At 53.5% G+C, this 115,343-nt stretch carries 115 protein-coding genes (2 of these 115 running past the window's edge); 113 read left to right on the top strand and 2 right to left on the bottom strand.

Going from position 1 to position 115,343, the window contains the following annotated elements; translation table 11 throughout:
* The 112 genes from fabG to hfq all read left to right on the top strand — a co-directional run.
* Positions 1–224, top strand: partial view of a 3-oxoacyl-[acyl-carrier-protein] reductase gene (fabG, locus tag QWT68_RS07225; RefSeq protein ID WP_290150327.1) — the final stretch only. 523 nt of this gene lie to the left of the window's left edge; 224 of the gene's 747 nt are visible here — the last part of the coding sequence; its start codon lies beyond the left edge, outside the window; the stop codon is at positions 222–224.
* Positions 225–510: 286 nt separating this feature from the next.
* Positions 511–747, top strand: a complete 237-nt coding sequence (locus QWT68_RS07220; protein ID WP_040286890.1) for an acyl carrier protein — start codon at positions 511–513, stop codon at positions 745–747.
* 125 nt (positions 748–872) lie between these two features.
* Positions 873–1,640: a ribonuclease III gene (gene rnc, locus QWT68_RS07215; protein ID WP_040286889.1), complete on the top strand. Its 768-nt coding sequence runs from the start codon at positions 873–875 to the stop codon at positions 1,638–1,640.
* A 2-nt stretch (positions 1,641–1,642) separates the two neighbouring features.
* Positions 1,643–5,206: a chromosome segregation protein SMC gene (gene smc, locus QWT68_RS07210; RefSeq protein WP_290150326.1), complete on the top strand. Its 3,564-nt coding sequence runs from the start codon at positions 1,643–1,645 to the stop codon at positions 5,204–5,206.
* Positions 5,207–5,229: 23 nt separating this feature from the next.
* Entirely contained in the window at positions 5,230–6,249 is a 1,020-nt protein-coding gene (gene ftsY / locus QWT68_RS07205; RefSeq protein ID WP_290150324.1) for a signal recognition particle-docking protein FtsY, read from the top strand.
* 61 nt (positions 6,250–6,310) lie between these two features.
* Entirely contained in the window at positions 6,311–6,643 is a 333-nt protein-coding gene (locus QWT68_RS07200; RefSeq protein WP_040286886.1) for a putative DNA-binding protein, read from the top strand.
* Between the two features lie 13 nt (positions 6,644–6,656).
* Positions 6,657–8,012, top strand: a complete 1,356-nt coding sequence (ffh, locus tag QWT68_RS07195) for a signal recognition particle protein (RefSeq protein WP_040286885.1) — start codon at positions 6,657–6,659, stop codon at positions 8,010–8,012.
* Positions 8,013–8,113: 101 nt separating this feature from the next.
* Positions 8,114–8,386 (top strand): 30S ribosomal protein S16, encoded by a 273-nt coding sequence (gene rpsP / locus QWT68_RS07190; RefSeq protein ID WP_040286884.1) that lies wholly within the window; start codon positions 8,114–8,116, stop codon positions 8,384–8,386.
* Between the two features lie 15 nt (positions 8,387–8,401).
* A complete protein-coding gene (locus QWT68_RS07185; protein WP_290150321.1) occupies positions 8,402–8,635 on the top strand; it encodes a KH domain-containing protein in 234 nt (77 codons plus the stop codon).
* Positions 8,636–8,713: 78 nt separating this feature from the next.
* Positions 8,714–9,229: a ribosome maturation factor RimM gene (gene rimM / locus QWT68_RS07180; RefSeq protein ID WP_290150320.1), complete on the top strand. Its 516-nt coding sequence runs from the start codon at positions 8,714–8,716 to the stop codon at positions 9,227–9,229.
* Complete coding sequence (gene trmD, locus QWT68_RS07175) at positions 9,229–9,963, top strand: tRNA (guanosine(37)-N1)-methyltransferase TrmD (RefSeq protein WP_040287283.1); 735 nt, start codon at positions 9,229–9,231, stop codon at positions 9,961–9,963. Before rimM ends, trmD begins: the two co-directional genes overlap by 1 nt.
* A gap of 124 nt (positions 9,964–10,087) precedes the next feature.
* Positions 10,088–10,432, top strand: coding sequence for a 50S ribosomal protein L19 (rplS, locus tag QWT68_RS07170; protein WP_040286881.1), 345 nt, complete (start codon positions 10,088–10,090; stop codon positions 10,430–10,432).
* Between the two features lie 100 nt (positions 10,433–10,532).
* Positions 10,533–11,090: a signal peptidase I gene (gene lepB, locus QWT68_RS07165; RefSeq protein ID WP_040286880.1), complete on the top strand. Its 558-nt coding sequence runs from the start codon at positions 10,533–10,535 to the stop codon at positions 11,088–11,090.
* An 18-nt stretch (positions 11,091–11,108) separates the two neighbouring features.
* Positions 11,109–11,963 carry a ribosome biogenesis GTPase YlqF gene (gene ylqF / locus QWT68_RS07160; RefSeq protein WP_290150319.1) on the top strand — a complete coding sequence of 285 codons (855 nt, stop codon included), beginning with the start codon at positions 11,109–11,111 and terminating at the stop codon, positions 11,961–11,963.
* A gap of 112 nt (positions 11,964–12,075) precedes the next feature.
* Positions 12,076–12,855 (top strand): ribonuclease HII, encoded by a 780-nt coding sequence (gene rnhB / locus QWT68_RS07155; RefSeq protein ID WP_040286878.1) that lies wholly within the window; start codon positions 12,076–12,078, stop codon positions 12,853–12,855.
* Positions 12,855–14,885 carry a hypothetical protein gene (locus QWT68_RS07150; protein ID WP_290150318.1) on the top strand — a complete coding sequence of 677 codons (2,031 nt, stop codon included), beginning with the start codon at positions 12,855–12,857 and terminating at the stop codon, positions 14,883–14,885. Before rnhB ends, QWT68_RS07150 begins: the two co-directional genes overlap by 1 nt.
* Positions 14,882–15,163 (top strand): EscU/YscU/HrcU family type III secretion system export apparatus switch protein, encoded by a 282-nt coding sequence (locus QWT68_RS07145; protein ID WP_040286876.1) that lies wholly within the window; start codon positions 14,882–14,884, stop codon positions 15,161–15,163. The genes QWT68_RS07150 and QWT68_RS07145 overlap by 4 nt, the downstream gene beginning before the upstream one ends.
* 127 nt (positions 15,164–15,290) lie before the next feature.
* Complete coding sequence (sucC, locus tag QWT68_RS07140) at positions 15,291–16,451, top strand: ADP-forming succinate--CoA ligase subunit beta (RefSeq protein ID WP_040286875.1); 1,161 nt, start codon at positions 15,291–15,293, stop codon at positions 16,449–16,451.
* A gap of 18 nt (positions 16,452–16,469) precedes the next feature.
* The gene (gene sucD / locus QWT68_RS07135; RefSeq protein WP_040286874.1) at positions 16,470–17,372 is read left to right on the top strand and encodes a succinate--CoA ligase subunit alpha; all 903 of its coding nucleotides are present in this window, start codon (positions 16,470–16,472) and stop codon (positions 17,370–17,372) included.
* Positions 17,373–17,440: 68 nt separating this feature from the next.
* A complete protein-coding gene (gene dprA / locus QWT68_RS07130; protein ID WP_040286873.1) occupies positions 17,441–18,292 on the top strand; it encodes a DNA-processing protein DprA in 852 nt (283 codons plus the stop codon).
* A 119-nt stretch (positions 18,293–18,411) separates the two neighbouring features.
* Positions 18,412–20,490 carry a type I DNA topoisomerase gene (gene topA, locus QWT68_RS07125; RefSeq protein ID WP_290150317.1) on the top strand — a complete coding sequence of 693 codons (2,079 nt, stop codon included), beginning with the start codon at positions 18,412–18,414 and terminating at the stop codon, positions 20,488–20,490.
* A gap of 24 nt (positions 20,491–20,514) precedes the next feature.
* Positions 20,515–21,831 (top strand): FADH(2)-oxidizing methylenetetrahydrofolate--tRNA-(uracil(54)-C(5))-methyltransferase TrmFO, encoded by a 1,317-nt coding sequence (trmFO, locus tag QWT68_RS07120; RefSeq protein WP_040286871.1) that lies wholly within the window; start codon positions 20,515–20,517, stop codon positions 21,829–21,831.
* A 312-nt stretch (positions 21,832–22,143) separates the two neighbouring features.
* Positions 22,144–23,043, top strand: a complete 900-nt coding sequence (gene xerC, locus QWT68_RS07115; RefSeq protein ID WP_290150316.1) for a tyrosine recombinase XerC — start codon at positions 22,144–22,146, stop codon at positions 23,041–23,043.
* Positions 23,044–23,054: 11 nt separating this feature from the next.
* Entirely contained in the window at positions 23,055–23,600 is a 546-nt protein-coding gene (gene hslV / locus QWT68_RS07110) for an ATP-dependent protease subunit HslV (protein WP_040286870.1), read from the top strand.
* Positions 23,597–24,994 carry an ATP-dependent protease ATPase subunit HslU gene (gene hslU / locus QWT68_RS07105; protein WP_290150315.1) on the top strand — a complete coding sequence of 466 codons (1,398 nt, stop codon included), beginning with the start codon at positions 23,597–23,599 and terminating at the stop codon, positions 24,992–24,994. Before hslV ends, hslU begins: the two co-directional genes overlap by 4 nt.
* An 80-nt stretch (positions 24,995–25,074) precedes the next feature.
* Positions 25,075–25,851, top strand: a complete 777-nt coding sequence (gene codY, locus QWT68_RS07100) for a GTP-sensing pleiotropic transcriptional regulator CodY (RefSeq protein ID WP_040286868.1) — start codon at positions 25,075–25,077, stop codon at positions 25,849–25,851.
* A gap of 338 nt (positions 25,852–26,189) precedes the next feature.
* On the top strand, positions 26,190–26,582 hold the full coding sequence (flgB, locus tag QWT68_RS07095; RefSeq protein WP_290150314.1) for a flagellar basal body rod protein FlgB: 393 nt from the start codon (positions 26,190–26,192) through the stop codon (positions 26,580–26,582).
* A gap of 2 nt (positions 26,583–26,584) precedes the next feature.
* Positions 26,585–27,046 carry a flagellar basal body rod protein FlgC gene (flgC, locus tag QWT68_RS07090; protein ID WP_290150313.1) on the top strand — a complete coding sequence of 154 codons (462 nt, stop codon included), beginning with the start codon at positions 26,585–26,587 and terminating at the stop codon, positions 27,044–27,046.
* A 24-nt stretch (positions 27,047–27,070) separates the two neighbouring features.
* Positions 27,071–27,373 carry a flagellar hook-basal body complex protein FliE gene (fliE, locus tag QWT68_RS07085; protein ID WP_431312216.1) on the top strand — a complete coding sequence of 101 codons (303 nt, stop codon included), beginning with the start codon at positions 27,071–27,073 and terminating at the stop codon, positions 27,371–27,373.
* Positions 27,374–27,435: 62 nt separating this feature from the next.
* On the top strand, positions 27,436–29,034 hold the full coding sequence (fliF, locus tag QWT68_RS07080; protein WP_290150312.1) for a flagellar basal-body MS-ring/collar protein FliF: 1,599 nt from the start codon (positions 27,436–27,438) through the stop codon (positions 29,032–29,034).
* 13 nt (positions 29,035–29,047) lie between these two features.
* Entirely contained in the window at positions 29,048–30,061 is a 1,014-nt protein-coding gene (fliG, locus tag QWT68_RS07075) for a flagellar motor switch protein FliG (protein ID WP_040286863.1), read from the top strand.
* Positions 30,054–30,830, top strand: a complete 777-nt coding sequence (fliH, locus tag QWT68_RS07070) for a flagellar assembly protein FliH (RefSeq protein ID WP_290150311.1) — start codon at positions 30,054–30,056, stop codon at positions 30,828–30,830. Before fliG ends, fliH begins: the two co-directional genes overlap by 8 nt.
* Positions 30,831–30,832: 2 nt before the next feature.
* On the top strand, positions 30,833–32,164 hold the full coding sequence (gene fliI, locus QWT68_RS07065; protein ID WP_290150310.1) for a flagellar protein export ATPase FliI: 1,332 nt from the start codon (positions 30,833–30,835) through the stop codon (positions 32,162–32,164).
* A complete protein-coding gene (gene fliJ, locus QWT68_RS07060) occupies positions 32,161–32,613 on the top strand; it encodes a flagellar export protein FliJ (protein WP_040286861.1) in 453 nt (150 codons plus the stop codon). The genes fliI and fliJ overlap by 4 nt, the downstream gene beginning before the upstream one ends.
* Before the next feature lie 4 nt (positions 32,614–32,617).
* A complete protein-coding gene (locus QWT68_RS07055; protein ID WP_290150309.1) occupies positions 32,618–33,223 on the top strand; it encodes a MotE family protein in 606 nt (201 codons plus the stop codon).
* A gap of 45 nt (positions 33,224–33,268) precedes the next feature.
* Complete coding sequence (locus QWT68_RS07050; RefSeq protein WP_290150308.1) at positions 33,269–34,645, top strand: flagellar hook-length control protein FliK; 1,377 nt, start codon at positions 33,269–33,271, stop codon at positions 34,643–34,645.
* Between the two features lie 4 nt (positions 34,646–34,649).
* Positions 34,650–35,297, top strand: a complete 648-nt coding sequence (gene flgD, locus QWT68_RS07045; RefSeq protein ID WP_290150307.1) for a flagellar hook assembly protein FlgD — start codon at positions 34,650–34,652, stop codon at positions 35,295–35,297.
* A 21-nt stretch (positions 35,298–35,318) separates the two neighbouring features.
* A complete protein-coding gene (locus QWT68_RS07040; protein WP_290150305.1) occupies positions 35,319–35,693 on the top strand; it encodes a TIGR02530 family flagellar biosynthesis protein in 375 nt (124 codons plus the stop codon).
* Between the two features lie 97 nt (positions 35,694–35,790).
* Positions 35,791–36,699 carry a flagellar basal body rod protein FlgG gene (gene flgG / locus QWT68_RS07035; RefSeq protein ID WP_290150303.1) on the top strand — a complete coding sequence of 303 codons (909 nt, stop codon included), beginning with the start codon at positions 35,791–35,793 and terminating at the stop codon, positions 36,697–36,699.
* A gap of 127 nt (positions 36,700–36,826) precedes the next feature.
* Complete coding sequence (locus QWT68_RS07030; RefSeq protein WP_040286857.1) at positions 36,827–37,048, top strand: flagellar FlbD family protein; 222 nt, start codon at positions 36,827–36,829, stop codon at positions 37,046–37,048.
* Positions 37,038–37,466 carry a flagellar basal body-associated protein FliL gene (fliL, locus tag QWT68_RS07025; protein ID WP_040286856.1) on the top strand — a complete coding sequence of 143 codons (429 nt, stop codon included), beginning with the start codon at positions 37,038–37,040 and terminating at the stop codon, positions 37,464–37,466. Before QWT68_RS07030 ends, fliL begins: the two co-directional genes overlap by 11 nt.
* A 34-nt stretch (positions 37,467–37,500) precedes the next feature.
* Positions 37,501–38,502 carry a flagellar motor switch protein FliM gene (gene fliM / locus QWT68_RS07020; protein WP_290150302.1) on the top strand — a complete coding sequence of 334 codons (1,002 nt, stop codon included), beginning with the start codon at positions 37,501–37,503 and terminating at the stop codon, positions 38,500–38,502.
* Positions 38,495–39,718, top strand: a complete 1,224-nt coding sequence (gene fliY, locus QWT68_RS07015) for a flagellar motor switch phosphatase FliY (protein ID WP_290150461.1) — start codon at positions 38,495–38,497, stop codon at positions 39,716–39,718. Before fliM ends, fliY begins: the two co-directional genes overlap by 8 nt.
* An 18-nt stretch (positions 39,719–39,736) precedes the next feature.
* Complete coding sequence (locus tag QWT68_RS07010; protein ID WP_040286854.1) at positions 39,737–40,099, top strand: response regulator; 363 nt, start codon at positions 39,737–39,739, stop codon at positions 40,097–40,099.
* Positions 40,080–40,793, top strand: a complete 714-nt coding sequence (locus tag QWT68_RS07005) for a flagellar biosynthetic protein FliO (RefSeq protein ID WP_290150301.1) — start codon at positions 40,080–40,082, stop codon at positions 40,791–40,793. Before QWT68_RS07010 ends, QWT68_RS07005 begins: the two co-directional genes overlap by 20 nt.
* Positions 40,786–41,451 (top strand): flagellar type III secretion system pore protein FliP, encoded by a 666-nt coding sequence (fliP, locus tag QWT68_RS07000; protein WP_040286853.1) that lies wholly within the window; start codon positions 40,786–40,788, stop codon positions 41,449–41,451. The genes QWT68_RS07005 and fliP overlap by 8 nt, the downstream gene beginning before the upstream one ends.
* A 23-nt stretch (positions 41,452–41,474) precedes the next feature.
* On the top strand, positions 41,475–41,732 hold the full coding sequence (fliQ, locus tag QWT68_RS06995; RefSeq protein ID WP_431312219.1) for a flagellar biosynthesis protein FliQ: 258 nt from the start codon (positions 41,475–41,477) through the stop codon (positions 41,730–41,732).
* A 5-nt stretch (positions 41,733–41,737) separates the two neighbouring features.
* Positions 41,738–42,511 carry a flagellar biosynthetic protein FliR gene (gene fliR / locus QWT68_RS06990; protein WP_290150297.1) on the top strand — a complete coding sequence of 258 codons (774 nt, stop codon included), beginning with the start codon at positions 41,738–41,740 and terminating at the stop codon, positions 42,509–42,511.
* A gap of 4 nt (positions 42,512–42,515) precedes the next feature.
* Positions 42,516–43,595: a flagellar biosynthesis protein FlhB gene (gene flhB, locus QWT68_RS06985; protein WP_290150296.1), complete on the top strand. Its 1,080-nt coding sequence runs from the start codon at positions 42,516–42,518 to the stop codon at positions 43,593–43,595.
* Positions 43,596–43,620: 25 nt separating this feature from the next.
* Positions 43,621–45,654, top strand: a complete 2,034-nt coding sequence (gene flhA, locus QWT68_RS06980; RefSeq protein ID WP_040286849.1) for a flagellar biosynthesis protein FlhA — start codon at positions 43,621–43,623, stop codon at positions 45,652–45,654.
* Positions 45,651–46,772 (top strand): flagellar biosynthesis GTPase FlhF, encoded by a 1,122-nt coding sequence (gene flhF, locus QWT68_RS06975; protein ID WP_290150294.1) that lies wholly within the window; start codon positions 45,651–45,653, stop codon positions 46,770–46,772. Before flhA ends, flhF begins: the two co-directional genes overlap by 4 nt.
* On the top strand, positions 46,765–47,631 hold the full coding sequence (locus QWT68_RS06970; protein WP_040286847.1) for a MinD/ParA family protein: 867 nt from the start codon (positions 46,765–46,767) through the stop codon (positions 47,629–47,631). Before flhF ends, QWT68_RS06970 begins: the two co-directional genes overlap by 8 nt.
* Positions 47,632–47,633: 2 nt before the next feature.
* Positions 47,634–48,752 carry a protein-glutamate methylesterase/protein-glutamine glutaminase gene (locus tag QWT68_RS06965; RefSeq protein ID WP_040287276.1) on the top strand — a complete coding sequence of 373 codons (1,119 nt, stop codon included), beginning with the start codon at positions 47,634–47,636 and terminating at the stop codon, positions 48,750–48,752.
* A 12-nt stretch (positions 48,753–48,764) separates the two neighbouring features.
* The gene (locus QWT68_RS06960) at positions 48,765–50,816 is read left to right on the top strand and encodes a chemotaxis protein CheA (RefSeq protein WP_040286846.1); all 2,052 of its coding nucleotides are present in this window, start codon (positions 48,765–48,767) and stop codon (positions 50,814–50,816) included.
* Between the two features lie 17 nt (positions 50,817–50,833).
* Positions 50,834–51,307, top strand: a complete 474-nt coding sequence (locus QWT68_RS06955) for a chemotaxis protein CheW (RefSeq protein WP_290150291.1) — start codon at positions 50,834–50,836, stop codon at positions 51,305–51,307.
* Positions 51,297–51,929: a chemotaxis protein CheC gene (locus tag QWT68_RS06950; protein WP_040286844.1), complete on the top strand. Its 633-nt coding sequence runs from the start codon at positions 51,297–51,299 to the stop codon at positions 51,927–51,929. The genes QWT68_RS06955 and QWT68_RS06950 overlap by 11 nt, the downstream gene beginning before the upstream one ends.
* A 1-nt stretch (position 51,930) precedes the next feature.
* Positions 51,931–52,425, top strand: a complete 495-nt coding sequence (locus tag QWT68_RS06945) for a chemotaxis protein CheD (protein WP_040286843.1) — start codon at positions 51,931–51,933, stop codon at positions 52,423–52,425.
* Positions 52,426–52,574: 149 nt separating this feature from the next.
* Positions 52,575–53,354, top strand: a complete 780-nt coding sequence (locus QWT68_RS06940; protein ID WP_040286842.1) for a FliA/WhiG family RNA polymerase sigma factor — start codon at positions 52,575–52,577, stop codon at positions 53,352–53,354.
* A complete protein-coding gene (locus QWT68_RS06935) occupies positions 53,351–53,656 on the top strand; it encodes a hypothetical protein (protein WP_040286841.1) in 306 nt (101 codons plus the stop codon). The genes QWT68_RS06940 and QWT68_RS06935 overlap by 4 nt, the downstream gene beginning before the upstream one ends.
* 4 nt (positions 53,657–53,660) lie before the next feature.
* Positions 53,661–54,194 (top strand): hypothetical protein, encoded by a 534-nt coding sequence (locus tag QWT68_RS06930; protein ID WP_040286840.1) that lies wholly within the window; start codon positions 53,661–53,663, stop codon positions 54,192–54,194.
* A gap of 142 nt (positions 54,195–54,336) precedes the next feature.
* Positions 54,337–55,071 carry a 30S ribosomal protein S2 gene (gene rpsB, locus QWT68_RS06925; RefSeq protein WP_040286839.1) on the top strand — a complete coding sequence of 245 codons (735 nt, stop codon included), beginning with the start codon at positions 54,337–54,339 and terminating at the stop codon, positions 55,069–55,071.
* 93 nt (positions 55,072–55,164) lie between these two features.
* On the top strand, positions 55,165–56,052 hold the full coding sequence (gene tsf, locus QWT68_RS06920) for a translation elongation factor Ts (protein WP_040286838.1): 888 nt from the start codon (positions 55,165–55,167) through the stop codon (positions 56,050–56,052).
* An 82-nt stretch (positions 56,053–56,134) separates the two neighbouring features.
* Positions 56,135–56,857: a UMP kinase gene (pyrH, locus tag QWT68_RS06915; RefSeq protein ID WP_040286837.1), complete on the top strand. Its 723-nt coding sequence runs from the start codon at positions 56,135–56,137 to the stop codon at positions 56,855–56,857.
* Between the two features lie 2 nt (positions 56,858–56,859).
* On the top strand, positions 56,860–57,417 hold the full coding sequence (gene frr / locus QWT68_RS06910) for a ribosome recycling factor (RefSeq protein WP_040286836.1): 558 nt from the start codon (positions 56,860–56,862) through the stop codon (positions 57,415–57,417).
* Positions 57,418–57,544: 127 nt separating this feature from the next.
* On the top strand, positions 57,545–58,339 hold the full coding sequence (uppS, locus tag QWT68_RS06905) for an undecaprenyl pyrophosphate synthase (RefSeq protein WP_040286835.1): 795 nt from the start codon (positions 57,545–57,547) through the stop codon (positions 58,337–58,339).
* Positions 58,336–59,130, top strand: a complete 795-nt coding sequence (locus QWT68_RS06900) for a phosphatidate cytidylyltransferase (protein WP_040286834.1) — start codon at positions 58,336–58,338, stop codon at positions 59,128–59,130. Before uppS ends, QWT68_RS06900 begins: the two co-directional genes overlap by 4 nt.
* Positions 59,131–59,150: 20 nt before the next feature.
* Positions 59,151–60,299 carry a 1-deoxy-D-xylulose-5-phosphate reductoisomerase gene (locus QWT68_RS06895; RefSeq protein ID WP_040286833.1) on the top strand — a complete coding sequence of 383 codons (1,149 nt, stop codon included), beginning with the start codon at positions 59,151–59,153 and terminating at the stop codon, positions 60,297–60,299.
* A 45-nt stretch (positions 60,300–60,344) separates the two neighbouring features.
* Positions 60,345–61,604, top strand: coding sequence for an RIP metalloprotease RseP (rseP, locus tag QWT68_RS06890; protein WP_290150287.1), 1,260 nt, complete (start codon positions 60,345–60,347; stop codon positions 61,602–61,604).
* Between the two features lie 42 nt (positions 61,605–61,646).
* Positions 61,647–63,248: a proline--tRNA ligase gene (locus QWT68_RS06885; RefSeq protein WP_290150285.1), complete on the top strand. Its 1,602-nt coding sequence runs from the start codon at positions 61,647–61,649 to the stop codon at positions 63,246–63,248.
* A 58-nt stretch (positions 63,249–63,306) separates the two neighbouring features.
* Positions 63,307–67,617, top strand: coding sequence for a PolC-type DNA polymerase III (locus QWT68_RS06880; RefSeq protein ID WP_290150284.1), 4,311 nt, complete (start codon positions 63,307–63,309; stop codon positions 67,615–67,617).
* A gap of 206 nt (positions 67,618–67,823) precedes the next feature.
* Positions 67,824–68,300 (top strand): ribosome maturation factor RimP, encoded by a 477-nt coding sequence (gene rimP / locus QWT68_RS06875; protein ID WP_040286829.1) that lies wholly within the window; start codon positions 67,824–67,826, stop codon positions 68,298–68,300.
* Positions 68,301–68,324: 24 nt separating this feature from the next.
* The gene (gene nusA / locus QWT68_RS06870; RefSeq protein WP_040286828.1) at positions 68,325–69,521 is read left to right on the top strand and encodes a transcription termination factor NusA; all 1,197 of its coding nucleotides are present in this window, start codon (positions 68,325–68,327) and stop codon (positions 69,519–69,521) included.
* 23 nt (positions 69,522–69,544) lie between these two features.
* Positions 69,545–69,826 (top strand): RNase P modulator RnpM, encoded by a 282-nt coding sequence (rnpM, locus tag QWT68_RS06865; RefSeq protein WP_040286827.1) that lies wholly within the window; start codon positions 69,545–69,547, stop codon positions 69,824–69,826.
* Positions 69,823–70,137, top strand: coding sequence for a YlxQ family RNA-binding protein (locus QWT68_RS06860; protein WP_290150282.1), 315 nt, complete (start codon positions 69,823–69,825; stop codon positions 70,135–70,137). Before rnpM ends, QWT68_RS06860 begins: the two co-directional genes overlap by 4 nt.
* Before the next feature lie 13 nt (positions 70,138–70,150).
* On the top strand, positions 70,151–72,688 hold the full coding sequence (infB, locus tag QWT68_RS06855; RefSeq protein ID WP_290150280.1) for a translation initiation factor IF-2: 2,538 nt from the start codon (positions 70,151–70,153) through the stop codon (positions 72,686–72,688).
* A complete protein-coding gene (locus QWT68_RS06850; protein WP_040286825.1) occupies positions 72,685–72,966 on the top strand; it encodes a DUF503 domain-containing protein in 282 nt (93 codons plus the stop codon). Before infB ends, QWT68_RS06850 begins: the two co-directional genes overlap by 4 nt.
* 19 nt (positions 72,967–72,985) lie before the next feature.
* Positions 72,986–73,339 (top strand): 30S ribosome-binding factor RbfA, encoded by a 354-nt coding sequence (rbfA, locus tag QWT68_RS06845; protein ID WP_040286824.1) that lies wholly within the window; start codon positions 72,986–72,988, stop codon positions 73,337–73,339.
* Between the two features lie 90 nt (positions 73,340–73,429).
* Positions 73,430–74,377: a tRNA pseudouridine(55) synthase TruB gene (truB, locus tag QWT68_RS06840; protein ID WP_290150279.1), complete on the top strand. Its 948-nt coding sequence runs from the start codon at positions 73,430–73,432 to the stop codon at positions 74,375–74,377.
* Positions 74,358–75,305 (top strand): bifunctional riboflavin kinase/FAD synthetase, encoded by a 948-nt coding sequence (locus tag QWT68_RS06835; protein WP_290150278.1) that lies wholly within the window; start codon positions 74,358–74,360, stop codon positions 75,303–75,305. Before truB ends, QWT68_RS06835 begins: the two co-directional genes overlap by 20 nt.
* A 130-nt stretch (positions 75,306–75,435) precedes the next feature.
* Entirely contained in the window at positions 75,436–75,705 is a 270-nt protein-coding gene (gene rpsO, locus QWT68_RS06830; protein ID WP_040286821.1) for a 30S ribosomal protein S15, read from the top strand.
* A gap of 185 nt (positions 75,706–75,890) precedes the next feature.
* Positions 75,891–78,008 (top strand): polyribonucleotide nucleotidyltransferase, encoded by a 2,118-nt coding sequence (gene pnp / locus QWT68_RS06825; RefSeq protein WP_290150276.1) that lies wholly within the window; start codon positions 75,891–75,893, stop codon positions 78,006–78,008.
* A 77-nt stretch (positions 78,009–78,085) separates the two neighbouring features.
* Positions 78,086–79,315 carry a M16 family metallopeptidase gene (locus tag QWT68_RS06820; RefSeq protein ID WP_290150274.1) on the top strand — a complete coding sequence of 410 codons (1,230 nt, stop codon included), beginning with the start codon at positions 78,086–78,088 and terminating at the stop codon, positions 79,313–79,315.
* Between the two features lie 68 nt (positions 79,316–79,383).
* Entirely contained in the window at positions 79,384–79,656 is a 273-nt protein-coding gene (locus QWT68_RS06815) for a YlmC/YmxH family sporulation protein (protein WP_040286818.1), read from the top strand.
* Positions 79,649–80,428: an NAD(P)-dependent oxidoreductase gene (locus QWT68_RS06810; protein WP_040286817.1), complete on the top strand. Its 780-nt coding sequence runs from the start codon at positions 79,649–79,651 to the stop codon at positions 80,426–80,428. Before QWT68_RS06815 ends, QWT68_RS06810 begins: the two co-directional genes overlap by 8 nt.
* Positions 80,429–80,432: 4 nt before the next feature.
* Positions 80,433–81,026: a dipicolinate synthase subunit B gene (locus tag QWT68_RS06805; RefSeq protein WP_040286816.1), complete on the top strand. Its 594-nt coding sequence runs from the start codon at positions 80,433–80,435 to the stop codon at positions 81,024–81,026.
* Between the two features lie 92 nt (positions 81,027–81,118).
* Complete coding sequence (locus tag QWT68_RS06800) at positions 81,119–82,171, top strand: aspartate-semialdehyde dehydrogenase (RefSeq protein ID WP_290150272.1); 1,053 nt, start codon at positions 81,119–81,121, stop codon at positions 82,169–82,171.
* A gap of 13 nt (positions 82,172–82,184) precedes the next feature.
* Positions 82,185–83,075, top strand: coding sequence for a 4-hydroxy-tetrahydrodipicolinate synthase (gene dapA, locus QWT68_RS06795; protein ID WP_290150271.1), 891 nt, complete (start codon positions 82,185–82,187; stop codon positions 83,073–83,075).
* A gap of 105 nt (positions 83,076–83,180) precedes the next feature.
* Entirely contained in the window at positions 83,181–84,848 is a 1,668-nt protein-coding gene (locus tag QWT68_RS06790; protein WP_290150270.1) for a ribonuclease J, read from the top strand.
* 70 nt (positions 84,849–84,918) lie between these two features.
* Positions 84,919–87,303 (top strand): DNA translocase FtsK, encoded by a 2,385-nt coding sequence (locus tag QWT68_RS06785; protein ID WP_040286812.1) that lies wholly within the window; start codon positions 84,919–84,921, stop codon positions 87,301–87,303.
* A gap of 159 nt (positions 87,304–87,462) precedes the next feature.
* Positions 87,463–88,188 carry a GntR family transcriptional regulator gene (locus QWT68_RS06780; protein ID WP_040286811.1) on the top strand — a complete coding sequence of 242 codons (726 nt, stop codon included), beginning with the start codon at positions 87,463–87,465 and terminating at the stop codon, positions 88,186–88,188.
* Between the two features lie 52 nt (positions 88,189–88,240).
* On the top strand, positions 88,241–89,314 hold the full coding sequence (locus QWT68_RS06775) for a BMP family lipoprotein (RefSeq protein ID WP_040286810.1): 1,074 nt from the start codon (positions 88,241–88,243) through the stop codon (positions 89,312–89,314).
* 174 nt (positions 89,315–89,488) lie between these two features.
* Positions 89,489–91,057, top strand: a complete 1,569-nt coding sequence (locus QWT68_RS06770) for an ABC transporter ATP-binding protein (RefSeq protein WP_040286809.1) — start codon at positions 89,489–89,491, stop codon at positions 91,055–91,057.
* On the top strand, positions 91,050–92,096 hold the full coding sequence (locus QWT68_RS06765; protein ID WP_290150269.1) for an ABC transporter permease: 1,047 nt from the start codon (positions 91,050–91,052) through the stop codon (positions 92,094–92,096). Before QWT68_RS06770 ends, QWT68_RS06765 begins: the two co-directional genes overlap by 8 nt.
* Position 92,097: 1 nt before the next feature.
* Positions 92,098–93,060: an ABC transporter permease gene (locus QWT68_RS06760; protein WP_040286807.1), complete on the top strand. Its 963-nt coding sequence runs from the start codon at positions 92,098–92,100 to the stop codon at positions 93,058–93,060.
* 177 nt (positions 93,061–93,237) lie between these two features.
* Complete coding sequence (yfmF, locus tag QWT68_RS06755) at positions 93,238–94,524, top strand: EF-P 5-aminopentanol modification-associated protein YfmF (RefSeq protein ID WP_290150268.1); 1,287 nt, start codon at positions 93,238–93,240, stop codon at positions 94,522–94,524.
* Entirely contained in the window at positions 94,517–95,818 is a 1,302-nt protein-coding gene (gene yfmH, locus QWT68_RS06750) for an EF-P 5-aminopentanol modification-associated protein YfmH (protein ID WP_040286805.1), read from the top strand. Before yfmF ends, yfmH begins: the two co-directional genes overlap by 8 nt.
* A complete protein-coding gene (ymfI, locus tag QWT68_RS06745; protein WP_040286804.1) occupies positions 95,815–96,546 on the top strand; it encodes an elongation factor P 5-aminopentanone reductase in 732 nt (243 codons plus the stop codon). Before yfmH ends, ymfI begins: the two co-directional genes overlap by 4 nt.
* Before the next feature lie 138 nt (positions 96,547–96,684).
* On the top strand, positions 96,685–97,482 hold the full coding sequence (locus QWT68_RS06740; protein WP_040286803.1) for a YmfK family protein: 798 nt from the start codon (positions 96,685–96,687) through the stop codon (positions 97,480–97,482).
* A gap of 17 nt (positions 97,483–97,499) precedes the next feature.
* Positions 97,500–98,432: a helix-turn-helix domain-containing protein gene (locus QWT68_RS06735; protein WP_290150266.1), complete on the top strand. Its 933-nt coding sequence runs from the start codon at positions 97,500–97,502 to the stop codon at positions 98,430–98,432.
* A 92-nt stretch (positions 98,433–98,524) separates the two neighbouring features.
* Positions 98,525–99,103 carry a CDP-diacylglycerol--glycerol-3-phosphate 3-phosphatidyltransferase gene (gene pgsA, locus QWT68_RS06730; RefSeq protein WP_040286801.1) on the top strand — a complete coding sequence of 193 codons (579 nt, stop codon included), beginning with the start codon at positions 98,525–98,527 and terminating at the stop codon, positions 99,101–99,103.
* A 15-nt stretch (positions 99,104–99,118) separates the two neighbouring features.
* Positions 99,119–100,357, top strand: a complete 1,239-nt coding sequence (locus QWT68_RS06725; protein WP_290150265.1) for a competence/damage-inducible protein A — start codon at positions 99,119–99,121, stop codon at positions 100,355–100,357.
* Between the two features lie 177 nt (positions 100,358–100,534).
* Entirely contained in the window at positions 100,535–101,596 is a 1,062-nt protein-coding gene (gene recA / locus QWT68_RS06720) for a recombinase RecA (RefSeq protein WP_040286799.1), read from the top strand.
* Positions 101,597–101,820: 224 nt separating this feature from the next.
* The gene (rny, locus tag QWT68_RS06715) at positions 101,821–103,377 is read left to right on the top strand and encodes a ribonuclease Y (protein ID WP_040286798.1); all 1,557 of its coding nucleotides are present in this window, start codon (positions 101,821–101,823) and stop codon (positions 103,375–103,377) included.
* 56 nt (positions 103,378–103,433) lie between these two features.
* Complete coding sequence (locus tag QWT68_RS06710) at positions 103,434–104,231, top strand: TIGR00282 family metallophosphoesterase (protein WP_290150264.1); 798 nt, start codon at positions 103,434–103,436, stop codon at positions 104,229–104,231.
* An 89-nt stretch (positions 104,232–104,320) separates the two neighbouring features.
* On the top strand, positions 104,321–104,599 hold the full coding sequence (locus QWT68_RS06705; protein ID WP_040286796.1) for a stage V sporulation protein S: 279 nt from the start codon (positions 104,321–104,323) through the stop codon (positions 104,597–104,599).
* A 194-nt stretch (positions 104,600–104,793) separates the two neighbouring features.
* Positions 104,794–105,228, top strand: coding sequence for a YlbF/YmcA family competence regulator (locus QWT68_RS06700; RefSeq protein ID WP_040286795.1), 435 nt, complete (start codon positions 104,794–104,796; stop codon positions 105,226–105,228).
* A 96-nt stretch (positions 105,229–105,324) separates the two neighbouring features.
* Complete coding sequence (gene cotE, locus QWT68_RS06695) at positions 105,325–105,870, top strand: outer spore coat protein CotE (RefSeq protein WP_052461840.1); 546 nt, start codon at positions 105,325–105,327, stop codon at positions 105,868–105,870.
* Between the two features lie 117 nt (positions 105,871–105,987).
* Entirely contained in the window at positions 105,988–108,549 is a 2,562-nt protein-coding gene (mutS, locus tag QWT68_RS06690) for a DNA mismatch repair protein MutS (RefSeq protein WP_040286794.1), read from the top strand.
* A gap of 16 nt (positions 108,550–108,565) precedes the next feature.
* Complete coding sequence (mutL, locus tag QWT68_RS06685) at positions 108,566–110,437, top strand: DNA mismatch repair endonuclease MutL (protein WP_040286793.1); 1,872 nt, start codon at positions 108,566–108,568, stop codon at positions 110,435–110,437.
* An 18-nt stretch (positions 110,438–110,455) separates the two neighbouring features.
* Positions 110,456–111,361, top strand: coding sequence for an alpha/beta fold hydrolase (locus tag QWT68_RS06680; protein ID WP_290150263.1), 906 nt, complete (start codon positions 110,456–110,458; stop codon positions 111,359–111,361).
* Positions 111,358–112,332, top strand: coding sequence for a tRNA (adenosine(37)-N6)-dimethylallyltransferase MiaA (gene miaA / locus QWT68_RS06675; protein WP_290150262.1), 975 nt, complete (start codon positions 111,358–111,360; stop codon positions 112,330–112,332). Before QWT68_RS06680 ends, miaA begins: the two co-directional genes overlap by 4 nt.
* A gap of 27 nt (positions 112,333–112,359) precedes the next feature.
* Positions 112,360–112,569: an RNA chaperone Hfq gene (gene hfq / locus QWT68_RS06670; protein ID WP_040287271.1), complete on the top strand. Its 210-nt coding sequence runs from the start codon at positions 112,360–112,362 to the stop codon at positions 112,567–112,569.
* A gap of 24 nt (positions 112,570–112,593) precedes the next feature.
* On the opposite strand, the gene QWT68_RS06665 is transcribed toward hfq, so the two are convergent.
* The gene (locus QWT68_RS06665) at positions 112,594–113,199 is read right to left on the bottom strand and encodes a trimeric intracellular cation channel family protein (protein WP_290150261.1); all 606 of its coding nucleotides are present in this window, start codon (positions 113,197–113,199) and stop codon (positions 112,594–112,596) included.
* Positions 113,200–113,318: 119 nt separating this feature from the next.
* On the opposite strand from QWT68_RS06665, the gene QWT68_RS06660 reads away from it, so the two are divergent.
* Positions 113,319–114,581, top strand: coding sequence for a methionine gamma-lyase family protein (locus tag QWT68_RS06660; RefSeq protein ID WP_290150260.1), 1,263 nt, complete (start codon positions 113,319–113,321; stop codon positions 114,579–114,581).
* Positions 114,582–115,101: 520 nt separating this feature from the next.
* On the opposite strand, the gene lexA is transcribed toward QWT68_RS06660, so the two are convergent.
* Positions 115,102–115,343: the 3' end of a transcriptional repressor LexA gene (gene lexA / locus QWT68_RS06655; protein WP_040286790.1), read on the bottom strand. The gene runs 379 nt beyond the window's last position; only the last 242 of its 621 coding nucleotides appear in the window; its start codon lies off the right edge, out of view — the gene reads right to left on this strand; the stop codon is at positions 115,102–115,104.

The raw sequence follows: 115,343 nt of genomic DNA, 5'->3' as shown, positions 1-115,343 counted from the left end.
CGGCCCGCGGGATCACCGTGAACGCCGTTGCACCTGGATTCATCACAACCGACATGACGGATGCACTCGGTGACGATGTCAAAGACGGGCTGCTCGGCAGCATTCCGCTCGGCAGTCTCGGCAAGCCGGAGGATGTGGCGAGAGCCGCCGCCTTCCTGCTGTCCGATGATGCGTCCTATATTACTGGTCAGGTATTGAATGTGGATGGCGGCATGGTGATGTAAGCTGTCCCTGCGCTTTTTGATCACGCCAGCTCCGGCGGGCAGGGCTCGGGGTCGCTTCGGTGCTGAACACAAGGCAGAGAGCGTCTTGTGGTTCAGCCCCTCCAGCGCCTGTCGACCTAGGCGCCCGCCTGCGCTTTATGTGTAATCCAGCTCCGGCGGGCAGAGGCTCGGGGTCGCTTCGGAATTGAAAACAGGACAATAAGCGTCCTGTTCTTCAATTCCTCCAGCGCCTGTCGCCTCTACCAGCCCGCCTGCGCTTTATAGCCTTGAAAGGAGGTGAGTTATATTGTCTACAGTATTGGATCGCGTGACGAAGGTTGTTGTTGACCGTTTGGGGGTTGACGAGAGCGAAGTGAAACCTGAAGCTTCTTTCCGTGATGATCTCGGCGCTGACTCTTTGGATGTTGTTGAGCTCGTAATGGAATTGGAAGATGAATTCGACATGGAAATTTCCGATGATGACGCTGAGAAAATCGGCACAGTCGGAGATGCTGTCTCTTATATCGAAGAAAAAACTAAATGATCGCAGCATAGAGACTCTTTCGTCCTTTCCCCGGAAAGTGCGGAGGCGTCTCTTTTCCATTTTGCACTGCGCGTTGCGACAAGGTAGAATAGAGAGGTATGTGCAAAGAAAGGCAGGTTGACTGAATGACGACTAATAAGAAACCGACAGGCAAGACATCGAAGGCTGTTCTTCCGGGTTCCGTGCGCAGGAAATTCGATGAGCTGCAGGAACGGCTGGACATCCGATTCACGAATGTGTCCCTGCTGTATAATGCGTTCACTCACTCTTCATATGTGAATGAGCACCGCAGCAAACGTTTTACCGATAACGAGCGGCTCGAATTCCTGGGGGATGCCGTACTGGAGCTTGCCGTGTCGCAGTATCTGTATGCGACCGAACCTGGAAAAAGTGAAGGGGAGCTGACCAAACTGCGTGCCGCCATCGTCTGCGAACCTTCGCTCGTCACGTTCAGTACCGAACTGAACTTCGGCGACTATATCCTCCTCGGCAAAGGCGAGGAACTGACCGGCGGACGGACCCGGCCTGCGCTTCTTGCCGATGTGTTCGAAGCATTCGTCGGTGCGCTCTACCTGGATCAGGGGTTCGATGTAGCTACTGACTTCCTCGAAGGGATCGTGTTCCCGAAGATAGGGCTTGGAGCTTTTTCGCATGTGATGGATTACAAAAGCCGGCTGCAGGAAATCGTCCAGCAGACCAATCATGGGCAGCTGCATTACCGGATTGTGGAAGAATCAGGTCCTGCACATGCGAAAAAGTTTCTAACGTATGTGGAGCTCGGTGACACGAAGCTCGGTGAGGGTATCGGCCGTTCCAAGAAAGAAGCAGAACAGGAAGCAGCGCGCCAGGCAATCCAGCAGCTATTGGAAGAGCATACAAAAGAGGAGAGCTGAACGTGTTTTTAAAACGACTGGAAATCATCGGATTCAAATCCTTTGCCGATAAAGTATCCATCGATTTTGTTCCGGGCGTCACGGCTGTCGTAGGCCCGAACGGCAGCGGGAAGAGCAATGTCATCGATGCGATCCGGTGGGTGCTCGGTGAGCAATCCGCGAAATCACTGCGCGGTGCCAAGATGCAGGACGTCATTTTTGCAGGCAGTGACTCCCGAAAAGCGCTGAATTTTGCGGAAGTGACCTTGATCCTGGACAACTCGACAGGCCTGTTTCCGCTCGACTATACGGAAATCAGCGTCAGCCGGCGTGTGTTCCGTTCCGGGGAGAGCTCCTTCCAGCTGAACGGACAAGTGTGCCGCCTGAAGGACATCAATGACGTCTTCGTGGACTCCGGATTAGGCAAAGAAGCGTTCTCCATCATCTCCCAGGGGCGGGTCGATGAAATCCTCAACAGCCGTCCCGAAGACAGGCGGAGTATCTTCGACGAAGCGGCAGGTGTCCTGAAATACCGCATGCGCAAGAAAAAAGCGGAATTCAAGCTGATTGAAACGGACGACAATCTCGACCGCATCCTTGATATCCTCAAAGAACTCGATGACCGGATGGAGCCGCTTGCCGAGAATGCGCGCGCGGCTGAACGCCATCGGACGCTGGCTTCCGATTTGCGGGAGGCGGATGTCCGGCTGATGAATGCGGAAGCCCATGCACTCCGAACCGAACTGCAGGAGAACCGTTCGGCATCGGATGAAAAGAGGGGAATCCGTACTCGCCTTGAAAAGACAGTCTCAGCCGTGGAACAGGAGACTGCAGACGCAAAAGCCATGCTGGCTGCCCTCGACACAGCTGTCGGCGCCCTGCAGGAACAGCTTGTCACGGCGAGCGCCGAAGCCGAGAAATGGGAAGGGCGGCGGCTGCTGTCGATCGAGAAACAGCGGAATGCAAAAGAACGCTCGGTGCGTCTTGCGGAAGAACTCAAGACTGTCCGCCGGTCCTTGGAACAGCTGGAAGCAAGAAAATCGGAGCTGCTCCATGAAACCGAAACGACGAACGGGCAGCTGTCGGAAAAAACCGAAGAGATGGCGTCCATATCCAAGAAATTGAAGCGGTCCCTTGCAGAAACGGAGCAGGAAATTGAAAACCTGAAATCCTCCTATATCGAAGTGCTGAACAAAGAAGCGACCGTGCGCAACGAACTGAAACATATCGAGGAGCGGCTGGCAGGCGAACAGCATTCCTCCGAAAAATCGGACGAACAGACGCTTGAGCTTCGCACCAGAATCACAGATCTGCAGAAGCGGAAAGAAGAACAGTCGGAAACACTCCGGCGGATGAGGGATGAATCGAAGAAAGTCACTGCCCAATCTGAAGAAGCCAGACAGAACCTGAAGCAGAGCGAGCAGCGACTCGCAGAAACGCAGAAACTCCAGCAGCAGGCTGTGAATAAGCGGTACGAACTGCAGGGGCGGCTGCGTGCGCTGAAAAGCATGGAAGCCGATTTTTCAGGCTTCTATTCCGGTGTCAAGGAAGTGCTGCTTGCGAAACAGTCGGACACACTCCAGGGCATCGAGGGGGCGGTCGCAGAACTCATCAACGTCGACAGGAAACATCTGAAGGCAGTGGAGACGGCACTCGGCGGCGCCATGCAGCATATCATCGCAACTGCTGAACCGGCTGCGCGGACAGCGATCCAGTACCTGAAGAAGAAGAACTCCGGGCGGGCGACATTCCTGCCGCTCGATGTCATGAAGGCAAGGTATGTCCCAAATGATGTACTTGCGAAGGTCAGACACCATGGGAGCTTCATCGGCACAGCCGAACAGCTTACCGGCGCCGATCCGAAATACAAGAACGTGATCGCGAACCTGCTCGGTGCGACAATCGTGGCGGATACATTGACCGGCGCTTCCGAAATCGCCAAGCTCGCCGGCTACCGGTACCGGATCGTCACGCTGGACGGCGATGTCGTCAATGCCGGCGGTTCCCTGACTGGCGGCGGCTCGAAAGGCCAGTCGACCGTATTCTCCCGGAAGGCGGAATTGGAAACCCTGACCGGACAGCTCGCAAAGCTGAACGAATCCGTGGAAGCGGCTGAACAGAAGGCGAGAGACATCAAATTCGCCACTGCCGGCAGTCTGCAGACAGTGACTGCCGCCGACCGCAGGCTCGCGGAGCTGAAATCGGCTGCAGAAGAAATCGATGCTGCGCTCCGTGAAACCTCATATGAGCTGCGTACGGCCGAAGCCCAGTACCAGATGTTCGAACGGGACCGCGCAGGTGCGAAGGACACAGCGAGCACACTGCTCACAAAACGGTCGGATCTCGAACGTCAGCAGCAGCTCCTGAAACGCGAGCAGCAGGAGATCCAGAGAGCTGTCGCATCCCTTGAGCGTCTGGCGGCTGACCGCCGTACGGAAGAACAGGTCCTGCGAGAACGGTACAGTGAACTCCGTGAACAGACGGCGGTACTGCGTGAGCAGGCGGCCCACAAGGCCGCGCTTGCAGAAGACGCCGGCCGCGAACTTGAGGCGTCGGAAACCAGGCTTCGCCGTCTTGAAGAGGAGAACCGTTTCCTGTCCGGCCAAGAGCAGGGCGAAATGCTGTCGCCTGAAGAAATCGAACGAAAAATCACCGAAACGGCAGCTGCTGTCGAATCATTGAAATCGGATCTTCTGGCCAAAAAGGAAGAACGCGACCGGATCAGCGGGGAAGTCGGGGAGAGAGAACTGCTCCTGAAGAAGGAAGCGGACCGGCTGGCACAGCTGGCTGCGGAGCTGAACCGGCTTCACGTGCAATATTCCAGAAGCGAAGTGAAACTGGAATCCCTTGGCGGCCGGCTGCTGGAAGAGTACGGGCTGTATCCGGACTTCGAGGTGCTGGAAGGTTTCGACGAAACGGAAACCCGCAGGCGTGTCGAACGGCTGAAACAGGAGATCGCTTCCCTCGGGCCGGTCAACCCGGGGGCTGTGGAAGAATACAGGGAAGTGCTGGAGCGGCACACGTTCTTGACCGAACAGCGCAATGATCTGCTCGAGGCGAAGACGACGCTGGAAGAGGCGATGTCGGAGATGGATACGGAGATGAAGACCCGCTTCACCTCGACATTCAATGCCGTCCAGCAGCGTTTCCGGACAGTCTTCAAGGAAATGTTCGGCGGCGGGGAAGCCGACCTTGTGCTGACGGATCCCGGCAATATGCTCGAAACGGGCATCGATATCATTGCACGCCCTCCGGGGAAGAAGCGCCAGAACCTCAGCCTTCTGTCCGGCGGCGAGCGGGCGCTGACCGCGATCACGTTATTGTTTGCAATCATCGAAGTCCGCCCGGTGCCGTTCTGTATATTGGATGAAGTTGAAGCCGCACTGGATGAAGCGAATGTCATCCGGTACAGCCGGTACTTGAAGAAGTTTTCAGAGGACACGCAGTTCATCGTCATCACCCACCGGAAGGGAACGATGGAAGGGGCGGATGTCCTGTACGGCATCACCATGCAGGAATCCGGCGTATCCAGGCTGCTGTCAGTCAAAATGTCTGACGTGCCGGAAGCTGCCCTGCAGACAACCTAACAGGGGAAAGGAATGTAGGCATTATGTCATTCTTCAAGAAAATGAAAGAAAAAATAACAGGCACGAACGAAGCCGTCACCGGAAAGTTCAAGGACGGCCTGAGCAAGACGCGGGACTCATTCACATCCAAAGTGAATGACCTCGTAGCCCGTTTCAGGGAAGTGGACGAGGAATTCTTCGAAGAACTGGAGGAAGTGCTTCTGCAGGCGGATGTCGGCTTCGAGACGGTCATGGAACTGATCGATCAGCTGAAAATGGAAGTCAAGCGCAAGAACATCAAAGACACAGCCGGCATCCAGACAGTCATCTCGGAGAAACTTGTCGATATTTACAATGCACAGGGTGAAGACAGCAATGCACTCAACATACAGGAAGACGGAATCACCGTCATCCTCATGGTCGGCGTCAACGGAGTCGGCAAGACGACGACGATTGGGAAGCTGGCATCCCGCCTGCAGGCGGAAGGCAAAACGGTCATGCTTGCAGCCGGGGATACATTCCGGGCAGGGGCGATCGATCAGCTCGTCGTCTGGGGCGAGCGGGCAGGTGTCGAAGTCATCCGCCAGTCAGAAGGATCCGATCCGGCCGCCGTCATGTACGATGCCGTGAACGCGGCGAAGAAACGCGGTGTCGATGTCCTGATCTGCGATACAGCGGGCCGGCTGCAGAACAAAGTGAACCTGATGAACGAATTGCAGAAAGTCCACCGTGTCATCGGCAGGGAGATCGAGGGGGCCCCCCATGAAGTCCTGCTGGCACTTGACGCGACAACCGGACAGAATGCACTTATCCAGGCGGAAACCTTCAAGGAAGCGACCGATGTCACAGGTATCGTGCTGACCAAGTTGGATGGCACGGCAAAAGGCGGAATCGTCCTTGCGATCCGCAGCAAGCTGAACATCCCTGTGAAATTCGTCGGTCTCGGCGAAGGCATCGATGATCTGCAGCCGTTCGAGCCGGAAAAGTATGTATACGGCCTGTTCGCGGACGGTCTGGAACTGGAAGCCGAAGAGGAATCTGCTGAAGAAAGTGGAGACAAGTAAATCCCCTTGACAGCGATTCCGGCAGCGGCTACTATTAAGGGAGATATGAGGAGGAGTTCCGATGCTTGAGAAAACGACCCGCGTCAATTTCCTCTTTGATTTCTATCAATCGCTGTTGACGGACAAACAGCGCATTTACATGGAATTGTATTATCTCGACGACCTGTCCCTCGGTGAGATTGCCGAAGAGTACAATGTGTCGAGACAGGCGGTCTACGATAATGTGCGCAGGACGGAAGCGATGCTGGAAGACTACGAAGCCAAACTCATGCTGTTCGGCAAGTACCAGCAGAGGGCGTTGATGATCGAACAGCTTGAACAGCATCTCGCCGCAAACCGGTCAATGACTGAGGAAGCGGCCGGCCTGCTGCGGCAAATAAAAGAGCACGACTAGGGAGGTTCTGTGCATGGCTTTTGAGGGATTGGCGGAGCGCCTGCAAGGGACGCTTCAGAAAATTACAGGCAAGGGCAAGATCAGTGAAGCCGACGTCAAGGAAATGATGCGCGAAGTCAGGCTTGCACTGATCGAGGCGGACGTCAACTTGAAAGTCGTCAAGGAGTTCGTCAAGACGGTAAGCGAGCGATCTGTCGGACAGGACGTCATGAAGAGCCTGACACCGGGACAGCAGGTCGTGAAGATCGTCAAAGACGAATTGACGAACTTGATGGGCGAAGAGCAGTCCGGCATCCAGTTCGCACGCAAAGCGCCGACGGTCATCATGATGGTCGGCCTGCAGGGGGCCGGGAAAACGACAACTTCCGGAAAGCTTGCCAACTCGCTGCGGAAACGCAACAACAAGAAACCGCTGCTCGTCGCGGCGGACGTCTACCGTCCGGCAGCCGTCCAGCAGCTGCAGACGATCGGGAAACAGCTCACCATTCCGGTCTTCTCTCTCGGAACGGACGTGTCACCTGTCGAAATCGTCCGGCAGGCGCTTGCAAAGGCGGATGAAGACCATAATGACGTAGTCATCATCGATACGGCGGGACGTCTCCATATCGACGAAGCGCTCATGCAGGAACTGAAAGATATCCGCGAGCTCGCTTCACCGGATGAAACGTTCCTCGTCGTCGATGCCATGACAGGTCAGGATGCCGTCAATGTCGCGAAGAACTTTGATGATACGATCGGCATCACAGGCGTCGCGCTCACCAAACTGGACGGTGATACACGCGGCGGGGCGGCATTGTCCATCCGTTCCGTCACCCAAAAACCGATCAAGTACGTCGGTATGGGTGAGAAGATGGACGCGCTCGAACCATTCCATCCCGAGCGCATGGCATCACGGATCCTCGGCATGGGCGATGTCATGTCGCTCATCGAGAAAGCACAGGAAAACGTCGATGAGGAAAAGGCGCGGGATCTCGAACAGAAACTGCGCACACAGACCTTCACCCTCGATGATTTCCTGGACCAGCTCCAGCAGGTGAAGAAGATGGGGCCGCTCGATGAGATCCTCAAGATGATGCCGGGCTTCAACAAAATAAAAGGGCTCGAGAACGCTCAGGTGGATGAAAGCCAGATGGGGAAAGTCGAAGCGGTCATCTATTCGATGACGACCCAGGAGCGTGCCACGCCTGAAATGATCAATGCGAGCCGCAAGAAACGGATCGCAAAAGGGTCAGGCACGTCGATCCAGGAAGTGAACCGACTGCTGAAGCAATTCGAGGAAATGAAGAAGATGGTGAAGCAGATGACCGGGGCGCAGATGAAGAACAAAAAGAAGATGAAATTCCCCGGCATGGACGCATTTTTCAAATAAACCGGCGCAAATGACAGGTGTTAAGAAAAAACACTTTACAAACACCAAGAAGGTTGATAATATACTATCTTGTGTGAAACTATTCGGAGGTGCAACAAATTATGTCAGTTAAAATTCGTCTAAAACGTATGGGTGCAAAGAAATCACCTTTCTATCGTATCGTAGTTGCCGATTCACGTTCACCGCGTGACGGCCGTCAAATCGAAACAGTCGGAACTTACAACCCGCTCACGAAGCCGGCTGAAGTGAAGATCGACGAAGAAAAAGTACTGCAGTGGATGCAGAACGGCGCAAAGCCGTCCGATACAGTCCGCAACTTGCTTTCTGAGCAGGGCATCATGGAGAAATTCCATAACGCGAAACTCGGTAAGTAATCAGGAGGTGTGCTCATGGAGCAGCTGATCCAGACAATCGTGAAACCGCTGGTCGATCATCCTGAATCGGTGCAGATCGAAAAGGATGAGCAGGACACCCGGATTGCCTACAAACTTTCCGTCCACCCGGAAGACATGGGGAAGATCATAGGAAAGCAGGGCCGTGTCGCAGGCGCGATACGGACAATTGTGACATCAGCTGCAGGCAGCCACCGCGGTAAACGGGTCTATATCGATATCGTTGACTAACACTGTACAAGGGAGGAGCCTCGGTTCCTCCCTTTTTCATACGGCAGAATCACTACGGACAGAAGGAAGGGTCGGCCTATGCAATGGTTTAACGTTGGAGAACTTGTCAATACACACGGCGTCCAGGGGGAAGTGCGGGTCTTGTCACGCACCGACTTTCCCGAGGAACGCTTTGCAGTCGGCAGCGAACTGGCGCTCTTCATGCCGAACGAAACAAAACCTGTTCACCTGAAGATCGCAAGTTCGCGCCGCCACAAAAATTTCTACCTGCTCACGTTCGAAGGCCATTACAACTTGAGCCATGTAGAGAAGTATAAAACCGGTATGCTGAAAATCTCCGAGAAGCAGCTCGGCGAGTTGGAAGACAACGAGTTCTACTATCATGAAATCATAGGCTGCAAGGTCGTCTCCCTGGAAGGGGAGACAATCGGCACAGTCACGGAAATCCTGGAAACGGGTGCGAACGATGTCTGGACAGTGACACCCGAAACAGGCAAACCGCATTACATCCCGTACATCGAAGACATCGTCAAGGAGATCGACGTACCGAACAAGACAATCACGATCGATGTCATGGAAGGTCTCCTGTCATGATGAACGTCCAGGTCCTGTCGCTGTTCCCCGAGATGTTTACCGGGGTGTTCAATTCCTCGATACTGAAAAAAGCCCAGGAAAACGGAGCGGTGCAGCTCGGCGTGACGGATTTCCGGGAGTACTCGGAGAACAAGCATAAGAAGGTCGATGACTATCCATATGGTGGCGGTGCCGGGATGGTGCTGAAACCGGAACCGCTGTTCAATGCGGTGAAAGCGGTGACGAACGGATCTGAAAAGCCGCCGCGGGTCATCCTCATGTGTCCGCAGGGGGAGCGGTTCAGCCAGGCGAAGGCGGAAGAACTTGCAGAAGAAGAGCAGCTCGTATTCATCTGCGGTCATTATGAAGGGTATGATGAACGGATTCGCGAGCATCTTGTGACGGACGAGCTCTCCATCGGCGACTTCGTCCTGACAGGCGGCGAGCTGGCGGCGATGACGATGATCGACAGTATCGTCCGCCTGCTGCCGGGGGTCCTCGGCAACAACGTCTCCTCCGTGGAGGATTCCTTTTCGACGGGACTGCTGGAGCATCCGCAGTATACACGTCCGGCAGATTATGAAGGTCTCCCGGTTCCGGATGTCCTGCTGTCCGGCAACCACGCCGAGATTGACAAATGGCGGATGGAACAATCGCTGAAGAGGACATTCGAGCGGCGGCCGGATCTGCTGGAGACCTATCCGCTGACGCCGGAGCAGCAGAAGATCCTCAGCCGTCTGAAATCCCAGCAGTAACGGTTGCGCAACCGTGGCAGCTGTGCTAACATGATATACGTGCTTCTATGTGAGCACATACTTAACTGATGTTCCGCTGCGGCCAAGCTGGCTGCAAGAGCCTCTAAGGATAGGAGAGAGAATCATGCAACAACTTATTGCAGATATCACGAAAGACCAGCTGAAAAGCGACCTGCCGGCATTCCGTCCGGGAGACACAGTACGTTTGCACGTGAAAATCGTGGAAGGTACACGTGAGCGGATCCAGCTGTTTGAAGGTGTCGTCATCAAGCGCCGCGGAAGCGGAATCAGTGAAACGTTCACAGTCCGTAAAATTTCCAACGGTGTCGGCGTTGAGCGTACATTCCCTGTACACACACCGAAAATCGCAAAACTAGAAGTGACACGCCGCGGTAAAGTACGCCGTGCGAAGCTGTACTACCTTCGCAACCTGCGCGGAAAAGCTGCACGTATCAAAGAACTTCGATAAGCATAAAAAGAAGGAGACCGCTCAGGCGGCCTCCTTTCTTTTTGCCTCAAACCCGGCTGTACTGTTACAATTGGAACAATAGACTGCAGGAGGCGTGGGCATGACTGGGGAGAAACAGAAAAGCGAAACATTTGAATGGATGAAAGCACTTCTGATCGCTTTCGGCATTGCGGCGGTCATCCGGCTGTTCTTGTTCACGCCGATTGTCGTAGACGGCGTCTCCATGATGCCGACACTTAAAGATGGCGACAAGATGATCGTCAACAAGATCAGCTATACGGTCGGAAAGCCTGACCATTTCGATATCGTGGTTTTCCATGCACCCGAACAGAAAGATTACATCAAACGGGTCATCGGCTTACCGGGCGATGAAATCGAGTATGTGGACGATGTTCTCTACATAAACGGAGAAGCCCAAAAGGAACCATATTTGGATACGTACAAAGAGGATCTGGCGGGCGGGACACTGACGGAGGACTTTACGCTGGAAGAGAAGATCCACCGGCAGACAGTGCCTGAAGGGCATGTATTCGTCATGGGGGACAACCGGCGGATGAGCAATGATTCCCGGCATATCGGTGCCATCAGCATCGATCAGATTATAGGCACGACAAAATTCGTTTTCTGGCCGATGAAAGATATCGGACCGGTGGAGTGAAAAGGACGGGATTGGCACATGGCAATACAATGGTTCCCCGGACACATGGCGAAAGCCAGGCGGGAAGTTACCGAGCAGCTGAAATTGGTCGATATCGTGTTCGAACTCGTGGACGCACGGCTTCCGCTGTCATCACGGAATCCGATGATCGACGAAGTCATTCATCAGAAACCGAGATTGCTGATCCTCAATAAGATGGATCTGGCGGATGAACAGGAGACGGCAAGGTGGATCCGCCATTTCGCGGAGCAGGATATCCAGGCGATCGCCATCAATTCGTTTGAAGGCAAGGGCCTGCAGACTGTGACGAAAGCGGCAAAGGACGTCCTCGCTCCGAAGATTGAACGGATGAAGAAACGGGGCATCCGGCCTGGAGCCATCCGTGCGATGATTGTCGGCATCCCGAATGTCGGAAAGTCGACGCTCATCAACCGGCTTGCCAAGAAAAATATCGCCAAGACAGGGAATAAGCCGGGCGTCACGAAAGCCCAGCAGTGGATCAAATACGGAAAAGAGCTGGAGCTCCTCGATACCCCGGGGATCCTCTGGCCGAAGTTCGAAGACCCGGAGACTGGCCTGAAGCTGGCATTGACAGGCGCCATTAAAGATACAATCGTCAATATGGAAGACTTGGCAGTATACGGACTCCGTTTCCTGGCAGACCGCTATCCCGACAGGCTGGAAGAGCGGTATGGGTTCACTACCGCTGAAGAAGACACCCGAGAGCTGTTCGACGCAGTCGGGGCACGCAGGAAAGCCTATACGACAGGCGGGGAAATCGACTATGACAAAGTCGCCGAACTGATCGTCCAGGATGTCAGGAGCGGAAATTTCGGACGACTGACGTTCGACTGGACAACTGAACAGGTGTAACAGCGGCTGAAGCCGGCTCTGACAGCCGGCTTCAGCTTTTTCATATCGAAATCGAAGGATTCCGGCCGATATAAGAAACAAACCATTTCACGTGAAAACAGAGGGTGAGCGAGTGAAGACGATACAGACGATCAAAGAGGAACTGAAAGCGGCATCTGGACCGGCCGACTGGATAACGGAACTGGAGCACGATCAGCGGGCAGGTGTCCAGCAGGCACTGAAAACCTGGCGCAGGTCATATGAAAAGCGCCGTGTCCTGGAGGAGAACCACCGCAGCAAGCAAGAGTTCGATCTGTCGTTCGCACCGTTTCCGGAGGCGCTCGGTGCCGGGACCGACGAAGCGGGCAGGGGCCCGCTTGCCGGGCCTGTGGTCACGGCGGCTGTCATTCTTCCTCAGGAAGCTGATGGACTGATCGGTCTTGACGATTCGAAGAAGATTACCCGGAAACAGCGGGAACATCTCGCTGAAGAGATCAGGCAGACAGCTGTCGCCTGGTCGGTCCATATCCAGTCCGCTGAGCGGATCGATGAAGTGAATATCTACGCCGCGACCCGGGAATCAATGGAACAGTCGATCCAATCCCTTGCTGTAAGACCGGATTATGTGATGGCGGATGCGATGACACTGTCAGCGGACTGCCCGTCCGCCTCCATCATAAAAGGGGATGCACAGAGCCTGGCGATCGCTGCAGCCTCGATACTGGCAAAGACGGAGAGGGACAGGCTGATGGACGAGTTGCACAAAGAGTATCCAATGTATGGGTTCGGAAAACATGCAGGGTACGGAACGCCTGAACATCTGGAGGCCCTCCGGCTGCACGGTCCGTGTCCGTATCACCGAAGGACATTCGAACCGGTCAAATCGATGATTGCCGGAAAGGGGACAGACTGATGAATTATCCATCGATCGGCCAGAATATGCCGCCCAATGCATTGGGTGCAGTGCAGTCCGGCACACAGCTCAAGATGCGCGAAGGGCAAGTATTCCACGGCAAGATCCAGCAGCTGTTTCCCGGCGAAATGGCGGAAGTCCAGATCGGGAGCCAGAAGATGCATGCCAAGCTGGAAGTGCCATTGAAAGCGGGAGACAGCTACTATTTCCAAGTGAAGGCGACCGAGCCAGAACTGCAGCTGAAGATCATCTCGGGACCGCATGGGCAGAAAGAGCCGCAGAGTGCCAAAATCGACAGCCTGCTGGAGACCATGCAGCTGCCGAAGACGCCGCAGATGCGCCAGCTTGCGGAATCATTCATCCAACAGCAGCTCCCTATGACGAAAGAGGCCCTTCTTGCAGGAGAAGCCCTGTTGAAACAGACATCCCCTGCGCAGATGCAGGCAGCCGTCCAGTCGATCGGAAAACTGACGGCCCTGAAACTGCCGGTCACTCCCCAGCTGTTCCAGGCAATGATGGGGGTCGAGACGAAAGAAGGTCTGCATTCTGTCCTCGGCGGCCTGCAGACGGCTCTGGAGGCGGATCCGGCCATCCCGGCGGACGGTAAACAGGAGATCCGGCAGCTTCTCCAGCAGCTGAAGCTGCCGCTGCTGGAAACGAACGGCGCAAGACTGTTTGCATTGACGATCAGGACTGCACTCGACTCGTCCGCGCAGGCAGGCGACCGGTTCCAGGCAGTACAGCTGCTGAAAACGTCAGGAGTGCTGCCGGCGGGTACATCCCTTGCAAATCTTCCTGAAGTTTTGGCGAAGCTGGTTACGCAGGGTTCCGTCGGAGAGTCTGCCGTGAAGCCGGGACAGCAATTCTCCGCGCAAACGGCCCGGAATGCGCCACAGGCAATGCCTGGGTCTGCTGCAGACGTGCAGGCGCCGGCCGCGAAAAGTGACAGCCGGCAGGTCCTTGCCTTGCTGCAGCAGGCGGATGGAGCAGCGAAACTGCCGCAAGCGACCGCGGCCCGGCTGGCCCGTATGCTGGAGCAGTCGGATTTGCCTCCTGCTGTCAAGACGCAGGCTGCCGGCATACTGGCAACCAGTATGCAGACGGACGAGCCGGCAGCGTCCGTTCTGACCAAATTGAGCAGGCTTTTCTTCACGGAATCCACTGACCGTATGCTGCTGCCAGGCTTGCGTCAGACGGAGACGGCGCCTGGCGGGGTGCAGGCGCCATTTCAGGCACCTGATGAGCCGCAGCCCGCTTCTTCGGTACCGACACTCATCCGGGCCGCAGTGGATGCTGCAGGAGGCAGCGGCAGGCTCGCGCAGCTGGTTCTCCAGGCGCAGCAGTCCGACTCACCGGCCATCCAGACATTAGCCGCAGCAGCGGAAGGACGGACGGCAGAGGAACTGACAGGGCACGCAGTGAAGCAGGCGATCCAAACCGTGCTCACGAAACTGGGTGTGAACTACGAGGCCGGACTGGCCACGAAGGAGCCGGATATCCAGCAGATACAGGATTCACTCAAACCCCATTTGGTCGCCCTCCTGCAGAACAGTTCGGCAGGTCCCGCACTGCGTGAAGCGGCAGAGGCTGCCGTCTCCCGCCTGAACGGCCCGCCGCTCCAGTCGGTCGATACAGGGGCCCAGCAGCAGATCATCATGCAGCTGCCACTGACGCTGCAGGGCAGCAGGATCGACGCCACACTCGAGTGGAACGGCCGTCTGAAAGACGATGGAAAAATCGACCCCGATCATGCGCGCGTGCTGTTCTACCTGGATCTTGAGGCACTGAAGAAAACGGTCGTCGATATGCAGGTGCAGAATAAGGTCATCACCCTGACCATCTTCAATGGAGATCCCCGTCTTCAGTCAACCGGGCAGGTCCTGCAGGGGAAATTGGAGGAAGGGCTTGAAGAAGGCGGCTACAAACTGTCTGCGGTCCGCTTCAAACCATTCAGGGAGGAAGACGCCGGGCAGAAAAAACTACATCCATCATCCGGCAGGAACCTGAAAGGAGTGGACTTCCGCATATGAGTGAGAAACCGTATAAACGCCGCGAAGCAGTGGCGCTGTCCTACGTGCCCGAGCAGAACGATGCCCCGAAAGTGACGGCCAAGGGGAAGGGGCAGATCGCCGATAATATCCTCCAGAAGGCGAAGGAGCACGGTGTGCCGATACAGGAAGACCCGTCCCTGGTCGAGCTCCTCGGACAGCTGGATGTGAATGAGACAATTCCTGAACAGCTGTATCAGGCAGTATCCGAAGTGCTCGCCTACGTTTATCGTCTGGATCGGTCGCAGAGCGGAAAGTAAGCGTCGGTTCCTGTCGTAGTACAGAAATTTCGCTAGAGACGAGTACAAATATGGACATAGTATGACAAGTTTACTACAATAGAGTACGCAGTAAAGTACAGCTATCAGTTTGATTGGAGGATATAAGATGAATATCCATGAATATCAAGGGAAGCAGCTCCTCCGTGACTACGGAGTCGCAGCTTCAAAAGGAATTGCAGCGTTCTCCCCGGAAGAGGCAGTAAACGCAGCAAAGGAACTGGGCACTGACGTATTCGTCGTGAAAGCGCAGATCCACGCAGGCGGCCGCGGCAAGGCAGGCGGCGTCAAGATCGCCAAGACTCTTGACGAAGTGCGCGCATATGCGAAAGAACTTCTCGGCAAGACACTGGTGACACACCAGACCGGCCCTGAAGGAAAAGAAGTCAAGCGTCTGCTGATCGAAGAAGGCGCAGACATCCAGAAAGAATATTACATCAGCCTCGTCGTGGACCGTGCGACGGACCGCGTAACGCTGATGGGATCCGAAGAAGGCGGAATGGATATCGAGGAAGTGGCGGAAGCGACTCCTGAAAAGATTTTCCGTGAAGTGATCGATCCGGTTGTCGGCCTGACCGGCTTCCAGGCACGCCGCATGGCTTTCAACATGAACATCCCGACGCACCTTGTGAACAAAGCTGCGAAATTCATGACAGGTCTGTACCAAGTGTTCGTGGAAAAAGATGCATCCATCGTGGAGATCAACCCGCTTGTCGTCACTGGAGACGATAAAGTGCTTGCACTGGACGCGAAGTTCAACTTCGACGACAATGCATTGTTCCGCCACAAGGACATCGTGGAACTTCGCGACTTCGAAGAAGAAGACGCTAAAGAGATCGAAGCATCGAAGTACGACCTCAGCTACATTTCGCTCGACGGAAATATCGGCTGCATGGTCAACGGTGCGGGACTTGCCATGGCTACAATGGATACGATCAACTACTACGGCGGGTCACCCGCGAACTTCCTGGACGTTGGGGGCGGCGCGACTGCTGAAAAAGTCACTGAAGCGTTCAAGATCATCCTTTCCGACGAGCATGTCAAAGGGATCTTCGTCAACATCTTCGGCGGCATCATGAAGTGTGACGTCATCGCGGAAGGTGTCATCACGGCAGCGAAGGAAGTCGGCCTGGAAGTGCCGCTCGTTGTCCGTCTTGAAGGTACCAACGTCGACAGAGGGAAAGCTCTGCTGAACGAGTCCGGACTCAATATTATCGCTGCCGGCTCGATGGCGGACGGCGCACAAAAGATTGTTGAAATCGTAGGCTAAGAAAGGCAGGGACAAACGATGAGTATTTATATCGACAAGAATACAAAAGTGGTCGTGCAGGGTATCACCGGCGGGACTGCGAAATTCCATACCCAGCAAATGCTTGAATACGGCACGAAAATCGTCGCAGGTGTCACACCAGGAAAAGGCGGCACGGAAGTGGACGGCGTTCCTGTATTCAATACGATGGAAGACGCTGTCAAGGAAACAGGCGCCAACGTATCTGTCATCTATGTGCCGGCTCCGTTCGCAGCGGATGCGATCATGGAAGCTGTGGATGCAGAACTGGACATGGCCATCTGCATCACGGAACACATCCCGGTCCTTGACATGGTGAAAGTCGTCCGTTATATGGAAGGCAAGAAAACACGCCTGGTCGGTCCTAACTGCCCGGGTGTCATCACACCGGAAGAGTGCAAGATCGGCATCATGCCGGGCTACATCCATACAAAAGGTCATGTCGGCGTCATTTCACGCTCCGGCACACTGACGTATGAGGCGGTCCACCAGCTTTCCGAAGCAGGCATCGGCCAGACGACCGCTGTCGGTATCGGCGGAGACCCGGTCAACGGCACGAACTTCATCGACGTCCTGAAAGAATTCAACGAAGATGAAGACACATACGCAGTCGTCATGATCGGTGAGATCGGCGGTACGGCAGAGGAAGAAGCAGCCGAGTGGATCAAAGCCAACATGAAGAAACCTGTCGTCGGGTTCATCGGCGGACAGACAGCACCTCCAGGAAAGCGTATGGGCCACGCAGGCGCCATCATTTCCGGCGGTAAGGGTACTGCTGATGAAAAGATCAAAGCGCTCAACAGCGCAGGCGTGGAAGTCGCAGAGACGCCTTCCGTCATCGGTGAAACACTGATCAAAGTCATCAAGGAAAAAGGTCTGTACGAGAAGTGCAAGACCCACTGATCATAGAAGAGAGCAGCGTATCGCCAAGATGCGCTGCCTTTTTCTATAATTGAAAAAGGAGGAACAGCATGAATCTGTCCGAACAGGAAATCGACCTGCTGAAACTGCATTACGCCTGGCCGGCTCCGTATCCGAAACTTCATCGGTATTTGAGTTATCAGACAGGTGACGAAAACTTTACACATTCATCATTGAAACAGCCCGCGGACCTCATTGAGAAACTGACCGGACTTTCCAGGCTCCCCCTCTTGGAACTGCTTCTGCAAAAAGGAATCTTCCCCATTCCCTATACTCATCCTGACTATCCTCCACAACTGAAGCAACTGATCGACCCGCCTGCCGTTCTCTATACAAAAGGCAACCGGAAGTTATTGAAAAAAGAAAATCTCACCGCCATCATCGGCGCCCGGCAAGCAACTTCCTATTCCGTGAAAGCAATGGAACAGATCGTCCCGCCGCTTGTCGCAAACGGCTTTGTCATCGTTTCCGGACTCGCAAAAGGCGCGGACACATTCGCCCATGAAGCGGCCATCCGGTATGGCGGCGAGACGATCGCCGTCCTTGGAAACGGGTTCTTTCATTTATACCCGAAAGAGAACCGGCAGCTTGCCGAGCAGATTGCAGCCCATCATCTTCTGATCACGGAATATCCGCCCTATCATAAGCCGGCTAAATGGACCTTCCCGATGCGCAACCGGATCATCAGCGGATTGTCGAGATCGCTCATCATCACGGAAGCGGCCGAGAAGAGCGGCACGATGAGCACGATCGAGCATGCACTTGAACATGGCAAGGAAGTCTTCGCGGTCCCCGGCCCGATCGATTCGCCGCTTTCACTCGGCCCGAACAGGCTGCTGAACGAAGGCGCGACCGGAATCTGGAACGGTTTTCAGCTCATTGCGACGGTTGTCGAATCGTGACGGAAAAAAACCATTTCACTGAAACAGTTGCTTTTCCAGAAAAACTGTTATACATTTTGCAACAGATATTCTTTTGGATGAATAAATACAAAGAACCTCTGTAAGGGGGACGAAACATAATGGCGGATTACTTGGTAATAGTGGAATCACCCGCGAAAGCGAAAACAATCGAGCGGTACTTAGGAAAGAAATACAAGGTGCGCGCTTCCCTCGGTCACCTGCGCGATCTGCCGCGCAGTCAGATGGGAGTCGACGTTGAAAATAATTATGAGCCGAAGTATATAACGATCCGTGGGAAAGGCCCGATCTTGCAGGACTTGAAAAAAGAAGCGAAAAAAGCGAAAAAGATCTTTCTCGCAGCTGACCCCGACAGAGAGGGGGAAGCGATCGCCTGGCACCTCGCGCACCAGCTCGGTGTGGATGAAGAAACGGACTGCCGTGTCGTCTTCAACGAAATTACGAAAGACGCCATCAAAGATTCGTTCAAGCATCCGCGCCCGATCAATTCAGACCTTGTGGATGCCCAGCAGGCACGGCGCATCCTCGATCGTCTGGTCGGCTATAATATAAGCCCGATACTGTGGAAGAAAGTGAAAAAGGGACTCTCTGCAGGCCGTGTCCAATCCGTGGCCCTCAAACTGATCATCGACCGGGAAGAGGAGATCAAGGTCTTCGAACCGGAAGAATACTGGACGATCGGCGGAGACTTCAGCAAAACGGAAGGTGCGTTCAATGCCTCGTTCTACGGCAAATCAGGCAAGAAAGTGAAGCTCGGCGACAAACAGCAGGTGGACGAAATTCTCGGCCAGCTCGACGGCGACGGGTTCACTGTTACAAAAGTCGTGAAAAAAGAGAGGAAACGGAATCCCGCAGCACCTTTCACGACGTCTTCCCTGCAGCAGGAAGCTGCCCGTAAGCTCAATTTCCGGGCCAAGAAGACAATGATGATCGCCCAGCAGCTCTACGAAGGGATCACTGTCGGCAAAGAAGGGATCGTCGGCCTGATCACCTACATGCGTACCGACTCGACCCGGATTTCGGAAACTGCGCAAGGTGAAGCGAAAGAGCATATCGGGACCATGTACGGGAAGGAGTATCTCCGCAGTACGAAAACAACGGGCAAGCCTGCTGCAGCGAAGACGCAGGATGCCCATGAAGCGGTGCGGCCCACCTCCGTCATGAGGACACCAGATGCGATGAAAGAATTCTTGTCGAAAGACCAGCTGAAACTGTACAAGCTCATCTGGTCCCGTTTTGTCGCGAGCCAGATGGCGCCGGCAGTCCTCGATACAGTGACTGCGGATCTTGTAAACAGCGGCATCCAGTTCAGGGCGACAGGCTCCCAGGTGAAATTCCAAGGCTTCATGAAAGTCTACGTCGAGAGCCAGGACGATAAGGAAGAGGAGAAGGATAACGTCCTTCCGCCACTGGAGGAAGGGGAAACTGTCGAATGTACGAAGATCGATCCGAAACAGCACTTCACGCAGCCGCCGCCCCGTTATTCGGAAGCCCGTCTCGTCAAGACACTGGAAGAGCTCGGCATCGGCCGTCCGTCCACCTACGCGCCGACACTGGATACGATCCAGAGACGCGGATATGTGACGCTTGACGCCAAGCGGTTCGTACCGACCGAACTCGGGGAGATCGTCAACGCGGCGGTGAACCAATACTTTTCGGATATCACCAATGCCGAATTCACGGCAAAAATGGAACAGAGCCTCGACCAGATCGAAGAAGGCGACATCGCCTGGGTGAAAGTGATCGATGACTTCTACAAAGATTTCGAGAAGCACCTCAAGATCGCTGATGAGGAAATGGAAAAAATCGAAATCAAAGACGAGCCTGCCGGCGAAGATTGTGAAAAGTGCGGAGCCCCAATGGTCTTCAAAATGGGACGGTACGGTAAATTCATGGCTTGTTCGAATTTCCCGGACTGCCGCAATACGAAAGCCATCGTCAAGCCGATCGGCGTCACATGTCCCCTATGTAAAAAAGGGGAGGTCGTCGAGCGGAAGAGCAAGAAAAACCGGATTTTCTATGGCTGCGACCGGTACCCGGACTGTGAATATATCTCATGGGATAAGCCGATCTCCAGGCCTTGTCCGAAGTGTGAAAGCACGTTAGTTGAAAAACGATTGAAAAAAGGTCTTCAAATCCAGTGTACGGAATGCGATTATAAAGAGAACCCGCAACAATAATTAAGCAGGAAAGAAGTGGTAACCGTGACACCATCAGTTAATGTAATCGGAGCCGGTCTTGCAGGAAGTGAAGCAGCCTGGCAGATCGCGAACAGAGGCGTCTCTGTCCGCCTGTACGAAATGCGCCCTGTCCAGCAGACACCCGCCCATCATACAGACAAGTTCGCAGAGCTTGTGTGCAGCAATTCCCTGCGTGCCAACTCGCTGACGAATGCAGTCGGCGTCATCAAAGAAGAGATGCGCCGCCTGGACTCCGTCATCATCTCGGCTGCGGACGCATGTTCCGTTCCGGCAGGCGGCGCTCTTGCTGTGGACCGGCATGAATTCTCCCAGCATGTCACCGACAAAGTGAGAAACCATCCGCTGATCGAAGTCGTCAACGAAGAAGTGACAGAGATCCCTGAAGGAATCACCGTCATCGCGACAGGACCTCTGACATCACCGGCACTCGCGGAGAAGGTCCGCCAACTGACCGGGGAGGAATATCTGTACTTCTACGATGCGGCAGCGCCGATCGTCGAGAAGGATTCCATCGATATGGACAAGGTCTATTTGAAATCCCGCTATGACAAAGGGGAAGCCGCTTATCTCAATTGTCCGATGGATGAGGAGGAGTTCGGCCGCTTCTATGACGCACTCGTCAATGCGGAAGTCGCTGAACTGAAGGAATTCGAGAAAGAAGTGTATTTTGAAAGCTGTATGCCCGTGGAAGTGCTCGCTTCCCGGGGAGAGAAGACGCTGCTGTTCGGACCTATGAAACCTGTAGGTCTCGAAGATCCGAAAACAGGGAAGCGCCCGAAAGCGGTTGTGCAGCTGCGTCAGGATGATGCAGCCGGCACGCTCTATAATATTGTCGGATTCCAGACACACATGAAATGGGGTGCACAGAAAGAGGTGCTCCGTCTCATTCCCGGGCTTGAGAATGTGGAGATCGTCCGGTACGGTGTCATGCACCGGAACACATTCATCAATTCCCCGCGTGTTCTCGAACCGACATACCAGCTGCGCGCCAACCCGAATCTGTTCTTTGCCGGACAGATGACAGGCGTCGAAGGGTATGTTGAATCTGCAGGAGCAGGCCTTGTGGCAGGCATGAACGCTGCCCGCCTGGCACTCGGTGAGGAGCTCTGCGTCCTGCCGAAGGAAACTGCGCTCGGCAGTATGGCACGCTATATTACGGAAGCGGACTCGAAGAACTTCCAGCCGATGAATGTCAACTTCGGTCTGTTCCCGGATCTCGGCGAACGGATCCGTTCCAAGGTTGAGCGTGCGGAGAAACATGCTGAACGTGCACTGGCAGCATTGGAGACGTTCAAAGAAACCCACCAGACGGTAAACTGAGGACGATATTGTCCAGAAGAGTCTTGTGTTGGATAATGAGCCGGCCGGCAGAGCAGTCATGCTCTGCTGGCTTCTTTATGGTTGATGCGGCAGGCAATTCGTGAAGAGAATGTGAAGTTTTGTTGACAGTCCATCAAAATATTATTAAGAGGTCTGACGACAGAGCCTCAGATAGTTGATAGAACAGTGGTTCATCATGTATAGTAAACCGTGGATGAATTTGAATTTAACGAGTAATCGGCATTTTCTAACAGTTACAGATGACCGCCAGCCCGCCCTGCAATCCGAGCCATTCATACGGGGGTGCATCCATTGGAACAGCAGACATTGAAACTGCGTGATGATTATATAACGTATATCCGTTTGGAGAAGAACTATTCTGTACACACTGTATCCGAGTATATAACGGATGTGGACGAATTCCTTGAGTTCCTGGCAAGTGAAGGAATTGGCACGATCGAGTCGATCACGTACCAGGAAGCCCGGCTGTATGTGTCCCGGCTGTATGACCGCGGACTGTCCCGCACGACCATCTCCAGAAAAATCTCATCTGTCCGCTCATTCTTCCGGTTCGCGAATTCACGATGCGGAATAGACGACACGGCATTCCGCTTGCTGCATCATCCTAAAAAGGAAGAACGGCTGCCGGCTTTTTTTTATGAAGAAGAACTTGAAAAATTGTTTTCGGTATGTCAAGGCGGGCAGCCGAGGGACGTACGCGATCTAGCATTGCTCGAGCTGCTCTATGCGACGGGGGTGCGCGTCAGTGAGCTGACGTCCATCACCCTGCCCGATGTGGACCTCGATCTGGGTATCGTCCGTGTCATGGGGAAAGGCAGGAAGGAACGGTATATTCCGTTCGGGAGCCTGGCAGCAGAGGCGCTGGAATCATACATAGGAAATGTGCGACCGCGTCTCATGAAAAATGTCCGCCATGATAAGCTGTTCGTCAACTTGCGCGGCGGGGCTCTGACAGCCAGGGGAGTCCGGCATGTCCTTACATCCATAGTGGAGCGTGCTGCAATCCAGACGAAAGTGTATCCGCATATGCTGCGCCATACATTCGCCACCCATTTGCTGTCAGCGGGCGCCGATATGAGGACAGTGCAGGAATTGCTCGGCCACAGCGATCTGTCATCAACGCAGATCTACACGCATACAACGAAAGAGCATTTACGGAGAACCTACATGAATACGCATCCGCGTGCTTAGGAGGAATCTGAATGGAATTTCATGCAACGACAATTTTTGCAATCCGGCATAATGGGGTCTGTGCAATGTCCGGTGACGGACAGGTGACGATGGGAGAGAGCGTCGTCATGAAACATACGGCCAGGAAGGTGAGAAGGCTCTTCAACGGCAATGTCCTTGCAGGGTTTGCCGGATCCGTAGCTGATGCCTTCACACTGTTCGATCTGTTTGAAGACAAATTGACGGAGTACAACGGAAATCTGCAGCGTGCCTCCGTGGAATTGGCGAAACAATGGCGGGGGGATCAGGTCCTCAGGAAACTGGAAGCGATGCTTCTCGTCATGAACAAAGAAAGCCTGCTGCTTGTTTCCGGCACAGGTGAGGTCATTGAGCCTGATGACGGTATCCTCGCCATCGGATCCGGCGGCAACTATGCATTGGCAGCCGGCCGTGCGCTGGCAAAGCATGCAGGCGATACACTCACGGCGGAACAGATTGCCCGGGCAGCCCTTGAAACGGCTGCAGAAATCTGTGTATTCACGAATGATAATATTATCGTGGAGGTGCTCGGCGAATGAAGTCCAAGGAACTGACACCAAAAGAGATGATCACTTTCCTGAACCGTTATATTGTCGGCCAGGAACAAGCGAAAAGAGCGGTCGCGGTCGCCTTACGCAACAGATACCGCAGAAATTTGCTCACGGATGAGGAAAAAAGTGAAATCATACCGAAAAACATATTGATGATCGGACCGACCGGCGTCGGGAAAACCGAAATTGCGCGCCGTATCGCCAAACTGGTCGATGCCCCATTTGTGAAAGTGGAAGCGACGAAGTTCACGGAAGTCGGCTACGTCGGACGGGATGTCGAATCGATGGTCCGCGATCTGGTCGAGACAGGGGTTCGTATCGTCAAGGAACAGCAGAGGGAGAAAGTGAAAGACCAGGCTGCTGAACAGGCAGAAGAACGTCTCGTCGAGCTGCTCGTTCCGGCGAAGAAAAAGAAAGGCCACATGCAGAATCCATTTGAAATGCTCTTCGGCGGCCAGAAGAACGAGCAGGACACGGAAAACCAGGAAGAGGAATCCGAAAGAACGCGGAAACGCAGCGAGATTGCCGCACTTCTGAAAGAAGGTAAGCTCGAGGAAGAGCAGATTACCGTGGATGTGGAATCCCAGCAGCCTTCCATGTTTGACGCTCTCCAGGGATCGGGAATGGAACAGATGGGAACCAGTATGCAGGATGCCTTATCATCCCTTATGCCGAAGAAGACCGTTTCCCGGAACATGAAAGTGAAAGACGCAAGGCGAGTCGTCGAGGCGGAGGAAGCGGATAAGCTGATCGACCATGATGAGATCGCACGGCTTGCAGTGGAGCTGACAGAGCAGTCCGGCATCATCTTCATCGATGAGATGGATAAAATCGCGAGCAAAAGCGGTTCCGGCAATGCAGACGTATCGCGTGAAGGCGTACAGCGCGATATCCTGCCGATCGTCGAAGGATCCACAGTCAATACTAAATATGGTGCTGTCCGGACAGATTATATCCTCTTCATCGGTGCAGGGGCGTTCCATATCGCAAAACCATCCGATATCATCCCGGAACTGCAGGGCCGATTCCCGCTGCGGGTCGAGCTGGATAAGCTGTCGAAAGAGGACTTTGTGCGCATTTTGAAAGAGCCCGATTTCTCACTCATCAGACAGTATGAGAAACTTCTGGCGACAGAGGACGTCCTGTTGGAGTTCACGGACGAGGCGATCGACCGGATTGCGGAAATCGCATTCGAAGTAAATGACAACACGGAAAATATAGGGGCGAGACGGCTGCATACGATCGTCGAGCGTCTGCTGGAAGAATTATCTTTCGAGGCTTCGGATATCGGACCGACCAGCATCCGGATCACACCTGCCTATGTCGATGAAAAATTAGCCGGAATTGTCAAAGACAAAGATCTGTCACATTTCATTCTGTAAATAAGGCAAAATGGTTTATTTAATAATTGAAAACCTTTAGAATATTCATATCAGTCAAGAACCTTGAGGAGGAACCATAAATGACACTGTTAGACAAAACAAGAAAAATCAACGCGATGCTTCAGGAAACTGCCGGGAAGCAGGTCAACTTCAAACAGATGGCCGAACAGCTGAGCGAAGTCATCGACTGCAACGCATTCATCGTAAGCCGGAAAGGGAAGCTGCTCGGCCACGAGATCCATCACCAGATCGAAAACGAGCGCATGAAGCAGATGTTTGAAGACCGTAAGTTCCCTGAAACGTATACGAACAAATTGTTCAATATCCGTGAAACATCACAGAACATCGGCGTGGACAGCGAATATACTGTCTTCCCTGTCGAAAATAAAGACCTGTTCAAGGAAGGCCTGACAACGATCGTGCCGATCATCGGCGGCGGCGACCGTCTCGGGACGCTGATCCTTGCCCGTCTGAGTGAAGAGTTCAAGGAAGATGATCTCATCTTGGCCGAATATGGCGCTACAGTCGTCGGCATGGAAATCCTCCGTGAAAAAGCGGAAGAGATCGAAACGGAAGCCCGCAGCAAAGCGGTTGTCCAGATGGCTATCAACTCACTTTCATACAGTGAGCATGAAGCGATCGAGCATATCTTCAATGAGCTTGATGGCAACGAGGGCCTTTTGGTTGCGTCCAAGATCGCTGACCGTGTCGGTATCACCCGCTCAGTCATTGTAAACGCATTGCGCAAACTTGAAAGTGCCGGCGTGATCGAGTCCCGCTCCCTTGGTATGAAAGGGACATATATCAAAGTGCTGAACAGCAAATTCCTGGAGGAACTCGAAAAACAGAAATCATAATGTAAGGAACACAAAAAAGAGCGGACAGCGAATGCAGCTGTCCGCTCTTTTTCTGTTTTGGAAACCTAGTAAATACAATCACTTCAATTCATTGCAGTCAGTAAGGTTTTGAATACCTAGTAATAATAGTTTATAGAAAGTCATGTACCAAATGACCTGTTTTCGTTCTGAAAATTATAGGGAATATGTGAAGAAGTATAGAAAAGTCCTTTGGATTGTATCGGAATAGCCTAGACAAATTAGTCCATAATCCGATACAATGGGATGTAAATGTTGACTTCTGCTAGATTATGTCGAATTTAATATATTTCTTAATTGCCATTGAAGGAGGAAGCCGAATGGAACTCTATGGAGGTACTGTCTCTTTACTCGAGAAAGGGCTGAATTTCTCGGCGGACAGGTCGAAAGCGATCGCTCAGAACGTGGCGAATGCCGACACACCGAATTATAAGGCGAAAACTGTCAATTTCAAAAGTTACCTGAACGAAGCGAAGACAGCGCAGCTGGAAGCTTATCGCACAGACAAGCGGCATCTGCCGTTCTCTCCATCTTCTGACGGTTCACCGGTCCGCACCTATGCGAATTTCCGGTTCAACCAGAATGGAAACGGCGTGGACATGGATAAGGAACAGGCGGATCTTGCAGCCAACCAGATCTATTACAATGCGCTCGTCGACCGGATGGGCAGCAAATTCAATTCACTGAACACTGTCATTAAAGGAGGCCGCTGATCATGTCGATTTTTCACGGACTCAATACGACAGCTTCTGCACTCACTGCCCAGCGCCTGCGGATGGATGTCATTTCATCGAACATGGCGAATATCGATACGACACGCGGCAAGCTGGTTGACGGTGAGTGGCAGCCATACGCCCGGAAATCCGTCTCACTCCAGCCGAGGGAGGGCCAGTTCTCGAACTTCCTTAACATCGCCATGGGAACGCGTGACAGAGGTGCCATCGGCAGTGGTGTCGCCGTCTCGAAGATTGTTGAAGATACCGAGACGCCTTTCAAACAAGTATTCGATCCGTCCCATCCCGACGCGGATGCGAACGGGTATGTGTCCATGCCGAATGTGGATCCGCTCCGCGAGACGATCGATATGATGTCCGCGACGCGTTCCTATGAAGCGAATATCACCGTCTTGAATTCGAACAAGGCGATGCTCATGAAAGCACTGGAAATCGGAAAATAACAGCAGGAAGCAGGGTGAGACCATATGGCAATCCATTCGATCATGTCCATGGGTCCGGCAATGATGCCGGCCCAGGCAAAAGCGGCACCGACAACATTCGAATCGCAGCAGAAGTTCGGTGCCTATCTGAAAGATGCAATCCAAGAGGTGAACAGTGCACAAGTCCAGTCCGATATGATGACCGAGAAATTGGTCAGGGGCGAGGACGTCGACCTGCACAATGTCATGATCACTGCACAGAAAGCTTCGATTGCACTGAGCGCAACAATGGAAGTGCGCAACAAAGTGGTCGAAGCCTACCAGGAAATCATGAGGATGCCTGTGTAACTAAACTAAAGCGTTGTTCCAGTTAAGCAGTACGGAGAACGCCTGCCGACCGGAGGATCAGAATGAAAGATAGATTTGCAAAGATCATAACTGATATGAAAACGTTCTGGTCAAACCGGACCAAAAACCAGAAAATCCTGTACATCAGTACAGCGGCGGCCATCATCATCGGTGCCGCCCTGCTGACGTTCTTCCTGTCGCGCACAACATACGTGCCGCTGTATAAGGATCTGTCCCGTTCCGATATAGGACGCATCAAAGAGGAATTGGATGCCCAGGCGGTGCCGAACCGGATAGCGCCAGGCGGTACATCGATACTCGTGCCCGAAGAGCGCGTGGATGATATGCTCGTCGCAATCGAATCACAGGGGCTGGCGGACTCAGGGAGAATCGATTATTCGTTTTTCTCGGAAAACGCCGGGTTCGGAACGACCGACAATGAATTTAATATGATCAAGCTTGCAACCATGCAGAACGAGCTTGCTAAGCTGATCACTGGTATCGAAGGTGTGAAAGACGCCAAAGTGATGATCACGCTGCCGACCCAGGGAGTCTTCGTCAACGAAGATACACAGGCCGCGACAGCATCTGTCGTTTTGAAGACAGAGCCGGGCCAGCAGTTCACGGATGCGCAGATCAACGGACTTTATAACCTTATCTCAAAAAGCATCCCGAACCTTGCTCCGGAAGATATCGTAGTCATGAACCAGTATTTCGAATACTATGACCTGAATCATGAGAAGAACCAATTCGGTTCAAACGTTGCGGATCAGATATCCATCAAGAAATCGATCGAACGCGATTTGCAGCGGCAGGTCCAGATGATGCTCGGTTCGATGATGGGACAGGACAAAGTGGTCGTCTCGGTGACAACGGACATCGACTTCATGCAGGAGAAGCGGGAAGAAAACCTTGTTACGCCAGTCGATGAAGAGAGCATGGAAGGCATCGCCCTCAGTGTTCAGCGCATCACCGAAACCTTCACCGGCGACGGCGCGGTGCCGGGAGGCGTTCCGGAAGGTGAAGATCCTACCGACAACCGGACGACCGTCGTGGAAGGCACGACGGCCAATGGCGATTATGAACGTATTGAAGAGACGATCAACAACGAAGTGAACCGGATCCGGAAAGACATCGTTGAAAGTCCATATAAGATACGGGACATCGGACTTCAGGTAATGGTGGAACCTCCTGTTGCGGATGATCCGGGCTCACTTGACCCGGGTGTCCAGCAGGATATCGAGCGGATACTGGAAACCATCGTCCGGACATCGATCGACAAAGTGTCCGCCGGTGAATTGACTGAGGAACAGCTTGGTGAAAAAATTGCGGTTTCCATCCAGCCGATCCGGGGCAAGCATGCGGACTTCGCTGAAAAAGAAACTGTCATCCCTTGGTGGGTGTATGTGATCGGCGGTCTGCTCGTTGTCGTGATTGTCGTCCTCATCGTCCTGTTCATGCGCAAACGACGCAGGGACGCGGAGCTTGCCGAAGAGGAGGCCCGTGCGCTGGAAGAACAGCTCCAGGCCATCGAAGTGAGCGATATCAACGACGAAGTGGAGACCGAAGCGACGATGCGCAGAAAACAGCTTGAAAAGATGGCGAAAGAAAAACCGGAAGAATTTGCGAAGCTGCTCCGTACATGGATAGCAGAGGACTAAGGAGAGGTCAGTCATGGTGAAAAAAGATAAAGACATGTCCGGAAAACAGAAGGCGGCCCTTCTTTTGATATCCCTTGGTCCTGAAGTGTCCGCTTCCATCTATAAACACTTGTCGGAAGAGGAGATCGAGCGGCTGACACTGGAAATCTCGGGTGTGCGCAAAGTCGAGTCCTCCGTCAAGGAGGAGATCATCGAGGAATTCCACAATATCGCGCTTGCCCAGGACTATATTTCACAGGGCGGCATCGGGTATGCGAAGACCGTGCTGGAAAAAGCTCTCGGGAAGGAACACGCGCAGGCAGTCATCAACCGGCTGACCTCCTCGCTGCAAGTTCGTCCGTTCGATTTCGCACGGCGCACGGAACCTAGCCAGATCCTGAACTTCATCCAGAATGAGCACCCTCAGACAATCGCGCTCATTCTGTCTTACCTGGAGCCGGAGCAGGCAGGGATGATCCTCTCATCACTGCCGCAGGAAGTCCAGGCGGATATCGCGAAACGGATTGCCACGATGGATTCGACATCGCCGGAAGTGATCAGCGAGATCGAAGCGGTCCTCGAGCGGAAACTTTCATCGACCGTGACACAGGACTACACGGATACCGGCGGTGTGGATGCTGTCGTCGAAGTGCTGAACGGTGTCGACCGGTCCACGGAGAAGACGATCCTCGATGCGCTTGAAATCCAGGACCCTGAACTCGCCGAAGAGATCAAGAAACGGATGTTCGTCTTCGAAGATATCATCACACTCGACAACCGTTCCATCCAGCGCGTCATCCGCGATTGTGAAAACGAAGATCTCATCCTGTCCATGAAAGTGTCCAGCGAAGAAGTCAAGGATATCCTGTTCAAGAACATGTCGTCCCGGATGGCGGAATCGTTCAAAGAGGAAATGGATGTCATGGGACCTGTGCGTCTGCGTGATGTGGAAGAAGCCCAGACACGGATCGTCGGTACGATCCGCCGTCTGGAAGATGCAGGAGAGATCATCATCGCACGCGGCGGAGGGGATGATGTGATTGTCTAACATATTCAGACCTCAGACGGACCGTCCATCCGGTGTGAAGAAGATCGGCATCCGGAATCTTCAGCCGCAGACGGAACATGCTGAAACACAAACTGCCGCATCGCAGCTGAACCTGGCGGACGTCATCATGGAAAGGGACCGGCTGCTGAACGAGGCGCGGACGAACATACAGATCGAGCAGGCGGATCTGGAGCGGCTCCGTGCTACTGCGCACGATGATGTCGAGGCGATGCGTGCTGCATGGGAAGCGGAGAAAGCTGAACTGCAGCAGAAGGCTTACGAAGAAGCATTCCAGGTCGGTTATGAAGAAGGCATGAAGAAAAGTATGTCGGACATGCAGGAAACAATCCGGAAAGCGAATGAGACAGTGGAAACCGCCCGGCAGAATGGGGAGGCATACTTGGAATCGCAGGAACGCCTGATTCTCGAGATCGCCGTCAAATCGGCGGAACGGATCATCGGCCAGCAGCTTGATGAGGACCCGGACCTGTTCCTGTCGATCGTCAAACGGGGATTGAAAGAAGTTCGCGAAATGCGTGATATCAAAGTGTACGTGTCGCCGGACTGCTATAAGCTCGTTTCCGACAGCCGGGAGGAACTGGCATCTATCTTCCCGCCGGATGTCCCGATGCTGCTGTTCGTCAACGATGAGTTCGACAACGATGAATGCTATATCGAGACGAATCACGGCCGGATCGTCGTCAGTGTCGATGAGCAGCTGAACGAATTGAAGGAGCGCCTTGTGGAGTTATTGGAAAGCGAGGGCTGATCATGAAAAAAGCTGAACAACTTTCTGAAAAGATATCCAGCGTGAGAACGTTCAAGAAATACGGGCGTGTCGTCCGTGTCGTCGGGCTGATGATCGAATCGAAAGGACCGGAGAGCTCGATTGGCGACCTCTGTGTCATCCATTTGAACCCTACGGACGATTCAGATTCGAAAATTCTGGCGGAAGTCGTCGGATTCCGTGAAGAAATCGTCATGCTGATGCCGTATACAAACGTCACCGACATATCGAGCGGCTGCTTAGTGGAAGGCACGGGCAAGCCGCTCGAAGTGAAAGTGGGCATGAATCTGATCGGAAAAGTGCTCGATCCGATGGGACAGCCCATAGACCACTCACAGCTGCCGAAAGGACTGGCAACTGTCAGGACCGAACAGAACCCGCCGAACGTCCTGACCCGGCCGACCATCAACGACAAGATCTCCGTCGGCGTCAAGGCGATCGACGGAATGCTGACAGTCGGCGCTGGACAGCGTGTCGGAATCTTCGCCGGTTCCGGTGTCGGTAAAAGCACCCTGCTCGGGATGATCGCACGGAATACGACTGCAGATATCAACGTCATCGCGCTCATCGGAGAGCGGGGACGGGAAGTCCGGGAATTCATCGATCGTGATCTTGGGCCGGAAGGACTCAGCCGGACGATCGTCGTTGCAGCAACTTCCGACCAACCGGCCCTCATGCGTATCAAAGGGGCATTCACAGCGACTGCGATTGCAGAGTATTTCCGCAACAGAGGGATGAACATCATGCTCATGATGGATTCGGTGACCCGTGTCGCCATGGCGCAGCGGGAAATCGGCCTGGCTGTCGGGGAACCGCCTGCCACGCGCGGCTATACCCCTTCCGTGTTCGCCATTCTGCCGAAACTGCTGGAACGTTCCGGCACGAACGAATTCGGGGCAATTACCGCATTCTACACCGTCCTCGTCGATGGGGATGACATGAACGAACCGATTGCAGACGCCGTGCGGGGAATATTGGACGGTCATATCGTACTCGACCGGACGCTCGCCAACAAAGGCCAGTATCCGGCCATCAATGTCCTGAAAAGCGTCAGCCGGCTCATGAACCACATCGCCGATCCGGAACATGTGAAAGCGGCTGAAAAACTCCGTGAACTGTATTATACGTACGATAAATCCGAGGACCTCATCAATATAGGTGCCTATAAGAAAGGCACGTCACGGGAGATCGATCAGGCGATCGAGTATGAGCCGCTGATCACGCAATTCCTGAAACAGAGCTACAAAGATAACATCACGCTGGAAGAAAGTGTCGAAGAGCTCATCGCGCTCGCTCCAGGGGGCGGTCAGACGTGAAACCTTATCAGTACCGCTTCGAGAAAGTGCTGAACTACCGGGAACAGGAAAAGACCGAGACCGAGTCGGCGTACAAGCAGTCCATCGAAGATTTCGAGACGATCGCCACCGAGCTGTATGACCTGCTTAAACGGAAAGAGACTGTGCTCGAACAGCAGCAGGAAAAGATGTCTGTCGGATTTGCGGTCAATGAAATCCATCACTACGCAAGATTCATCGACAGCCTTGAAGCGAAGATCACCTCCGTCCAGCAGCAGGTCATCCAGGCACGAGGCAAGATGACGTGGTACGAAGAGAAACTTTTGGAAAAGACGATCGAAGTGAAAAAATACGAAAAGATGCGGGAAAAAGACCGGGAAGCGTACAAGGTGGAAATGGAGCAGGACGAAGCGCAGCGCCTGGATGAACTGTCCACGATGAAATTCCGCAATAACGAAGATGGGTGGTAAGCCGGTGAAACGTAAAAAGGACAAACAAACTGAACCGTATAAAGAACAGAGCAGAACCGGCGGCATCATTCAAATGCTGCTTGCGTGGTTCATCATCCCTCTTATTTTCGCTGTTGCTGTCCTGCTGATCATCGCAAAAGTGGCGGACGTGGATGTCGTCCAGAAAGCGAAAGATCTGACAGGTTCGATTCCGCTGCTGGAGCAGAAAGAACAGCAGGCCTCCAAGAAAAAGGATGAAAAGATACTGGAAGAACGCATCACTGCCCTGAAAGAAGAAGTGAAACAGAAAGAACAGCAGCTGCAGGACATTCAAGATGATCTTAGGAAGTCCGATGAAAAGAATGAGAAGCTGGTGCTGGAGCAGGATAAGCTGCAGGCACAGATCGCCGCTCTGAAACGGTCCAGTGATGAGACGAAGCAAGAGATCGGCCAGCTCGTCGCCACCTATGAAAAAATGTCCGCCAAGTCATCGGCGGCCGTCATCGCCAAAATGGATGAGGCGCAGGCACTGCAATTACTGTCCCAGATGAAGGCTGACACACTGGCTGCGGTGCTGGAAAAAATGTCACCCGAAGATGCAGCGAAATATACTGCCCTTTTGGCCAAATGATGATATAATCATAAAGTAATAGATTTTAACTTCGGAGGTGAAAACATGAATGCAGGTTCAGTACAGGCAGTCCCGGCTGCTGCAGGCAGTCAGCTTGGCGGAAAGTCCGCTCCAAGCGCGAAAACCGGTGGGTTCTTCGGAGCTGTCCTGGCTGGTATGACACAGACTTCTATTCCATCTGGTGCCGTTGATGCCGATATGGAACAAAACAAAGCGGTATCTGATGCGGCAGCCGTCCTCGGTTCCGAAGATATTGGCAGTCTCGCAGAATCGCTCAGCGGGATGACAGGCATTCCTGCGGATGAGCTGCTCGAAGGCCTGGAGCAGGTCAAAGGCTCATCGAAACTGTCCGACTGGGCAGATCTTCTCGGTATGGATATGCAGGAGGTTTTCGAGACGCTTAGCCCTATGCTGGAAGACGCTGGAGTCTCCAAAGAGCAGCTGGCGGAAATCGCATTCTCGGATGATATTTGGCCGCTCATCAATGCGGCTGCAGAGCATGCACCGGAACTCGCGGGCAAACTGCAGGAAATGATTTCGAGCAAAAACGGTGAAACATCACCACAGCAGGCAGTAAAGGCTTCAGTGCTGCTGAAAACATTGTCAACTGTTCTCCCATCCAAGGATCTATTGGGCTGGCAGCAGGAAAACCTGACCGAATTGAAGGAACTCGCAGGAAAGCTTGCATTGGCCGCTGAACAGACAACAGAGTCGCAAACTTCTGTAAAGAACCCGGACTTCGGTATGCTGCTCAGAACAGTAAATAGCGCCTCGCATCACGCTCAGGCGGTTCAGTCTGAAGAACTGAGCGGGAAAGCGAATGCTGAACAGCCGAAAACAATTGTACAGGCCCTGGCAGCAGTTTCCCAGACAAGTGACAATGAAACGAATTCCGACAAGAAAAGCGAACAAAATCATGCATCGCTTCTTCAAAATTCGACAGTACAGCCGATAGTATCCAAGAACGTTTTCAGTCTGGAAACACCTGAACAGAAGCCCGCAGGCCAGGCAGAAGCACTGCTCTCGAAATTGCAGAGCCTGTTCAAACAGACGAATTTCGGCCAGCTCGGCGGCACGAACCGGCTGCTCGTGAAACTTTATCCGGAGCATCTCGGACAAGTGCGGATCGAACTCGTCCAAGTGAACGGTGTCATGACCGCAAGGATCCTCGCGTCCACGGCGCTCGGCAAGGAGATGCTCGACAGTCAGCTGCACCAGCTGCGCCAGTCACTCAGCCAGCAGAATGTCCAAGTGGATCGGATCGACGTCACCCAGGCGGTGCAGGACCCATCGCGGAATGACCGCAGCCAGCAGTTCTCCCAGCAGCAGTTCAAGGGAGAACAGGAACAGCCGGAACAGCGGGAATCCGAACCGGAGGATCAGCAGACGTTCCAGGAGTTCCTAATCGATTTGGAGGGATGAACTAATGGTGGACGGACAGCGCCCGATCACGGAATCGATGTACCTCATCAACAAGCAGAGGGATGAACGGAAAACAGGACAAGGCACACTCGGCAAAGATGACTTCATGAAACTGCTCATCGCCCAGCTGCAGAACCAGGACCCGACCAACCCGATGAAAGATAACGAATTCATCGCACAGATGGCACAATTTTCATCACTCGAGCAGACGATGAACCTTGCGAAAGCGTTCGAGAAGTTCGCAGAGACGACGAACCAGAGCCAAATGATCCAATACAACTCTTTCGTCGGAAAAGAAATCAAATGGCACAAAGTGGCTGAGGAGCCTGACAAAGAAGGCAACCCGGTCATCACAGAAGGCACAGGGACGATCGCTTCCATCAAATACGTCAACGGCTCAGTCGTGTTCACGATGAAAGACGGACAGGAACTCTCGCCGGGCAACATATCGGAAGTACTCACAGGAAGTGTCAGCACGAACAGCCTCGTCGAAGCGAGCATGCTCATCGGCAAGACCGTCACCTATACGGACGGCGAAGCCGAGAAAACAGGCACCGTGAATTCCGTTTCGAACAAAGATGGAAGACTGATGTACATCCTGGACAACGGGGACAAAATCGAAGGCAGCCGATTCACAGCAATCAGCAAATAACAGACAGAACGGAGCAGCGACATGGAACCACTCAATATCCAGCGCCTCCAATCGCATCCGCCGCTAAGACCCGGACAACCGACAAAACCGACACCGGCAACGTCATTCGCCGCACAGCTGAACAGTGCCCTGGCACCGGCTCCGCTGAAAGTCAGCAAACATGCGACCGCCCGGCTGTCAGAACGCAATATCGTCATCACAGATGCAGAATGGGCACGCGTCACGGACAAAGTGAACGAGGCGAAAGCGAAAGGAATTCGCGACTCCCTCGTACTGATGGACCAGGCCGCACTGATTGTCAGCGCCAAAAACTCCACAGTCATCACAGCGATGGACCGCACGGAAGCAAAAGACCAGCTGTTCACAAACATCGACGGCACAATCGTACTCAGCTAAGCAGCAAAACGGCAGGACCTCCAGAAGCGGGGATGCCGCCGCACTGCCGACCGACAGAGGCAGATGCATTCTACAATCCGAGAGGGGAAAACATAATATGTTACGCTCAATGTACGCAGGAATCTCAGGACTCAAAAACTTCCAGACCAAACTCGACGTCATCGGTAATAACATTTCTAACGTGAATACTTATGGGTTCAAGAAGGGCCGTACAATCTTCAGTGATCTTTACTCACAAACTGTTTCGGGGGCTTCTGGATCTACCACGACACGTGGCGGTGTAAACCCTAAACAGGTTGGGTTGGGTTCTCAGCTTGCTGCTATTGACACACTCCATTCTCCAGGGTCTACTCAGTTCACAGGACAAACACTTGACTTGGCAATTGAAGGTGATGGGTTCTTTATGGTCGTCGACCAGGATACAGGAATAAAAACAAATCAAACTTTCACACGGGCTGGAAACTTTTATTTGGATAAAAATGGAGCTTTAGTAGATGGCAACGGCAAATACTTAGCTGGCGCCAAAGCTACTGTTACAGGTGGTGTATACCCAGACGCTGAGGGGTCTCCCACTATTAGTAAAAATTCGACATCAGGCGAATTGTCTGTTAGTACAGGTGCAACTCTCGCAGCTCCAATCACAATCCCTAACGACGCTCAATCTATGTCCATAGGAAACGACGGAAAGATTACTTTTGTAGACGCGGAAGGTAAACTAAAGTATGCAGGACAACTAGTCATGGCTAAATTCTCCAATCCTGGTGGTCTAACAAAATCAGGTAATAATTACTTCATTGAGAGTTCCAACTCAGGAGTACCAAACCTATCGACCGGCGGGGCAAATGGAGTAGGAGTAGTCAAATCCGGCTCCCTGGAAATGTCCAACGTCGACCTTTCCGAGGAATTCACAGAAATGATCGTCGCGCAGCGCGGATTCCAGGCGAACACGCGGATCATCACAACATCCGACGAAATCCTCCAGGAGCTCGTCAACCTGAAACGATAACCAGCTCTGAGTTTCTAAAACGCTGGCTGTCGTGCCTTCAGCGCAGGACAACGGTTTTTAGCAGGATAAGACATATTTCATTTGCCAAAGGAGGGTCGGGCCGGCTCTTATGCCCGGCCCTTTACATATGATAGAAGTGACACGCCTGAACGGAGCGCCGTTCCATCTGAATGCGCTCTACATAGAAAAAGTCGAATCCATGCCGGATACGAAAATCACACTGACGACGGGCACGACCTATGTCGTACTGGACTCCCTCGAGACGGTCAACACCCGGATCACCGAGTTCTACCGCACCGTCCAGCTGCTGTCGAATCCCCACTTGCGAGGTGAAGAAGATGAAGAATAAAGTCCTGACCGTCTCCCTGATCATCCTGGTGTCCATCACCCTCGTCGGTGTGGTCGGCCTGATCCTGGTCCTCCAGTTCAACAAAGGGGACGCCGCGCCGAAAGAGCCATCGATCGATGAGATCATCGAGGCTTCCGTCGACGTACCCGAAATCACGACGAACCTGAGCGGCCGGCAGTTCATCCGGATCTCGCTGAAGATCCAGACGGAGAACAAGAAAGCAGCCGAAGAACTGACGAAACGTGACTTCCAGGTCAACAACCTCGTCATCCAGGAACTGTCTGAAATGACAGCAAAAGATTTCGAAGGCAAAGCCGGCAAGCAGAAATTCGAAGACGCCATCAAGGCGCAGCTCAATCCTCTCATGAAAGAGGGCAAGATCGAGAAAGTCTATATAACATCCTATATCATCCAATAACGCTTACGCTTGAGCGGCACAAGGAGGTGGCCCCATGTCGGGAGATATCTTATCGCAAAATGAGATTGATGCACTGCTGTCCGCCATTTCCACAGGTGAAATGACCGCGGACGAAATGAAGAAAGAGGACGAAACGAAGAAAGTGAAAGTGTATGATTTCAAACGGGCGCTCAGGTTCTCGAAAGACCAGATCCGCAGTCTGACGCGGATCCATGAGAACTTCGCCCGGCTGCTGACAACGTACTTCTCGGCGAAGCTCCGGACGTATATCCAGATCAACGTTGCGTCGGTCGACCAGATTCCTTTTGAGGAATTCATCCGCTCAATCCCGAACATGACCCTTCTCAATATATTCGAAGTTCCGCCCCTTGAAGGCAACATCATCATGGAAGTGAACCCGAACGTCGCCTATTCCATGCTCGAGCGGCTGATGGGCGGATACGGGGAAAGCTCCGGCAAAATCGACAATATGACGGAAATCGAGACGAAGATCCTCACCTCGCTCTTTGAACGGTCATTCGACAATTTGCGGGAAGCATGGGCTAATATCGCGGACATCGATCCGTATCTGGCTGAAATGGAAGTGAATCCGCAGTTTCTGCAGATGATTTCGCCGAACGAGACGGTCGTCGTCATTTCATTCAACATTGTCATCGGCGAGTCGAGCGGGATGATCAACATCTGCATCCCGCATGTCGTCCTCGAGCCGATCGTCCCGAATTTGTCGGTCCAGTACTGGATGCAGACGAACAAGAAGGAACCGACACCCGAACAGAGTGTCGTCCTCGAGAAGCGGATCAGGAAAGCGAGCCTTCCCGTTGTTGCAAACTTGGGGGAGGGCACGATGACCGTCGAGGACCTGTTGTATCTCCAGCAGGGGGATGTCATCCAGCTCGATACCGCATATGACGACCCGCTGACGATCGAAGTGAGCGGTGTTCCGAAATTTACAGCACAGCCCGGCCATCTGCGCAACCGGATGGCTGTCCAAATACTAGATACCCTGATTGGAGGGGATGACGAAGATGATGAGTGATAATATCCTTTCACAGGAAGAGATCGAAGCCCTCCTGCGCGGCGAATCCATCGACACGGGAGGCGAGGCGGAGAACGGCGGCCAGCAGGAAATCCGTACGGAGGACTACCTGGACGATATGGAACAGGATGCTCTCGGGGAGATCGGCAATATCTCTTTCGGAAGTTCCGCAACCGCGTTATCCGGGCTGCTTGGCCAGAAAGTCGAAATTACAACACCGACCATCTCGGTCATCGATCGCAACGATCTCGATACGGAGTTTGTCCATCCGTACGTTGCGGTAGGCGTCGAATATACAGCCGGTCTGAGCGGTACGAACCTGCTCGTCATCAAACAGAGTGACGCTGCGATCATTGCGGATCTCATGCTCGGCGGGGACGGCCTGTCGCCGGATGAAAGTCTCGGTGAAATCCATCTGAGCGCTGTACAGGAAGCGATGAATCAGATGATGGGGTCTGCGGCGACAAGTATGTCGACCGTATTCAACAAGAAAGTCGACATCTCGCCTCCGACGATCGAGCTTCTTGATGTCCAGGCGGATGAAGGCACGGACAGCATCCCGAACACCAATCTGCTGATCCGGGTGTCATTTAACTTGAAAGTCGGCGAACTGATCGATTCGAACATCATGCAGCTATTCCCGCTGGACCTTGGCAAGGAGCTTGTCGCTGCACTCGTCGGCGACCCGGCAGCTGAAGCGGCACCGACAGTCGCGGAACCTGAACGGATGAGACCGCAAGAGCAGGCAGCACCTGCGCAGGAGCCGCCGCGCCAGGAACCTTCCTACCAGCAGCCGGTCCAGCCCCAGTATGATCATTCACAGCAGCAGACGTCACAGCCGGCTTACGCCGAACCGCAGCAGCAGCTGCCTCCGCGTCAGCAGGCACATCAGCAGCTCGATGTGCAGCAGGCGCAGTTTGCAAGTTTTGACGCACCTTCGCTTTCCCAGTCGGAGGCTTCGAACCTGAACCTCCTGCTGGATATCCCGCTCCGCGTGACCGTCGAACTCGGCCGGACGCAGCGGTCGGTCAAAGAGATCCTTGAAATGTCGAGCGGCTCCATTATCGAACTCGACAAGCTGGCAGGGGAACCAGTCGATATCCTCGTCAACAACCGGAGGATCGCCAAAGGGGAAGTCGTCGTCATCGACGAGAACTTCGGTGTCCGGATCACTGATATACTGAGCCAGACAGAACGGTTAAACAATTTACGCTAAAACTTGGAGGTCATTGCTATGTCAAAACGTATTCTAATTGTAGATGATGCTGCATTCATGCGCATGATGGTGAAAGATATTCTCTCTAAAAACAACTTTGAAGTCGTCGGGGAAGCGGCAGACGGCGCCCAGGCGGTCGAGAAGTATTTCGAACTCAAGCCGGATCTGGTCACGATGGATATTACAATGCCGGAAATGGACGGGATTGCAGCATTGAAGGCCATCAAGGAAAAAGATCCGAATGCGACAGTGATCATGTGTTCGGCAATGGGTCAGCAGGCGATGGTCATCGATGCGATCCAGGCAGGTGCAAAAGACTTCATCGTCAAGCCTTTCCAGGCGGACCGGGTTGTAGAAGCGATTGAAAAAGCACTCAGCTGATCCGTTCTTCCGTACGAAAGCAACCCTTTTCCTGATCATCTGCCTCGCGGTCGTACTGGCCGCGGGGATTCCTTCTGAAGTGGCGCATGCCGAAAAAGACACATCGGTCACCGATTATCTGAAGAAGAACAAGGAAGAGGACAAAGGAAAAGAGCCTGTCAAAGCGGAACAGCCGCCTGCTGGCGAAGAATCGCCTGCTGATGCGCCGGCGGTCGGCCTGTCCGTATGGGATTATGTGAAGACAGGGCTTGCCCTGCTGTTCGTCATCGCTCTCATCTACGGCTTGGTGCGGCTCGTGAATGCACGCAACCGGATTTCGCAAAACGGCAAACTCATGAAGAACATGGGCGGCCTGTCCCTCGGCCAGCAGAAATCGGTCCAGCTTATCGAAATCGGCGGCCGGTTCTATCTGATCGGTGTCGGGGAAGACGTCCGTCTGCTGAAAGAACTGACAGACCCCGAAGAGATTGAACAGCTGACTGCCTATTATGAGCAGGAAGCGGATACCGTGCAGCACAGTCCGATTCTCGGGCTGCTGGAACGCCTGAAAGCCGGGAAGCGGAACCCATACCAAAAACAAGAAGACCCGGGGAACTTCGGGAATGTATTCAAAACGAAGCTGACTGAAATCGAGAATGAGAGGAAGCGAAAGCTGAATCAGCTGACGGAGAAGGAGCGCAATCGGAATGACTGATTTCATGCAATTTTTTTCGGATAGTGATCCGGGTGCAGTATCGACATCCGTCAAGATGCTTCTTCTTCTGACTGTCCTTTCACTGGCACCGGCAATCCTGATCCTGATGACATCGTTCGCCAGGATCATTATTGTTTTGTCATTTGTCCGGTCGGCGCTAGCGACCCAGCAGATGCCGCCGAACCAGGTGCTTGTCGGACTCGCGCTGTTCCTCACCTTCTTCATCATGGCGCCGACGTTCCAGCAAGTGAATGACCAGGCGCTGACGCCGCTGTTCAATGAAGAGATTTCACTCGATGAGGCCTATAGCAAAGCGAGCGTCCCGTTCAAGGAATTCATGGGGAACCATACACGCCAGAAAGACCTTGAACTGTTCCTGCGTTACAATAATGCGGACAGGCCGGAGACGATGGAGGATATCCCGCTTACGATGATGGTGCCGGCATTCGCCCTCAGCGAAATCAAGACCGCGTTCCAGATGGGCTTCATGGTGTTCATCCCGTTCCTGGTCATCGATATGATCGTCGCCAGCGTCCTCATGTCGATGGGGATGATGATGCTGCCGCCGGTCATGATTTCGCTGCCATTCAAGATCCTGCTGTTCGTTCTCGTGGACGGCTGGTATCTGATCGTCAAATCACTGCTGCAGAGCTTTTAGGAGGGATCCGTGTGACAGGAGAAATGATAGTGGATTTTGCTGAACGATCCGTCTGGGTCATCCTGATGGCATCCGGCCCTCTTCTCATTGTCGCACTTGTGACAGGGCTTGCAGTCAGTATCTTCCAGGCGACCACGCAGATCCAGGAACAGACTCTCGCATTCGTCCCGAAGATCATCGCCGTCATGGTGGCGATCGTGTTTTTCGGCCCGTGGATGCTGTCGAAAGTGACCGCCTATGCGATCGACATTTTTGACAACCTGTCCCGGTATGTAGGGTAACGGGAATGGAAGCGTTCCTTCCCTTCGTCTCCGTATATTTATTGGTACTGACCCGGATTGCCGCATTTTTCGTGACGATGCCGCTGTTTTCGTATCGCGCCATCCCTCCGGTCATGCGGATCGGCATAGCCGTCCTGCTGTCCTGGGTGCTCGTCTTTACACTGGATGCCCCCCAGGTCGACATCAATGGGGAATACATACTATTAGTTTTGAAAGAAGCGGTCATCGGATTGTCGATCGGCGTTATCGCGTTCATCGTCATGGCGGCCATCCAGGTGGCGGGCGGGCTGATCGATTTCCAGATGGGATTCGCCATCGCGAACGTCATCGATCCGCAGACGGGTACGCAATCACCGCTCCTCGGCCAGTTTTTCAACTCACTCGCGCTGCTTCTGCTGCTTGCGGTGAATGGTCATCATGTCCTGCTTGACGGCATGTTCTACAGTTACCAGTTCCTGCCGATCGACCAGGTCTTTCCGCACTTCGGGAATGGGGATGCCGCCCATCTTGTCTTACGGACAGTGGCGGCCGTGTTCGCGATTTCGTTCCAGATGGCGATCCCGATCGTCGCGACTTTGTTCCTGGTCGACCTGGCCCTCGGCATCACCGCGCGGACTGTGCCGCAGCTCAACATTTTCGTCATCGGATTCCCGATCAAGATCGGTGTCGGGTTCCTTGTCCTGTTCATCATGGGTTCGGTCATCGTGGCCATGATGCAGAAAATCTTTGAAGTGATGTCGATCAGCATGAGGGATCTGATGGTGCTGTTAGGAGGATAACCGGATGCTGCGTTTGGATCTTCAGTTCTTTGCAGGGGAGAAAACTGAAAAGGCGACACCGAAAAAACGGGAGGATTCCCGGAAGAAAGGGCAGGTGCTCAAAAGCCAGGACGTGACGAGCGCCATTGTGCTGCTGTCCGTCTTCCTGTTCCTGTTCTTTGCCGCGGGGCTCATGAAAGAGCGGTTCTTCCAGTTCTTCAAGCAGACTTTCCAGACATATGTCACCATGGAAAAGCTCGACATCGATCAGACGATGCTCATCTACGTCGAAGTGGTGAAGGAGATGGCGATCGTCCTGCTGCCGATCATGCTCGTCGCGATGATAGCCGCGATTGCAGGGAACCTGATCCAGTTCGGCCTGTTGTTCACCGGGGAGCCGCTGAAATTCGATTTGAAAAAGATCGATCCGATCAAAGGGCTGAAACGGATCTTTTCCATCCGGGCGATCGTCGAACTGCTGAAGTCCTTGCTGAAAATCTCGTTCATCGGCAGCGTAACCTCGATTGTTTTGTATATGAACATCGACAAAGTGCTCGATCTGGCGTTCAAGACGCCTTCCGCATCCATGAAGACGATCGCTGAGCTCGTTGCACTGATGGGGATCGCCGCATCCTTTGTCCTGCTGTTCATCTCCATCTTGGATTTCCTCTATCAGAAATTTGACTATGAGAAGAATTTACGGATGTCGAAACAGGACATCAAAGACGAATACAAGAACATGGAAGGGGATCCGCAGATCAAATCGCGGATCAAACAGCGGCAGCGTGAAATGGCAATGCGCCGCATGATGCAGGAAGTGCCGGAAGCGGATGTCGTCATCACCAACCCGACCCACTACGCCATCGCGCTGAAGTACAAGGACGGGGAGATGGATGCGCCGGTCGTCGTGGCGAAAGGTGCGGATTTCATCGCCCAGAAGATCAAGCTGATCGCGAAAGAGCATAACATCGTCACCGTGGAGAACCGTCCGCTGGCCCGTGCGCTCTATTCGGATGCGGAGATCGGCTCAAGCATACCGGACCAGTTTTTCAAAGCGGTTGCGGAAGTGCTCGCATATGTCTACCGGATCCAGCGGAAAATCTAAATGACCAACAGAAAGTAGGGATGACATGCAATTCAAAGATATGGGTGTGCTCGCGGCCGTCATAATGATTGTTGCGATGCTTGTCATCCCGCTGCCCCATTGGCTGCTCAGTTTTCTGATCATCATCAATATCACGCTTGCTCTGCTCGTCCTCCTGACGGCGATGAACATGCAGGAAGCGCTGCAGTTCTCGATATTCCCGTCGCTGCTGCTGCTCCTGACACTGTTCCGTCTCGGTCTCAACGTATCGACGACCCGTGCGATCCTCAGTGACGGAAGTGCCGGCGGCGTCGTCGATACGTTCGGCTCGTTCGTCACCGGCGGCAATGTCATCGTCGGGATGGTCGTCTTCGTCATCCTGATCATCATCCAGTTCATCGTCATCACAAAGGGGTCCGAACGGGTCTCCGAAGTGGCGGCGCGTTTCACGCTCGATGCGATGCCCGGAAAGCAGATGAGTATCGATGCCGACTTGAACGCAGGCATGATCTCCGACACGCAGGCCCGGGAGCGGCGGGAGAAAGTGAGCAACGAGGCGGACTTCTACGGCGCCATGGACGGGGCGACCAAGTTCGTCAAAGGGGACGCCATCGCCGGCATCATCATCGTCATGATCAACCTTCTTGTGGGAATGATCATCGGAGTCGTGCAGCTCGGACTTCCGTTTGCCGAAGCCGCCACACAGTTCTCCAAGCTGACGGTCGGTGACGGGATCGTTTCCCAGATCCCTGCTCTGCTGATTTCGACAGCGACCGGTATCGTCGTCACCCGCGCGGCCTCCGAGGGCAATCTCGGCACGGACATCACGAGCCAGCTGCTCGGTCAGCCGAAACTGCTGTATGTGGCTGGCGGTACGATCCTTCTGCTCGGCCTGTTCACGCCGATCAATAACATCCTGACGATTCCGGTTGCCGGAGCTCTTGCTGCCAGCGCGTTCTTCATGTCCCGTCCGAAAGAGGAGGATGAAGAGGAGCTGCTTGAATTGGAGGAGAGTGAGCAGACGGAAGGGCTGAAGAGCCCGGAGAACGTCGTGAATCTGCTTAACGTCGATCCGATCGAGTTCGAATTCGGCTACGGTCTGATTCCCCTGGTGGATGCATCACAGGGAGGGGACCTGCTTGACCGCGTCGTCATGATCCGCAGACAGCTTGCACTCGAGCTCGGTCTTGTCATCCCGGTCGTGCGGATCCGGGATAACATCCAGCTCCAGCCGAACGAATACCGCATCAAAATCAAAGGCAGTGAAATGGCGCGCGGGGAGCTCCTGCTCGACCATTATCTCGCCATGAGCCCGGGAGGCGATGATTCGATCCCGGGTATCGACACGATCGAACCGTCATTCGGCCTCCCAGCGAAATGGATCACGGAAGAGGTCAAGGAAGACGCGGAAATCCTCGGCTATACAGTCGTCGATCCGCCAAGCGTCGTCTCGACCCACTTGACGGAAATCATCCGTTCACATGCAGCTGACCTGATCGGCAGGCAGGAGACGAAACAGCTTATCGACCATGTCCATGAGACATATCCGATCCTTGTCGATGAACTGACACCAACACCGCTTTCCGTCGGGGAGATCCAGAAAGTGCTGGCCAAGCTCCTCAGTGAACATGTGTCGATCCGCAATCTGCCGATCATCTTTGAGACACTTGCAGATTCATCGAAATATACAGCGGACGTCGATCTGCTGACGGAATACGCTCGTCAGTCCCTTGCCCGGCAGATCACAGAGCAATATACGCCGCAAGGGCAGGCGCTGAAAGTGATGACAGTTTCCGGTAAAGTCGAGAAACTGATCGCAGACAGCGTCCAGCAGACCGAACAGGGCAGCTACCTGACAATTGATCCGCAAGATTCGCAGGCGATCCTGGAATCGATCGCAGCAGAAGTCGAACGTGTGGCACTGTTGGATCAGTCGCCGGTCATCCTTTGTTCACCGGCTGTACGGATGTACTTACGGCAGATCACGGAACGGTATTTCCCGCAGATTCCGATCCTTTCCTATAACGAACTGGAAGCATCGGTTGAAGTGCAGAGCGTAGGGGTGGTGGATATCGCATGAAAATGAAGAAATATACAGCAGACACAATGGTGCAGGCGATGCAGCAGGTCCGGAAAGACTTCGGTGACGAAGCGGTCATTCTCAGTTCAACAATTGTCCAGCCGAAGGGACTTCTCGGCATGTTCCGAAAAAAACGTGTGGAAGTGGTGGCTGGATTCGACGAACCGGCAGTGCTGAAGGAAAGCGGTCTGCCATCCGCAGATGAGATGGTACAATCTGCCACATCCGGTCCGGATCCCTCACTCGAGGAACTGAAACAGGATATGCGGGAGATGAAACTGCTGCTGAAAGCGGCGAAGAAATCCTCGTCTTTCGATCAGTATCCGGACTCGATGCAGCCGCTGCTCGACCGGCTCACAGCCCAGGAACTCAAACCTGAACTCGTGCGTACAGCTGCCGACCGCATCTTCAGCTGTATGAAAGAGGAGAAGACCGATTTCACGGAGGCGGAGCAGCGTCAGATTATAAAGGAACTTCTGAAGGAGGAACTGGCGGACCTGCCGTTCGGTGGTGTGAATCTGAAGAAAAAGTATGTCAACGTCCTCGGACCGACCGGTGTCGGTAAGACGACGACGATTGCAAAGATTGCCGCCCGCTCGCTCATCGAGAACAAGCGGAAAGTCGGCTTCATCACAACGGATACATACAGGATAGCTGCCATCGAGCAGCTGAGGACCTATGCGAACCTGCTGCAGGCACCTGTCGAAGTTGCCTATACGGCAGACGATTTCAGGCAGGCGCTGGAAAAGCTTGCGGACAAGGACATCGTCTTCATCGACACGGCCGGCCGCAACTATAAAGAATTGAAATTCGTCGATGATCTGAAACAGCTCATCGATTTCAATCTGGAAATGGAGACATATCTGGTGCTCGCCGCGACGACGAAGGAATCGGATATGCGTGCGATTGCCGAGCAATTCGGCGAATTCCCGATCGGGCAATTCATCTTCACGAAGCTGGACGAAACGGAATCGATCGGACCTGTCTATAATATGGTGACGGACTTCCAGAAAGGGATCGCCTATATGACGGACGGCCAGGAAGTGCCGGAAGACCTTGAAGAAGCGACGGTCGGCAATCTGCTGACACTGCTGCTGGAGGAGGGGGCGGATGCGTGACCAGGCAGAATCACTTCGTTTGAAGATGATGCAGGCGGAAGGGACCGCTGCCCATTCCATCGCCGTGATCAGCGGGAAGGGCGGCGTCGGCAAAACGAACTTCACGACAAACTTTGCCACCGCCCTCAAAAAGCAGGGAAAGCGGGTCATCATCGTCGACATGGATATCGGTATGGGGAATGTCCATATCATGCTGGGGGCCACGGCGGAGTCCAGTCTGAAAGATTACCTGACAGGGGAGCGGCCGCTTGCCGACACGATCAGCCGCAGCCCGGATGGCCTGGACTTCATCTCGGGCGGCTCGGGGCTTGAGTCCGTGCTTGAATGGACAGCGGATAAGTTCTCCCGCCTGATCGAGGCGTTCGAAGTGCTCCAGCAGCAGTACGATTACATCCTGTTCGATATGGGGGCAGGCGCGTCGGAGAGTGCGATCGAGCTTATCGTCTCGGTTGACGAAATCATCGTTATTGCGACACCTGAACCGACTTCCATCACGGATGCCTATTCCATGATGAAATTCATCTGCCTGCGGGATCCCGGAAAGAAGTTTTTCATCGTCAGCAATCGGGTGCAGCCGAAAGAGGATGGAAACGAGGCGATCACCCGTCTGCAGTTCGCCATGCGCAAGTTCCTGAATAAGGAGACAACGATACTCGGGGCACTGCCTGAAGACGCGGCAGTACGGAAATCCGTCGTTGCACAAAAACCGTTCGTCACACTTTTCCCTCAATCGCCGGTTTCCAGGAGAATGAATGCAATTGCCTCTAATTATATTTCTGCCGGTACCGATATAGAGAGTAAAGAGAGCAGCACATTTTTGAACCAGCTCAAGAAATTGTTTGCGAGAGGACGTGGATGATCATGGAGCAGGATGTAAAACGAGTGCTGATCGCGGATGATTCCGCTTTCATGCGCAAGCTGATTTCGGAGATCATCTCCTCGCATCCCGGACTGGAAGTGGCCGGAACAGCCAGGAATGGGCTGGAGGCTGTTGAGAAAGCGAAAGCGCTCAAACCTGATGTCATGACATTGGATATCGAGATGCCGGTGCTCGACGGACTTGGTGCTTTGCGGAGGATCATGGAGACGGCTCCGCTCCCGATCGTCATGCTGTCCAGTACAACGAAAGAAGGCGCGGAAAACACGATCCGCGCCATGGAATACGGAGCGGTCGATTTCATCACGAAACCGGGCGGTGCCATTTCGCTCAACTTGCGGGACAGCGAACAGCAGATCATCCGTAAAGTGACCGATGCCTCAAAAATCGATATGAAGAAGATCACTGACCGCAGGGCGGCCGATACACCTGCTGTTCCGGCACAACCGGTACAGCGGTTCCCGAAAGCCACAAGCACTGTGCAGACTGCACAGCCCGCCGCTTCGGGACTTTCGCGCTCTGCGGTTAAGCGGATGATCGTCATAGGCACTTCGACAGGGGGTCCAAGAGCCCTCCAGCAAGTGCTGACTTCACTTCCTGAAAATGTCGGGGCCCCTATTCTGATCGTCCAGCACATGCCGGCGGGTTTCACGAAATCCCTGGCAGAGCGCTTGGACAGCCTATGTGAGATCCATGTGAAGGAAGCGGAAAACGGTGAGCTGGTCGAAAAGAATACAGCCTATATCGCGCCGGGCGGCTACCATATGAAAGTCGTTCGGATAGGCGTCAGCTATGCAATCCGTCTGGATAACGCAGAGCCGCCGAGAATGGGTCACCGGCCTGCTGTCGATGTGCTGCTCGAATCGGTATCCGAATTGGCGGAACAGCAATTCACGACAGCCATCATGACAGGTATGGGGCATGATGGTCTGGAAGGCATGGAACAGCTGAGAAGCAGATGCCGGACCTATACCATCGCTGAATCGGAAGAAACTGCAGTCGTCTATGGCATGCCCCGCGCAATCGCCCGGGCCGGCCTTGCCGATATTTCGGCGCCTGTACAAGAAATCGGGAAGCTGCTCACAGAGCACGTCAAGTCTTAAGGAGGCAATTGGATGGATACAAACCAGTACTTGGAAATGTTCCTCGAAGAGAGTAAAGAGCATCTCCAGGCATGCAACGAACAGCTGTTGGAGTTGGAAAAGAATCCGGATGACCTGAGCATTGTCAATGAAATCTTCCGGGCTGCCCATACATTGAAAGGCATGTCAGCTACGATGGGATATGAAGACATCGCCAATTTGACACATAAAATGGAAAACGTCCTTGATGCCATCCGCAATTCGAAGATCGGTGTGACATCGGAAATACTGGATGTCGTGTTCGAATCGTCCGATGCACTTGAGGAGATGGTGCTCGATATCGAAGGCGGCGGAACAGGCAAGAAGGACGTAGGCGGCCTGGTGACCATGCTCAATCAGATCGAAGCGGGAGAATCACCAACCGCTGAAATTCCGGCGGCTGAAGCGGCACCTGCTCGCACAGGTGCACTTGTCTATGATGATTTCGAACAGACGGTGATCACACAGTCGATCGACCAGGGATTCCATGCCTATGAACTGGACGTGACACTCCGGGACGACTGCCTGCTGAAGGCTGCCAGGGTCTTCATGGTATTTGAAATACTCGAAAAAGCCGGAGAGGTCATCAAGACGAACCCGAATGTGGAACAGCTGGAGAATGAAGAATTCGATAACCGGTTCACTGTCGTCCTGATCACTAAGGAAGACGCCGCGGATATCAAGGCGAAAGTGGAGAAAGTGTCTGAACTCGAGACAGCTGAGATCCATCACGTACAGCTGAAGCGGGCGGAAAACGAGTCGGCGGCTGCTGTGGAGGCACCTGCGAAAGAAGAAATACCCAATCCGCCAGCTGATTCGGCACCTGCCGAGAAGCCCGTTAAAAAGGCGGATGACAAAGCGGAGGCTTCGTCCAGACGATCCGGCTCCTCCCATTCCGCGAACAAGACGATCCGGGTCAATATCGACCGTCTCGACGTACTCATGAACCTGTTCGAAGAACTTGTCATCGATCGGGGCCGTCTGCAGTCCATCGCTGCGGAACTGCAGAATGCTGAATTGAATGAAACGACGGAGCGGATGACACGGATCTCGGGGGATCTGCAGAATATCATATTGAATATGCGGATGGTCCCGGTGGAAACGGTATTTAACCGGTTCCCGAAAATGGTCCGCCAGCTCGCCCGTGACCTCGATAAGAAGATAAATCTGGAAATCATCGGCGCCGAGACGGAACTCGACCGGACGGTGATCGATGAAATCGGTGATCCGCTTGTCCATCTGATCCGCAATGCGCTTGACCATGGCATCGAAAGTCCTGCGGAACGGCTTGCAAAAGGAAAGCCCGAGGAAGGCACCGTCACGCTCCGTTCCTATCACTCAGGAAACCACGTCTTCATAGAACTCGAAGATGACGGAGCAGGCGTGAACCGGGAACGCGTCCTCCGAAAGGCGATCGAGCGGGGAATCGTCTCGGAAGATGCTGCGGATATGCTGACCGATAAGCAGGTGGCGGAACTGATCCTGTCATCCGGTTTCTCCACTGCTGAAAAACTGACAGATGTTTCCGGCCGGGGTGTCGGGCTGGATGTCGTCAAAAGCACGATCGAGTCGCTCGGCGGCCATATTTCGATCGATTCCAAAGAAGGGGAAGGCTCCCTGTTCCAGGTCCAGCTGCCGCTCACACTTTCGATCATTTCAGTCATGCTCGTCGAGATGCAGAAAGAAGTGTTCGCTGTTCCGCTGTCCTCGATCATCGAGACGGCAATCATACACAAGGATGATATCCTGAATGCGCACAACCAGCGGGTGATCGACTTCCGCGGAAAAATCGTGCCGCTCGTCGATCTCCGGGAAATTTTCCAGACAGGCCTGCCGGACGGAGAAGAGGAATACAAGTCCGTCGTCATTGTGCGCAAAGGGGAGAACCTTGCGGCGCTGGTCGTCGATTCGTTCATCGGCCAACAGGAAATTGTACTCAAATCACTCGGGAATTACTTGCAAAGCGTCTTTGCTTTGTCGGGCGCTACCATCCTCGGAAATGGGCAAGTTGCACTGATCGTAGACTGCAACGCCCTCATCAGATAAGCAGGGAGGAAATTCGAATGTCAGCTGGAACAGAAAACAAGATGATCAAGACGATCGTCTTTCAACTGCTCGACAAAGAGTATGCGATCGAAGTGGATGTCGTCCAATCGATCGAAAAGCTATTGCTCATGACGATCACGCGGATCCCGGGCGTGCCGTCCTATGTAAAAGGGGTGATCAATCTGCGCGGAATGGTGACACCGATCGTCGACTTGCGGACACGCTTCGACCTTCCTGTGACCGAGTACGATGACAATACGCGGATCATCATCGTGAACCTTGAGAACTTCGATGCCGGCCTCATTGTCGATGATGCCAATGACGTAATCGATATTCCGGCTGATGCGCTGGAATCACAGCCGGAAGTGGTCGGTTCCGTGGAATCCGACTTCGTGGCAGGCGTGGCCAAGATCGATAAGCGGCTGCTCGTGATGCTCAACTTGGATCACGTGCTGAAGCCGATCAGGAACGGACAGTCCGATGACAACTGACCTGACGATCACGGACATGCATCTCGATGTCCTGAAGGAGATCGGCAATATCGGGGCAGCCCATGCCGCGACTTCACTGTCCGAACTGCTGCAGCGGACCATCGATATGCATGTGCCGAAAGTGGCGCTCGTCTCATTCGATGACATGTTCGAGCTCGCAGGCGGCTCGGAAAGTGTTGTCGTCGGGATTTTCCTGCGCATAGAAGGGGACCTGTCCGGCAGTATGTTCTTCGTGCTGCCGATCGATTCGGCGAACCGCTTCATCCGCAGGCTGGTCGGAGATCCGTCCTTCGATTTTTCCGCTCCGGAGACGATGGCGGATATCGGGCTGTCCGCCATGCAGGAACTCGGCAATATCCTGTCGGGTTCCTACCTGTCTGCGCTGTCCGATTTCACCGGTCTGAAAATCTACCCGACTGTTCCGTCGCTCAGCGTTGATATGGTCGGGGCGATCGTCAGTTTCGGTCTGATCGAAGTCTCGCATTACAGTGACGAAGTCATCGTGATCGATACGAAAATCGTCGAGGAAGACATCAGTGATAAAAGTGTCGACGGCCATTTCTTCCTGCTTCCCGATCCGCCTTCCTATGCCGCCATCTTCAAGTCTTTGGGAGTCATGTAAGATGGCTGCAGTGAAGACGGTCGTACGGGTCGGTATCGCGGATATGAACTTGGTGAGGGAATCGGATACAATCCGGACATCGGGTCTCGGCTCCTGTGTAGGCGTCGTGCTCTACGACGAAAGGAAGAAGATTGCCGGTATGGTGCATGTGATGCTTCCGGACAGTTCGCTGGGGAAAGGAGCTGCTCTTAACGCTGCGAAGTTTGCGGATACGGGCATCTACGCCCTGATGGAGCTGCTGAAGACGGAGGGCGTCCGTCCCATGTCGCTGAAAGCGAAGATTGCAGGGGGATCACAGATGTTCCAGTTCGGGTCCAGTGACACAGTGAGGATAGGACCGCGGAACGTCGAAGCGGTGAAGAATGAGCTGAATCGCCTCTCGATACCGCTGATCGCGGAAGACACAGGGGGCTCCAGCGGCCGGACAATCGAATTCGACCCTGCATCAGGAGTACTGAGTGTCAGGACTGTCAACGAAGGAACGAAGGAAATATAAAAGCAGGCAACAGTGGTTTCAGTAGATGAAACTGCTGTTTTTTTGTGATGAATATACTTTCTGCACACTGTCTTTACGATGCCTGTTTTGCTATACTGTTCAATAGTTAGGAATACATTATACCGTTTAGCATGGAAGCGAGGGATTCTATGGCGAAAAAGGAACTGTCCGAGGATGATCACTGGGAACTTTGGCTTAGCAGACGGGATCCCGACGCAGGGGATGCACTCGTGCGCAAATATATGCCGCTTGTGAACTACCATGTCCAGCGGATCGGATCCGGCCTGCCCAGGAATGTTTCAAGAGACGACGTAAAGAGCCTGGGATACCAGGGCCTATTCGACGCGCTCACGAAATTCGACCCATCCAGGGATCTGAAGTTCGATACATACGCGTCATTCCGTATTCGGGGAAGTATACTGGACGGCCTGCGGAAGGAAGATTGGCTGCCGAGGTCCTCGCGCGAAAAGTCCAAGAAGCTGGAAGAACAGATCAGCAAATTGGAACAGAAGCTGATGAGGAGTGCCACCCCGGAGGAAATTGCAGAGCATACCGGCCTTGAGGTGGCGGATGTCTATCAGACCGTCCATGAGCATTACTTTGCAAGTATCCTGTCAATCGATGAACGGATGAATGACGACGAAGAGGATGCCGGCAAAAGCTTCGTGCTGAAAGACGAGAAGACAGTCACGCCGGAACAGCAGGCGGTAAAAACGGAACTGCTCGGTGAAATGGTTCAGAAGATCAAGGATCTGAACGAGAACGAACAGCTTGTGCTCAGCCTTTTCTATTCGGAGGAAATGACGCTCACCGAAATCGGTGAGATCCTGAGTCTTTCCACTTCCCGGATATCTCAAATCCATTCGAAAGCATTGTTCAAGCTGCGGAAAGTCCTGCTGCCGGAAGTGCTGGATCGGGGGATCCTATGAGTCTGAAATCGATCGAACTGCAGATTGCGATTCCGAAGACGTTCGATGCGGGGAAAGTCACGGAGCAGAAAAACCAGCAGTCTGCGCTGAACCATCAGCAGGCCGCCGCCCAGACGGAAACACAAGCCCGGAAACAGCGGAACACAGTAATGGACAGTGCGCAGTCCGAAAAGATGCACAATAACAATCAGCAGTCAGGCAGCGGACAAACGGGTGACGAACGTCCGCAGACGGAACAAAATCAGAAAGAATCCACCTTAAGCCATCCGTACAAAGGCGGCTTTGTGGATTTTAGCGGGTGATGGGATGACAGCTATATTCCTAGTGCTCCTGTTCATCCTCCAGCTCGGCAGTTTCTATTTCATTGCACTGCTGTATATGCGGCTTTCCAGGCTGGACAATACGGAAAAGCAGCAGAAGCAGCTCATGAAAGAGATGGAAGACAGTCTGGCGCTGTATATGTCAGATGTCAAAGAAGAGAATGACAGGCTGATCGAAGAGCTCGGACAGCTGAAGGACCGCTCCTCTGCGGCCGGAAAACCGGCCGCTCAGACTCATGAGGCACAGACGGCACCAGGGCCGGACAGGCAGCCTGCTGATTTCGAACCGCCAAAGCCGCCGGTGCTGAAGGTTATGAACTCCTATCAAGCCCAGCAAGGGCCGGCTGCATCGGCTGTTGCACGCAAACAAGGTGGCGGACACGGACAGGACGGCCGTACGGATGCTGCGTTCGAGGAAGTTTACCGGCTGCATAGCGAAGGGATTTCTCCTGAGGAGATTGCGAGCCGTCTCGGCAAAGGGAAGACGGAAGTAGAGCTCATCCTGAAATTCAAACAGTAATGGTTGCACTGATCACGGGTCGTATGTTATAGTAGCAAATGGTATTACTACACACGTGCCGGGACGCTGGAGATGGTGCCGGAAGGTCGCTCACTGCGGATGATCTGCACGGAGGAATCCAACCAAACAGGAGGAAAACACAATGTCAGTTATTTCAATGAAACAATTGCTTGAAGCTGGTGTGCATTTCGGACACCAGACACGCCGCTGGAACCCGAAAATGAAGAAATACATCTTCGTGGAGCGGAACGGAATCTACATCATCGATCTTCAGAAAACAGTGAAGAAGCTTGAAGAAGCTTATAACTTCATGCGCCAGGTCGGTGCTGACGGCGGTAAGGTATTGTTCGTCGGTACGAAGAAACAAGCCCAGGACGCTATCAAGGAAGAAGCGGAACGTGCAGGCATGTACTATATCAACCAGCGCTGGTTGGGCGGTACTCTGACAAACTTCGGCACAATCCAGAAGCGTATCGCACGGATGAAGCAAATTGAAAAAATGGAAGAGGACGGCACATTCGACGTTCTTCCTAAAAAAGAAGTCTCCCAGCTTAAAAAAGAACACGAACGCCTCGTTAAGTTCCTTGGCGGTATCCGTGATATGAAGCAGATCCCTGACGTAATCTACGTAGTGGATCCGCGCAAAGAGCGTATTGCAGTTGCAGAAGCTCATAAATTGAATATCCCACTCGTCGGCATCGTGGACACGAACTGCGACCCGGATGAGATCGACTATGTCATCCCTGCAAACGATGATGCAATCCGTGCAGTCCGCCTTCTGACAAGCAAAATGGCAGATGCATTGATCGAGTCTAAACAGGGTGAAGACGAAGAGACTGCTCAAGCAGAAGAATCAGAAGCAGTAGCTGCAGAGTAATAGAAACGGTAAGACGATAAGCGGCCAACCCCCACTTATCGTCTTTTTTAGGAGAACAGCCTACACTAAATGGTTCAATAGGAGGAATTCAACATGGCTATTACAGCTCAAATGGTAAAAGAACTTCGTGAAAAAACCGGCGCAGGTATGATGGACTGCAAAAAAGCATTGACTGAAGTGAACGGAGACATGGAAGCAGCAATCGACTTCCTGCGTGAAAAAGGACTTTCCAGCGCAGCGAAGAAAGCCGATCGCATTGCAGCGGAAGGTACAACGTCAATCGAAGTCCGCGGAAACGAAGCGGTCATCCTTGAAGTCAATGCTGAAACAGACTTCGTTGCGAAAAACGAAGCGTTCCAGACACTTGTCAAAGAATTGTCTGATCACCTTCTTGCGACGAAGCCGGAAACTGTTGAAGAAGCGACTGCTTCCAAAATGGAAAACGGACAGGTCGTTGCTGACTACATTTCCAATGCAGTTGCGAAAATCGGTGAAAAGATCACACTCCGCCGTTTCGAAATCCGTACAAAGACAGACAACGATGCTTTCGGTGCATACTTGCACATGGGCGGCCGTATTTCCGTACTGACGCTTCTGGAAGGATCGACTGATGAAGAAGCTGCGAAAGATGTCGCTATGCACATCGCAGCCATGAACCCTAAATACATCTCACATGACCAGATTTCCGAAGAGGAAGTCGAGCATGAGCGCAAAGTACTGACTGAGCAGGCCTTGAACGAAGGCAAGCCGGAAAACATCGTTGCGAAAATGGTGGAAGGCCGTCTGCGCAAGTATTTCGAAGAGATCTGCGTACTCGATCAGCCATTCGTCAAGAACTCAGACCAGAAAGTCGGCGAATTCATCGCTTCGACTGGCGGCACACTGAAGGAATTCATCCGCTATGAAGTCGGCGAAGGTATCGAAAAGCGTGAAGACAACTTTGCGGACGAAGTCATGAGCCAAGTGAACAAAGGCAACTGATTCCACTTATACAACTGACAGGGGACACATTTTGTGTTCCCTCTTTTTTAGAAAACTGAAACCAAAACGATGGGGGATACATATGAGCACTCCTACATACAAACGGATCGTGTTAAAACTGAGCGGAGAAGCGCTCGCCGGAGAGCAGGGCTTCGGCCTTTCTCCTGCAATCATCAAATCCGTCGCCGTGCAGGTGAAGGAAGTCCTGGATCTCGGTATCGAGGTCGCTGTCGTAGTCGGCGGCGGCAACATCTGGCGCGGGAAAGTCGGCAGCGAGATGGGGATGGACCGGACGACTGCCGACTATATGGGAATGCTTGCAACTGTCATGAACGCTCTGGCACTCCAGGATGCTATTGAAAAACTGGGGGCTGAATCACGGGTGATGTCCTCGATTGATATGCGCCAGGTGGCTGAGCCGTACATTCGCAGGAAAGCGATCCGCCATCTCGAAAAGAATCGGGTTGTCATCTTTGCGGCAGGTACGGGAAATCCGTACTTCTCGACGGATACAACAGCAGCATTGCGGGCAGCTGAGATTGAAGCGGATGTCATCCTGATGGGCAAGAATAATGTCGATGGTGTCTATTCGGCAGATCCGATGATCGACTCGACAGCTGTGAAGTATGAACAGCTCACGTATCTCGAAGTGATCAGCAAAGGACTCCAGGTGATGGATGCCACAGCGTCCACTCTCTGTATGGACAACGATATCCCGCTCGTAGTATTCTCGATAATGGAAGAAGGAAACATTAAAAAGGCTGTATGCGGCGAAACGATCGGTACAGTCGTTGGGAGGAACTGAACATGCCAAAATCAGTAATGGATCAGACAACTGAACGCATGGAGAAAGCGATCCAGTCACTTACGAGGGAACTTGCTTCCATCCGTGCCGGACGTGCGAACGCGTCTTTGCTTGACCGTATTTCCGTCATGTATTATGGTGCCCCGACACCTTTGAACCAAATGGCGGGTATTTCCGTACCGGAAGCACGCCTGCTGGTCATCCAGCCATACGACAAAACGACATTGGGTGAAATCGAAAAAGCGATCCTGAAGTCGGATATCGGCATCACGCCTTCGAATGACGGATCTGTCATCCGCCTGGCAGTGCCGGCACTGACGGAAGAACGCCGGAAAGAGCTCGTCAAAGAAGTGAAAAAAGACGGCGAAGAGTCGAAAGTCGCAGTCCGCAACATCCGCCGGGATGCCAATGACGAACTCAAAAAACTGGAGAAGGACGGCGAAATCACAGAAGACGAACTTCGCCGCTACAGCGAAGAAGTCCAGAAGCTGACGGATGCGTACATCTCCAAAATCGACGGTCTCGCGGAAGACAAAGAAAAAGAGATTATGGAAATCTGAACAGTAACTTTCTATTTTATCGGACGTCCTAAGCACAGGACGTCCTTTTTAGCATGCAACTTTCCCGTCAGTTTGATAGGATAAAGAGGATGAATGAATTGAATTGCCGTCGAGTGGAGGAAAAACTATGTTCGATAAACTGCTGCGCAAGAAAACAACGGCGTTCCCGTCGGCAGCCGAAGAGCGTCTTGCAGCTGTAAAAGGGAAGCCGATGCCTGCCCATATCGCAATTATCATGGATGGCAATGGCAGATGGGCGAAAAGCCGTAAGCTGCCCCGCATAGCAGGTCACCATGAAGGCATGAAAACTGTCCGGAAGACGACACTGTTTGCGAATGAGCTCGGTGTGCAGGTATTGACACTGTATGCATTCTCAACGGAAAACTGGAAACGTCCGAAGCGGGAAATCGATTTCCTCATGAAACTTCCCGGTGAATTCCTGACGACGTATCTTCCGGAGCTGGTTGAAAATAACGTGAAAGTCGAAATGATCGGCAGTGCGGAACTGCTGCCGGCCCATACGAAAGAAGCGATCGAGAAAGCGATCGAAGAAACATCGGCCAATGACGGGATGGTGCTGAATTTCGCGATGAACTACGGCAGCCGTTTTGAAATCGCGGAAGCCGTCAAAGGGATTGCCCGTCAGCTGGAGAACGGAGAACTGCGTCCGGATGATATCACAGAAGAAACCGTAGGCGATGCAATGATGACCCGGCATCTGCCAGACCCTGACCTGCTGATCCGTACGAGCGGGGAAGTGCGTCTGTCGAACTTCATGCTCTGGCAGCTGGCGTATGCGGAACTTGCATTCACCGAAGTGCTCTGGCCGGATTTCAACGAGAACACGATGCTGGATATACTAGAGGATTATCAAAAACGCAGCAGGCGGTTTGGCAGTCTTGAAGGGGAGGATCTCAAGTGAAACAACGGATACTTACCGCGGTGATAGCTGCAGCAATCTTCATACCATTTGTCATAGTGGGAGGAGTGCCGTTCACGCTGCTCGTCTATGCGATTGCTGCAATCGGCCTTCATGAACTACTGAAAATGCAGTCCATCAGGCTGGCTTCTCCGGAAGGTATGCTCTCATGGCTGTTGTCGGCGGTTCTTCTGCTTCCCCGAACGGCTGAACGGGAATGGCTTGGAGCGATCGGCTATACGAAACTGGAAGCGGCTTTCATCATAATTTTACTGTTATTAATTTATACTGTTATTGTCAAAAACCGCTTCACGTTCTCCGATGCGGCATTTTCAGTCCTGTCCGCCTTTTATGTCGGGATGGGCTTCTACTTCCTTACAGCGACCCGGGATGCCGGTCTTATCTTCATCGTCTATGCGCTCGTCGTTGTCTGGACGACGGATTCGGGCGCCTATTTTGTCGGCCGTAAATTAGGGAGACGGAAGCTCTGGCCGGAAATCTCGCCGAACAAGACGGTTGAAGGCTTCTTGGGCGGCATCATCTGTGCGGTCGTCTTTGCGATCATATTCCAGATGATTGAACCGGTCTCCCCGTCATATGCTGTACTGATCGGAGTGACGATCATCGCTTCGATCATCGGCCAGCTCGGCGATCTGGTGGAGTCTGCATTGAAAAGGACGTATGATGTGAAAGATTCCGGGAAACTGCTTCCCGGTCACGGCGGTATACTGGACCGGTTCGACAGCCTTCTGTTTGTCCTGCCGCTCCTTCATCTGCTGCATTTTGTCAGCTAATTGAAAGGGATGTATTCACAATGAAAAAAAAGATCAGCCTCCTCGGAGCAACCGGATCCATCGGTCTGCAGACACTGGATGTACTGTCCGCACATCCGGAACAATTTGAACTTGCCGCAATGTCGGCCGGACGCAATATCGAAAAAGTGAGAGAGATAGCGGCCACTCACAATCCGCCGCTTATTTCGGTCATAGAGAAGGCGGACGCCGAGATGCTGCGCACGGAATTCCCGTCCATCCGGTTCATGTACGGATCAGAAGGCCTTGAAGAAGTAGCCGCCCATTCAGGTGCGGATGTCCTGCTGAATTCCGTCATCGGCAGTGTCGGTCTGAAACCGACATTGGCGGCGATCCGAGAAGGGATTGCCATTGCTATTGCAAACAAGGAAACGCTCGTCGCAGCAGGGGATGTCGTAATGGCTGAAGCGAAGCGGCGAAATGTGCCGATCCTGCCTGTGGACAGTGAACACTCGGCGATATTCCAGGCGCTCAACGGGGAGCAGGAGAAATCCATCACCCGTCTGATCCTCACTGCGTCGGGCGGAAGTTTCCGTGATCTGACCCGCGGCCAGCTGCAGAATGTCACAGTGAAACAGGCCCTTGCGCATCCGAACTGGTCAATGGGCAGCAAGCTGACAATCGATTCCGCGACAATGTTCAACAAAGGACTGGAAGTGATCGAAGCCCATCACCTCTTCGATATGCCGTACGATCAGATCGACTGTCTGCTGCATAAGGAAAGCATCATCCATTCCATGGTCGAATTCGAAGACACGAGCGTCATGGCACAGCTGGGCTCACCGGACATGCGTGTGCCGATCCAATATGCGCTGACCTATCCGGAACGTATCCCGATGGCGTCGCCCCAGCGCCTGAAACTTGAAGAGATTGCAGTGCTGAACTTCAAGAAGATGGACTATGACCGGTTCCGCGCACTCGCGCTTGCGTATGAAGCCGGACGAATCGGCGGCACGATGCCTGCGGCGATGAACGCAGCAAACGAAGTGGCGGTCAGCCAGTTCCTTGCCGGCCATATCACATTCGTCCAGATCGATGAACTCGTCGAACGCGCGATGGAGCAGCACCAGACCATCCGGAACGCAACCCTTGAAGCCATCCTTGAGACAGACAGGCAAACTCGTCAAATCGTCCATTCCATGATAAAATAAGGTATTTAGTATAACAGCCTGAACGGGTTGAAAAGGTGGGTATAAATGGGAACAGTTATTTCGTTTATAATTATTTTCGGCTCCTTAGTATTTTTTCATGAATTCGGACACTTCCTGTTCGCAAAGCGCGCAGGCATCATGGTCCGCGAGTTTGCAATCGGTATGGGACCGAAAATTCTTGGAATCCAGAAAGGGGAAACCCTCTACACGATCCGGCTGCTGCCGCTCGGCGGGTATGTCCGGATGGCAGGCGAAGACTTCGATACCGTGGAACTGCTGCCCGGTTATCGTGTGGGTCTGATTCTGAACGACCAAGATGAAGTGACAAAGATCTATTTGAATTCGAATGTCTCCAACCCCGAGATCCTCTTCCTGGAAACCGAGGCTGCTGACTTGAAAGATGAGCTTTTCATCAAAGGATACGACGAAGATGAAAACCTCGTCCGTTTCAGCGTGTCGCGAAATGCTGTCATCTACGAAAAAGGTGAAAAGACACTGATCGCACCGAAAGATCGTCAATTCGATTCGAAGCCGCTCATGGGACGGTTCCTCACTATATTGGCGGGACCTGTTTTCAACTTCATCCTGGCGTTCTTCGTTTTCCTTGCACTCGGCCTGCTGAACGGCGTGCCGACGAACGAACCGATCATCACCGAAGTCCAGAAAGACAGCCCTGCGGCGGCGGCCGGCCTTCAGGCGGGTGACTATGTCAAAGAAGCGGACGGCAAGGCTGTGACGGATTGGAACGGATTCACCGAAGAAATCCAGAACAGCCCTGAAAAGGAAATGACAATCGAAGTGGAACGCAACGGGGCCTTGAAAACATTGACGGTGACCCCGGAGGAAGTCGAGGATGCCGGCCAGTCATTCGGCCAGATCGGCGTCTACTACACAAGCCCGGTGGAGAAGAATCCGCTGAAGGCTGTCGTCTACGGCGCGCAGCAGACGTGGTACTGGATCGCGAAGATATTTGAACTGCTCGGTATGCTTGTAACTGGCCAGTTCACACTGGATGCTTTATCCGGTCCGGTAGGTATTTACAAAGCGACCGAAGAAGTTGCACAGTACGGCATCTTCAATCTGATGAACTGGGCGGCTGTATTGAGCATCAACCTCGGGATCATGAACCTGCTCCCTCTGCCGGCACTTGACGGCGGACGGCTGCTGTTCTTCCTGTTCGAAGCGATACGAGGTAAGCCGATCGACCGTCAAAAAGAAGGGATGGTCCATTTTGTCGGCATCATGCTGCTCATGCTGCTCATGCTGGTCGTCACTTGGAATGATATACAGAAATTCTTTTTCTGAACGACAAGTACCCCTCTGGGGGATTGAGGGAGGCGATGCACGATGAAACAATCAGGCGTTTTCATACCTGCCGCTGAAACATCGAACCGTTGCTCAGCGGACCGTCTGCTGACCCAATCCGGCTATATTCAGGAGACTTCCGAGGGGATGTACGCATACTTTCCGCTCGCCGGGAAAGTGCTGGCTAATATGAAGCAGATGATACGCGATGAGATGGAACAGGCAGGTGTGCTGGAAGTGGACCTGCCTTACGAACAGTTCGAGCATGCCACAGGGAAATCGGATGAAATGGTGCTCCTTTCGCTGATCGCAAAGGAGGTCATCGCGTCCGAGCAGCTGCCCATCTCCATGTTCCATATCAAGCAGCATATCCGTCCGGACAGTTCATTCGATCCGGTAAGGGGTCTGCTGGCGGCAAAAGAATTCTCCCTGATGAGCGGCTATTCGTTCCATACGGACATCAAAGAGGCGGAGGAGCACGGGACGCTCCTCCACTCCGTGTTTTCTGCGGTCTTCAACAGGATCGGCACCCCATTCAGTATTCTGGAGAGCGAACAGCAGGCTGGTGTGAAACAGTATGAATTCACCGCCTTCTCGGAATGCGGCGATGAATGGATCGCTCGGAATGAGAGCGGAACGTATGCAGCCAAAGCAGCACTCGCTGAGGCTCCCCGGCAGGAAAGGGAAGCGGGTGTAAGGGAGAAACCGGCCAAGAAGATAAACGGCGGCGGCATGGATGTCGTGCAGCTGGCGGAATCGCTGGATATAGACCAAGACCGGATCATCCGGTCGTACCTGTATGACACGGATGACGGAGCAGTCCTGGTGCTCATCCGAAACGACTGTGAACTGAACGAATGGAAGCTGAAAAAAGTTCTCGGTACCGATTCGATTTGCAGACTGACAGACGGCAGCGTAAAGGAAGTGCTCGGTGTGCAGTCGGAAACACTCGGACCTGTACAGCTTCCGTTCGGTTTCCGTGTGATTGCGGACTATAGTGTAGAGACGGTTGTGAACGGCTTGTGCGGTGCGAACGAAACGGATACATTCCTCCAAAATGTCAATCCGGAACGGGACTTTACGGCTGATACTTATGCGGACCTGCGTCTCGTCAAAGAGGGGGAGCCCTCGCCTGACGGGAACGGCACCCTGACATTTCATAAAGCAGTGACAGTCGCCCGGATTCTCGATCCGAAACCGGTGTTCAGTACGATCGACGTTGCCGGCAAGGGGTCACTCGAGATCTCCACCGGTTATTACTACATCGATGTCACCCGGCTGTTCGCAGTGACGGCTGAATACTTCAGTGATGAGTCAGGGCTCAAATGGCCGGTACGTCTCGCCCCTTACGATATACACCTGCTGATTGAGGACACTGACGACGACGCACAGCTGCAGCTCGCCGATGAGCTGAATTCCGTCATGAAAGGCTACCGCTACCGGGTGCTGTACGACGACAGGCATGTGAGTGCGGAAAGTAAGCAGAGGACTTCCGATCAGCTTGGTGTTCCTGTCAAGATTGCAGTGGACGGCCGGGCCGCGGACGGGTTCGTGGAAGTCACATACCGGACTGCGGGGACTCATTTTCAATGGCGGAAAGAGGAAGTTACTGAAAAACTCCAGGAATTCTTCAGGATGGGGTAAGGACAAGGGATGGCCGTCTGACGGCCCTCCCTTTCTTTTTCGGGAAAGGAGAAAAAATATGGATGCTACAACTAAACTGTCGCTGCTTCTGCAGCAGACCGGCCTGACTGAAGACGCAGTGGCCGTCCACTTCCAGCATGCTGAACTGGAGCGTGTGGACATTTATAAAAAATCGAGAGTCTGGCAGTTTTCCATCACATTGGACGATCCGCTGCCCTTTGATATCTTCCAGCTGTTCCGCACGCGGGTGATCGAGACGTTTTCTGCAATCGCCGCCATCCGGCTGCAAATCAAAGCTAGAAACCGTGCCGCAGATCCAGCGAAGATCCTGTCGTACTGGCCCGCAGTGCTCGATGAGCTTGGTGAGGTGTCACCGCCGATCCGGGAAGCGCTGACAGCCCGTAAACCCGAATTATCCGGGGATAAGCTAACTGTCTGCTGTGTGAATGATGTCCAGCAGCGCACGCTGAAAAACAAATACGGCCGGCTCATCACTGATGCTTACGAATCATTCGGATTCAGCGGCATCTTTCCGGAATTTGCACTGTCCGATCTTCCGGAAGAGAACCAGCAGGCTGAAGCTGCGTTTTTCGAAGAACGGAAAGCGGAGGAGGAAGCATACGCCCAGAAAGCACTGGAAGCGATGCAGCAGCGGGATACCGTGAAGAAAGAAGGCGACGCACCGAGCGGGCCTATTTCCCTTGGTACGCCGATCCGGCATGACGAGCAGATGGTCAGCATCAAGGAAATCCAGGACGAAGAACGGCGGATTGCCATCGAAGGGTTCGTCTTTGACGCGGAAGTCCGCGAGCTGCGGAGCGGCCGGTCCCTGCTGACTCTGAAAGTCACGGATTATACGGATTCCATCTTGGTGAAAATGTTCTCCCGTGACAACGAAGACGCGGAGCTGATGAAAGCCCTGACGAAAGGGAAGTGGGTGCGGGCACGCGGCAGTATTCAGAATGATACATTCGTCCGTGACCTGATCATGATGGCGCAGGATATTATGGAAGTGGCACCGATTGTCAGGAAAGATAAGTCTCCTGAGGGCCGCAAGCGGGTTGAACTCCATGCGCATACCAAACTGAGCCAGATGGATGGTGTCTCATCTGCAGGATCACTCGTTGCACAGGCTGCAAAATGGGGCCACCCCGCCGTCGCCATTACCGACCATGCGAATGTACAAGCATTCCCGGAAGCCTACAATGCCGGTAAGAAGCACGGCATCAAAGTCCTGTTCGGATTGGAAGCGAATCTCGTGGATGATGGCGTGCCGATCGTTTACGACGAGCAGCACCGTCTGCTGGAAGACGATACATACACTGTATTCGATGTCGAGACAACGGGTTTATCCGCTGTATACGACACAGTGATCGAACTTGCGGCGGTCCGTGTGAGGAATGGCGAGATCATTGACCGGTTCGAGCGCTTTGCCAACCCGCATCATCCGCTGTCCTCCACGACGACCGAATTGACGGGCATTACGGATGATATGGTGAAAGACGCACCGGAAGTGGCAGAAGTCATGAAAGACTTCATCGGTTTCATCGGTGATTCGGTCCTCGTCGCGCACAATGCTTCATTCGATATGGGCTTCTTCTATGAATCCTGCAAGAAGTCCGGCATCGAGACGGAGAACTATCCTGCCATCGATACGCTGGAGCTCGCCCGGATGCTCTATCCGGATCTGCGGAACCACCGGCTGAATACATTGGCGAAAAAGTTCGGCATCGAGCTCACCCAGCACCACCGGGCCATCTACGATACCGAGGCGACAGCACATCTGTTTGTCCGTCTCATGCAGGAGGCGGCAGAAAAGAACATCGTCTATCTGGATGATTTCAATAAGAACGTCGGTGAAGGGGATGCTTATAAACGGTCCCGCCCTTCCCATTGCACCTTGCTTGCGACGAGTAATGAAGGACTGAAAAACCTGTTCAGACTTGTATCCCAATCCCATCTGGACTACTTTTACAGGGTGCCGCGGATTCCGCGTTCACTGCTCGTCAAGCATCGGAAAGGGCTGCTTGTCGGCTCGGGCTGTGACAAAGGGGAGGTCTTCGAGGCGCTCATGCAGAAGTCGCTGGAGGAAGCCGAAGAAACGGCGTCCTTCTACGATTATCTTGAACTGCATCCGAAGCCGGTCTACAGCCATCTGATTGAACTCGAGCTGGTCAGGGATGAGTGGAATCTTGAAGACATCATGCGGAAGATGATCAAGCTCGGTAAAAAGACGGGACTGCCTGTCGTCGCAACGGGGAATGTGCATTATATCGATCCCACTGATGCTGCCTACCGGGAAGTGCTTGTCCGCTCACAGGGCGGCGCCAATCCGATGAACCGCCACAGCCTTCCGGAAGTCCATTTCAGGACGACCGATGAGATGCTCGAGGAATTCGCATTTCTCGGACCGGAGACGGCGGAGAAGATCGTCATCGATAACCCGCTGGCCATCGTCGAACGTGTCGGGGATATCAAAGTGATCAAAGATGATCTGTATCCGCCGCATATCGAAGGAGCCGATGAGGAAGTCCGGTCGCTGACGTATACGATGGCCCATGACATCTACGGGGAAACCCTCCCCGACATACTGGAAGCCCGGATCGAGAAAGAATTGAAGTCGATCATCGGCAACGGGTTCGCGGTCATCTACCTGATCTCCCACAAGCTCGTAAAGAAATCGTTGGACGACGGCTATCTTGTCGGCTCCCGTGGATCTGTCGGTTCGTCGCTTGTTGCGACGATGATGGAGATCACCGAAGTCAACCCGATGCCGCCGCACTACGTGTGCCCTTCCTGCAAACAGGCGGAGTTCTTCTCGGACGGTTCTGTCGGCTCAGGTTTCGACCTGCCGGACAAGGAGTGTCCTGCCTGCCATGTCCCGTACCGCAAAGATGGACATGATATTCCGTTCGAAACATTCCTCGGGTTCAACGGCGACAAAGTGCCGGATATCGATTTGAACTTCAGCGGGGAATATCAGGCGCATGCCCACAATTACACGAAGGAGTTGTTCGGGGAAGATTATGTCTACCGGGCCGGAACGATCGGCACCGTGGCAGAGAAGACCGCCTATGGATATGTCCGCGGCTATATGAACGACAACGCCATCAACTTGCGCGGTGCGGAAATCGACCGCCTCGTCCAGGGCTGCACGGGTGTCAAACGGAACACCGGCCAGCACCCAGGCGGAATTATCGTCGTGCCGGATGACATGGAGATCTATGACTTCACACCGATCCAGTACCCTGCGGATGATGTCGGGTCCAGCTGGAAGACGACCCACTTCGACTTCCACTCCATCGACAACAACTTGCTGAAACTCGACATCCTCGGCCACGATGACCCGACGATGATCAAGATGCTCGAAGACCTTTCGGGCATCGACCCGAAAACGATCCCGCCGGATGACGCGGGCGTCATGTCGCTGTTCAGCGGAACGGAATCACTCGGTGTGACAGAGGAGCAGATCAACTGCAAGACGGGCACACTCGGCGTGCCGGAATTCGGCACCCGTTTCGTCCGTCAGATGCTCGAGGAGACGAAGCCGTCCACGTTCTCCGAACTGATCCAGATTTCAGGACTTTCCCACGGGACGGACGTCTGGCTCGGCAATGCCCAGGAACTGATCCAGAACAAAACGTGTGTCCTCGCCGAAGTGATCGGCTGCCGGGATGATATCATGGTCTATCTCATCTACCAGGGACTGGAGCCCGCCATCGCTTTCAAGATCATGGAATCGGTGCGGAAAGGGAAAGGGCTGACACCGGAGTTCGAAGAAGAGATGAAAAAGAACAAAGTGCCTGCATGGTATATCGCATCCTGTAAAAAGATCAAGTACATGTTCCCGAAGGCCCATGCTGCGGCCTACGTACTGATGGCGCTGCGGATCGCCTACTTCAAAGTGCACCATCCGATCATGTACTACGCCGCCTACTTCACAGTCCGGGCCTCCGACCATGATCTGGCGACGATGATCAAAGGATCCGCTTCGATCAGAGCACAGATCAAGGAAATCTATGACAAAGGCCTGGATGCGTCTCCGAAAGAGAAGAGTCTCGTGACAGTACTCGAAATTGCACTCGAGATGTGCGAGCGGGGCTTCACATTCGCTAAGCCGGACCTGTACAAATCTTCGGCCACGGAGTTCATCATCGAAGGCAATTCACTGATACCGCCGTTCAATGCGATACCTTCCCTCGGTACGAACGTGGCGAAGACGATCGTCGAAGTCCGCGAAGACGGGGAATTCCTGTCGAAGGAAGATCTTCAGCGGCGCGGGCGTGTCTCCAAAACGATCATCGAATACATGGACAGTCTCGGCTGTCTGGAAGGACTGCCTGAGATGAACCAGCTGTCGCTGTTCTGATTGGCGGCCTTCCAGCCGGAAACTGCGGCATGGCGGACCTGCTGCAGGAACCGGTCTGGCTGTAACATTTGCGGCACAGGACGGTGTATGGTATAATGAAGTTAACTTTTGCTATAGCTTTACGCGAAAAGAGTGGGAATCCCCGCTCTTTTCTGTTGTTTACTGTGAGTGTGCAAGCAAATTACAATCAGTAAGGGAGGGGCAGAATGAGTAAAGTAACCGAACAAGTGGAGGAGCTTGTACTCCCCATCGTCGAGGAACTCAAGCTGGAACTGGTTGACATCGAATTCCTGAAGGAAGGCCGGGACTGGTTCCTTCGTGTCTACATCGATACGCCGGAAGCGGATATTGATATCGATCAGTGTGCACAGGTGAGCGAGCGGCTCAGTGAAGAACTGGACCGCACCGATCCGATTCCGCAAAACTACTTTTTGGAAGTATCATCTCCTGGAGCGGAACGTCCGCTCAAAAAAGAAGAAGACTTTGAAAAAGCGGTCGGCCGTTACGTATATGTGAAGACGTACGAGCCGGTGGAGGGCATGAAAGAATTCGAAGGGCACCTTATAGTCAACGAGCCGGATGCGCTTGAAATCCAAGTGCGCATCAAGACAAGGACGCTGACTGTCAGGATCGCAAAAGACAAGATTGCTGTCGCCCGGTATGCAATCGACTTTTCGGCATAATTGAACCAATCAGGAGTGATGAAGATGAGTAGCGATCTGCTCGATGCGTTAACCGCTTTGGAAAAGCAAAAAGGAATCACCAGGGAAGTGCTCGTGGAGGCAATCGAAGCCGCACTTGTAACAGCATACAAACGGAATTTCAACCAGGCGCAGAATGTGCGCGTGGATCTGAACCTGGATCGGGGAACCATCAAAGTCTATTCACGAAAAGATGTCGTGGATGACGTTGAGGATGATCTTCTACAGATCGAACTGGAAGATGCACTGCTTATCAATCCTGCATATGAAGTCGGCGACATCGTGGAGCAGGAAGTGACACCGCGTGATTTCGGCCGTATTGCAGCACAGACGGCCAAGCAGGTCGTGACACAGCGTGTCCGCGAAGCGGAACGCGGTCTGATCTACGATGAGTATATCGACCGGGAAGACGATATCGTCAACGGGATTGTTGAGCGGTTCGATGCGCGGAACCTCTACGTAGGCCTCGGGAAAGTGGAAGCCGTCCTGCCGATGACTGAACAGATCTCTTCGGAAACATACAATCCGCATGACCGCATCAAAGTATATATCACAAAGGTCGAGCGGACGTCCCGCGGCCCGCAAGTATTCGTTTCCAGAACGCACCCGGGCCTGCTGCGCCGGCTTTTTGAAATGGAAGTGCCGGAGATCTACGAAGGGATCGTAGAAATCAAGTCCATTGCCAGAGAAGCCGGAGACCGCTCTAAGATTTCGGTATACACGGCCAACGAGGAAGTCGATCCGGTCGGTTCCTGTGTCGGTGCACGCGGAGCGCGTGTCCAGTCGATCTCCAACGAACTCCATGGTGAAAAGATCGACATCGTCGAATGGTCCGAAGATCCGGTCGTTTTCGTAGCGAACGCACTGAGCCCTTCGAAAGTGCTGGATGTTCAGGTGAAAGAGGAAGACCGGTCGACAACCGTCGTCGTTCCTGACTACCAGCTGTCGCTGGCGATCGGCAAGCGCGGACAGAATGCCCGCCTTGCGGCTAAACTGACAGGCTGGAAGATCGATATCAAGAGTGAAACGGATGCCCGGGAGCTCGGTATCTATCCGCGTATTGAAGAAGAAGAGACGGATGAGGAAGAATACTTGGAGGACGGCGATTTCGACATCTATGCGGAGGAAGAGGATTCCTACGATACAGAAGAGCCTGAATCCGATGACGAGCCCATCGATCTGTATTCCGAAGACCACCAATAAGAAGAACGAAAGGGTGCATCCGCATGGCAGTCAGCAAACGGAAAGTGCCGCTGCGTAAATGTGCGGCCACTGGTGAGATGTTTCCGAAAAAAGAACTGCTCCGCATTGTCCGGACAAAAGAAGGCGAAGTATCCGTCGATCTGACCGGCAAAAAATCAGGCCGCGGCACATATGTCTCGAAGTCCGAGTCGGCTGTCGAGCAGGCGAAAGCCAGTCATGCCATTGAAAAACAGCTGGGTGCTGCTGTTCCGGATCAAGTGTATGCAGATTTGCTGCATGCAATCCGGAGAGAGGCCATCCAATGATTTCAGCGGAGATGAAAATTTATCAAATGCTCGGACTTGCAGCCCGAGCAAGGAAATTGATAACAGGCGAAGAGCTCGCTGTGTCCGAGATCCGGGCCCAGCGCGCAAAACTTGTTATACTATCTAATGACGCATCTGACGGTACGAAGAAGAAAGTGTCAGATAAATGTACTAGCTACAACGTTGAGAAGCATGTTTTCGGGGATCGAGCATCACTCGGGCATGCAATCGGGAAAGAGTCGCGAGTCGTCCTCGCGGTAACAGACAGCGGCTTTGCCAAAAAGCTGTCTGGGCTCCTCAACGAACTATAACGGGGGTGGGCTAATGACGAAAATACGAGTACATGAGTACGCGAAAAAAGTGAACAAATCGAGCAAGGAAGTCATTGAGGAACTTGGGAAGATGAACGTCAATGTCACCAACCATATGTCCATGATCGACTCAGGCTCAGCAGACAAGCTGGATAAGAAGTTCAATTCGGCGAAATCGCCGCAATCCGGACGGGACAACACAAATCGTCCGCAGAATTCGAATGGCGGCCGTCCTCAAGGAAAAGACGGCAGTCGCCCGCAGGGGCAGGGCAGTCGTCCACAAGGCCAATCCGGCAGCCGTCCGCAGGGGCAGGGCAGCAGCCGTCCGCAAGGCCAATCAGGCAATCGCCCGCAAGGCCAGAATACTGGCAGCCGCCAGCAGGGCCAAACAGGCAATCGTCCACAAGGCCAGAATACTGGCAGCCGCCAGCAAGGCCAAGCAGGCAATCGTCCACAAGGTCAGACAGGCAGCCGACAGCAAGGTCAGGGAGGCAGCCGCCCACAAGGCCAGGGTTCTTCTTCACGCCCGCAAAACCAGAACCAATCCGGCAGCCGGCCACAAGGTCAAACCGGAAACCGTCCGCAGGGCCAGGGCGGCAATCGTCCGGCAGGCGGACAGGGATCACAGCAGCGGACAGGGCAGGGCCCGTCCTCGCAGAACCGCCAGGGGGGCGGAGGCAACCGCCGCGGCGGCCGTCCGCCAGCACGGGGCATCAACCAGGGCCGCCGCAGACACCGCCCGGCGAATCCGATGCCGAAAATCGAAAAGCCGCTGCCGGAGAAGATCACGTTCTATGAATCGTTATCCGTCGGTGAACTAGCCAACAAGTTAGGCAAAGAACCTTCTGAGATCATCAAGAAGCTCTTCCTTCTCGGTGTGATGGCGACCATCAACCAGGAATTGGACAAAGACGCAATCGAACTGATCTGTGCAGAGTATGGCGTGGAAGTGGAAGAAGAGATCCGCATCGACAAGACGGACCTCGAAATCTACTTCGAAGAGCCTGAAGCAGGGGAAGCATCCGAAGAAAAAGAGGCTGCCATGACGGAGCGTCCGCCGGTTGTCACAATCATGGGGCACGTCGATCATGGGAAAACGACACTGCTCGACTCGATCCGTGACACGAAAGTCACACAGGGAGAAGCGGGCGGAATCACCCAGCATATCGGTGCCTACCAGATCACTTCCGATGGTAAGAAGATCACATTCCTCGATACACCGGGACACGAGGCATTCACAACAATGCGTGCCCGCGGAGCGAAAGTGACAGACCTCACGATCCTCGTGGTCGCAGCTGATGACGGCGTCATGCCGCAGACAGTCGAGGCCATCAACCATGCGAAAGCGGCTGAAGTGCCGATCATCGTTGCAGTCAACAAGATGGATAAGCCGGCAGCCAACCCTGACCGGGTCATGCAGGAACTGACCGAGCATGGACTCGTGCCGGAGGACTGGGGCGGAGATACGATCTTTGTTCCGATTTCAGCTTTGAAAGGCGAAGGGATCGATCAGCTGATCGAAATGATCCTTCTCGTTTCTGAAGTTGCAGAACTGAAAGCGGACCCTGCAGTCCGTGCAAAAGGGACAGTCATCGAAGCTCAGCTGGACCGCGGACGCGGTGCGGTTGCGTCCCTGCTGGTCCAGGACGGAACACTGCGTGTCGGTGATCCGATCGTTGTCGGAAATACGTACGGCCGTGTCCGTGCGATGATCAATGACGTCGGCCGCCGTGTGAAAGAAGCCGGTCCGTCAGCTCCTGTGGAAATCACGGGACTGAGCGATGTGCCTCAGGCAGGCGACCGTTTCGTCGTCTTCGAAGACGAGAAGACAGCCCGCCAGATCGGGGAAAGCCGTGCAGGTGACGCGCTCCAGGAGTCACGTACGGAGAAAGCCCGCGTAACATTGGATAACCTGTTCGATCAGATGAAAGAAGGCGAAATGAAAGAACTGAACCTGATCGTCAAAGCGGACGTTCAGGGTACAGTGGAAGCAATGGCTGCCTCTCTCATGAAAATCGACGTGGAAGGTGTCAATGTGAAAATCATCCACACAGGCGCCGGCGCTATCAACGAGTCCGATATCTCACTTGCTGCTGCATCCAATGCAATCGTCATCGGTTTCAACGTCCGTCCGGATACGAATGCAAAACGTGCAGCTGAAGAAGAGGGCGTGGACATCCGTCTGCACCGCGTCATCTATAAAGTGGTGGAAGAGATCGAAGCGGCGATGAAGGGGATGCTTGATCCTGAATTCGAAGAAAAAGTGATCGGCCAAGTGGAAGTCAGGGAAACGTTCAAAGTTTCGAAAGTCGGCACGATTGCCGGAAGTTATGTGACGGACGGCAAGATCACCCGGGATTCCGGAGTGCGTATCTACCGAGATGACATCATGATCTTTGAAGGTGAGCTTGATACATTGAAGCGGTTCAAGGATGATGCCAAGGAAGTCACGAAAGGATACGAATGCGGACTCACCATCAAAAACTTCAATGACATCAAAGAAGGCGACATCATCGAAGCCTTCGTCATGCAGGAAGTCAAGCGGGTGTGATCGTCTTTGCAGAGTTTTCGTTCATCATTCCAATGGCGGCTTCTCTGAAAGATAAACGCGCAGTTCTCAGACGCATGATCGATCGCGTCAAAAATGGGTATAATGTGTCTATATCCGAATTGGATCATCAGAACCTCTGGCAGCGCACGACACTGGGTGTGGCGGCGGTCGCGTCTTCGACTGAAGCGGCCGAGCGGGAAATCCGCCGGGTCCAGAAGTTCCTGGAGTCCAATCCGGAATGGCAGATGACGGAAGTACAGATTGACTATGTAAGATAGTGAAGCGGGGTGAAACTCCATGACAATGCGTGCAAACCGGGTCGGTGAACAGATGAAGAAAGAACTGGGTGATATCATCGGCCAGCGTCTGAAGGATCCGCGCATCGGTTTCGTCACTGTGACGGACGTCGAGGTGACAGGTGACCTGCAGCAGGCGATGATCTACATTTCGGTGCTCGGAAAAGACTCCGAAAAAGAGGCTTCTTTGGAAGGTCTGAAAAAAGCCAAAGGATTCATCCGTTCTGAAATCGGGAAACGGATCCGCCTCAGAAAAACACCGGAGATCGACTTCGCTTTCGATGAATCCGTTGCGTACGGCAACCGGATCGACTCGCTTTTGCGGGAAGTGAAAGAAGACGGATCGGACAGTTAACTGGAAGGGATCGGCATCCGACAGGATCCCGATCCCTTTTTCCCGTGGTACATAGATTTCTTACAATGCAGAAAAGGAGGCGATACTCATATGGATGGGATTCTGCCGCTCTGGAAAGAAAAAGGGATGACGTCCCATGACTGTGTATTCAAGCTGCGGAAAATCTTGCGTACGAAAAAGGTGGGGCACACCGGCACGCTCGATCCGAACGTGGAAGGAGTACTGCCGATCTGCATCGGCCAGGCGACGAAAACTGCATCATATATCACGGATTCCGGAAAAGAATATATAGCAGAAGTCTCGATCGGTACAGCGACGGAAACCGAAGATGCGGATGGGGAGGCGGTGGATCAGGATCTTTCCTTGAAATCGATCAGCCGTGCAGAGGTGCTTGCCGTCCTTTCGTCCCTGACCGGTCCGATCACCCAGATTCCGCCGATGTATTCCGCCGTGAAAGTGAACGGACGCAGGCTGTATGAATATGCGCGCAAAGGAATAGAAGTGGATCGCCCGGAACGAACGGTGTTCATCGAAAAGATCGACCTGCTGAGCGGGGAGTCTGAATTCAAGGGACGTGAACCGAAGTTCACCATCCGGGTGGCATGCGGAAAAGGCACTTACATCCGGACCCTTGCCGTGCAGATCGGGGAACAGCTCGGCTATCCCGCACACATGTCCGCTTTGGTGCGTACGGCTTCCGGCACCTTCACGAAGGAAGACTGCCTGACCCTGGAGCAAGTGAAGGAAGAGATGGACAGCGGGCAGCTTCTGCCGCATCTCCGGCCGCTCGAGTCAGCACTATGCGGATTGCCATTCATCGAAGCACCCAGTGACCTTCTGGAGCGGGTCCTGAATGGACAAGTGCTCCCGCAGCACGCCATGCTGGAAACATCGGATGAAATCGTGTTTTCCGATGACGGGAAAGCGCTGGCAGTCTATGCACGCCATCCGGAAAAACCGGGACTCATCAAGCCCGTGAAAATGTTTCCGGCCAACCGACAAAAGGGGGACGACAGCAGTGGACGTCATCAAGCTTGATGCCGCGTCAGGCATCAGCCCGATCAAAAACAAGGAATTCTCGCTGGCCATCGGTTTTTTTGACGGTCTGCACAGCGGCCACCAGGCGGTGATCGGTGAGGCCGTCCGCAAAGCGAAAAACGACGGCCTCCAGCCGGCTGTGATGACATTCGATCCCCATCCGTCCCACCTGTTTTCGAAAGGACCGGAAAAGATCGGATACATCACCCCACTGCGGGAGAAACAGCGTCTCCTTGCTGAAATGGGGATCGACACGCTGTTCATCGTCACGTTCGACAGCACATTGGCTGGTCTGACGCCTGAACAGTTTGTGGAAGTTATACTGAAAAAGCTCAATGTCCGGCATGTGACAGCAGGTTTCGATTTCACATTCGGAAGGCAAGGCAAAGGCACGATGGCGGATATGCAGGAACTCGGCAGAGGATTCTTCACTGCGACGACAGTCGGTGAGGTGGCTGATTCCGAGGAGAAAGTCTCTTCGACAAGAATCCGGAAGCTGCTGGCGGATGGTGAAGTGGCAGAGACCGCGCGCCTGCTCGGCAGACCGTTCCGCTCTGTCGGCACAGTGACAGGCGGTGATAAGAGGGGGAGGCTGCTCGGTTTCCCAACAGCCAATATTATACCGGAAGACGATCTTATCGTCCCGAAAAACGGTGTATATGCGGTCCGTTTCACCGTGGACGGGACTGAGTACAACGGTGTCTGCAATATCGGGGTCAAGCCGACATTCGATAAGCCCGAGCAGGCGAGGAAGACCATCGAAGTGAATGTGTTCGATTTCGACGGAGATCTGTACGGCAGGGAAGCAGCTGTCGACTGGATCCGGTTCATCCGCGCCGAGCGGAAATTCGACTCGATCGACGAGCTGAAGCAGCAGATTAGCAGCGACAAAGAGACCGCAAAAAAAATTCTGGCTGACTGCGAGTGACAGTTGCACGCCGGCTGCCGGAGTGTTATCATAGAAAAGTGTACAGCGTACACAAACCTTTTCCTTGGCATCTCGATTCACCAACGGCTGCTCGGGACTTGGGGATATTACAGAATGGGAGGTGAAAAGGATGGCTATTACACAAGAGCGTAAACATGAGCTGATCAACGAATTCAAGACTCATGAAAACGACACAGGGTCTGCAGACGTACAGATCGCTATCCTTACAGAAGAGATCAACAACTTGAACGAGCACTTGCGCACTCACAAGAAAGACAACCACTCGCGCCGCGGCCTTTACAAAATGGTCGGAACGCGCCGTCGTCTTCTCCGTTACCTGCGTGAGAACGAAGTTCAGCGTTACCGTGAACTCATTGCCAAACTCGGCCTTCGCCGTTAATATCGACAACCGAAAAAGCGGGCTCTGCCCGCTTTTTTCTATGCACATAACCAGCCGGACGGCAGCCTCTTCGGATGGTTCCAGCCGGTGTAGTGAAAACTTTCGCATATCATTGCTGAATTTGATACACTGATAAGTACTACATACTACGTATGCGCAGGATGTAAACCGAGAGGAGATCAATCATGACAGAACACAAGAAGTTTACGATGGATTGGGCCGGAAGACAGCTGACGGTCGAAACAGGACAGCTTGCCAAACAGGCGAATGGTGCTGTTCTTGTACGGTACGGAGAGACGACGGTCCTTTCCACAGCAACCGCTTCGAAGAAACCGAAAGCGCTGGATTTCTTCCCGCTGACAGTCAACTATGAAGAGCGGCTCTATGCAGTCGGGAAAATACCGGGAGGCTTCATCAAACGGGAAGGCCGTCCTTCTGAGAAGGCCGTTCTGACAAGCCGTCTGATCGACCGCCCGATCCGCCCGCTGTTCCCGGATGGCTTCCGGAATGATCTTCAGGTGATTTCACTGGTCATGTCCGTGGACCAGAACTGTTCTTCGGAAATGGCAGCGATGCTCGGGTCCTCCCTGGCCATCTCGATCTCGGATATTCCGTTCGATGGCCCGATTGCAGGTGTCCAGATCGGACGCGTCAACGGGGAACTCATCGTGAACCCGACACCCGAACAGCTCGAGACGAGCGACATCGACCTTGTCGTCGCAGGTACGAAGGATGCCATCAACATGGTGGAAGCCGGAGCGAAGGAAGTGTCTGAAGATGTCATGCTGGAAGCGATCATCTTCGGCCACGAGGAGATCAAAAAACTGATTGTCTTCCAGGAGAAGATCATCGCGGAAGTCGGCAAAGCGAAGATGGAGATCGAACTGTTCGAACTCGACCGCGATCTGTTCACAGCCATCAAAGAGAGCTGCCATAATGAACTTGTCGCAGCTATCCAGACGGAAGAGAAGCATGCCCGCGAAGAAGCGATCACGGCTGTTAAGAACGAAGTCATCGCCCGCTACGAGGAGAACGAAGCGGACGATGCAACCATGAAACAGGTCCGCAATGTCCTTGAGCAGCTCGTGAAGGACGAAGTGCGCCGTCTCATCACAGATGAGAAAGTGCGGCCGGATGGACGCGGACTGGAAGAGATCCGCCCGCTTTCCTCCGAAGTCGGCGTCCTGCCGCGCACTCATGGATCCGGCTTGTTCACCCGCGGTCAGACTCAGGCACTCAGTGTCTGTACGTTAGGCGCGCTCGGAGAAGTCCAGATCATCGACGGACTCGGTCTGGAAGAGACGAAACGGTTCATGCATCATTATAACTTCCCGAACTTCAGTGTCGGTGAAACCGGACCGATCCGTGCGCCGGGCCGCCGTGAGATCGGTCATGGGGCACTCGGAGAACGGGCATTGTCCGCTGTCATCCCGGACGAGAAGGAATTTCCGTATACGATCCGCCTCGTTGCAGAGGTGCTGGAATCGAACGGCTCTTCCTCACAGGCCTCCATCTGTGCTTCCACAATGGCGATGATGAATGCAGGCGTTCCGATCAAAGCACCGGTTGCAGGAATTGCAATGGGACTTATCAAGAAGGACGACAACTACTCCGTCCTGTCCGACATCCAGGGGATGGAAGACCATCTCGGCGACATGGACTTCAAAGTGGCGGGGACCGCAGAAGGCATCACAGCACTTCAGATGGATATCAAAATCGAAGGGCTGTCCCGCCAGATCCTCGAAGAAGCACTCGCACAGGCGAAGATCGGCCGTATGAAAATTCTTGGCCATATGCTGGAAACGATCGCGGCACCGGCTCCGGAACTTTCGAAGTATGCACCGAAGATCATCATGATCCATATCAACCCTGATAAGATCCGTGACGTCATCGGACCTGGCGGTAAAGTGATCAACAAGATCATCGATGAGACAGGCGTCAAGATCGACACGGAACAGGACGGCACGATCTATATTTCATCACCTGATTCCGAGATGAACGACAAGGCGAAGAAGATGATCGAAAACATCGTCCGGGAAGCGAAAGTCGGCGAGTACTATATGGGCAAAGTGAAGCGTATCGAAAAATTCGGCGCGTTCCTCGAATTGTTCCCTGGGAAAGACGGCCTGCTTCACATTTCTGAAATTCAGGAAGAGCGTACCAAGTCGGTCGAAGATGTCATGAAACTCGGAGACGAGCTCTTTGTCAAAGTGATCGAGATCGACAACCAGGGCCGGGTGAACTTATCCCGCAAAGTGGTCTTGAAAGAAGAGAAGGAAAAAGCCGAGCAGAAGGGCGAGTAAACAGATTGCAGAAAGCCTCCTCCCACGAATCAGTGAGAGCGGGGCTTTTTTGCTTAGTACAGTTAGGAGACGACAACATGATAACCATCAACACATTGCCGAATGGCGTCCGGGTCGTCAGCGAGCCGATCGGGCATGCCAGGTCCGTATCGCTCGGCATCTGGGTGAAAACCGGTTCTGCAGACGAACTGCCCGGCGAAGAGGGGATCGCTCATTTCATCGAGCATATGCTGTTCAAAGGGACAGCTTCCAGGACAGCGAAGCAGATCGCCCAGCAGTTTGACCTGTTCGGCGGCGACATCAATGCCTTCACGACAAAAGAGACGACGTGCCTCCACGCGACCGTACTTGCAGACAAAGCGGGTGCGGCTGCTGAGATACTTGCCGATATGCTGCTGAACTCCTCTATGGATGAAGGGGAGATCGAGAAGGAGAAGACCGTCATTCTCGACGAACTCGCCTCTGTCGAAGATTCACCGGAAGATGACGCGGACGAACAGTTATGGACGGTCATGTTTCCGGATCATCCGATCGGGAGGCCGATCGGAGGGACGGCCGCCAGCGTCGGGCCGCTCACCCGGCAGCAGCTTATGAAGTTCATGAAGCGGACCTACCTCCCGGAAAGAATTGTTGTGTCAATCGCAGGTCAGTTCGGTGAAGAGCTTTTAAAGACAGTGGAAAAGCTGTTCGGCACTTTCTGCAGAAATGACCGGCCACACCAGCAGGAAAGCAGGCGGCCTGCACAATTTTACAGCGGGTCCGTCCGTAAAACGAAAGACATCGAGCAGACGCATCTCTTCCTCGGGTATCCGGGGCTGGCCCTTGCCGATCCGGAAATCTATACACTGGCCATGCTGGACAGCATCGCCGGAGGCACGATGTCGTCCCGGCTGTTCCAGCAGGTGCGTGAAGAAAAAGGACTTGCGTACTCGGTCTATTCCTATTATGCAGGGCATGAGACAGAAGGTGCCTTCGTCATCGGAGGTGCAGCCTCCGCGGAGAACGAACAAGAGCTGTTCGGCGCAGTGCAGGCCGTCATCCGGGAAATCGCTGAACACGGTGTGACGGAACAGGAACTCCATCATGCGCAGGAGCAGATGATCGGCAGTTTCCTCATCGGCCTGGAAAGTACGGAATCCAGAATGCACAGGAACGGGAACAACGAACTTCTTCTCCAGGCACACCGTACAGAAGAGGAAGTTACAGCTCTGATCCGAGCGGTCACTGTCAGGCAAGTCGCATTGCTGGCACAACAGATTCTTGCTGCGGAGCCGGCTGTTGCCATCGTGTCCCCGGTGACGGGGTGAGAAATTCAGGTGTCAGCTTTTCCGCTGTTCCGTCATAGACTGGGACTATACAGCGAGGAGGCGGATGCATGCTATTATCGGAGCTTGCACAGAAAGAATTGATCCAAGTGGCAGAAGGAATACGGTACGGCTTCTTAGCGGATACCGATCTGCTGTTCGACAGGCGCAGCGGAGCGATCATCGGTTTTGAAATCAGGGACCGCGGCGGAAAGATACCATTCTTGCAGAAAAAGGAATCCTCGAAGGAGTATATCCCCTGGAGTGAAATCGTCCTCATCGGCGAGCACCGGATCCTGTTCGGCAAGACACACTTCCTGGACGGAGCGGAATACGATGAATGAAAGTCGCTGGCTTGTTGTCGGGGCGGACGAACGGATGCAGTCCTGTGCGCTGGTTTTGCAGGCGGCGAAACACACTTGTGACGTGTGCCGGACAGATGAGGTGACGGATGAACTGATCGATCTTATCGAACGGTCGGAACCCACCCATATCATTTTGCCGGTGCGCGGCCTGGCAGGCGTCCTGCCGGCGGACTTGTTCAAGGACAACGTCCGGTTCTTTACAGGCCTGATGGACGATGAAGTCCGTCTTCAGCTGGAACAGGGAGGGCACGAGGTTCGGAGCTATCTGACGGAAGAGCGGTTTGTCTGGAACAATGCCTGGCTCACCGCCGAAGCGTTCATCAGTGAATTCTGGACCCGGACGAAAGAGCCGGCTGCCGGCACGGCAATCGCGATCGCAGGCTTCGGAAGAGTCGGACGGATGGCAGCCGAAGCCTTTTCGGCGCTCGGTGCGGACTTGACGGTCTATGCCCGGTCCGGCACCCAGCTCGGTGAAGCGGAAGCCCGGGGATACAAGGCTGAACTCCTTCATACGGAGAATCTGCCCGCTTCCGGATATCTCGTCAATACGATACCTTTCCCCTGGTTTGAGAGGAAGGCGGACAGCACACTGCATGTCTTCGAATTGGCCTCGATGCCCGGCTGCCTAAAGCCCGGTTCCTCCTCTGCATACTATACGGTACATCTCGGGCTGCCCGGCAAGCATTTTCCGCACAGAGCGGGAGAGTACTTGGCGCAGGCAGTGCTGAGAATGTGCAGAGGAAAGGAGTAGAACTATGCTTCAAAACAAACGGATCGGCCTCGGAATCACAGCATCGCACTGTACGTATGAAGAGCTGCTGCCGATGATCGGGCGTCTGCAGGACGCAGGAGCGACCGTCATCCCTGTCATCACCCATTCAGTACTCACCGCAGCTACTCGTTTCGGAACAGGGGAAGAATGGATTGAAAAGATCGAGACAGCGACCGGTGAAAAGGTGATTTCATCCATTGCAGGGGCAGAGCCATTCGGCCCTTCTTCACCCGTCGATTGTATGATCATCGCACCGATGACCGGGAATTCCATGAGCAGGCTCGCGAATGCGGCCACGGATTCACCCGTGCTCATGGCAGCCAAGGCGACGATGCGGAACCATGCACCCGTCGTACTCGGCATATCCACGAATGATGCACTTGGTCTCAACGCATATAATCTGGTCAAATTGCTGAATATGAAAAACGTATTCTTCATCCCGTTCGGACAGGATGACCCCGTAAAAAAACCAAACTCCCTCATCAGCGACTTTTCCCTCATTGTGGAAACTGCCGCTGCCGCAATTCAGAAGAAACAGCTCCAGCCGCTTCTTATCACACACACTCCCGAAAAATGACCTACAGAAAATTCGTTGTTATGGTATAATTCCTGAAACGTGAAAAACGATGAGCCGGATCCGGAACATCACTTCAGAGAAGGAGAATCAGCATGCAGACGTATAATGTTGCAATTGTAGGGGCCTCCGGTGCAGTAGGCGCTAAAATACTTGATAAGCTAATCGAACGGTCTTTCCCGATACGATCCATCAAACTGCTGGCTTCTTCCCGCTCAGCAGGAACCGTCATACAGGCGGCGGGCAGACTGTTCACGATCGAAGAGGCGAAGCCGGAGTCATTCCAGGATATCGACTTTGCCTTCTTCAGCGCAGGCGGTGCCATTTCAGAAGTGCTGGCACCTGAAGCGATCAGGAGGGGAGCTGCAGTCATTGATAACACGAGTGCGTTCCGCATGGATGCCAATGTGCCGCTCGTTGTGCCGGAAGTGAACCCGCAGGCGCTGCGGAACCACAGAGGGCTGATCGCCAATCCGAACTGCTCCACGATCCAGATGGTGGCGGCGCTCAATCCTGTGAAAGAGGCGTACGGACTGGAACGGATCATCGTCTCCACATACCAGGCAGTGTCCGGTGCGGGCGCTGATGCGATTCTTGAACTGAAATCACAAAGCAGGCAATTCGATTCCAGAGCCGGCAATACGGCAGCCCAGCTGCCGACAGCCGGATCCGAACGTCATTATCCGATTGCGTTTAATGTCATTCCGCAAATCGATGTGTTCGACAGCAAGGGCTATACGAAAGAAGAATGGAAGATGATCAACGAAACGAAGAAAATACTGGCGGATGAGTCCATTTCGGTATCGGCGACGTGTGTCCGCCTTCCTGTTGTGACCGGCCATTCGGAGTCTGTCTATATTGAAATCGGTCAAGACGGCGTGAGCGCTGAACAGCTGCGCCGCAAAATAGCGGAAGCGAAAGGGATCATCGTCCAGGATGACCCGGCGAAGCAGGAATATCCGATGCCTTTGGCAGCAGAGAACCAAGACGCCGTTTTTGTCGGCCGGATCCGGAAAGACCCGGATCATCCGCGTGGTTTCCATTTGTGGATTGTCGCAGACAACTTATTGAAAGGGGCAGCATTGAACTCTGTGCAGATTGCAGAGAAGCTGATTGAAGACGGGATCCATTCCCGAAACGATAACTAAAAAGGATGAGCGAATGAGATTAGGCCGGATTGGTACAGCGATGGTGGCGCCGTTCAGCCAGGAGGGGACAGTGGACCTCGCGGCTGCCGCCAGCCTCGTCGAACATCTATTGTCGACAGGGACCGATTCATTGATCGTCAACGGGACGACGGGGGAATCCCCGACACTTACCGAACAAGAGAAGGAAGAACTGCTGGCCGGTGTCATCGACGCCGCAGATAACCGGGTGCCGGTCATAGCAGGGGCCGGCAGTAATGACACGGCAGCTTCGATCCGTGCGGCACAGAGGGCGGAGGAGATTGGGGCAGACGGCGTCATGCTGGTAGTACCGTATTACAATAAACCTGACCAGCAGGGGCTGTATGCCCATTTCAAAGCGATTGCAGAAAGCATTTCCATACCTATGCTGCTGTATAACATCCCCGGAAGATCGGGAGTCAACATGACTGCGGAGACTGTGATCCGTCTTTCAAAGATCGACAACATCCGGGCGGTCAAAGAGGCAAGCGGGGACTTGGAGCAGATGGCGGACATCATCGCAGGAACCGATGAGGAATTCATGGTATACAGCGGTGATGATGCGCTGACACTTCCGCTGCTCGCAATCGGGGGAGACGGGGTCATCTCCGTGACCTCCCATATTGCAGGCTGCGAAATACAGCAGATGATCAGTGCTTTCCAAGACGGGCGTAACGGACTTGCCGCGGAATGGCACCGGACCCTCCTTCCGCTGTTCGGAGCAGTCTTCTCAAAACCGAACCCGGTTCCTGTGAAGTATTTCCTGAACCGAGCAGGAATTCCCGTCGGCGGGGTCAGGCTCCCTCTGATTGGTGCATCACCAAGTGAACCCGGGCTGGACGCAGTATATGAAAGTATGAAAGCAGCGGCAAGACGTCTGATATGAGCAGCCGGCAGAAATGCCGGCTATTTTTGTTTGTGCAGAACTGCTCGGTCAAGTATAATGGGAACTAGTCGTTTAGTGCGGGAATTTTTCATAGGAGGAAATAATGTGACAAAAGTCAAAAATGAAGTAATCAAAGTCATTCCGCTCGGCGGAGTGGGAGAGCTGGGGAAATCGATGTATGTGGTGGAAATCGATGATGAACTGTTTGTCGTCGACGCCGGACTCATGTTCCCTGAAGAAGAAATGCTCGGAATCGACTTTGTCGTTCCGGATATGACATATTTGGAAGAAAACAAGGACCGTGTCAAAGGGATCTTCCTGACGCACGGACACGAAGATGCAATCGGGGCGATCGCCTACTTGCTGCAGAAAGTCCAGGCGCCGGTCTACGGGTCCAAGCTGACGCTGGCGCTCGCAAAAGAGCACCTGAAGATAATGCCGGCTCCTTCCAATGTCAAATTTTTTGAAGTATCGACCAAAAGCCGCATGAATTTCAAGCAGACGTACGTGACATTCTTCAACACAACCCACAGCATACCCGATGCACTCGGCATCGTATTCCATACGAGCGAAGGGGCGATCGTGCATACAGGCGATTTCAAATTCGACCAGGCTGCAAAAGGGCCGTACAAGCCCGATTTCGGCAAGATGGCCGCCCTCGGAGAAGAAGGCGTGTTCATCCTGATGTCCGATTCGACTGATGCCGAACGACCGGGCCATACAACGTCCGAAACAGTCGTGGAAGCACAGCTGTCGAAAACCTTCTACGGCGCGGAAGGCAGAATCCTTGTTGCCGTCTACGCCTCGAACTTCCTGCGGATCCAGCAAGTGCTTGATAAAGCGGCGGAGACCGGACGGAAAGTAGCCGTCGTCGGAAAAAGCCTTGAAAGTTATTTTGAAGTCGGCCTCAAACTCGGCTACTTGAAAGTGGCTGAAGATACTGTCATTTCCGTGAAAGAACTCGGAAACCATGATGACAGTGAAATTGTCATCATCATGACCGGCAGCCAGGGCGAACCGCTCGAAGCCCTCGAAAAGATCGTCCGCAAGCATCATCGCGATGTCCGCATCAAAGACACGGATACGGTTCTGATCACCGTGACACCGTCACCGGGATCGGAAGTCTCCGTCTATTCGATGATGAATGAACTGGCGAAACTGGGCGCGAAAGTGCTCACGTCGGCGAGGAATGTCCATGTCTCCGGTCACGGAAGCCAGGAAGACCTGAAGATGATGCTCAACCTCATGCAGCCGAAAAATTTCATTCCGATCACAGGGGAATACCGGATGCTGATCGCCCATTCGAAACTCGCACAGGAGACCGGCATGCGGAAGAACCAGATCTTCATCGCCGACAAAGGCGACATCGTCGAGTTCAAGAACGGTAAGATCCGTATGAGCGGACGTGTCACAGCAGGCAATGTCCTGATTGACGGAATCGGCGTCGGTGACGTCGGTAACATTGTCCTCCGCGACCGGAAACTCCTTTCACAGGACGGAATTTTCACGATTGTCATCACGCTGAACCGGAAGCAGAAGAAGATTGCGGCAGGTCCTGAAATCGTATCGCGCGGATTCATCTATGTCCGGGAATCCGAGGAGCTCCTCGAAGAAGCTTCGAAGCTGATCCGCAAGATCGTTGAAAAGTATGTGAATAAAGAAACGTTTGAGTGGACAAACATTAAGCAGGAGATCCGGGATACCCTCAGTTCCTACTTATATCAGCAAACAAAAAGGCGTCCGATGATCATCCCGATCATTATGGAATACTGATTGAACAATCTTTCGAGGATTTCCTTGCCGTCAGGCGGGAAATCCTTTTTTCGCAAAAAGGAGGCAGAGCATGTCCAAGAAAGTCTCGAAAAAGAAAAAGAGAAGGCCCTCACCGAAAAAGAAAGGCAAGAAACAGCTGAATCCCCTCCTGTTCGAAGTGGTCGGTCTCGCCATGCTGGCACTTGCCGTCATCATCCTATTCGAATTCGGACCGGTCGGAAGAGGGTTGGGCTCAGCAGGCCGCTTCCTGTTCGGCAACTGGCATGGTGCACTTCCGCTCATGCTGATTCTGCAGGCGCTTGTCTTCATGGTGAAACGGGGCGAGCTGGGCTGGAAGAACCGGATTGTCGGGGGAAGTTTGTGCATACTCGGAAGTCTGCTTTTATTCAGCCATATATTATTATTCAAAGAATTATATGCAAGCCGTGTCCTGCTGTCGGATTCCTCATTGAAAGAGACATGGAACGTGCTCATCACAAACGGGGGAATCAGCACACGGAGCGGATCACTCGGAGGCGGCATGGTCGGCGCCGTCCTTTTTGCAATGTTCTTCTCACTGTTCGATTCTGCCGGCGCTGCGGTAGCGGGAGTGCTTCTCTTGTTGACGGGGCTCATCCTGATCACGGGGAAAGCACTCGCTCCTTACTTGGCAGAGTGGTTCCCGGCTGCCTTCGCCTCGCTGAAACAGAAAGTGCAGAGCATCGATTTCAAACCGCAGCCGAAGGTGAAACCTGAAAAGACTGCGAAAAAGACGGCAGGGACCCGGGCGGGCAGGCATCAGAAGGAAAAGGAAAAGCCGGCCAGCGAGCAAATTGCACAGCCCGCGGAACCTCAGGCGGCTCCCGAAGAGCCATATGTCCAGCCGATCATCTCGGCATTCAATGAGCGCGCCGCCGAGGAGAAGGAACAGCCGGAAAGCAGCATGGCCGCCCCTCAGCCGCCGCGGCCGGAGCCGGCAGAAGAGCAGGATGACAAGCCAGCTGTACCGGAAGCGGGAGACCCATATCAAGGCGTGTCTGGGGAGGAGGAGAATGAGTCCTACCAGCTGCCGTCCTTCAATCTCCTCAAACAGCCGCCGGAAAACGACCAGTCAGGTGAATATAATGCAATCCAGGCGAATGCGCAGAAATTGGAGAGGACGTTCCACAGTTTCGGTGTGAAGGCGCGGGTGACACAAGTGCACTTAGGACCGGCCGTGACGAAGTATGAGGTGCTGCCGGACACCGGTGTCAAAGTGAGCCGGATCGTCAGTCTCGCAGATGATATCGCCCTTGCCCTCGCTGCAAGCGGTATCCGGATCGAAGCGCCGATCCCCGGGAAATCCGCGGTCGGAATCGAAGTGCCGAACAAAGCTGTCGCTGTCGTCAGTCTGCGGGAAGTGCTCGAAGCAAAACAGAACAACCGTCCTGATTCCAAGCTGCTGATCGCGCTCGGCCGCGACGTCAGCGGCGAGGCGATGCTTGCCGAGCTGAATAAGATGCCGCACGTCCTGATTGCAGGGGCGACTGGAAGCGGGAAAAGTGTCTGTGTCAACGGCATCATCATCAGCATCATCATGCGGGCAAAACCGCACGAAGTGAAGATGATGATGATCGACCCGAAGATGGTTGAGCTGAACGTCTATAATGGCATCCCGCATCTCCTGGCACCTGTCGTGACAGACCCGAGGAAAGCGGCGCAGGCACTGAAGAAAGTGGTCGCGGAAATGGAACGGAGGTACGAACTGTTCTCACATACCGGAACACGTAATATTGAAGGGTACAATGATCATATCGACCAATGGAACGAGGAAAACGATGAAAAGCACCCGAAGATGCCGTATATCGTCGTCATTGTCGATGAACTCGCCGACCTGATGATGGTCGCCTCGAACGAAGTGGAAGATGCCATCACACGCCTTGCACAAATGGCACGGGCTGCCGGCATCCACCTCATTATCGCGACCCAGCGGCCGAGTGTGGATGTCATCACAGGCATCATCAAAGCGAATATCCCGTCCCGTATCGCTTTCGCGGTCTCTTCAGCGGTCGATTCAAGGACGATCCTCGACAGCGGCGGTGCCGAAAAACTGCTCGGCAGGGGGGATATGCTGTTCCTGCCGGCGGGTGCTTCGAAACCGACGCGGGTGCAGGGCGCTTTCGTGTCAGACCGCGAAGTGGAATCCGTCGTCGATTTCGTCATCCAGCAGCAAAAAGCGCAATATCAGGAAGAGATGATCCCTTCAGAAACCGAAGAAGTGCATGAAATGGAAGAAACGGATGACCTGTACGATGAAGCGGTGCAGCTGGTCGTCGAAATGCAGACCGCTTCCGTATCTCTGCTGCAGAGAAGATTCCGTATCGGCTATTCCCGTGCCGCCCGTATTGTCGATCAGATGGAGATGAGGGGCGTCGTCGGGCCGCCGGAAGGCAGCAAACCGCGGCAGGTCCTGGCGGACAGGGATGCGGCGGAGTAATCCTGTTGAAAGATTGTCGGAAGATGAACAGAAAGTCACTCTCTTACAAGTTTTTTTAAAATGCATTGTTTATTTTCTCCCCCGGTAATGTTATAGTATGGTTGAATGGAACGACGTATAACATCAGAGGTCTGACCTCAACCGGAGGGAGATGGATTTGTGATCAAGGCAGACCAGCGGCATCTGTATGTCCAAGTCATTGAGCACATCAAGCAGAACATCGAAGCCGGCGTTTTCAAGGAAAATGAGAAGTTCCCTTCTGAATTCGAGCTCGCCAGGACACTTGGTGTCAGCCGCGCGACGCTGCGTGAAGCACTGCGTGTCTTGGAAGAAGAGAAAGTGATTGTCCGCAAGCATGGTGTCGGTACATTCCTGAAACCAAGTCCAGTCTTCTCATCAGGGATCGAGGAATTATCCAGTGTGTCAACGATGATCCGCAATGCAGGCATGGAACCCGGCACGATTTTCATGGAAGTGACGGAAGCACCGGCTGCGGATGACAGCATTGAAAAGTTCGGTTGCGCTGCGGAGGATTCCATTGTTACAATTAAGAGGGTCCGCACAGCGGACGGGGAACCGGTCGTCTATTGTATCGATCAGGTTAAATCCGGCAGTTTACGGAATACTTCCTCTGAATTGATGAAAAATTCGCTTTTCGACGCGCTTGAACAAGATGGTAAGATCCATATCGCACAGGCTATTGCACATATTGAACCAGTGGGATATGATCAGGAAGCATCATCCATCCTGCGGTGCGGGGTCGATGTACCTCTTCTCGTCCTGTTGCAGAAGCACTACACAGACACTGGTGAAATGGTGCTTCTTTCGAAGAATTACTTCCGTGCTGATAAATTCAGCTTCCATGTAGTCCGGAAACGGGTATAAGGCGGATTCCGCCCTCATCATACCAACATATAAATAGGGAGGTCACACAAACATGAGTAAACGCAGATTCGGTCTTGCCCTGTCCCTCGTACTTGCTGCAGGCACAGTGTTGGGAGCTTGTGGTTCAGACAAGGATGACAGCAAGGGGAATGACAAAGGCTCAGCTTCTGGCGGAGACAAGTCTTCTGAATTCTCTGTGGCTATGGTTACAGATGTCGGCGGTATCGACGATAAGTCGTTCAACCAATCCGCTTGGAAAGGGATTCAGGAATTCGGTGAATCGAATGATCTTAAGAAAGGCGACGGCGGCTTCGATTACCTGCAATCACAAAGTGACGCAGACTACACAACAAACTTGAATGCGCTTGCACGACGCGACTTCAATCTTGTATTCGGAGTAGGTTTCCTGATGGAAGATGCTATCGACTCGATCGCAACTCAGCAGAAGGACACTGAGTTTGCAATCATTGACGGCGTAGTGGACCAGCCGAACGTTGCAAGCATCCTCTTCAAGGAGCAGGAAGGTGCCTACCTCGCTGGAGTTGCAGCTGCTCTCATGACGAAATCGGACAAAATCGGTTTTGTCGGCGGTATGGAAATCCCGGTCATCGAGCGTTTCGAAGTCGGTTTCCTTGAAGGCGTCAAAGCAGTGAAGCCAGATCTTAAAGTGGATGTCCAGTACACTGGCGCGTTCGATAAGGCGGAACTTGGTAAAGCAGCAGCGAACCGTATGTATTCCGAAGGTGTGGATATCATCTTCCACGCTGCCGGCGGATCAGGAAACGGTGTGTTCAGTGAAGCGAAAGAACGCAAGTCAGCTGACAAAGACGCTTATGTATGGGTCATCGGTGTCGACTCCGACCAGTACGACGAAGGACAGGTCGGCGATGACAACGTAACACTCACTTCCATGCTGAAGCGTGTGGACAATGCGGTTAACGACGTCGCTGAATTGGCGAAAGAAGACAAGTTCCCTGGCGGCGAAACAAAAGTCTACGGTCTCCATGACGAAGGGGTGGCACTTGCTGACTCCCGCGGTGCGATTCCGGAAGACGTTCTTGCAAAAATCGACGAATACAGCAAGAAAATCGCTGACGGCGAAATTGAAGTACCAGGTGAAAAGTAAGAAAAGCTCATGGATTTGAATGATGGGGGCCGGTGCAATCCGGCCTTCGTTCTTTTGTATACATAATTGGTGGGTCGGAGCCCGGTAAGTTGCCAGACTAAAAGATTTTGTTCCAAAATCTTTTATTGTGTCAATTTTAATGAGGCAGAAACTATACGCAAGGAAGTGAGAACTGTGGAATACGTCATCGAGATGCTGAATATTGATAAGAAATTCGGCAATTTCTATGCGAACAAAAATATTACCCTTCAGCTGGAAAAGGGAGAAATCCATGCGTTGCTCGGCGAAAACGGTGCGGGTAAATCCACTCTGATGAACGTCCTGTTCGGCCTGTACCAGCCGGATGGCGGACAGATCAAAGTGAATGGCAAAGCAGTCAATATCACGGATCCGAATGTTGCCAACGATCTCGGGATCGGCATGGTCCACCAGCACTTCATGCTCGTTGAAAATCTGACAGTAACAGAAAACATCATCCTGGGCAGCGAACCGACCAAAGGCGGGAGGATCAACATCAAAGACTCCGCCAAGAAAGTTGCCGAGATTTCGAAGCTTTACGGATTGAATGTCGATCCGTCCGCTAAAATCGAGGATATTTCCGTCGGAATGCAGCAGCGTGTGGAAATTCTGAAAACGCTTTATCGCGGTGCGGAAATCCTGATATTCGATGAGCCGACAGCTTCCCTGACACCACAGGAAATCGATGAGCTGATCCGCATCATGCATAAGCTGATCGAAGAAGGGAAATCCATCATACTCATCACACACAAACTGCAGGAGATCATGTCGGTGTCCGACCGGGTGACAGTCATCCGGAAGGGCGAAGGGATTGGAACGGTGATCACCGAAGAGACCAATCCGGAAGAACTTGCAACCCTGATGGTCGGACGCCAGGTGACGTTCAAGACGGAAAAGAAACCGGCAGTGCCGACCGAAGAAATCCTGTCGATACAGGACCTGATAGTGGCGGACTACCGCAATGTCAACAAAGTCAAAAACCTGAATCTTTCTGTCCGGAGAGGCGAAATTGTCGGGCTGGCAGGTATCGACGGCAACGGTCAGTCTGAGCTGATCGAGGCGATCACCGGTCTGCGCAAAGTTAAATCCGGGAAGATCATCCTCGGCGGCAAGGATATTACAAACCGCAAACCGCGGACGATTACAGAGACAGGTCTCGGCCATATTCCGCAAGACCGCCACAAACACGGTCTCGTCCTCGACTTCAGTGTCGGGTATAACGCCGCCCTGCAGTCGTATTACCAGAAACCGTTTTCGTCGAACGGTCTCATGAACTACAAAGCTGTCGCCGACCATGCCAATAAGATCATCGCGGACTATGATGTCCGGACACAGGGGGAGCACGAACTGGCCAGAGCCCTGTCCGGCGGTAACCAGCAGAAGCTGATCATCGGGCGGGAAGTCGAACGCAATCCTGATTTCCTGATTGCCGCTCTGCCGACGCGCGGACTGGATGTCGGAGCTATCGAATTCATCCACAGACGTCTCATCGAGCAGCGGGACCAGGGGAAGGCTGTCCTGCTCATCTCCTTCGAGCTGGATGAAGTCATGAATGTGTCCGATAAGATTGCGGTCATCTACGACGGAGCCATCGTCGATACGGTAACACCGGCAGAAACAACAGAGCAGGAACTTGGACTGTTCATGGCCGGTCATGACAAAAAAGAAATTGCTGAAAGTAAGGAAAGCCCTGTTTTGAAAGAAGGTGACGACAAGCATGTCTAATCGTATTATCAATCTGCTCGTTCCGGTAATCTCGATCATCCTCGGATTGCTTGTAGGAGCTGTTGTCATGCTGGTCAGCGGATATGATCCCGTGGCAGGCTATGCTGCGTTATGGAACGGCATTTTCGGAGATTCCTATGCGATCGGTGAAACGATCCGCCAGATCAGCCCGTACATACTTGCGGGACTTGCTGTCGCATTTGCATTCCGCACCGGCCTGTTCAATATCGGTGTGGAAGGACAGCTCATCGTCGGCTGGTTCGCGGCTGCCTACGTCGGAATGGCGTTCGAACTGCCGAAAGTCATCCACTTGCCGCTTGCACTCCTGGCAGCAGCTGCTGCCGGTGCAATCTGGGGACTCATCCCGGGACTTCTGAAAGCGACACTCAAAGTCCACGAAGTTATCGTCACGATCATGATGAACTACATTGCCCTTCATATCGTCAATGCGCTCATCAAGACGATTTCAGGCGGCGGCTTCAAGCTGGATAAAATCCAGGATACGGCATCACTGCGATCGGATTTCCTATCGGAGCTGACGGATTTCTCGACACTCCACTATGGTATTTTCGTTGCACTGTTCATGGTGTTCATCATGTGGTTCATCCTCGAGCGCATGAAGCTCGGTTATGAGCTCAAGTCCGTAGGGTTCAATGAGAACGCTGCACAGTATGCCGGTATGAACGTGAAGAAGAACATCATCCTGGCAATGGTCATTTCAGGGGCGTTCGCCGGACTTGGCGGCGCTATGGAAGCACTCGGAACGTTCGGAAATATTTCGTCCCGTGCCGGTTTCACCGGAATCGGATTCGATGGGATCGCCGTTGCGCTCCTTGGTGCCAATACACCGCTTGGCGTAATATTCGGTGCCAGCTTGTTCGGTTCCCTCAAATACGGTGCGAACAACATGCCGAATGCCGCCAATATCCCGATTGAAATCGTTTCGATTGTCATTGCGTTAATCATATTCTTTGTAGCATCAGGCTATATCATCCGGGTCGGCTTGCTGCGACTGAGCAAGAAAAAGGAGGCGAAGTGAGATGAGTACGCTCCTTAATGTATTGTATATAATCGTACCTTTGTCGATTGCGTATGCAGCCCCCCTCATCTTCACAGCGATTGGCGGAGTGTTCTCCGAACGCTCCGGTGTCATCAATATCGGGCTGGAAGGTCTTATGGTCATGGGTGCGTTCGTCGGTATCGTATTCAACTTGTTCTTCGCCGATACATTCGGCGCCTGGACACCGTGGGTTTCGATTCTTGCAGCCATGCTGGTATCGGCGATCTTCTCGCTGATGCATGCGGTCGCTTCGATAACCTTCCGCGCCGACCAGGTCGTCTCAGGGGTGGCCATCAACCTGCTGGGGATCGCGATCGCCCTATTCTCGGTGAAGATGATCTACGGGAAAGGGCAGACGGATTTCATCCAGGAAAAGATCGCCCGCTTCAACATTCCCTTCTTGAAGGACATCCCTGTACTTGGTCCGATGTTCTTCAAGTCGGTATATGGTTCGTCGATCTTGGCAATCTCCATAGCGGTTCTCGCCTGGTTCATCATCTACAAAACGCCATTCGGCCTGCGTCTCCGTTCTGTCGGTGAGCATCCGATGGCAGCTGATACGATGGGGATCAAGGTCAACCGCATCCGTTACATCGCTGTCATCATCTCCGGCGGACTTGCCGGTATGGGCGGTGCCGTCTATGCCCAGACGATGACAAATGACTTCGGCCATGCGACTATCAACGGCCAGGGCTTCATGGCGCTGGCTGCGATGATCTTCGGAAAATGGCATCCGATCGGAGCAATGGGCGCTGCCATCTTCTTCGGCTTCGCACAGGCGCTGGCGATCAACTCCTCGTCGCTGCCGTTCATGGAAAACGTCCCATCGTTCGTGCTGTACATCCTGCCATATGTGCTGACAATCGTTGCACTGGCCGGATTCATCGGTCGGGCGAATGGTCCGAAAGCACTCGGTGATCCGTACGTCAAAGGGTCCCGTTGATATCAGACTGTCCCGGCTGTCCTGCAAAGGATGGCGCGGGGCAGTTTTTTTGTGGGTCCCTTCGCTTGAATGCGCCACTTTGGAAATGTATAGTGAAGTTGGAAAGAAGCATACTGCTACTGTACGCTTTGTACGTGAACGAACTGAATCCATTTTGATAAATCGAGGTGTAGGTGAATGTTCAACAAAACTATTCTGCAGCCCGGTGTCACTCTTTATACACGCCCGACTGCTCAGTTCAAAACCATCAGTCTCTCCATCAAATTCACGGCGCCTCTGACAGAGGAGAACGCGGGAGCCCGTACGGTGCTTGCGAATGTCCTGGAAGACTCGACTGCCCATTATCCGACCCGCACGAAACTGCGCCAGGCTCTCGAAGAGCTGTATGGTGCGGTATTCTACACGGACACGGGCAAGCGGGGGAACCAACACAGCCTGATGGTGTTTGCGGAAAGTGTCAACGATGAGTATCTGAACAATCCGGATGGCCCGGTGTTCGAGCAGCTGCTGTCTCTGGTCAAGGAGAGCCTGTTCGAGCCGAACCTCACAGACGGAGCGTTCAGTGAAACGATCGTCGAACGTGAGAAACAATCGGTGGCGGATCGGATCCGCTCCGTCTACAACGACAAGACTCGCTACGCCAACAAGCGGATGCTCGAACTGATCCGCCCGGGCGAACCGGCATCCCTCTCCGCGAACGGATCGGAGGAGGCTGTACTGGCCGTGACGGCAGAAACTCTCAGACAGACATACGACAGCATGCTGAACAACGACTCGATCGATATCTACGTGCTCGGCGATATCGATGAGCAGCAGATGATCGAACAGGTGAAAGACCTGTTCAGCTTCCCGGCGGGAGACCGTCAAACGGTCCAGCCGGCCGGTCATGAGCATTCCGGGGAGACCCCGCCGAAACATATCCGCGAGAAACAGGACATGAAACAGGGGAAACTCAACATGGCTTACAGCACGCCGGTCGACTTCCGCCATCCCGATTATCCGAAAATGCAGATGGCCAACGGAGTCCTCGGCGGATTTGCGCACAGCAAGCTGTTCGTCAATGTTCGTGAAAAAGAGAGTCTGGCCTACTACTGCTCCAGCTCCTATTCATCCCAGTATGGTCTGCTGTATATCATGTCGGGAATCGATGCGGAAGAAGAGGAAAAAACGGCAAGATTGATCGGTGAGCAGATCGAAGCCATGAAACAAGGGAAGATCTCGGATCTGGAAATGAGGCAGACGCTCGCACTGCTGTCGAACAGTATACGCAGCGCATTCGACTCGGCAAAAGGCCAGATCGATATTTACGACCAATATAAACAGCTGGACGAAAACTTCCGCGCTGATCACCTGATTGCGAAGTGGGAACAGGTGACGAAGGAAGACGTCCAGCAGATGGCGGGACAGCTTACGAAAGAGATCACGTATCTTCTTTCCGGACGGGAGGCACTCGAAGATGAATGAAATACATTTCAATCAGCTGCAGGAAACGCTGTATCACGAAAAGCTTGAGAATGGGTTGAACGTCTACGTTCTTCCGAAAGAAGGGTTTTCGAAGACGTACGTGACATTCACGACAAAATACGGCTCCGTCGATCGTACATTCATCCCGCGGGATAGAAAGGAGTACGTAACGGTCCCTGATGGGATTGCGCACTTCCTGGAACACAAGATGTTTGAAAAGGAAGAGGGGGATGTCTTCCAGGAATTTAGTGAAAATGCGGCAGCCGCAAATGCATTCACGTCATTCACACGGACTTCCTACTTGTTTTCATCTACATCGAACCTGTACAAAAACACGAAGACTCTCCTGGATTTCGTACAGCAGCCGTATTTCACAGAGAAGACCGTCGAGAAGGAAAAAGGCATCATCGCACAGGAAATCACGATGTATGATGACCAGCCGGACTGGCGCCAGTACTTCGGGACAATCGAAAATCTGTTCAGGAACCATCCGGTCCGCATTGATATCGCGGGAACCGTCGAAACCATTCAGGACATCACAGCCGACCATCTGTATGAATGCTATGAAACGTTCTACCACCCATCCAACATGGTGTTCTTTGCGGTGGGTAATGTCGACCCTGCAGAAATGTTGAAGTTCGTGAAAGAGGACCAGCATTCGAAATCATTCAAGGCACCTGAACCTGTCGTCCGGCAGTTCCCGGATGAGCCGGATGAAGCGGCCGAGACGCGCAGCGACCTGCGGATGGACGTCACGAAGCCGAAGCTGATGATCGGAACGAAATGCCGGAATACGGCTATGAGCGGGAAAGAGATGCTCATCCGCGAGCTCGCATCCGATGTGACGCTCGATATTCTGTTCGGCCGTTCTTCTGAATTTTATACAAAAGCGTATAACGAGGGGCTGATCGACGAGTCATTCTCCTATGAATTCAACTTGGAGAACGGATTCGGTTTCGCGGTCGTCGGCTCGGATACGGATCACCCTGAGGAACTGGAGAAGCTGATCTTCAGCGTCCTGGATGAAGCTAAGAGCAATTGGTCAATCACGGACGGCCAGCTGGACAGGATCCGGAAGAAGCGGATCGGGCTCTTCATGAGGGCGCTCAATTCACCGGAGTATATCGCCAACCAGTTCACCCATTATAATTTCAATGAGATGAATCTGTTCGATGTCGTGCCTGTTCTGGAACAGCTGACTGTGGAACAGATGAAGGAAGCATTCCGTGATCTGTACTATGAAAACGGACAGACCGTGCTGACGATCCATCCGACGGGGAACGAGCAGGGATGACCAGGCGCAGGGCGCTCATCCTCGGTGCATCCGGAGGGATCGGGCAGGCGATCTGCCGCCGTCTCGCTGCGGACGGCTGGTCGCTCTGCATGCAGTATAATACGAATGGATCTGCGGCCGCAGACCTGCGTGACAGCCTGCAGCAAGAGCACCCGGATGGCGAATTCGTCTGTATGCAGGCAGACTTCACGGCAAAAGGGGCTGCCGATGCCCTTGCCACGGCGGCAGGTGATATTTCATGCATTGTCGCTGCCGGCGGGCAGTCCGCGCTGAAACTCCTGACCGAGACGACGGAAGACGAGATGGAAGCCCTGTGGCGTGTCCACGTCCAGAATCCTGCGCGTCTGATCAGTCTGCTGTCCTCAAAACTGCGTAAACACGCTCCCGCTTACGTCGTGTTCATCGGTTCCATCTGGGGCAGTGCCGGAGCGGCGGGTGAAGTGATGTACTCCAGTGTGAAAGGTGCCCAGCATGCATTCGTCAAAGCATATGCCAAAGAGGCTGCATTCGGAGGCATCCGGGTGAACGGGATCGCTCCCGGCTGGATCGAGACGAGGATGAATGAGGAGATTCCTGATGAGGAGCGCGCACTCGTCATGCAGGAGATTCCTCTGCAGATTCCGGGCCGTCCTGAAGAAGTGGCAGATCTTGTCGGTTTCCTGACAAGCGGAAAAGCCGATTACATGACCGGGGAGATCCTGAAGCTGAACGGCGGCTGGTATATATAGCCGTTTCCGTTCTGCCCAGGGTCTCCCTGTTTTAGTTTTTCCTTTCACTCACGTGCTAATTCAGCTATTATAGAAACTAAGCTGTCCGTTTCTGCGTCCTATGTACGTGAGCGGTCTACTGACGAAGGAGGGGTTCCGATGGGTGAGTGGTATCTTGAATACAAACTGCAGGTGAACCGTCCCGGACTTCTCGGGGACATTGCTTCATTATTAGGGATGCTCCGGGTCAATATTGTGACGATCAATGGAGTCGATGGAGATACCCGGGGGATGCTCGTACGGACAGAGGATGATGACCAGATCAGACGGTTCGAACTGATTGCTTCCACCATGGATACGATTGAAATCCGGAAAGTGAGGCAGCCGAAGCTGCTCGATGTCCTGGCAGTGCGGCACGGACGTTACATCCAGCGTACGGAGGATGACCGGAAGACATTCCGGTTCCTGCGCAGCGAACTCGGTGTGCTTGTGGACTTCATGGCTGAAATTTTCAAACAGGACGGTCATAAGCTGATCGGTATCCGGGGAATGCCGCGGGTCGGGAAAACGGAATCCGTTGTTGCTGCCAGCGTCTGTGCAAATAAGAAGTGGATCTTCCTCTCTTCCACGATGATCAAGCAGACATTGCGCAGCAGTTTGATGGGCGATGAATTTTCGAAAGACAATATCTTCCTTCTGGATGGCATCGTGACTAGAAAATCCGGAGATGAGCGGCATATGCAGCTTGTTCGGGAAATGATGCGCCTTCCTTCCACAAAAGTTGTCGAGCACCCGGACATGTTCGTACAGCACTCGGAATACTCCATTGAAGACTTTGACTACATTATTGAATTGCGGACAGATCCAGACCAGGAAATTACATATGAAGTCATCGATAACAATGTGATGAATTCAGGACGCGGCAGCGCGGATGGTTTCGGTATGTTCAATTTTTAAACAGGCAGGTGATTAAGTTGTCCGGATTGGGCGAACGGCTGAAAGATGCACGAAAAGCAAAAGGGTATACCCTGGATGACTTACAAGCAATAACGAAAATACAAAAACGGTATTTAGCAGGAATCGAGAACGAGGATTACAGCATGATGCCGGGCTCTTTCTATGTCCGGGCATTCATCAAACAATATGCCGAAGCGGTCGGACTTGATGCCCAGGAAATGCTGGCCCTCTATCGTGAAAACGAATCATCCGCCCAGATGCGGGAAGAGGAAGTGCAGCGCAGTGCCCCGCAGATGAACCAGAAGACAGGCTTCAGCCGGTCAGGCAGGATGAATGAAATGCTGCCTAAGATTATCGCAGCTCTTTTCATCGTCGTCATATTGGCTGTTGTCGTATTCCTCTATAAACATCAGGCAAATACACAGAAACCCGATGAGCCCGGCGCTGCGGATGAGTTGACGGTCGATAAGCCGTCAGACCAGCCGACACTTGAAGAGGACGGCAAGAAAGACGAAGGAAAAGAAGATGCTGATACAGATGAAGAGGAGCAGCCGGCGCAAGAAGAAGAGCCGGAAGAACCGGAAGAACCGGAAGAACCGGAAGAACCGGAAGAACCTGCTGCTGATCAGACCTTGACCCAGGCCTCCGTATCAGGTGCGGATTCGACATTCACACTGGAGAATGCCGAGAAGTTCTCGGTTACTGTGAAGGTCAAACCAGAAGGCGAATCCTGGATCGGGATCACAAATCCGGCAGGTCAGGAACTGATGCCGCAAGGCGCACGTGTCATGACAGCAGGACAGGAAGAGACCGTCGATCTGAGCGGACAGGAGTCAGCGAGGATCCGAGTGGGACGCACGCAATTCACCGAGATTCTCGTGAATGGCGAACCGCTGTCTTATCCGAACGATCAGATCACTCAAAATATCATCATCCAATATAAAAAATGAAATAGTCATCCGCTGCGATGACTTTTTTCTTTCCTGTTCCGGCCAAGCCGGGCCAGGAAGGACTTTTACCTACAGAGAGGGAGCGTATTCCTATGAACTTGCCAAACAAAATTACAGTATCCCGCGTTCTGCTGATTCCGGTATTCATCGTATTCATGCTTGCTGATTTCGGGATGGGGATGATCTCGATCGGCGGGACTGAACTGCCGGTCGAGCAGTTCATCGGAGGTCTGATCTTCATATTCGCATCCGCCACTGACTGGCTGGACGGCTATATCGCACGCAGAAACAATCTCGTCACCAATATGGGAAAGTTTTTGGATCCGCTCGCAGACAAATTGCTCGTGTCAGCTGCCTTCATCATTTTAGTGGAATTCGGAGCTGCGCCATCTTGGGTTGTCATCATCATCATCAGCCGTGAGTTTGCGGTGACCGGTCTCCGGCTTCTGCTGGCAGGCGAAGGGGAAGTGGTCGCAGCCAACCAGCTCGGCAAGATCAAGACCGTGACACAGATTCTCGCAATCGCTTCACTGCTGCTGCACAATATTTTCTTCGAAGCTGTCAATTTCCCGTTCGGCACAGTCATGCTCTATTTGTGTCTCGTATTCACTGTCTGGTCCGGATTGGATTATTTCGTGAAAAACCGGCATGTGCTGACACAGTCGATGTAAAGGAGGCAGCGGACAATGAAAGCGGAGATCATCGCAGTGGGATCCGAGCTGCTGCTCGGACAAATCACAAATACGAACGCACGATTCATCTCTTCCCGGCTCGCTGAAATCGGTGTGGATGTATACTATCAGACGGTCGCAGGTGACAATCCGGCGCGTCTGGAAGAAGCGATCCGCATCGCAGAAGAACGGGCGGACCTGCTTGTCTTCTCCGGCGGACTCGGCCCGACAAAAGATGACCTGACCAAAGAGACGATCGCCCGGCATATAGGGATAGCACTTGAAATGGACGAAGATGCACTGCACACCATAGAGGACTATTTCGAACGCACAGGGCGGCAGATGACAGCAAACAACCGCAAACAGGCACTCGTCCTGAAAGGGTCAACCATCCTTGCAAATCATCACGGGATGGCGCCCGGTATGGCACTTGCTGCAAATGATCATATTTATATCTTATTGCCCGGCCCTCCTCACGAGATGGAGCCGATGTTCGAGAAGCTTGCAATCCCCTATGTGCACAGGGCGCTCGGCCGCAAGGAAGCGATCGTTTCGACCGTCGTCAAGTTCTATGGCATCGGGGAGGCGGAACTCGCGTTCAAGGTGCAGGATCTGCTGGACAGCCAGTCGAATCCGACCATCGCCCCTTTGGCCTCAAGGGATGGGGTGACACTGCGGCTGACGGCGAAAGCGGACACGCCTGAACTGGCGCGGACACTGATCCTGCCTGTTATCGGAGATCTGCAGGAACAGGTCGGAGAATTCATTTACGGATTCGATGACGATACGCTCTCTTCGAAGGCTGCTGAGCTGCTTCTGGAAAAAGGGCTGAGCATCTCTGCAGCAGAAAGCCTGACAGCGGGTCTGTTCACCTCCCTTCTCGCAGAGCATGCCGGCATCAGCGGAGCGCTCAAAGGCGGTATGACCGTCTATACGGAAGAAGAGAAGATCCGCCAGCTTGGTCTCGACCCAGCCATGCTGAAACGCCATGGCGTCGTCAGCAGTGAATGTGCCGGGGCTCTGGCCGCGAGTGTCCGGAAGCGGTTCCTGACGGATATCGGCATCGGGCTGACAGGTGCTGCAGGTCCTGACCCGCATGATGGACAGCCTGCCGGCACCGTATGGATCGGCATCTCCTTTGCGGGCTCAACAGAAACCTACCAGCTGAAACTGTCGGGATCCCGGAATTCCAACAGGATGAGGGCTGCGAATTTCACGCTGTACTATCTCATAAGGAAGCTGCGGACGGCCTGACTGCAAACTTTGTTTTTCGTCCGTATTCTCAATTAGATTTCTAAAGTGGAGCATTTTCTCAATTAAATCGGTTATTTCAAGCAAAAAGTCGAATGCTCGTTCGCTTTTTGCTTGTTTATTTTTCTCAAAAGGAGTATAGTAGAGATAGTTGGAAAACACCTTTAAGGAGGAATTTTTTTGAGCGAACGTAAAGCAGCGTTGGATCAGGCGTTGAAACAGATAGAAAAGCAATTCGGTAAGGGATCGGTCATGAAACTTGGTGAAAAGACCGACAGGGAGATCGCCACTTCCTCCACAGGATCGCTTGCCCTGGATGCAGCGCTCGGCGTAGGCGGCTACCCGCGGGGCCGTGTCATCGAAATCTATGGACCGGAAAGTTCAGGTAAGACGACTGTCGCACTCCACGCGATCGCTGAAGTGCAGGCATCAGGCGGACAGGCCGCCTTCATCGATGCAGAGCATGCTCTCGACCCGGTATATGCGCAGAAACTCGGCGTCAATATCGACGAACTCCTGCTGTCGCAGCCGGATACCGGAGAGCAGGCACTGGAAATCGCTGAAGCGCTTGTCCGGAGCGGCGCAGTCGATATCATCGTCATCGACTCAGTGGCCGCCCTCGTGCCGAAAGCGGAAATCGAAGGCGAGATGGGGGATTCCCACGTCGGCCTTCAGGCGCGCCTGATGTCACAGGCACTCCGGAAACTGTCCGGTGCCATTAACAAATCCAAAACGATCGCAGTCTTCATCAACCAGATCCGTGAGAAAGTCGGCGTCATGTTCGGGAACCCGGAAGTGACCCCGGGCGGCCGTGCACTGAAATTCTATTCCTCCGTCCGTCTTGAAGTGCGCCGCGGTGAAGCTATCAAGCACGGGAACGAGATCATGGGGAACAAGACCCGTGTCCGTGTCGTGAAAAACAAAGTGGCACCGCCATTCCGCACGGCGGAAGTGGATATCATGTATGGGGAGGGGATTTCCAAAGAAGGGGAAATCGTCGACCTCGGTGTCGAAGCGGAAGTCGTCCAGAAAAGCGGTGCCTGGTATTCCTATGAAGGGGAACGCATGGGGCAGGGACGTGAGAATGCCAAGCAGTTCCTTAAGGAAAATCCGGCGATCCGTTCCGAGATTTCCGACAAGATCCGCAGCAGCTATGGATTGACGACGGATAATTACGTCATCGCAGCACATGACGAAAACGAAGACGAAGAAGAACTTGCATTGTTCGAAGACGAAGAATAATAGATTGGAAATGCCGGCTGCCTGTCCATGGGGGCCGGCTTTCCTGTTTGAGAGCGACAATCCTGTATCTCCCATCTTGACATGCCAGAATGACACCGATACAATTAGAATTGTCTAACTCTCATCATAAGAAAAGATTTTGCTGAAATGATTCATGGCGGTATATTGAAAGCTGATGTACAAGCCGACTACACATGAAAAATAAGCAAGAGGAGGTGACCTGAATGGGTACAATCATCATCTCCGCTTTGCTCGGTCTCATCGTCGGTGCAGTTGTTATGTTTGTGTACAACAAAAACGTGAACGAGTCGAAAGTGACAGGTGCCAAGCACTCCGCTGAAACTATCGTGGAAGAGGCGAAGCGCGAAGCGGAGGCATTGAAAAAGGAAGCACTGCTTGAAGCGAAAGATGAAAATCACAAATTGCGTGTGGAGGCTGAGACGGAAATACGGGAACGGCGCTCCGAGCTGCAGAAGCAGGAGAACCGCCTGCTGCAGCGGGAGGAGAACCTGGACCGTAAAGATGACTCCCTCAACAAACGCGAAGCGAGTCTGGAGCGCAAAGACGATGCGCTGTCCGGAAGACAACAGCATATTGAAGAGATGGAACGCAAGGCGGAAAACCTGGTGGCTGAACAGCAGACGGAACTGGAGAAGATTTCAGCGCTGACACGCGACGAGGCGAAGCATCTCATCCTGGATGACGTGGAACGTGAATTGTCCACGGATATCGCCGTGATGACGAAGGAGTCCGAACAGCGTGCCAAGGAAGAGTCCGAAAAACGCTCACGCGAAATTCTGTCTCTTGCCGTTCAGCGGTTTGCAGCTGATCATGTGGCAGAAACGACAGTATCTGTCGTCAATCTGCCGAATGATGAAATGAAAGGGCGGATCATCGGTCGGGAAGGCCGGAATATCCGTACGCTTGAAACGCTTACAGGAATCGATCTCATTATCGACGATACCCCTGAAGCGGTCATCTTGTCCGGATTCGATCCGGTGCGCCGTGAAATTGCACGGCTGGCATTGGAGAAATTGGTGGCGGACGGACGGATCCACCCTGCGCGGATCGAGGAGATGGTGGATAAGTCGAGACGCGAAGTCGATGAGCTAATCCGGGAAACCGGTGAGCAGACGACCTTCGATATCGGCGTCCATAACCTCCACCCGGACCTTATCAAGATTCTCGGCCGGCTGAAATTCCGGACGAGCTACGGTCAGAACGTCCTGAAACATTCGACGGAAGTGGCGTATCTCGCCGGTCTGCTTGCAGCGGAACTCGGGGAGGATGTCACATTGGCAAGACGTGCAGGACTGCTGCATGATATCGGCAAGGCGATCGACCATGAAGTCGAGGGAAGCCACGTACAGATCGGTAAAGAGCTTGCCATCAAGTACAAAGAGCACCCGGTCGTCATCAACAGCATTGCGTCACACCACGGAGACGAAGAAGCGACGTCCGTGATCGCAGTGCTCGTTGCAGCGGCGGATGCCCTGTCGGCAGCACGTCCGGGAGCGCGCAGTGAAACTCTTGAAAACTACATCCGCCGTCTTAAGAAACTCGAAGAGATTTCAGAGTCCTATGAAGGTGTGGAGAAGTCATTCGCCATCCAGGCGGGACGGGAAGTACGCATCATCGTACGGCCGGATGTCATCGATGACATCACGGCACACCGGCTTGCCCGGGATATCCGGAAACGGATCGAAGAGGAGCTTGACTATCCGGGTCATATCAAGATCACAGTGCTTCGGGAAACCCGTGCTGTGGAGTACGCTAAATAATAAGAGGGGCTTCCTGCTTCAGGCAGGAGCCTCTTTCTTTTGGAGAGGGAATGGCTATGAAAATCTTATTTATCGGAGACATTGTCGGGTCGCCCGGCAGAGACATGGTGTTCGACTATCTGCCGCGCTTACGGAAGAAATACAAGCCGGATGCCGTCATTGTCAATGGGGAGAATGCAGCTGCCGGAAGAGGCATCACGAAAGATATTTTCGACGACCTCCTGCGTACAGGAGTGGATGTCGTGACGATGGGCAACCATACGTGGGACCATAAGGAAATCTATGATTTCATCGATGATACGGAGTTTCTCATCCGGCCGGCGAACTTCTCGGACGAAGCCCCCGGGCAGGGGATGACGTATATCGAACGCGGAGGCGTACTGCTGGCTGTCCTGAACCTTCACGGGCGGACATTCCTGCCGCCGCATGACGATCCGTTCAAGAAAGCCGATGAGCTGATCAGGGAAGCGAAAGAACGCACGCCGCTCGTCTTCGTCGATTTCCATGCGGAAGCGACCAGTGAAAAAATCGCGATGGGCTTCCACCTGGATGGCCGCGCATCGGTTGTTGTCGGCACGCATACGCATGTCCAGACAGCGGACAGCCGGGTTCTTCCGGAAGGCACGGCCTATATAACCGATGTCGGGATGACAGGTCCCTACGATGCCATCCTCGGCATGAAGAAAGAAGACGTCATCTATCGGTTCCAGACGAATCTGCCGGTCCGGTTCCAGGTGCCGAAGCAGGGACGCACCCAGCTGAACGGTATCATCGCGGACATCGATGATGCAACCGGGCGGGCGTCATCCATCGAACGGATCATGATCAATGATGACCAGCCGTTCCAGCCATGAGGCTCAGCGTCTAAAACTCCGTCTCCTTTCATAGGATGGTGCATGGAGAACTGCATTCCATACACTACTGTCCACAAGGAGGAAACACGTTGAACCCATTGAAAGTATCTTCCCGATCGAATCCGAATTCAGTAGCAGGAGCACTTGTTGCAGTCATCAGAGACCAAGGTTATGCTGAAATGCAGGCAGTCGGTGCCGGTGCCCTCAACCAGGCCATCAAAGCGGTTGCGATTGCACGCGGCTTTGTCGCACCGAGCGGGAGCGATCTCATCTGCGCCCCTGCTTTTGCGGATATCGAAATCAACGGCGAGGGACGCACGGCACTGAAACTGTTTGTGGAAAAAAGGACCCGCCAGCAAGCTTTATAAACCGAGCACTGCGAAAAGAGTGAATTCTTTTCGCAGTGCTTTTTCTGTGACAAAGGAGGGACAATCCGGTAAGCTCCTGTACATATGGAAATCCCTTCAGTATACTAGGTGTACCTGATGCTTGGTTTGACGAAGAGCCGGCAAACCAGGAAAAGGTCTGTATCCACGAACGAAGAAGAAAAGGTGGCGGCATAATGGCGGAACAATACACGAAAGAACAGATCATCGACAAGGCGAGGGAAATCGCCCATATGATCGCGAATACAGAACAGGTCGAACTGTTCAAGCAGACCGAAGCGCACATCAACGAAAACAAAAAGGTGCGTGAAAAGATCGCGAGCCTGAAATCACTGCAGAAACAGGCGGTCAATTTCCAGGAATACGACAAAGAACGGGCGCTCGGCATCATCGAAAAGAAGATTGAAGAGATCGAAAATGAGATCGATGAAATTCCGCTCGTTCAGGAATTCAAGCAATCCCAGAATGATGTCAATGACCTGCTGCAGCTCGTTTCCAACACAATCTCCAACCGGGTGACAGACGAGATCATCGAGTCGACGGGCGGGGATGTGCTGAAAGGACAGACAGGATCGTACATCGAGAACACCAAGCATAAACCGTTATCCTAAAGGAAAATCGGGAGAGAATCATTCTCTTCCGATTTTTTTCACTTTCTGGGCTTCTGCTGCATAGGATGTATAGAAGTCTACGAAGGGGGAAAGAATTTGAAAAACTTACGGCAGGTCGTTACGAAAGCAATTATCGCAAAGGGCAAGAAGCGGACGGAGAAGGAAGTTTCTCTGACTCCGCCGAATCGTCCGTCCAGCATACTCGGCTGCTGGGTCATCAACCACTCGCATAGCGCCAAAAAAGTCGGTTCCACCATCGAAGTGACAGGGAAATTCGATGTGAACGTCTGGTATTCTCATCATGACCATTCAAAAACTTCGGTATTCACCGAAACGGTACCGTACAAGGATACGATCAAACTGCGGTACCGGGATGAGCCGTCTTCATCCAAAGAGGAAATCCGCGTAGAGGTGCTTCAGCAGCCGAACTGCACAGAAGCCATCATCTCGGAATGCCAGGAAAAATTCCAGATTAAAGTAGAACGGGAACTTCTGGCGGAAGTGATCGGTGAAACGAAAGTGCTGATTACGGTCCACTCGAATGAGCTGGAGGAAGAGTGGTCATTTGATGACGAATCTTCCAATGAACAGCATGCAGGCAACGGACCCGGCCGCCAGGGGAACGACCATTCATCATTTTAAAGCCGAAGCAGTCTTCGGCTTTTTCTTTTTGCCCAAAATAGGCAGCCGTGTGGTTGAACGGGACGGCCCCCCTTCTGGTATACTAAAGGAATACTATTAAGCTGTGAGGGAAATGGAATGACAACTTATACACCAATGATGCAACAATACCTGCAAGTGAAATCCCAGTATGAAGATGCGTTCTTGTTTTTCAGATTGGGTGATTTTTATGAAATGTTCTTTTCGGATGCAACAGAAGCTTCCCATCTCCTGGAAATCACGCTGACGAGCCGGGATGGCGGAGAGTCAGGCAGGATACCGATGTGCGGCGTGCCGTACCATTCTGCCGATGGCTATATCGAGACGCTGGTCGGCAAAGGGTACAAGGTGGCGATCTGTGAACAGACCGAGGATCCGAAGCAGGTGAAAGGACTGGTCAAGCGGGAGGTCGTCCGTGTCGTCACGCCAGGTACGATTACTGAAGGAAAGGCTATCGATGCCCGTACCAACCACTACATCGGATCATTGGACCGCGTCGGAGAAGCCGCATGTGCCATCTCCTACATCGACCTGGCAACGGGCGAAGGTACTGCCGAGTACATTTATGGGGATGAAACGTCGATTGTACAGGCGATCGACTCTCTCGGCATGAGAGAAGCCGTCGTGGATGAACAGCTGCAGATTGCGCTCGCCGAATCGGCAGGGACCAAAGGGATCGTCCTGTCTTCCTGTGATACGGATAGTTATGAACCGCACGGCCGTGAATTGTTCAATGGACTGCCTGCCCCTGCTGTCCCGGCGTGCAGACGCCTGGTCGGATATTTGCAGCAGACCCAGAAATCGAGCCTTGATCACCTGCAGCCTTTCCGGTTCCTGGCAAGGGAAGCCAAGCTGTCCATTGATGCCAACTCGATGAGAAACCTGGAACTTGTCGAGTCGATCCGTTCGGGCGGCAAAGAAGGGACGCTGTTTTGGCTGCTCGATGAAACGAACACCGCCATGGGAGCACGGAAACTGAAAACGTGGATCCGCCAGCCGCTTGCAGACCAGAAGGAGATTGAACAGAGACTCGCCATCGTGGAGGAACTGATTGCCGCGTTCTTCCTGCGAGATGACCTGAAAGCCGCCCTCCGGGACGTATACGATCTGGAACGGCTGGCCGGACGGATTTCGATGGGCAGTGCCAATGCAAGGGATCTGGCGCAGCTGCGCAACTCCCTGCAGACCATCCCGGCACTGAAAAGACTGCTTGCGGAGTCAAACATGCCGCGGCTCCGGGAGTTCGCCGATCGGATCCGACCGTGCGAGAATCACTGCCGGCTGCTCGTGGAAGCGATTGCGGAAACACCTCCGCTGTCCGCAAAAGATGGCGGTGTCATCAGGGACGGCTACCACGGTCAGCTGGATACATACCGGGATGCTGCACAGAACGGCAAGCAATGGCTGGCCGAACTCGAACAGAAAGAACGGGAACTGACCGGCATTAAAGGATTGAAAATCGGCTATAACCGGATTTTCGGTTACTTCATCGAAATCACCAGGTCCAACCTGCATCTCGCGGATCTCACCCGATACGAGAGGAAACAGACACTCGCGAACGCGGAACGCTATATCACCGCTGAACTGAAGGAGAAAGAGGAATTGATCCTGAATGCGGAAGCGCAGAGCCTGGAACTCGAATACACCCTGTTCACCGAAGTGAGGGAGCGGATGAAGGCTGGCATCGAAGAAATACAGCAGCTCGCCTCGGTCATCAGTGAACTGGATGTACTCGCTGCGTTCGCAGAAGTATCCGAAACACAGCAATATACGAAACCGAGTTTCACGGATGCCCGGACACTCGAGATCAGGGACGGACGCCATCCTGTCGTGGAAAAGATGATGGATCACTCCCTGTATGTGCCGAACAGCTGCAAGCTGACGAAGGAATCCAATATGCTGCTCATCACCGGGCCGAACATGTCCGGGAAAAGCACATACATGCGGCAGGTGGCACTTACGGTCGTCATGGCGCAGATCGGCTGTTATGTCCCTTGCGAGTCGGCCGTGCTGCCGGTCACCGATCAGATTTTCACGAGGATCGGGGCGGCGGATGACCTGGCTTCGGGACAGAGTACATTCATGATGGAGATGATGGAATCCCAGCAGGCGATCGCACATGCGACAGACCGCAGTCTCCTCCTGTTCGATGAAATCGGACGGGGAACCTCCACGTATGACGGCATGGCGCTCGCGCAGGCGATGATGGAGTATATCCACGACAAAATCGGTGCCAACACCCTGTTCTCCACGCATTACCACGAGCTGACGGCATTGGATGGACAGCTGCAGCGCCTGGTGAACGTGCACGTTGCTGCGATGGAACAGGAAGGGAAGGTCGTCTTCCTCCACAAGGTGATGGGAGGGCCGGCCGATAAGAGCTACGGCATCCATGTGGCGGAGCTCGCAGGACTGCCTGAAGCACTTCTCGACCGTGCCCGCGTCCTGCTGGAAGGTTTCGAGAACCAGCATGCGGATGAACAGCCGCAAAAACCGGCCGGGGAGCAGATCAGCTTCTTCGATTTTGCCCAGGAAGAGCCTGAAACGATGCCGGCCGAACATAAGGAAGTCCTGGAGATGATCGCGGAATTGGATCCTGCCAATACGACACCTCTCCAGGGACTGCAGATCCTGTTCGATTTGAAAGCGAAGCTGAAGTGAGAAAGGAAGTGGCAGAATGGACATCATAAAAGTGATGGATGCTCCGCTCGCCAACAAAATAGCAGCCGGGGAAGTGGTGGAGCGCCCGGCTTCCATCGTGAAGGAACTGGCGGAGAACTCGATAGATGCCGGCAGCACATCGATTGAAATCAGCCTGGAAGAGGCCGGCCTGACGAGCATCCGGGTGACGGACAATGGAAAAGGGATGAGTTTCGCGGACGCCATCCGGGCATTCGAACGGCATGCAACGAGCAAGCTGGAGAATGAGCATGATCTGTTCCGGATCCGGACACTCGGTTTCCGGGGGGAGGCCCTGGCAAGTATCGCCGCCGTTTCGAAAATCGATCTGTGGACGTCGGATGGCGAGGTAGGCACCAAGGTGCAGCTGGAAGGCGGCCGGATTCTCGGTCACCAGGCGGCCGCCCTGCGGAAAGGGACGGATATCACAATCTCCCAAGTATTCTTCAATACACCGGCGCGGCTGAAATATATGAAGACCATCCAGACGGAACTCGGCCATACGATCGATCTCGTCAACCGTCTGGCGATCAGCCATCCGCGCATCGCCTTCCGTCTATCGCACGGACAGCAGGTCTTGCTGAAAACCTCGGGGTCAGGGGACCTGCAGCGGGTGCTCTCCGATGTATACGGCATCGCAGTCGCAAAGAAGATGATTCCTTTCGCAGGCGGGAATGCCGATTACAGCGTAAGAGGGTATGTGACACTTCCGGAGATGACACGGGCTTCGAAGAACTATATGACTGTCCTCATCAACGGCAGATGGGTCAAGAGCTATGCGGTCAACAATGCGGTGCTCGACGCACTCCATACGTATTTGCCGATCGGACGTTTCCCGATCGCGGTGATTGAAGCGGAGGCGGATCCGTACCTGACAGACGTCAATGTGCATCCTTCGAAACAGTTCATAAAGGTGAGCAAGGAATCCGAACTGCTGTCGGCTGTCCGGGAGGGGATCCGCACGGCGGTGAAACGCGCATTGATCATCCCGGATGCGGTACCAAAGGAGAAGAAACCGAAGCAGGCGGACAGTGTCCAGGAATCATTCTGGAAGACTGCAGGTTTCCGGAAAGATCCGGTGCCTGCAGAACAGCCTGCTCCATCGGTCAGCGGTTTTGAACAGACCGAGAGCCCGGCAGCAGAGCAGACGGCTGAAACCCGGCAGGAATTCAGCACGGTACAGTCGGCAGCCTGGACACCGGATCTCACGGAAAGGATGCCGACGTCTCCGGAGTCAGCTGAAATACCAACCAAGGCGGAAACACCCATGCCAGTGCCTGCTGCATCATTTCCTGTCCTTCTGCCTGTCGGTCAGGTGCATGGCACCTATATCGTCGCGCAGAACGAAGACGGTTTCTACCTGATCGATCAGCACGCGGCGCAGGAACGGATCAAGTACGAATACTTCCGGAAAAAGATCGCGCAAGTGGATCATGCGGAGCGGCAGATGCTCCTCATGCCCCTCATCTTCCATTACTCGGCCGATGAGCAGCTGAAGATCGAGGAACGGCTCGGTGCATTGGAAGAAGTCGGTGTATTCCTCGAACAGTTCGGGCCGTCATCCTATACCGTGAAAGAGTATCCATCCTGGTTCCCGCCGGAAGAGGCGTCCTCGATCATCGAGGAGATGATCGAACAAGTACTCCACACGAGGAAAGTCGACATTGCGAAGCTCCGCGAAGATACAGCCATCATGATGAGCTGCAAACGTTCCATCAAGGCGAATCATCATTTGACACCGTCCGATATGCAGCGCCTCCTGAAAGATCTGGGAGCAGCCGAGAACCCTTACACATGTCCTCATGGCAGGCCGGTGCTCATCCATTTCACGACCTATGAACTGGAAAAGATGTTTAAACGGGTCATGTAGCGAATAGGAGGGAAAGCAGTGGAAAGAGAAACTCTGATCATGTCCGACGGATGCATGGTGGAAGCCGTGTCGCTCGGGCCCGGCAGCACCCCACGTGGCCATATTCACCTCGTGCATGGCATGGCGGAACATATCGGCAGGTATTCCGGTGTGATGGAAGAACTTGCAGCACAAGGGTATGCGGTCAGCGGACAGAACCAGCGGGGACATGGCCCGCTTGCAGAAGAGGCCGGCCGTCTCGGTGATTTTGGAGACAACGTCACATTCGACCGTCTTGCAGAGGATGTCCGGGAAGTGCTGGCCCATTACAAAAAACGGTTCGGAAGGGTGCCATGTATACTGTTCGGTCACAGCATGGGCTCGTTCGTCGTCCGGCGTTACAGCCAGAAACACGGCCGTGAACTGGATGCCCTCATTTTGTCGGGGACGGCAGGCGGACCGGGCATCGGCGGAACAATATTGGCCTCCATGCTGTCTGTGAAAGACGGCAGCCATGCCCCGAGTTATCTGCTGGATAAGCTTGGGTTCGGCGGGTATAACAGATCCGTCGATCATCCGGAAACGAAATTCGACTGGCTGTCAACAGACCGGAGAGCAGTCCGTGAATACATCGCCGACCCGCTGTCCGGAGCCGTATCGACGAATAAGTTTTTCCGTGTATTGTTTGAGGGTCTGAAAGTGATCAGCACCGCAGATGCCTACCGATCAGTCCCGAAAAGCCTGCCGGTGCTGTTGATTTCCGGGAGTGATGACCCTGTCGGCGATATGGGAGCAGGGGTTTTCGAGGCAGCAGCCCTTTATCGGAATGCCGGTGTCCGGAGTGTTACCGTCAGTTTCCGTGAAGGGGAGCGGCACGAAATACTGCAAGGGGCGGCTCAGGCGCGTACACTTGCCGTCATGCTTGAATGGCTGGTGAAATCGTGAAGAACCAGCTGGATGTTATCGTCATTGTCGGACCGACCGCTTCTGGGAAGACGGACACCGCTGTCGGTCTAGCTCACTGCCTGGCTGGGGAAATCGTGAACGGCGATGCCATGCAGGTATACCGGGGGCTGGATATCGGCACAGCAAAGATCACAGCAGATGAAATGGAAGGGATCCCCCACCATCTGTTCGACATCAAGGCGCCGGAAGAGCCGTTCTCTGCCGCGGAGTATCAGCAGATTGTCAGGGAAAAGATCACGGAAATCAAGCAGCGCGGTAAGATGCCGATTGTCGTCGGCGGGACCGGTTTGTACATCCAGTCGGTCCTGTATGACTACCGTTTCACGGAGGCAGCGGGTGATGAACGTGTACGTGCCCGTCTTGAAGAGGAACTGGCGGAAACAGGGCAGGAGCCGCTGTACAGACGGCTCACAGAGCTGGACCCTGAAAGTGCCCGGAAAATCCATCCGAACAACCACCGCCGGCTGATCCGTGCGCTTGAAATCCTTGAAGTGAGCGGCAATACAAAAGCCGAACAAGAATCGGATGTGGGTGCCGTCCCGGTCATGAATGCCTTGATCGCCGGGCTGGACATGCCGAGGGAGATCCTGTATGAGCGCATAGACCGGCGGGTGGAGCGGATGATGGACGCCGGACTGCTGGAGGAAGTCGGGGAACTGCGGAGACAGGGGATCCGTGACGTCCAATCCGTCCAGGCGATCGGCTATAAGGAATTGTATGAAGCATTGGACTGCGGACAGCCGCTGGATGAAGCCGTCGATCTGGTCAAAAGGAACACCCGCCGGTATGCAAAGCGCCAGATGACGTACTTTCGCAACAAGCTCCCGGTCTGCTGGCTGGACGCGCAGGCGGGAAGAGATGAGCTCGTCAGGATTATTTGCAGCAAGGTGAAGGAATGCAGTGAATCGATGGCGAATAGAGAAGGAAGCTTTGAAGAAAAACAACGGTAGGGGGACTCCTCATTGGCAAATGCAAATATGCAGGACGTGTTTTTGAATTCGCTCCGCAAGAACAATACATTCGTCACGATATTCCTGACAAACGGGTTTCAGCTGAAAGGGATCATCAAATCCTATGACAATTACACGGTCCTGCTTGAATCCGACTCGAAACAGCAGCTCATCTACAAACATGCGATTTCGACCTATGTGCCGGCGAAACCAGTCGTCCTGAAAGATGAACAATAAAAAAGGCCTGTGCGGGCCTTTTTTTTATTTTGGCAGCAGAGACCGCTGGGGCAGCTGCCAGTGATATTTGATCGACAGCATGCGCAGGGCGGCAGTGGCAGCCAGCAGTACATAAAGAGCAGCATCATGCACATAGTTATCGAACCCGACGATGAGCCCCGCGAGTGCTGCCCATACCGCATAGATATCGCTCTTGAAGATGAGCGGCTGGCGGCCGGCAAGCAGATCACGGATCACACCCCCGCCTGCTCCGGTCAATACGGCGGCTGCCACGACCGCAAACAGCGGCATATCCATCCGGACAGCCATCAGGGCGCCCTGGATCGCAAAAGCCGCGAGTCCGATCGCATCGAAATACGCTCCCCATCTGTTCCAGGTCTTCAGCAAGTAGCCGGAAAAGAAGAAGATCACAGCGATCAGGACGGAAGCGACAGTGAAAAACAGACCTTGTTCCCACAGGACGGAAACAGGGATGCCGATCACCAGATTACGCACAGTCCCTCCGCCGAAAGCGGTCACCATCCCGAGGATGTACACCCCGAACATATCAAAGTCCTCCTCCATTGCAACAATTGCGCCGGAGATGGCAAAAGCAGCAGTCCCAATCAGACTGAAAATGTCCCAAGTCACCGAATCGTGCCTCCGTTCTTATAATGTGCAGCTGCGCCAGCCGGCTTCATTCATTTACCGGCGGCGTCTGAACTGCTAAAATGGATTGTATATCTATGGACAAGAATGGAGCATCCTGAATGAGTATACAGCAATTGAACAACGAAATCCTTGCGCGCGCAGAAAAGATAGAGACGGAAATACGGCCATATTCGCAGGAGACGGAGCGGATCGCCCTGTTCAACCAGCAGAAAGTGCTTGCCACATTCCGTAACAACCGCGTCAGCGACTTCCATCTGAATGGCTCGACCGGATACGGCTATGACGACTCAGGCCGTGAAGTCCTCGAACGGGTGTATGCGGATACGTTCGGTGCGGAGGATTGTCTCGTCCGCGGTCAGATCATCTCAGGCACACACGCCATCGCCATCACGCTTTTCGGCATTCTGCGGCCGGGTGATGAGCTTCTTTATATTACCGGGAAACCATACGACACGCTGGAATCCATCGTATCCGGAGGGGACAAGGATACCGGCTCGCTGAAGGATCTGAATATAAGCTACCGTCACGTCGATCTTCTGGATGACGGCAGTGTCGATTTCGACGAAGTCGAGCGGCAGATCCGCCCTGAAACAAAGATGATCGCCATCCAGCGCTCCCGCGGGTACGCAGACCGTCCGTCGTTCACAATCAGCAAAATCCAGGAGATGGCGGAGCGCATCAAATCGAAGCACCCCGGCCTCATCCTATTCACCGACAACTGCTACGGTGAATTCACAGAAGAACTGGAACCGACCGAGGTCGGCATCGATATCATGGCCGGGTCCCTCATCAAAAACCCGGGAGGCGGTCTTGCGCGTACAGGCGGCTATATTGCCGGGCGCGCGGATCTGATCGAGAAATGCAGCTACCGGATGACTTCCCCGGGACTCGGCGCGGAAGCCGGCGCGAGTCTCGACACGCTTCGTGAAATGTATCAAGGTTTCTTCCTGGCACCGCACGTCGTCAGCCAGGCGGTCAAAGGGGCACAGTTCACCGCGGGCATGCTCGCCTCCTATGGACTGGAGACAGCGCCGCATTTCTCCGCCAAGCGGACTGACCTGATCCAATCCGTCTCATTTGCCAGCGCTGAGCAGATGATCGCATTCTGCCAGACCATCCAGGAAAACTCGCCGATCGACGCCCATGTCAGCCCGGTGCCGTCGTACATGCCGGGATATGCCGATGATGTCATCATGGCGGCCGGTACGTTCATCCAGGGCTCCAGCATCGAACTGACAGCGGACGGTCCGATCCGGCCGCCATACACGGCGTACGTCCAGGGCGGCCTCACCTACGAGCACGTCAAGGCGGCCATCCTGAGTGCGGTCGGCCGACTGGAGGAACTGGGTCTTATCAAGTGACAGGCCCGGGCGACTGCCGGAACTTGTCCTGGTCGCTAACGACATCTTGAACACGATCATGAAACAGGGATAATGATCATAAATTTGTAAAAGTGATCATAAATCCGCAATAGTGACCATAAAAACAGGAAAGTGATCATAAATCCGGATTTCCGCTCATAAACACGTGGAAGTGATCATAAAATCCGAAAAGCGCTCATAACTTCACATACCGGCACCCGCCGGTACGCGGCCCGTACCCCGTTCCTGCAGCAGACACGGCCGCGCAGAAAAGGAGCAAGCCAAGGATCGGATTTGCCGGCTGCGCTTCGCTCCGCGTATTCGGAGCGGGAGCGGAGCAGAGAGGTTCACTGGAAGATAAGGGATCATAAACTAAGCAAAGTGATCATAAATCACGATATGCACTCATAAACTTCCCGGAATGCCAGCCGGCCTGCGCAAGCTGCCGCCTGCCGGGGGAAACCTCAAAAAACAGCACGGACGCCATGAAAACGTGACGTCCGTGCTGTTTTTTGCTAATTCAATGGATGGTACGATACACGCCGACGACCTTGCCGAGAATCGATACATTTTCGACAATGATCGGATCCATCGATGAGTTCTCCGGCTGCAGCCGGAAATAATCTTTCTCTTTGAAGAAACGTTTCACTGTCGCTTCATCCTCTTCAGTCATCGCGACGACGATTTCACCGTTGCTCGCAGTGTGCTGCTGCTTCACGACGACACGGTCGCCGTTCAGGATTCCTGCTTCAATCATACTCT

Source organism: Sporosarcina trichiuri, from assembly GCF_030406775.1.
In the GTDB taxonomy this organism is placed as follows: domain Bacteria; phylum Bacillota; class Bacilli; order Bacillales_A; family Planococcaceae; genus Sporosarcina; species Sporosarcina trichiuri.
The sequence above is the reverse complement of the archived record's forward strand: the minus strand, read 5'-3'. Positions and strand labels throughout refer to the sequence as shown.

Excerpts from the sequence above, each read along its gene's own strand:
- rnc (WP_040286889.1), top strand. The coding sequence starts at position 873 with ATGACGACTAATAAGAAACCGACAGGCAAGACATCGAAGGCTGTTCTT.
- ftsY (WP_290150324.1), top strand. The coding sequence starts at position 5,230 with ATGTCATTCTTCAAGAAAATGAAAGAAAAAATAACAGGCACGAACGAA.
- QWT68_RS07200 (WP_040286886.1), top strand. The coding sequence starts at position 6,311 with ATGCTTGAGAAAACGACCCGCGTCAATTTCCTCTTTGATTTCTATCAA.
- ffh (WP_040286885.1), top strand. The coding sequence starts at position 6,657 with ATGGCTTTTGAGGGATTGGCGGAGCGCCTGCAAGGGACGCTTCAGAAA.
- rpsP (WP_040286884.1), top strand. The coding sequence starts at position 8,114 with ATGTCAGTTAAAATTCGTCTAAAACGTATGGGTGCAAAGAAATCACCT.
- QWT68_RS07185 (WP_290150321.1), top strand. The coding sequence starts at position 8,402 with ATGGAGCAGCTGATCCAGACAATCGTGAAACCGCTGGTCGATCATCCT.
- rimM (WP_290150320.1), top strand. The coding sequence starts at position 8,714 with ATGCAATGGTTTAACGTTGGAGAACTTGTCAATACACACGGCGTCCAG.
- trmD (WP_040287283.1), top strand. The coding sequence starts at position 9,229 with ATGAACGTCCAGGTCCTGTCGCTGTTCCCCGAGATGTTTACCGGGGTG.
- rplS (WP_040286881.1), top strand. The coding sequence starts at position 10,088 with ATGCAACAACTTATTGCAGATATCACGAAAGACCAGCTGAAAAGCGAC.
- lepB (WP_040286880.1), top strand. The coding sequence starts at position 10,533 with ATGACTGGGGAGAAACAGAAAAGCGAAACATTTGAATGGATGAAAGCA.
- ylqF (WP_290150319.1), top strand. The coding sequence starts at position 11,109 with ATGGCAATACAATGGTTCCCCGGACACATGGCGAAAGCCAGGCGGGAA.
- QWT68_RS07150 (WP_290150318.1), top strand. The coding sequence starts at position 12,855 with ATGAATTATCCATCGATCGGCCAGAATATGCCGCCCAATGCATTGGGT.
- QWT68_RS07145 (WP_040286876.1), top strand. The coding sequence starts at position 14,882 with ATGAGTGAGAAACCGTATAAACGCCGCGAAGCAGTGGCGCTGTCCTAC.
- sucC (WP_040286875.1), top strand. The coding sequence starts at position 15,291 with ATGAATATCCATGAATATCAAGGGAAGCAGCTCCTCCGTGACTACGGA.
- sucD (WP_040286874.1), top strand. The coding sequence starts at position 16,470 with ATGAGTATTTATATCGACAAGAATACAAAAGTGGTCGTGCAGGGTATC.
- dprA (WP_040286873.1), top strand. The coding sequence starts at position 17,441 with ATGAATCTGTCCGAACAGGAAATCGACCTGCTGAAACTGCATTACGCC.
- topA (WP_290150317.1), top strand. The coding sequence starts at position 18,412 with ATGGCGGATTACTTGGTAATAGTGGAATCACCCGCGAAAGCGAAAACA.
- hslV (WP_040286870.1), top strand. The coding sequence starts at position 23,055 with ATGGAATTTCATGCAACGACAATTTTTGCAATCCGGCATAATGGGGTC.
- hslU (WP_290150315.1), top strand. The coding sequence starts at position 23,597 with ATGAAGTCCAAGGAACTGACACCAAAAGAGATGATCACTTTCCTGAAC.
- codY (WP_040286868.1), top strand. The coding sequence starts at position 25,075 with ATGACACTGTTAGACAAAACAAGAAAAATCAACGCGATGCTTCAGGAA.
- flgB (WP_290150314.1), top strand. The coding sequence starts at position 26,190 with ATGGAACTCTATGGAGGTACTGTCTCTTTACTCGAGAAAGGGCTGAAT.
- flgC (WP_290150313.1), top strand. The coding sequence starts at position 26,585 with ATGTCGATTTTTCACGGACTCAATACGACAGCTTCTGCACTCACTGCC.
- fliE (WP_431312216.1), top strand. The coding sequence starts at position 27,071 with ATGGCAATCCATTCGATCATGTCCATGGGTCCGGCAATGATGCCGGCC.
- fliF (WP_290150312.1), top strand. The coding sequence starts at position 27,436 with ATGAAAGATAGATTTGCAAAGATCATAACTGATATGAAAACGTTCTGG.
- fliG (WP_040286863.1), top strand. The coding sequence starts at position 29,048 with ATGGTGAAAAAAGATAAAGACATGTCCGGAAAACAGAAGGCGGCCCTT.
- fliI (WP_290150310.1), top strand. The coding sequence starts at position 30,833 with ATGAAAAAAGCTGAACAACTTTCTGAAAAGATATCCAGCGTGAGAACG.
- QWT68_RS07050 (WP_290150308.1), top strand. The coding sequence starts at position 33,269 with ATGAATGCAGGTTCAGTACAGGCAGTCCCGGCTGCTGCAGGCAGTCAG.
- flgD (WP_290150307.1), top strand. The coding sequence starts at position 34,650 with ATGGTGGACGGACAGCGCCCGATCACGGAATCGATGTACCTCATCAAC.
- QWT68_RS07040 (WP_290150305.1), top strand. The coding sequence starts at position 35,319 with ATGGAACCACTCAATATCCAGCGCCTCCAATCGCATCCGCCGCTAAGA.
- flgG (WP_290150303.1), top strand. The coding sequence starts at position 35,791 with ATGTTACGCTCAATGTACGCAGGAATCTCAGGACTCAAAAACTTCCAG.
- QWT68_RS07030 (WP_040286857.1), top strand. The coding sequence starts at position 36,827 with ATGATAGAAGTGACACGCCTGAACGGAGCGCCGTTCCATCTGAATGCG.
- fliL (WP_040286856.1), top strand. The coding sequence starts at position 37,038 with ATGAAGAATAAAGTCCTGACCGTCTCCCTGATCATCCTGGTGTCCATC.
- fliM (WP_290150302.1), top strand. The coding sequence starts at position 37,501 with ATGTCGGGAGATATCTTATCGCAAAATGAGATTGATGCACTGCTGTCC.
- fliY (WP_290150461.1), top strand. The coding sequence starts at position 38,495 with ATGAGTGATAATATCCTTTCACAGGAAGAGATCGAAGCCCTCCTGCGC.
- QWT68_RS07010 (WP_040286854.1), top strand. The coding sequence starts at position 39,737 with ATGTCAAAACGTATTCTAATTGTAGATGATGCTGCATTCATGCGCATG.
- fliP (WP_040286853.1), top strand. The coding sequence starts at position 40,786 with ATGACTGATTTCATGCAATTTTTTTCGGATAGTGATCCGGGTGCAGTA.
- fliQ (WP_431312219.1), top strand. The coding sequence starts at position 41,475 with ATGATAGTGGATTTTGCTGAACGATCCGTCTGGGTCATCCTGATGGCA.
- fliR (WP_290150297.1), top strand. The coding sequence starts at position 41,738 with ATGGAAGCGTTCCTTCCCTTCGTCTCCGTATATTTATTGGTACTGACC.
- flhB (WP_290150296.1), top strand. The coding sequence starts at position 42,516 with ATGCTGCGTTTGGATCTTCAGTTCTTTGCAGGGGAGAAAACTGAAAAG.
- flhA (WP_040286849.1), top strand. The coding sequence starts at position 43,621 with ATGCAATTCAAAGATATGGGTGTGCTCGCGGCCGTCATAATGATTGTT.
- flhF (WP_290150294.1), top strand. The coding sequence starts at position 45,651 with ATGAAAATGAAGAAATATACAGCAGACACAATGGTGCAGGCGATGCAG.
- QWT68_RS06970 (WP_040286847.1), top strand. The coding sequence starts at position 46,765 with ATGCGTGACCAGGCAGAATCACTTCGTTTGAAGATGATGCAGGCGGAA.
- QWT68_RS06965 (WP_040287276.1), top strand. The coding sequence starts at position 47,634 with ATGGAGCAGGATGTAAAACGAGTGCTGATCGCGGATGATTCCGCTTTC.
- QWT68_RS06960 (WP_040286846.1), top strand. The coding sequence starts at position 48,765 with ATGGATACAAACCAGTACTTGGAAATGTTCCTCGAAGAGAGTAAAGAG.
- QWT68_RS06955 (WP_290150291.1), top strand. The coding sequence starts at position 50,834 with ATGTCAGCTGGAACAGAAAACAAGATGATCAAGACGATCGTCTTTCAA.
- QWT68_RS06950 (WP_040286844.1), top strand. The coding sequence starts at position 51,297 with ATGACAACTGACCTGACGATCACGGACATGCATCTCGATGTCCTGAAG.
- QWT68_RS06945 (WP_040286843.1), top strand. The coding sequence starts at position 51,931 with ATGGCTGCAGTGAAGACGGTCGTACGGGTCGGTATCGCGGATATGAAC.
- QWT68_RS06940 (WP_040286842.1), top strand. The coding sequence starts at position 52,575 with ATGGCGAAAAAGGAACTGTCCGAGGATGATCACTGGGAACTTTGGCTT.
- QWT68_RS06935 (WP_040286841.1), top strand. The coding sequence starts at position 53,351 with ATGAGTCTGAAATCGATCGAACTGCAGATTGCGATTCCGAAGACGTTC.
- QWT68_RS06930 (WP_040286840.1), top strand. The coding sequence starts at position 53,661 with ATGACAGCTATATTCCTAGTGCTCCTGTTCATCCTCCAGCTCGGCAGT.
- rpsB (WP_040286839.1), top strand. The coding sequence starts at position 54,337 with ATGTCAGTTATTTCAATGAAACAATTGCTTGAAGCTGGTGTGCATTTC.
- tsf (WP_040286838.1), top strand. The coding sequence starts at position 55,165 with ATGGCTATTACAGCTCAAATGGTAAAAGAACTTCGTGAAAAAACCGGC.
- pyrH (WP_040286837.1), top strand. The coding sequence starts at position 56,135 with ATGAGCACTCCTACATACAAACGGATCGTGTTAAAACTGAGCGGAGAA.
- frr (WP_040286836.1), top strand. The coding sequence starts at position 56,860 with ATGCCAAAATCAGTAATGGATCAGACAACTGAACGCATGGAGAAAGCG.
- uppS (WP_040286835.1), top strand. The coding sequence starts at position 57,545 with ATGTTCGATAAACTGCTGCGCAAGAAAACAACGGCGTTCCCGTCGGCA.
- QWT68_RS06895 (WP_040286833.1), top strand. The coding sequence starts at position 59,151 with ATGAAAAAAAAGATCAGCCTCCTCGGAGCAACCGGATCCATCGGTCTG.
- rseP (WP_290150287.1), top strand. The coding sequence starts at position 60,345 with ATGGGAACAGTTATTTCGTTTATAATTATTTTCGGCTCCTTAGTATTT.
- QWT68_RS06885 (WP_290150285.1), top strand. The coding sequence starts at position 61,647 with ATGAAACAATCAGGCGTTTTCATACCTGCCGCTGAAACATCGAACCGT.
- QWT68_RS06880 (WP_290150284.1), top strand. The coding sequence starts at position 63,307 with ATGGATGCTACAACTAAACTGTCGCTGCTTCTGCAGCAGACCGGCCTG.
- rimP (WP_040286829.1), top strand. The coding sequence starts at position 67,824 with ATGAGTAAAGTAACCGAACAAGTGGAGGAGCTTGTACTCCCCATCGTC.
- nusA (WP_040286828.1), top strand. The coding sequence starts at position 68,325 with ATGAGTAGCGATCTGCTCGATGCGTTAACCGCTTTGGAAAAGCAAAAA.
- rnpM (WP_040286827.1), top strand. The coding sequence starts at position 69,545 with ATGGCAGTCAGCAAACGGAAAGTGCCGCTGCGTAAATGTGCGGCCACT.
- QWT68_RS06860 (WP_290150282.1), top strand. The coding sequence starts at position 69,823 with ATGATTTCAGCGGAGATGAAAATTTATCAAATGCTCGGACTTGCAGCC.
- infB (WP_290150280.1), top strand. The coding sequence starts at position 70,151 with ATGACGAAAATACGAGTACATGAGTACGCGAAAAAAGTGAACAAATCG.
- rbfA (WP_040286824.1), top strand. The coding sequence starts at position 72,986 with ATGACAATGCGTGCAAACCGGGTCGGTGAACAGATGAAGAAAGAACTG.
- truB (WP_290150279.1), top strand. The coding sequence starts at position 73,430 with ATGGATGGGATTCTGCCGCTCTGGAAAGAAAAAGGGATGACGTCCCAT.
- rpsO (WP_040286821.1), top strand. The coding sequence starts at position 75,436 with ATGGCTATTACACAAGAGCGTAAACATGAGCTGATCAACGAATTCAAG.
- pnp (WP_290150276.1), top strand. The coding sequence starts at position 75,891 with ATGACAGAACACAAGAAGTTTACGATGGATTGGGCCGGAAGACAGCTG.
- QWT68_RS06820 (WP_290150274.1), top strand. The coding sequence starts at position 78,086 with ATGATAACCATCAACACATTGCCGAATGGCGTCCGGGTCGTCAGCGAG.
- QWT68_RS06815 (WP_040286818.1), top strand. The coding sequence starts at position 79,384 with ATGCTATTATCGGAGCTTGCACAGAAAGAATTGATCCAAGTGGCAGAA.
- QWT68_RS06810 (WP_040286817.1), top strand. The coding sequence starts at position 79,649 with ATGAATGAAAGTCGCTGGCTTGTTGTCGGGGCGGACGAACGGATGCAG.
- QWT68_RS06805 (WP_040286816.1), top strand. The coding sequence starts at position 80,433 with ATGCTTCAAAACAAACGGATCGGCCTCGGAATCACAGCATCGCACTGT.
- QWT68_RS06800 (WP_290150272.1), top strand. The coding sequence starts at position 81,119 with ATGCAGACGTATAATGTTGCAATTGTAGGGGCCTCCGGTGCAGTAGGC.
- dapA (WP_290150271.1), top strand. The coding sequence starts at position 82,185 with ATGAGATTAGGCCGGATTGGTACAGCGATGGTGGCGCCGTTCAGCCAG.
- QWT68_RS06785 (WP_040286812.1), top strand. The coding sequence starts at position 84,919 with ATGTCCAAGAAAGTCTCGAAAAAGAAAAAGAGAAGGCCCTCACCGAAA.
- QWT68_RS06775 (WP_040286810.1), top strand. The coding sequence starts at position 88,241 with ATGAGTAAACGCAGATTCGGTCTTGCCCTGTCCCTCGTACTTGCTGCA.
- QWT68_RS06765 (WP_290150269.1), top strand. The coding sequence starts at position 91,050 with ATGTCTAATCGTATTATCAATCTGCTCGTTCCGGTAATCTCGATCATC.
- QWT68_RS06760 (WP_040286807.1), top strand. The coding sequence starts at position 92,098 with ATGAGTACGCTCCTTAATGTATTGTATATAATCGTACCTTTGTCGATT.
- yfmF (WP_290150268.1), top strand. The coding sequence starts at position 93,238 with ATGTTCAACAAAACTATTCTGCAGCCCGGTGTCACTCTTTATACACGC.
- yfmH (WP_040286805.1), top strand. The coding sequence starts at position 94,517 with ATGAATGAAATACATTTCAATCAGCTGCAGGAAACGCTGTATCACGAA.
- ymfI (WP_040286804.1), top strand. The coding sequence starts at position 95,815 with ATGACCAGGCGCAGGGCGCTCATCCTCGGTGCATCCGGAGGGATCGGG.
- QWT68_RS06740 (WP_040286803.1), top strand. The coding sequence starts at position 96,685 with ATGGGTGAGTGGTATCTTGAATACAAACTGCAGGTGAACCGTCCCGGA.
- pgsA (WP_040286801.1), top strand. The coding sequence starts at position 98,525 with ATGAACTTGCCAAACAAAATTACAGTATCCCGCGTTCTGCTGATTCCG.
- QWT68_RS06725 (WP_290150265.1), top strand. The coding sequence starts at position 99,119 with ATGAAAGCGGAGATCATCGCAGTGGGATCCGAGCTGCTGCTCGGACAA.
- rny (WP_040286798.1), top strand. The coding sequence starts at position 101,821 with ATGGGTACAATCATCATCTCCGCTTTGCTCGGTCTCATCGTCGGTGCA.
- QWT68_RS06710 (WP_290150264.1), top strand. The coding sequence starts at position 103,434 with ATGAAAATCTTATTTATCGGAGACATTGTCGGGTCGCCCGGCAGAGAC.
- QWT68_RS06700 (WP_040286795.1), top strand. The coding sequence starts at position 104,794 with ATGGCGGAACAATACACGAAAGAACAGATCATCGACAAGGCGAGGGAA.
- mutS (WP_040286794.1), top strand. The coding sequence starts at position 105,988 with ATGACAACTTATACACCAATGATGCAACAATACCTGCAAGTGAAATCC.
- mutL (WP_040286793.1), top strand. The coding sequence starts at position 108,566 with ATGGACATCATAAAAGTGATGGATGCTCCGCTCGCCAACAAAATAGCA.
- hfq (WP_040287271.1), top strand. The coding sequence starts at position 112,360 with ATGCAGGACGTGTTTTTGAATTCGCTCCGCAAGAACAATACATTCGTC.
- QWT68_RS06660 (WP_290150260.1), top strand. The coding sequence starts at position 113,319 with ATGAGTATACAGCAATTGAACAACGAAATCCTTGCGCGCGCAGAAAAG.